Below are 84207 nucleotides of genomic sequence, written 5' to 3'. Positions count from 1 at the left end.
TGCTAGATTTAGAAAAGCCATTAGGACACCAGCTATATATAACCGAGCTAGGTATTTCATTTTGGTTCTAGTATGAGCATACCCCAACCCAACACAAAAAATAAATATTGGAGCCGAAATTCTACCTATCCATCTAAGCAGCTCAGGAGTGTGTGGGATAAATAGTCCTATATGGTCAATGAACATAGTCATTAAACCAATTATTTTTAGTAATGTAGCTGTCATTAATAAAGTCTCCTGAGTTTTTTTGAATGAAACGCTAAAAGCGTCAAATTTGCTGACGCTTTTAGACCTGTATTATTGCTTAGTTTACATATCCCCCAAAACTACTTGGAGCTGAAAACTCTAAGAAGTACTTTCCTTTGGGATCTAAGCCAGTAGGATTAGCATACAATTGATAACCTGGTTGTATTGTATATGTCTTTACTACACCACCAAACCATCCTTCATAATCTCTCAGTTTCACGGTAAGCGTAGCTGAAGAATGCGAGTTCCTAACATAAATGTTAACAGAACTCTTTCCTGTGAATAACTTATTAGTATATAAAGTGGAATCTACAGCCTGGCATAGAGTCGGCTCAAGTGTGTCTTTCATATTCCAGAGGGTTGGATGGAGCCTAGGCATCCTCTTAATAGCCAAATGGGCTGCAAAGATAAGCTTCAGGGAAATTTGTTAAAAATAAAAATCCTTTTTTATGCAAAAGTCAACAATTATAGAGAAGATTTTCTTAATATGAACAATATATACCCCTTATAGAGTTAATTCCAGTTTATTTCAAATTTTGAATCTATATCTTTTAAATCAATAATTTTCAGTAGCTCGTTACCTAAAACTCTAGCACCTATATAAATTACTAGAGCATCTGCAGGACTAAAAAGCCGTTCCCTTTCTTGATACTGATTAACTTCATGTTTTGATTTATTATATAAATTAATAAACTTGTTTAAATAATAAATTGTTTCTTTATCAATTATATTTAATGCATCGATTTTATTTACAGCTTTACCCAATGTTAAATTGTAATTACGTATTTCCCCCAAAAACCTTCTATTTATTAATAAAAATCTCATAATAGCCTCTAGATGCATTCCGAATACATTACTACATATCTTGATGTGTATCGTATATCCCTAATTTCCATTTCGGAACATGCATATTGTAGTCGTCTAAAAATACTTCTTTTTATACCAAAAGGGAAAGGGTTAATGACTGGATTTACTGGGAGATTAAACCCTCCTATCCCACCAATCAACTCATCTATCTTCCAGTATTCTTCCAATGAATAATCACTTTTATTTTCTTGAATATTTTCCAGTGTTTTTAATTGGCTGTTTTCGTAAGGATTGTTGCTATCAGTATAATATTATATAATAGAAAGTAGTACCATTTATTGTTAATCTGGGGGATTGTAAATGAATAAAGTTAAATTATGGTATGTCCTTTTGACTCTATCTTTTTTCTACCAAGTTAGTTTTTTATTCAGTTACTTTACTGAGCATTTAGTAGAATTAAATTTGGTTGTAGCAAGGGCTTATTGGATTACAGCAGGACTCTTCGGAGTCATTATTGGTGCTTACATTATGTTTAAAGGTAATATTGGTTCACTTGCCAAGATATTAGCATTTATAGTTATGGTCATAGGGATTGGACTCATTGGTCTATGGTTATTCGCATTAGCCATTACTTCAATGTGATTGAGTTTAGAAACTACTGAAGATGCATATCCATCAGACAAAACCTCTTAATGACTGTGTTAAGGGGTTTTTACGCACTTCTGAACATTTCCACAGTTGAATAATTCGATTTATGAACAGCATTAAATAAGAGTTGCCTCACTCTTTCTTTTTGAGCAACCTTCTTGCTTTGTTCGAGGTATCTGAACCAATATAAGTAGTTATCCAAATACTTTGTAGCAACACCTTGAAATCGTTCCATAAACTGTTTTAGACGTTTGTGATAAGCATTGACGTGTTGGATATGAAAGATAGATTTTTTGACATATATCCCTTTTCGCATATTGACCATTTCGTGTTGTAATCCCTTGTCTTTTGCGAACTTCTTGTAGTTTGTAGCGGTATCACTGCATAACAAAGCAGAGGTGTCTATAAATGCACCTAACACCTTATCAATATCGGTTGATTTAATTCTTCCTTTTCCCGCCATTTGGGAGATAACTTGTCCGTTTCGGTCTTGTGCGACAAGAACACAAATTTGTTCCTTCGAAATACCTCTTTTTGTAGCGACACCGCCACGCTTACGAGGTTTTCTGTGAGTAATAGACTTTCTGCCTTTATCACTTTCTAAGAAGAAGGTTTCATCGCTTTCAACGATGCCTTTTAAGGTTTGATTGCCCAATGAACGCACAGCGTTTAAGATTTTATGTCGCCAATAAAAAGCCGTAGAAATATGAATTTCTAAGGCTTCTGAAATCTTGGGTAGAGTATAGCCTTCTACCATCATTTCAAAGTATTTGAGCCATTTATGAGGGTAACGAGAACCTGATAATGGTGTGTTGGTCATATCGTTAAACGTCTTTCCGCAATCCTTGCACAAATATCGTTGTCTTGCACGATATTTGCCGTTCTTTTTGACCGATACACTTCCACAGTGAAGACACGCCAAACCGCCAGAAAAACGAGTTTCACGAATGTCTTTAAGCATCTTCGCAATATCTTCTCGTTCTTCTGGAAACAAGTCTTGTTTCATCGCTTCAAATAACGCTAATTGTTCTGATTTTGTTAGGTCGCTAAAATCACGATAAATGTGTCTCCACATATCCGAACACCTCCATAAATGGCATTATATCAGCCTATTTATAGTATGGTCAAATAGCAACAATCTATACGAAAACAGCGTTTTAATATTACTTTTTGTTGATTATCATTCAAAAGTTTGTTAAATATAATTTGTGTTTCAGGTAGTGCCCCTTTCATGAAATCACATCCTATACTTAATTTTTTCTATTACTAGAGTTTCTCAAGAAAAAAACAATAAAATATTTTTAAAGTATGCCTTTTTAAAAGTAGTGAGAATCAAAAGAAACTAACCATCTGAGATCCTGAAATAACGAATGGTCTCCCGGCGATGCCACAATTCATCTGTAACTTTTATAATAATCGGCTTTGTTTCCAAAAATTCGCTATTGAATTCGATTTAAATTATTTTTTAAAAATTCAGTTTATTTTTTACGGAATTATAGTCATAAAGAATTTTATCCTTATCTTTTAACGTCACTCCAAATATAGGAACTAAACCATTTTTATTTAAACACCTCTTCATCTCCCAAACATCCATATTATAGATAGTTGATAAATCCAGCAAATTAATTACTTTATTCTGAAAATCCAGCAATTCGTTAGCGGTAACAAATCTAACCACATGTTTTTTAATAACCTCACCCAGGTATCCTTCATTTATAAGTTGATTTATAGCATATTTACTTAGTTTTAACCTTTGGGCTGTATTTTCTATTGTAATAAGGTTCTCATTTTTTTCAATAAAATCTAATATATCGTCATAGTAAAAGTTATATTTAAAAATTCCATCTTCATTATTTATACTACAGGGAATTATCTCATCAGATAACATTAATTTAATCACTTTTCCTAACCCATTATTTTGATTAGTGCTAAGAAGTGATTGAACAACACTTAACTTTATTAACTTTCCTTCCTTTTTATAGTTAAAATCCACTTTGGAATCTAATCTGCTTTGAAAACTATGTATTTCCTCTTTCTTAAATAAATAAAATCTTGAATCCTTCATATATTCAATAACTTTATATTTACAAAGACTCATTATCCCTTCATTACTAGTACTAAATATATTTTTTAGGTCTTTTTGATTTAAATAAATTTCATTTCTTTGTTTATATCTGATTAGACTTCTCAAATTAACTAGGTATATGTAACTACCTTTTCCTTTTTTATACTTTCCATCAATGACTTTTTTATCTATTAATTCTCTTAATCTTCTAGTTGATAAACCATACCTAGTGGGGATTGTGGAAGCATTAATATATTTATCACCATTTTTTCTAGTTAACAAAGACTTGACTGTTCTTAAACTCGATGCATTTAGGTTTAAAAACTCCCACTTTATAACCATATACTCTTCAATTTCTCTTCTTAAAAATGTAAATTGTTTGTTGTATTTTTGGTCTTTATACAAAAAATGTAGTAAACCACTTAACGCTTGATGGAAAGACTTTTCCGGAGAAACTTTTAAAAGTGAATCTATTAGTTCACTGAAGCTAAGCGGCCAATTTAAAATCAAGTTATTGACTTTAATTATAAATTCATGAATATCATCATTTCTTAATGTACTTGCAACAAGGTACCCCTTGTTGACATATTCATTATTGTATAAGAAAAACAACAAATTCAAGAATTTATTTAATGAAAAGAGATCAAGGGCATCAAACCAAATTTTTTGATTTGTTTTATTACTATATCCACACTTGTAATATAAAAGTTCAGAAATTATTAATTCAGAAGTACTAGCTTCACTTAATTCTTCATTACTATACCCATAACCACATTTACAATTATTTAAGCTAGTTCTATTCCAGCTAATAAACTTACCACAAAGCGCACATTTGTCTACAAGTTTAACCTTATGTTCTATGCATACGGTATAATAAGCTAGTGACCAAATTTTCTTTATGTATCCATATTCTTTTAAACATAGTGCACAAACTTTGCATCTTTTAACAACCATGGCTTCTTTATGTATTTCATTTTGGTTTATACTGCAAAGGTATGGGGCATTTGCATCTATTGAATCATAATTTGAATAGGTAAGGCTCCATAACTCTTCTTCTTTTACGTCCGTTAATATACTCAATTTTTCTAAAGATACCTTATCTCTTGTTACATAATTTAGATTGGATGAATTGTTTTGTAATAAACTAGTTAGGTCTTTAAACCCCGCCACAGAAAATATCCACGCTAATTTATCATAGTCATTTAACTCAGCCATCCTAATAAGAAATCCAGATAAGTTTTCATCCACCTGAGGTTTGTCGACAGTCAACAACCTGTTACCCATAAGTAAATACCCCCAAATGAAAATTGTAAAAATGCCAAAGTTGTTTTAAAAAAAGACCTCACCGCAAAATTGTAAGGTCTTTAATAAAATGCATCCCGTTTAATTATGAAAATTCATTCCGGATAATTATGAACATATTCCGATTATTTATGAAAAATTACACAAACCGCCTTCTCGTCCCACTTCCTATCTTCATGGACGAAAAGGATGCCCAATTCGTGATGGTCGTTTTCATAGAGTGCGCGCTGGACAAAGCGGATTTGTCCGTTTGCGTCAAATACTTCAAGCTTACAATGGGCGCGATTTTGCAGAAGTGCTTCGTATAATTCGTTTTCGTTTCTAACCGGCATGCCATTTGCCTTGCTGATCAGCTCACCGACTTTCAGGTCCATATTATCCGCGGGCGAACCCGGAAGGATTCCAATGATCATGAGACCTTCATTTTTCCGTGAAAAATAAAAGGGGCGGTTTTCCTCTTTTACTTTTTGAATAAAAGCAATTGCTTCGCGGCCAAGAATGGCAAGGGCCGCAGCGCCAATAGCTGCAACCGGGTACCAGTAGCCAGCCGCCGAAACGAGCAGGACTAGCACCCCGAGCGTTGTCACCTTTTTCCCATAACCCCTGACTCCTTCGGCCGGAAGCATGCCCTGGATTTGCTGGTGCATACCTATTGCAAATGGGACGAGAAACAATGAATACGTATTCTCCCCGATACTGAAGACAGGCCACCAATCGAACGGCAATGTGAGGACGCTACCTGGAATGAACAGGAAAACAGGGACGAGCCATAGCCTTCTGGCTTCGTGGACGCCGACCCGTTGGCCGCGTTTGCTGGTGATGAGTTTAGGCGAGGTTCCAATGCTTCCCCTTTTTAAAAGAAGGATTCCTTCAGCGATGAGCAGGAGGGCGATCAGGACTGCGATGGAGGGATAAATCCGGCCTGAAGCGGTTTCGAACGCTTCCCTGACGAATGGGATATTAAAGTTCTTCCCTCCCAGGTAAATGAGCGCGAAAAACGCTGCGCCGACCGTGTAGGCAGGTCCGATGAACCGCATATTTCCGGCCAGGCTGAAAAGGAGTGTAAAGAGAGCCGCTAGCATGATGGCCGCAACCGGCACCACAACGCCGGATACCAGTACGATTAGCGACAGCAGAAGTCCGGCAAAAAGCCCGGCCGGCACAAGTTGCCTAAGCTCGAAATACGCATCTTGCGCCCTGACCGTAAAGTTCTTGCGCTCCCGCTTGACCCGGCTGACCCCCAGCACGGCCGCAAGGAAAAATGCATAATAAAAAACCGGATGAAGCAGCATCCTCCCTATTCCTTTCAGCACTTCAATACCCCATTGCTCAATCAAATCCCGCACCGCCCTATATGTAAAATTAATATTGTTAAATTTTGTACAACTTTCGGTTTGAGCCTGACGCCATTTGTCAGTCAACCGGCTTACTCCTATTCTATCAAAAAAGGCCCGTAAAACATATTGCTAGATTTTCGTTAATGCTAAAATTCAAATATAGGTGTAACAAAAGGGAAATCCATTCGTTGTAAGGGTAGTGGAGGAGGGAAGCCTTGGAAGAGTCGCGGATAGAAAAACTCGATGATTTATACAGAAAATATGCAAAAGGATTGTATGGCTACCTGCTTCGGCTCTCCGGCTCCCCCACAATTGCTGAGGATTTGGTCCAGGAAACCTTCCTGCGGGCAACCATTTCGTTAACCTTTTACAGGTATGAGGATGTCAGACCGTGGTTGTACCGAATTGCCCGGAATATTTATATTGATGAATGGCGGCGGCGGCAACGCTGGAAATGGGTGCCTTTTGTTGGCAAAGAAGAAATGATTAGTCCATATGGCGCGCCGGAGCAGGAGGCAGTAACAAGGGAAACGGCTCGGGAACTGGAGGAGCTGCTCCGATTGCTACCAGAGAACTACCGGACATTGATTTACTTACGAGAAATTGAAGGTTTTTCATATAGTGAGCTTGAAGAAGCGCTTAGTTTAACCGGGAGCCAGGTCAAGGTTCAGTTGTACCGGGCACGGCAAAAACTAAAGCAGTTGGGAGTAAGGGAGGAGTTTTTGCATGGACGAATGGACGAAGAATAAGGAAAAGAAAATACTTTGGAAGTACCGTTTTACTTTGACATGGAGAATAGTTCGTATACTGTTGGCTATCGGGTTTTTATTCGTGACCTATACCACACTCCTTTCGATTGGGTATCAACAGGCGGGAAATGCCGACAAGAATTATTTTTCCCTTACACAGGCAATAAACTGGACGCATCAAGGTTTCATGGCAAAAAGCGAACCTTTTTCACATGCTGAAATCACGCCCTTTTTCAGCCAAAAGCTCTCGCTCCCTCTTGTTCGTACAGTTGGAAAAAAAGAGGTGCAGATAGGTTCGGTAGATGTTACAAAAAGGCTGATCACCCCTTTTTCGTCAAAAACTACAACCTATACTGATCCGGCCGTACAATCAGGTTTCTCATTTTTCCTCCCCGAAGACCCACGGACAGGGAAAAAACTAAATTTAAAGGTAGACCCCACGGTATGGTCCACGCTCGAAAAGGTGCATGAGGGAACGGTCGCAGATTTCGCCTTCTCGACTGACAGTTATTACAAACCCGAGGATTTGTTGAAACTTTTGGCCGATTATAATGTAGATGTACATTGGATGCCTATATACGCGGGGGAGCTTAGGGAAATAAAAGACGTTAGCTATAGCGTAGCAGGCGGTACCTATTTTATGGTTGAAAGCCTGGGAATGAGCCGCGCGCGGGAAACTGATTATGAGGATTACCGTTCCTATAGAGAAATAGGATTGCATCCTGATGGGATAAGAGAAAATGAAAAAATCATGCTGGCTAATATGGAGCACCTACTGAAGTCTGAAAACAAAAGTTATTTGGAAAATGTTCTTGGATTAAGATTCCTTCAGGAAAGACATGATTATTTGAAGAATAATGGCTTCAGAGTATACGGCGCCGTTGTGACCGGGCCTGTTAAGGAGCTTTTGAAACTGCGGGATATGAAGGAGATTCAGTCAGCACAGGTTGGCGAGTTTGCTTATTGGAATTGGACCGAGGACTGATTTTACTGGAATTTCACTTGCAAAAAAATGAAAGGCCGCCAGCTGTCTGTTTGCTGGGCGGCCTTTTTCGTCTTTTATTCATCGCTTAAATCCCAGGCTGCCGTGAGCTGAGGTTGGTGACAGCAAATCGGATTTGGGATTGGTACTGTTATGTAATTTACCTGCTCCTACGCGCAAAATCGACGAACCTGAATTTGTCCAGGCGATGCCTTGATTCCGTGTATTCAATCACGGACGCATTATCAAGGAAAACATTGTTCCGGACGACAACGATATGATTATACCCTTTCAGGTCAAGGTAATCGCGATCTTCGTCTGTACATTCCTCGACGGTTATTTCCTTACGGGCAAAGGAGATGTTCAGCTTCAGCTCACCCTCAAGATATGCGTAAATGCTATCCTCGCAAATTTCCTTTGTCAGCCCGGGAACCAGCTTCTTTACGAAAAAGGATTTATCGAGAATAATGCGCTCGCCTTCTTTTTCGCGGGTTCTCGCAACCTTCCAGACTTCCTCCTTCGCGGGGATTTTCAGCTCATTTTGCAAGTACTCGTCCGGCTTCATGACGTACAGTTCATGGACGGTCGTGTTGAATGTCTGGCCAACTTTTTCGGCGACTTCCTTAAAGCTTGTCAGGCCAGAAACCGGAAAGTCGAAGCGGCCAATGTCGAGTACGACCGACCCTTTTGCCTTTATTTTTTGGATATAGCCATTCTGCGACAGGAGATTCAGCGCTTTCCGAATCGTTTCCCTGCTCGTCCCATATGCTTCGGCGAGCTCGTTTTCCGACGGCAGCTTTGTATGCTTTTTAAGTTTGCCTGATTCAATCTGTTCTGCTATATCCTGATAAATGCTGTCATATTTATTTGTTATCATGGCCTTCACCCGGTTCATGAAATTAGGAGGCAGTGTAGACTGCCTCCCATACATTGTAACATTGGTTAAGCTTGTTATGAAGAAGCAGCCTAATCCGTTTTGCCTGTGAAACAATACCGTGAAACAAGATTTTTCGGGGAGTGACAGGCACTGTTCGCATTTGCTTCACTTTATTACGTGGAACACAACAGACTCATAGGGGCGTAATGTGAAGCGGCGGTAATCTTCCGGGTGGTCTCCGTAGTTGGAGATGAGCACGCTGGTTTCCCCGCCGCCGGTATCAATGCTGACGTCCTTCGGCAGCTCGAACAGTGCGTTTTTCCCGTAAAAATTATTCACAACGAGAAGCGTTTCGTAATTCCAATTGCGAATGTATGCAAAAATATCCGGATCATCGTTCAAAATGAGCTTATAATCGCCATACGTGATGACGTCGTATTCCTTACGAAGCTCAATCAGTTTCTGGTAATGATAGAACACCGATTCTTTGTCGGCAAGGGCCATATCGACATTGATGTCGGGATAGTCGGCGGCGACATTAATCCACGGAGTGCCTGCCGTAAAGCCGGCGTTCGGGGTCGCGTCCCATTGGACCGGGGTCCTCGAGTTGTCACGCGACTTGCTTTTAAGAATCTCGAGTATTTCCTCTTCGTTCATCCCGGCAGCCTTTTTTATCGAAAACATATTTAGTGACTCTACGTCACGGTAGTCGTCAATCGAATCGAATTTCGGGTTTGTCATCCCGATTTCCTCACCCTGGTAAATGTACGGCGTCCCCTGCATCATATGGACGGTGGTCGCAAGCATTTTCGCGGATTCTACCCGATACTCATCGTCATTGCCATAACGGGAGACAATCCGCGGCTGGTCATGGTTGCACCAGAAAAGCGCATTCCAACCGCCGCCTCGGTTCATTTCCTCCTGCCAGGTCGACAGTATCCGTTTCAGGGAAAGGAAGTCAAAGTCGGTAAGCGTCCACTTGTCGCCGCGATCGTAATCGACCTTCAGATGATGGAAATTGAAGGTCATGCTGAGTTCGCGGCTATCCGGGTTGCTGTACTTGATGCAGTGTCCGATTGTCGTTGAAGACATTTCACCGACAGTCATGCTGTCGTACTTTGAAAATGCCTCTCGGTTCATTTCCTTCATGAATTCATGGACGCGAGGCCCATCGGTGTAAAAACGGCGACCATCTCCTTCATGATCGTTAGGGTAGCTTTGGTCTTTTGAAATCAAGTTTATGACATCAAGCCTGAAACCGTCGACGCCTTTTTCAAACCAGAATTTCATCATGTCATAAACATGCTCGCGGACTTTTTCATTTTCCCAGTTCAGGTCGGCCTGGGTAACATCAAACAAGTGCAGGTAGTATTGTCCGGTTTGCTCATCATATTCCCAGGCGTTTCCGCCAAATTTCGATTCCCAATTTGTTGGCGGGCCGCCATCGACGCCGTCCCTCCAAATGTAAAAGTCACGGTACGGATTGTCCTTGGATTTGCGTGATTCCTGAAACCACTGGTGCTCTGTGGACGTGTGGTTGACAACGATATCCATGATTAGCTTGATGCCGCGTTTGTGCGCTTCATCAAGGAGGCGATCGAAATCGGCCATCGTGCCATATTCCTCATGGATTGAAAAATAATCGCTAATATCGTAGCCATTATCCCGCTGTGGAGATTGATAAATCGGCGTCAGCCAAATCACATCCACGCCAAGCGTCTTCAAATAATCAAGCTTGCTGGTAATACCTTTCAGGTCTCCCACGCCATTCCCTGTCGTGTCCTTAAAACTCTTCGGATAAATCTGATACACAACCGATTTCCGCCACCATGGCTCATTCATGCTGATCACCTCTTTTGTAATGGTGCCTGGCTCCGTCGTGAGCCAAAATATGTCCGGAAAAGGTGCCAGGCATCCGATATGGGACAAAAACGTCCAGCAATGGTTCCCGGCACCATCAATTCAATTTTTTAATGCAGAATTAAGCGAGTTCGCCTTTGCGGGCTTTTGTTTTTCCCCATAGGAATGTTAATACGATCGGAACAACGATGGCAATGCCCATTCCGATGAAAAATGGCGCCCATTTTTGCGGAACGATGGAAAGGAAGCCTGGCAGGCCGCCGACACCAATGGATGGTGCAAGGACATGGTTGATCGTAATGAACATTCCGGCAAGCGCCGCGCCAATCATCGCGGAAATGAAGGCAAAGCGGAATCGGAGGTTGACCCCGAACATTGCCGGCTCGGTAATTCCAAGGTAGGCAGAAATAGCGGAAGTGACGGACAACCCTTTCAGCTTTTCGTCCTTCAAAAGGAACATCATCGCAAGGGCTGCGGACCCCTGGGCGATGTTGGACATAACCAAAATTGGCCATAGGAATGTGCCGCCTGTGCTCGAAATCAGCTGCAGGTCAACCGGCAGGAACGTGTGGTGCATACCGGTTACGACGAGCGGCGCGTAAAGAGCACCGTACACAAGGCCGCCAATAGCAGGAACTGTATCGAAAATACCAGTAAATAGATTTGTTATCCATTGGCCGATTGTAAAAGTAATTGGCCCGATAACAATGAATGATAGGAATCCCGTAATTAAAAGTGCGATCGGCGCAACGAGCAGAAGCTGGAAGGCATCGGCAATCTTACTGCGCAGGAACCGTTCTATTCTAGCCAAGACATACGAAGCGACCAGGACTGGCAAAACCTGTCCCTGGTAGCCGACCTTCTGAATTTCAAGGCCAAACAGGTTCCAGGTTGGAATATCCCCTTCAGCCTTTGCGGCACCCCATCCCCAAGCATTCAAAAGATCCGGGTGGACAAGCATCAAGCCGAGTACAATTCCAAGAAGCGGACTACCGCCAAACCGGGTCACTGCAGCCCAGCCGATTAAGCCAGGCAGGAAGACGAACGCCGTATTGGCTATCAGGTTAATGATTGATGCAAAATCCCCGAACTGAGGGTGCATATCAACAATTGATTTACTATCATAAAAAATCCCCGGCCCGGTCAGGACGTTATTAATTCCCATCAATAGACCGGCAGTTACGATTGCAGGGAGAATCGGAATAAAAATATCAGCCAAAGTTTTGATGGCGCGCTGAAACGGATTTAGGTTTTGAGCCGCCGCATCCTTAATTTCCTGTTTGCTGGCATGTGCAATGCCCGCCTGTTCCGCTAGTTCATTGTAGACTTTGTCAACAGTTCCCTGGCCAATAACGACCTGGTATTGGCCATTTGCCGAGAATGAACCCTTCACAAGGTCAATTTTCTCAAGTTCTTCCTTGTTCGCCTTGCCCTCGTCCTTCAGAGCAAAACGCAGTCGTGTTACACAGTGTGTAGCTGCGGCAATATTATCCTTGCCGCCGACCGCATCAATAATTTCGGAAGCCGTTTTTTTAAGATCCATCATTTTCCCTCCTAAAATGTTTTTGATGAGAGCGTTTTCTTTTAATCGGTCACTAATCGTACTGAATGTTTCTTTTTCATTTAACCTTAAAAACTAAACTTGATGGCGTGACCTTTTATAAAGTACAGCAACGGGATTTTCACAATTCATACCCCGAAAAAACAATAACATGTATATACAAGTTCTATAATTGAGTATATCCTGTATATACAGGTTCGTCAATTATTAAATAGAGAAGGAAATTGTTACTTGCTAGTAGTCTTTCAATCAATTTACATTTTTTGGTTGTATCCACTATCAGCATGTTGTAAAATAAATGGGAATATCATATGAGGAGCTGGTAATTTGGCTAAAGGTTTAAAAATTATCCTCTCAGCCGCTTTGTTTTTTGGACTATCCTACGGATCTGCGAGTATTGTAGAAGGCGCGGCAAAAAAATACGGTAACTGCACGGAATTAAACAAGGACTATAAAGGCGGGGTCGCGAAGGACTCCAAGGTGAAAAACAAGGGTGGAAAAACTAAGTACAACCCGTTTGTTTCAAAAGCACTTTATGAAGCAAACGTCTCTAAAGACCGCGATAAAGACGGCATTGCCTGTGAAAGATAAATTCCGAGTCCAGTTGGGCTCTTTTTTATTGTTAAGGATAATTTCAATATCGGTACATAGAATTGTGACTGCTATTCAACCCGCAATAATGCTTTTAGTTTCCGTGAAACACATAGCGTGAAACAAGATTATTCGAGGAGTGGCAGGCACTGTTCGAATTTTCCGCGAAACTGTTCGCATTTCCCCCACAAAAAAAAAGACAGGGATTTCTCCCTGTCCAATTCGGTCTATTCCAAACGCCAAACCATCCGTCAGAATCTATTTCGCCAATAGCCTCAACGCAGTTCTCAGCTGAAGGTCATTCTTGTCTTTCTTCGTTTCCTTCGTACGTGCTTCCTCAAGCGCCAAAGCGGTTCTTCTGTCAATTTTCCCAGTCGGCTGCAAACCGTATAACTGTTGGAAAGCCTTCACCGAACGCACCGTCCCCGTACTGAAATAGCCGTCCGTCCGCCCCGGGCTGTACCCAAGCCCTTCAAGGATTATTTGTGCATTTTTCACTTGCTCATTGTTCATATCCGCTTCAAGCGCGCCGTCCAGCTGAATCGGATGCGTTCCAAAAATCTTCGGCTGATTGACCTCCACATCCGGCTTGATGCCCTTCCGGTGAATCCAGTTCCCATCAGGCGTAAGCCACTTGAATAGAGTCAATTTAATATTGCTGCCATCCCCCATTGGCATCGCCTGCTGCACCGTTCCCTTGCCGAATGTCTTCTCTCCTACCAGCGGGAACCCTTCCGCCTCGGAAAGTGCCCCGGCAAGGATTTCCGATGCAGACGCACTTCCTTTATCAACAAGAACGACAACCGGATAGGACTTCCCCTCTTTTAGCGTCGAAAAATATTTTTCCTTCTTGCCATTTCGCTTCTCAATCTGTACAAACGGCTTATCGCCGCTTATAAACTCCCTCAGGATTTCTTCCACACTTAAAAGAAGGCCACCCGGATTGCCTCGGACATCAATCGCCAGGCCGGTGATACCGTTTTCCTCGAGCACCTTCAGCTGTTTTTTAAAATCAGCGGCCGTTTCCTCGGCAAATGACGTAATCTCAATATACCCAATTCGCTTACCATCCACCTTCTTCACCTTTGAAAACACAGTCTCAATCGGTATCTGGTCACGCTTCACTTCAACGGAAATGGGGTCCTTCACATTTTTCCGCTCAACCTCCAGCCGGACGACCGTCCCTTTTTTGCCGCGGATTTTTACAGTCACCTGAATCAAATCCAACCCCTCAACACTCTTTCCGTCCACCTTCAGAATCCGGTCGTGCGGTTTAAGCCCCGCCTTTTCTGCCGGAGAATTTTTAAACGGTGAAACAATCACAATCCTACCGTCCTCCATTCCAACCTCCGCGCCAATCCCCTCGAACGAAGACTCTAACGATTCGTTGAATTGCCGCGCCGTCTCCCTGTCCATGTAAACCGAATAAGGATCATCAAGGGAAGCCAGCATTCCTTGAATCGCCCCCTCAACAAGCTCCTCTCGCTCAACCTTTTCGACATACTGGCTCACAATTAATTCGTATGCCGTGCTCACTTTATCAAGCAATACTGAATCTGCCGGCCTATCCTTCCCCTTTTTCGGAACTGCTGCCACATCTACCGTAAATCCATCAGCCCGGGACTCGGCCCATTTCATTCCGGCAAATGTTCCACCCGCTCCGGTAACCAGCGACCCAACAACCAACAGCGCCAACCATTTCCGCCTCATGCCCTCCACTCCCAACGTCAGACCCTTTTTGGTAAAAAAGCATCGCCATATTGCAGCGATGCCCGTTACTATACTTATATGCGGTTTGGGACGAGTTATGATTGCGCGTGCTATTGGAAAAATTGGCCCATGCGATTAGGCTTCGGCATTATCCGCTTGTCTGACTTCCATCCATTATCTCTATGGCTTTTGGTGAAATCTGCGGAAAACACGAAAATAGTACCAGTTTCCAAGTCGGATAAATAGGAAATAAGTAGAATGTAGGCTCCGGCTCACGGCACCATGATTTACAAAAAGCCGACAGCAAAAAGAGCGGGGAAGCCAGGCTTCCTCCGCTCTTACTCTTACATATTTATATTGATGCTGTTTCTGTTTAGCGCGGGACACCGTATGCAAACGGGTTGACCGCATTTGACTTGCTGTCATTCCACTGGCCTTTGTGCAGTTCAAAGTGAAGATGCTTTCCAGTCGAATGGCCTGTGTTACCCATATAGCCAAGGAATTGGCCTTTGGAGACGACAGCGCCATCCTCGACACCTCGCATATCCAAATGGGCGTAAACAGTTGTATAGGTTTGTCCGTCAATATAGTGGGCGATGAAAACTACGTTTCCATAGCTGCTGGAATAGTAGGATTTAATGACAACACCGCTTGCCGCGGCAACAACCGGCACATTTGACGACCTGTTTGCCCAGTCAACGCCATAGTGGAACGTTCCCCAGCGAGCGCCAAACCCGGATGTATTGGAACCTGTTGTCGGTTTCATGAAATTGCCGGAAGTAACAGCAGGTGCTTCAACTGGTGCCGATGATTCATGGGAACTGCTTACGCTCTGATTGCTGGCGGCTTTTGCTTTTGCAGCCGCGGCCCGTGCCGCAGCAGCGCGAGCTTCCGCTTCACGGCGTTTACGGTCTTCCGCTTCCTTGGCAATCCGATTCTGCTCAAGCTGAATTGCTTTAGCCATTGCAGCTTCCTGTGCCGCAAGGATTTTGTTCTTTTCCTGCAGCTCCATTTTATGGTCATGCTCTTCCTTTTCCTGTTTCACAAGCTCTTTCATCAGCTTATCCTTTTCGCCACGCTGTGAATTGAGCTGTTTGTTCATTGCTTCAAGCTCTGCCAGCATTTGTTGAAGCTTGGCAAGATCGCTTTCAACCTTTTGCTTCTTCTGTTCAAGCTCCTCCATATCAGCCCTGTGCTGCTCGAGGATATCTTTGTCCGCCTCCATGATTGTCGCAACAGCCGTTGCCCGGTCAACAAAGTCACTAAAGCTAGTCGCGCCCATCAAAACATCGACATAGCTGACCATACCGCCGTTTTCCTGGTAGTTACGGGCGCGGTCCTTAAGGAGCTCGTTTCGCTTGGCGATCCGTTCCTCCAGGACCTTTATTTCTCCCTGCAGCTTTTTGATCTCCAATTGTGTTTCCTGGATATCCTTTGTCTGTTCACGAATCTTTTTGTTTGTTTCACCAATAGCAAGATCAAGCCTCTTAATTTCGGCATTTACCTTTTCTTGCTCTGCCTGAAGCTTCTGGATTTTTTTGTCTGACTCACTAATATTGGCATCCACTTTAGAACGGTTTTGCTGGATTTCTGCTTTTTCACCCTTCAATTCGGATAGCTTCGAAGCCTCTGTATGTATGCTAAAGCCTCCAAATAAACTCCCTATGCCTACCACGATTGACGCGGTAAGCGCCATGACTGATCTTCTCAATTCCCGATTTCTCCTTTCCACTGCAACCCATGTACAGGTAAATCGTATCTATTTTTTCTGGAACCCTCTGTTCTTTTAAATCCGCAGGAACTTCCTGACCGACATCATACTTCCCCAAATCCCAATGAATGCGCCCATCAGGATAAGAAGTCCCGATACCTGGTACATGAACGGATCGTAAGGAAGGATTTGAATAAAATGGCCTTCAAGCAACGGTGCCAGATAGCTATATGCCTGGTAATACGCTATCGAAATCAATACAACCGGCAGGACCGATCCTAGAATCCCCAGCCAGAGTCCTTCAAGGAAGAATGGCCAACGGATGAAGGCATTCGTTGCGCCTACCAATCTCATAATCTGAATTTCTCTTCTTCTCGCAATTATAGTAATTTTGATGGTGTTCGAAATTAGGAATATCGCCGTAAAGAACAACCCGGCAATCAGTGCCAACCCGACATTCCGGCTTGCGGCTATGAATTTGAACAGCTTTTCTACGCTATCCTGCCCATATTGAACCTTGTAGGCAAAATCCATATTTTTAATTTTTCCCGCGGCTTTCATTGTGTCTTCGGGGTTTTTCGATTTTACGATAAATACATCGTTTAAAGGATTGTCCTGTTCAAAAAGCTTGTAGGATTCTCCAAGATTTTTTATCAAAATCTGCAGTTCCTCTTCTTTTGAGGAAAAGCCGATGCTTTTTACCTCCGGCAGGGATTCAATCTTTTGTCTTAACTCCTGCTGCTGTTTCTTGTCAGCAGTGGTATCGATGTGTACGCGGATTTCCACGTCCTCTTCAATGGTCGTTGCCACCTTATTGAGATTCATCATAATAACGAAAAAGACACCGACAAGGATAAGAGTGACCGTAACCGCGCCGACCGACGCGAACGTCATCCACCCGTTCCTTCCTATACTTTTTACACTCTCCCGTGTATGGCGGCCCAGGGTCCTAAGCTTCATAGCCGTAGTCCCCCCTCTGCTCATCACGGACAATTCTGCCTTCTTCTATTGCAATGACACGGTGCTTGATGGTATTAACAATTTCCCTATTATGCGTAGCCATTACAATTGTCGTGCCTCGCGTGTTGATTTCTTCAAAAATTTTCATGATTTCCCAAGAGGTATCAGGATCCAGGTTCCCTGTTGGCTCGTCCGCGATTACCACCTTAGGAGAATTGACTATCGACCGCGCTATAGATACACGCTGCTGTTCGCCACCGGACAGTTCAGTCGGGAGCATTCTAGCCTTGTGCTTAAGGTTAACAAGGTCAAGCACTTCCATGACCCTTTTCTTAATATACTTAGGATGTTCCTCAATAACCTCGAGTGCAAATGCGACATTCTCGTAAACCGTCTTCGTTGTCAGCAGCTTGAAGTCTTGGAAAACCACGCCAAGGTTCCGCCTGAAAATCGGCACCCTCTTTAGTTTCAGCTTAGCTATATTTATACCATTTATTAGGATAGTACCTGATGTTGGCACTTCTTCACGATACATCATTTTAATGAACGTCGATTTGCCGGCCCCACTTGGCCCAACCACATAAACAAACTCCCCCTGGTTGATCCGGACATTGATGCCGCTCACAGCCGTGACGCCATTTGGATATTTCTTATAAACATTTTGCATTTCTATCATGTAAACTATCACCTAATTTGTTTTGTCGACAACATCCTGCTTGATGACTAGTCATGTTGGACACTATTCTCGCATATTTGACAAAAAACCAATGTGTTTTCTAACCCAAACCCATTATAACACTCATAAGACGTAAAAAAAGGGGTTCAAATATTACAGTTTCTTTTCAAACAAGTCGAATTTTGCCAATTATATCCTATATTGGCGAATATATCATGAAATTCCTTCTATGAGAATACAAAAAACACAATTTTTCCAATTTTAGAATTGTTTGTGTGATTTTTTAATTTTTCTTCAATAAAAAACGCCCTGCTTAAAAGCAGGACGTAATCCATTATTTTTTCTCAGCTAACCACTCGGCGACCTTTGAAGCTTCATCGCCCTTATAGAGTCCTGCCGGCATGCCGCCACCTTTTCCCTCAACGATAATCTTTTCAATTTCTTCTTTTGAGTATGCGGCTCCGACCTTTGTCAAGTCAGGGCCAGCACCGCCCTTCAGGTCGCCGCCATGGCACCCCGAACATTTTTGATTATACAGCTTTTCCGGGTCTCCTCCGGAAGCCGAATCCTTACCACCGTCATCGCCGCCGCACGCAGCTAGAACCATTGAAGCTCCCATAAGCAGGGCAAGTAGTTTTTTGTTCATAAGATAACCCCTTTAGTAAAGTTTTTAAACCCTACATAATTATACCAATACTATTCCCTTTTGAAACCCTCCCCAAGAACTTCTGCAGCATCCATCACAATGACAAACGCCGTTGGGTCAATGGTTTTTACTAATTGTTTCAACTTTGTGAACTCTGTTTGGTCAACCACACAAATGAGGACCGGCTTCTCGGAATCGGTAAAACCGCCGTATGCGGATAATCGTGTCACACCACGGTTAATTTTATTTAGGATGCCTTCACGGACTTCATTTTGTTTATTGGTAATAATCATTGCCATTTTTGAACGCCCAAAACCGACCTGAACCAGATCAATCGTCTTGCTTGTAACATACAGTCCAATCAGGGCATATAAGCCCCGCTCAATATCAAAAACAATCGCGGCTGCAAGCACAATCATTCCATCAATCAGTGCGACACAGCGCCCAAGCGTTAGTCCGCTATATTTATTAATGATCTGTGCCGCAAGATCGGTTCCCCCGGTTGAGGCCCTCCCGCGGAACACAATCCCCAGCCCTAAGCCAACTCCAATACCGCCAAAAAGCGCCGCTAAAAGCGGATCCTTCGTCCACGGCTCCAGATGGGCAGATGCAAGGACAACTAAAGGCAGAAAAACTGTCCCAACAAGCGTTTTAATCCCAAATTGCCTGCCGAGGAGTACTACACCCGCAATAAATAATGGAATGTTCAGAGACCACTGCACATACGCCGGCTCCCAACCCATAACAGCATCGAGGATAGTCGATATTCCACTTACCCCACCAGATGCAATTCGGTTCGGAAGCAAAAATAAATTGAAAGACAGCGCAACCAACGCCGAGCCAATTAGAATGTATAAATACTCAAGCACTTTCCCGGCCGGTGTCCCTACCAGCAAAGCCTTCTTCCGTCTCTTCAAGGGTACGCACTCCTTCTGGTCATTCCTATTATTATGCAAATTATACCCATACCAATGCTAGAGTATAGCATTCGCCTAGCTGTTGATGCAAATTTAGGTATAAAAGGAAAATATCCCGGATTGTTCAATATTTCTTTTTAAGAATGTGGATAAAAACGCGCAATCTTTGGTATTTATCTGTTGATAACTTGATTTTTTTTTGCGTCAGGCATCCTTTTGTGAATAACCTTTTGGTAATTTCAAAATCTCCTGTGGATAAGAGGGTTATCCACCATTAATTGTTGATAAGGTATTGGGATTTCCACAATAATCTCCGAGCTTTTACGGTGGAAATTTTGTGGTATACTGGCTGAAAGGAGGTGAGAATATGGAGGAATTATTGAGGGTTTTTATAGGGAAAATGGATAATCAGTTCGAACAAATGGGCAAGCGATTCGACGGGATTGACCAACGACTCGATGGTATGGACAAGCGATTCGATGAAATTGATCAGCGCCTCGACGGGATTGATCAGCGTCTCGATGGAATGGATCAGCGTCTCGATGGAATGGACCAGCGTCTCGATGGAATAGACCAGCGTCTCGATGGAATAGACCAGCGTCTCGATGGAATGGACCAGCGTCTCGATGGAATGGATCAGCGCTTCGATGAAATAGATTCAAGGCTGGACGGAGTCGATGGCCGCCTGGAAACACTCACTGAAACAATCAACAACCACGCTTCCGAGTTTAGAAGCAACTTCAAACAGATTGATTTCAAGCTGGACCAGCACGAAAAAGTATTTACCATCGTTGCTGACGAAATCAAAGGAATGAAGTTTGATATTTCCCATCTCAGCGCCAAATCTGGCATCCACGAAACCGATATCTCCACAATAAAAAAGCGCATGCAGCTTTAGCCCCAGGCTACCACGTCGGTAAATGAAATCCAAAAAATAAAACAAGCCTTTGCCGGCGGCATTTCCGGCAAAGGCTTTAATTTTTTCAGACACGCAAAGCTTATGACAGTTTCGACCTTAAATACGAATCAATGAACGGGTCAAGCTCCCCATCCATCACACCCTGCACATTCCCGGATTCCGTACCCGTCCTATGGTCCTTCACCATCGAATAAGGGTGGAACACGTAGGAACGGATCTGGCTCCCCCAGCCGATCTCCTTCTGCTCGCCGCGGATTTCCGCAAGCTGCTTTTCCTTTTCCTCAATCTGGCGCTGGTATAGCTTCGCTTTCAGCATATTCATCGCCCGATCACGGTTCTTGATCTGCGACCGCTCCGTCTGGCATGTCACAACGACCCCGGTCGGGATATGCGTAATCCGTACAGCTGAATCGGTGGTGTTGATGTGCTGGCCGCCCGCCCCGCTCGACCGGTACGTATCAATTTTCAAATCATCGGTCCTGATGTCGATTTCAATCTCGTCATTGAATTCAGGCATCACTTCGCACGAAACGAACGAAGTATGGCGGCGGCCCGACGAATCGAATGGAGATATCCGCACAAGCCGGTGGACACCCTTCTCAGCCTTCAAATAGCCATATGCATTATGGCCTTTAATGGACAACGTAACACTTTTGATCCCCGCCTCATCGCCCGGCAGGTAATCAAGTGTCTCAACCTTATAGCCACGCTTCTCTGCCCAACGGGTGTACATCCGCAAAAGCATCGATCCCCAGTCCTGGGACTCCGTACCGCCTGCACCGGGATGCAGTTCCAAAAGTGCATTGTTTTTATCATAAGGCTCGCTCAACAGCATCTCAAGCTCATACTCATCAAGACGGGCTGTCAACGCAACAAGCTCCTCTTCAAGTTCCGTCTGCAAATCTTCATCAAGCTCTTCTTTTAAAAGCTCAAAGGTTACTTCCAGATCCTCATATTTCTCATTCATCTCCAGAAACGCATGAACCTGGTCCTTAAGGCCATTTGCCTCATTGATCACGGTCTGAGCGGCATTCTGGTCATTCCAGAAATCCGGATGCAGCATCTCATTATCAAGCTGAGCTATCCGAGCCTCTTTTTCCTCCAGGTCAAAGAGACCCCCTGAAGCCCGCTAATCGCTTAGCTGTTTTCTCCAATTCGTTCCTGATATCTGCAAACTCCATATCAATCACCTCTAAAATCTTTCCATAAGAATAGTCATTATCTAGTATATACCCTCAAGCCCCGAATGCCAAAGCTCCTGGCAAAATTAAAAGCCCCGAAGCCAAGCTAGGCAGAAAAAACAGTGAGAGTTCCCCAAAAAAATTTGCCTTGAAGAGCAGTTCTGTTCTGTGTCCGAACATAGAGAACTTCGGACTCATACTTCCTAAAAATCCAATAATGAGTCCCAACATCGGGCATCTTCGGACTCATACCTCCTAAAAATGCGATGATGAGTCCGAACATCTGGCAACTTCGGACTCATACTTCCTAAAAATCCGTTTATGAGTCCGAACATGGACACGATTTTTTAGTTTCCCTGACCAAAACAAAGGGAGCCGGCAACAGCCGGCTCTCTTCAACACTATTACACCGCACCATGGCAGTTTTTAAACTTTTTGCCGCTGCCGCAGTGGCATGGATCATTGCGGCCAATGTTCGTCTTCTTGATTACAGGTTTTTTCTTAATCTGTTCCCCGTCTTCCTTTGGATTGACAGCATGGCCCTTTGCGACTTCCTGGCGCTCGAGGTTGCTACGGATTTCCGCCTTCATAATATAGCGGGAAACCTCTTCCTCAATCGAGATTACCATGCTTTCAAACATCGCGAAGCCTTCATGCTGGTACTCACGAAGAGGATCCGTTTGGGCATACGCGCGAAGGTGGATACCCTGGCGGAGCTGGTCCATCGCGTCGATGTGGTCGATCCATTTCGAGTCGACGGCACGAAGCACAATAACCTTTTCGAACTCGCGCATCTGCTCCGGCAATAGAATTTCTTCCTTCTCGTTGTAACGTTCCATGACTTTTTCAAAAATCGTTTCAGCCATGTCATCTGGACCCTTATCCTTCAGGTCGGCAACGGTAATGTCGCCTTCATGGAGAAGGTTGCCCGCCGTAAAGTCAACAAGCCCCTGCAGGTTCCATTCATCTTCGTCCCCGCTGCCGGGTGCGTGGGCCTGAATCGCCCTGTCGATGGTTCCTTTAATCATATTTTCAACGATGTCCCGAAGATTTTCGGCATCAAGAACTTCATTCCGCTGACCGTAAATGATTTCACGCTGCTGGCGCAGAACATCGTCGTACTGGAGGAGCTGCTTACGGGCATCGAAGTTATTGCCTTCAACGCGCTTCTGGGCAGACTCGACGGCACGAGACACCATTTTGCTCTGAATTGGCTGAGAATCATCCATTCCAAGGCGGGCCATCATGTTCTTCATGTTATCGGAGCCGAAACGGCGCATCAACTCATCTTCCATAGAGAGATAGAACTGGGTTACCCCCGGATCCCCCTGACGGCCTGAACGCCCACGCAGCTGATTGTCAATCCGGCGTGATTCATGGCGCTCTGTACCGATAACGGCAAGTCCACCTCGATCTATAACGCCTTCACCGAGCTTGATGTCAGTACCGCGGCCCGCCATGTTTGTCGCGATCGTTACAGCCCCTTGTTGGCCGGCTTCAGCGATGATTTCCGCTTCACGGCCGTGGTTTTTCGCATTTAGCACGTTGTGGGGAATGCCTTTTTTCTGAAGGTACTTCGAAATGAGTTCGGAAGTCTCAATTGCGACTGTACCAACAAGAATTGGCTGGCCTTTTTTATGCCGCTCAGCAATGTCCTCGACAACTGCCCGGAATTTTCCGTCCATCGATGCATAGATCAAATCAGCGCGGTCATCACGAATAATCGGACGGTTCGTCGGGATGGCAATTACGTTCATATTATATATGTTGCGGAATTCTTCTTCCTCGGTCTTAGCTGTACCGGTCATACCCGCAAGCTTCTCATACATCCGGAAATAGTTCTGGAAGGTGATTGTCGCAAGAGTCATGCTTTCATTCTGGACTTCAAGGCCTTCCTTCGCCTCAATCGCCTGGTGCAACCCTTCTGAGTAACGGCGCCCTTTCATCAAGCGTCCAGTGAATTGGTCGACAATGACAATTTCGCCTTCCTGGACGACGTAATCAATATCAATGTGCATGGACACATTCGCTTTCAACGCTTGGTTGATATGGTGGTTCAAGGTAACATGGTTGATATCAAAAAGGTTTTCAATACCGAAAGCGCGCTCCGATTTGGAAATCCCCTGCTCAGTCAGCATGACACCCTTCGTTTTTTCATCATAGGTGTAATCCTGGTCCTTTGTCAGCGTACGGACAAACGCATTGGCCTGCATATAAAGCGATGTCGACTTTTGTGCGGTTCCGGAAATAATCAACGGCGTCCTGGCTTCATCGATCAGGATGGAGTCGACCTCGTCAATGACTGCGTAATAAAGCGGTCGCTGAACTTTTTGTTCCTTATATAACACCATGTTGTCACGGAGGTAGTCAAAGCCGAACTCATTGTTCGTCCCGTACGTGATGTCCGCGGAATACGCTTCCTGCTTCTCTTCTTTTGTCATGCTGTTCAGGTTCAGTCCAACAGTGAGGCCAAGGAAATTGTACAGTTGCCCCATTTCAGTCGCATCACGGCTGGCAAGGTATTCGTTGACTGTAACAACGTGGACACCTTTGCCGGACAACGCATTCAGGTATACGGGCATTGTAGCTGTCAGTGTTTTACCTTCCCCTGTTTTCATTTCGGAAATATTTCCTTCATGAAGGGAAATACCGCCCATCAGCTGGACTGGATATGGATACAGCCCCAGGACACGGCGGGATCCTTCGCGGACAACCGCAAACGCTTCAAAAAGCAGGTCGTCAAGTGACTCGCCGTTCTGGTAACGCTGCTTGAATTCTTCTGTTTTTTCGCGAAGCTGGTCGTCCGACAGCTTTTCGGTGTCATCCGCCAGCGCTTCAATCTTGCTCGCCATTCGGGTAAGCTTTTTGATTTCGCGTTTATTCAAATCAAACAATTTATTTAAAATTCCCATTTTGACTCTCCTTCTTCATTCAGCATTCGAATCCCATAAGGAGAAAGGATTCTCTATTTAAAGCAAATTTCCTCTAAAAACAATTCGCCATTTTCTGTTACCATCTTACCACTTCCGCTATGCAGTGACAACAAATGCCCATCTTGGATGAACGCAGGATAATCGGCTCCTAGACTTCATTAAACCTCTTTTTAAAATCTAACCCTTTCAATTCTGTTTAGAGCCTTTTTATAAAATCTTCACAAGTTCTTCACAACTTCCCCATAATAAAAACACAACTCGACTCATTGATAAGTATTGGTCCTTCATTTTCTATTCCTCTTTTCTTTATGCATAAAATCAAGCCGAAATCGCGGGAATCACACAATTTTTATTCATTATTTTGTATAAAAATTAGATATTTTAAAAGTTTTCACTACTCCCGTGTTATTAAACCAATGCTTGGCCCATCAACTTTTCACAAGGAAATCCTATTGTAAAAATACAGTTACACACTTCGCAATTTTATTCACAAATTGTACATTGGAAAATCACTTAGGGGTGTTAGATACTACCTTTAGAGAGGTTAATATGGAAATAAAAGTAGATAGAAAATCAAACAGAAAAACAGAAAGGGTGAAACAGCGTGGCCTTTTGGAGAAAATCCAAACAGACAGAGAATAGCCCTGAGACAGAGACAAGGGAAACGAAAAAGAAAACCGGCCTTATACGCAGATTATGGCGCAAATTCAGAAATATAGATTGGAAGAATCCGGTTAACCGCTGGAAACTAGGCTTTGTCCTCCTCTTCTGTATAATCGCGATGAGCGGAACGGCCTACGGGGCGATCGCCTTCACGTCAAATCCATCATTTTGCAAAAGCTGCCACGAGATGGCGCCGGAATACCAGACATTCAAAGCGAGCGCCCACAGCGAGATCAAATGTACCCAGTGCCATATTGAACCGGGTGCAAAGAATATGGTCCTTCACAAAATCGAATCGATGAAGGAAGTTTACTACCATATTGTCGGTCCGCCAGACCCAATCGTCCAGACCGCACCGGTCATGAAGGTAAACTGCGGACAATGCCACTCGGATAACCGCCTCGTCACCGCAACCGGCGACCTGAAGGTTAACCATAAAAAACACATCAAAGAAGACATTCCTTGTATCACCTGTCATGCGGGTGTTGCGCACGCAAAAGTGGTCGACCGCGGAATCAACGGTTCCGAAACATACGACTACTGGACAGAGAAAAACATTAAAAAACTGATGACAAAGGAATACACAAACCCGAACATGGGAACGTGCATCGATTGCCATGACAAAGTGAACAAAGGTGAAAAGCCTTGGAAAGACATCGCCTACAGCCTGCCGGTCAACACGCACGGCGCTGAGAAAGGCAAAGAGCATGGATCCGAGATTGCTACCGCCGAGCCCCACGAAGCGGATGTAATTGGAGTCCAGGGCAGCCATGAAACAACAAAGAAAACCCAGGATATCATCCTTCAAGCAATCGGAAAACAGAAAAAAGACGTAAAACTATCAATGGAATGCTTCACCTGCCATAAAGAAGTCGCCATTCCGAAGACCCACGAAAAAGTCAAATGGAACCAAAGCCATGGCGGTACGGCCCTTAAAGAATTGAATGAATGTGTCGACTGCCATCAGGATTCAAAATGGATCCGCGACATCCCCAAGCAGGACATCCTGACTTTAATCAAGGATGACGGAGTTAAAGAAAAATACGTGCCGAATATCGCAGTCGTTAAAGACAAATCCCGTGACAGTGCCTTCTGCTCGGCCTGCCACGGAAACCGCCCACCAGGCCACCTAGACAGCGATAAATGGCTGACAGCGCACGCACCGAAAGCAGGAACCGACGAGGCAAAAGCCCGCTGCTATGTATGCCACGACAAGGAAAAACCGGCGGAAGGAACAAAGTCAACCGCGCCAACAGACGTTTACTGCCAATACTGCCACAGAACCGGCTTCAAAGGTGAAAAAGGCGTCTAACCTTTAATTGACAGCGGCCCTGGATCAGAATACAGGGCCGCACAAATAACCGTAATACTGAAACTGGAGGGACAGTCTTATGGAAGAAGAAAAAATCGACCAGGAACTCCCGGCCCCTCCCCGTTTTCGCAATACGTTTTTCAAAATCGCAACATTAACCCTATTGTTTCTAGTCCTCTTCTTCTCTATCGGATTTTCAGGACTGAAAGCGACTTCAAGCTCCGAGTTCTGCTCATCCTGCCATGAGATGAAACCGGAATACTACACCTGGAAGGCATCCTCCCACGGTGAAGTAGATTGCGTAAACTGCCATATCCAACCAGGGGTCGAGAATTTAGCAAAAGCAAAAGGCAACGGACTCGTCGAGCTTTACAAAAAACAGACACAAACCTACACGGCACCGATTCGAATGCCTAAGGACATACCAGACAAATCTTGTGAACGTTGTCACAATGTGTATAAACGTGACGTCACCCCATCGGGGGATCTTATCATTCCGCATGATAAGCATAAAAACAAAGGAATTGAATGTGTGCAATGCCATAGCGGGGTTGCCCATGCCAAGATAGCTGACAGGAAAATGACTTTTCAGGCCGACTACATGAAGTGGGATACTAAAGTCGGCCAGGCAGCAATGTCCGATATCAAATGGACAAAGCCGGATATGGACACGTGCATGTCGTGTCACGAATCAAGGGAAATTACTCTTGAATGTGCAGCTTGTCATACTAGTGGAATGTATCCTGAATCCCATAAAAAAGCTGATTTCAAAACATCCAATCATGGAACCCTTGCTAAGAAAGATTTAAGTACTTGTAATAACTGTCATAAGTATATGTCAAAGGATGAAATAAAAGGGTTTGAAGAAGCGCCAGCGCATACACAGTATTTGAATAAAGGTAGCACCGCAAATTCAAAAATCAAACCACAAGATTATGCGAAAACTAACACTTACTGTCGTGATTGCCACTCAAAAAAACCTCAGAGTCATAAAAGAGGTTTTGTTAGTAAACATGGTGATTATGCAAAAAGCAACGAAACAAGGTGCTTAGCCTGTCATGATTATCAAAAAACAGGGACAAATAAAATTACAAATACTACTTGTAACAGTTGTCATCCTTCCAGCCATGGAAATGACTTTAGATTAACCCATCCTGTTGATGTCCCGGTTGGTCAAAAATTGAACAACACATGTTACCAATGTCATTCTAAAAGAACTTGTACAGCTTGCCATCGAAATTAATAGCAAGTTAAGAAGGAGGGTTCTTATGCAAACAGAAACTGAAAACAATCAAAGCACTACTTCCCAAGAGCCTGTAAAAAAAAATAACGAGAAAATCAAATTATGGAAGGCACTTCTAGCTCTTGTTCTTACCCTTGGGATCAGCCTTGGAGCAGGTTATATCATAAGTGATAAGTACTTATGGAAAGATATTGATACTGAACAGCTTCAAAAGAAACTGGATTACAGTTTACAGGAAGTAGAGGCAAAACCTAATGATCCGGAGAAAAGGGTTCAATTAGGCTTTACTTATTATTTAATGGAAGATTATGACAAGGCTTTAGTAGAATTTAAAACAGCTATAAGCCTTGATAAAAATTATTATCCTAGTTATCTCAATATGGCAATTGTTTATGATAAGCAGGACCAATCACAAAAATCTTTAGAAATGGCCACTAAAGCTGCAAAACTCGCACCTAAAGATTATAAAGGCCATCTCCTAAAAGGAATCAGTTACAGGAAATTAAAAATGTATGATAAATCCACTGCTTCATTAGAAGAAGCGTTGGCAATAATGCCATCCAATGCTGATATTATTTATCAAATTGGCCAAGTAGCTGAGGCGCAAGGGAACAAAAAAGAAGCGGAGCAAATTTATAAAGATGCATTAGCTTATGATCCACTATATAAGCCAGCAATTGAAGCTCTAGAAAGAGTATCTTCAAAAGACAGCAAGGAATAAAACAAGGAGTGAAATGCCTTGAAAAAGAAAACATTATATAAGCTTATGGGAAGTATTGTAATTCTCTCACTAATCCTTTTTGGAGCAATATATTATTTGGGGTTGCAATATAACGTGGAAAAGATGACAAAAGTGGTCGATCAGAATGGGCCGCCAATCTTTACACAACTAATTCATGGAGACTTTAGTAATCCTCTTGACAAACCTATGGATGCAGCAAGAATAGGTGAGTTTTTATACGTAACAGATACCAACCATAAACAAGTTCAAGTTTTTGATTTATCAGGAACATCGGTATTTCGTTTTGGTAAGGAAGGCGAATCAGAAGGTCAATTTATGTTCCCATATGGAATTTCCGGAGATAAAAAAGAAAATGTTTATGTAGCCGATTTATATACAGGTAAGATTTCAATTTTTGACTCGAAAGGAAAGTTCCTTAAATATTTTGAAGAGCAGGGCCAGAAAAATAAGGTAATTGAAGCTCCGGCAGGCTTAAGAATTATTAACGAAAAATTGTATGTCACAGATATTAAAAAAAGCAAATTATTTGTTTTTACACTGGATGGCAAAAAGGAAATGGAAATTGCAACTGGGGCTAATCCGGAAGACAAATTGGCAGCACCGAATGCTGTGGCATTGGACGCTGAGAATATCTATATCTCTGATTCAGGTAATCAGCGTGTAATAAAATATGATTTAAAAGGAAAGTACGTAGCTACTATTAATGGTTCTAAGGATGGAAAAGGAAATTCTACCTTTGTTAATCCAAGAGGGGTAGGAGTGGATGAAAGAGGAATCCTTTATGTTGTAAATAACTTGGCGTCCAGTGTCTCTGGTTTTGATAGTGAAGGTACTCAGATCTTTGAAATCGGAAGTATGGGTGATGGGAATGAACAATTTTATTTACCCAACGGATTGAGTATTGACCAAAACGGGACAATTTTTATTACGGACACAGTCAATCAACGAATAGCTGTATATAATTAAGTAATTTTTTAACATAAAGGTGGTGATGCTGAAGTTAAGAATTTATAAGGTTTAGGGTTTCATAGAAGTAAAAAAACAGAAAAAGAAAAACAGGGAGGTTTTTCAATTGAGTAAGGCAAAATTAAGCTTTTCCTTCTTACTGTCTTTAGTATTGGTAGGAATGCTAAGCATCGTGGCCTTTGCAGCAACTCCAGTTGCTCCAACCGAGCTAAAATTCACATCGCCTACTAAAGATACTGTAACAGTAACTTGGAAAGCAGTAGACGAGGCAACTGGATATAAGATTTACTGGAATGGTTCTACAACTGCTGAAGATTCTGCAACCCCAACTTATACTAAAAGTGGGCTTGAACAAGCAACTACTTACACAGTAGAAGTTGCTGCAGTAAATGCAGATGGCGAATCTGCAAAAACCGCTTTCAAAGTTGTTTTGCATAACGGCACTGTTCCAACAAAAGATTTGACTAAACCTGATAATAACATTTCTAATGCTCATAAAACTGGCGAAGGAAATCTTATTAAAAACCCAGATGGTCAAATGAAAAATGATAAGACAACCAATGGAGCTCATAAACTTCACGGTTCTTATCAGAATAACACTAACTCCTGTGCAAGCTGTCACCAAACGCATACAGCAGCTTCTAAAAGCTTGTTGTTTAAGAATGGGGCTTACAATACTTGTACAGCTTGCCATGACGGTACACTAGGCTTCTATAATGTATTTGGAACTTCCAATGCAGATGATATGGGTGCTGGTACATTTGGTGGTACTCATGATGGCAACATGTCAGTTCATATGTCTACGGGTGCGCTAGAAATCAGTGCAGCGCCTGGCTCAAACTCTAAAGTTACTGGTGCAACCTGGACAGGTGAATTTACTTGTGCAAGCTGCCATGATCCACACGGATCGTTCTCTGACCGTTTACTTGCTGTAAATCCTAACGGTATGGCTACTGTTGAAAGAAAAGTTGCAGTTGATGGAGACGGAAAGCCTAGTACTGTATATGGAAATAAGTTAATGAATGTCCCAGTTCAAAAAACCGCTCCGACTGGCACTATTAATGCCCAAAGCTTAAATGATTATTTCTTTAAGGATTTGACTATCGCAGCCGCTGATATTGCCGCTGGTGGCTACTATGAAATGACAGGTCTGAAAGTTGGCGATCGTGTTCTACAACTTCAAAGATACATCGGTGGATCATGGAAGAATGCACCTGGTGTTTATTTGAGGTATACAGGTACCGCCCGTACCTCTTATTGGCCTAAGATGTACAACGATACTACTCTAATTACTGTAAATGAAGCTCTAGCAACTGCTGGGACCTACTGGTTTAACAATACAAAGGCGTATTTCAAAGTACCAACAGCTGAGATTATTACTAAAATCAGTGAAGTACAGAAAGCATATACTGTTGATCTATTAGAAGTAACGACAGATAAGTTAGGTAATGCTATTCCTTCCAAAGCTGGAGTTCAACCTACTAGGACTTTAAATGGTTACCTGACAACAGCTGGAAAAGGTATGGAATTCAACGAGTGGTGCGGATCTTGCCACGTTGATTACTTCACCCGCACAAAGTATTCTACTGGTGTAGATCAGAATTACACTCACCATAGCATGAGCGATAACTATAACTGTGCGCGCTGTCACTATGCTCACGGAACAGATGCTAAAATCATGTCAGATGCAAACGGCAGAACATACGAAACTTTACAAACCCAAGGAGGATTCACAACTGAACAGGCTAAGGAATATCTGAAGGATGTAAATGCTTCTTCTGCTTTGAAACGCTATACTAACATGGCTGTATGTTACGGATGTCATACTTCTTCTCACTCTGAAGGTTTCATCAATAACAACGATTATAACACAACAGACTCTTTGAATGGTTTTATTACAGATAGTAATGAATTCAAGGGAAAAAAATTAATACCAACACCATAACTAATTCACCAATAGCCCCACTGTTGTTGAATTGGGTGTCAAAAATATCTGTTAAAACAGCTCACGTTTGTGGGCTGTTTTTTACTCCTATCTCTAAATATTTTTAATTGACAGTTCCCCAAGCAAAACAACATGAAATTTTCTTTGCTCTAAAATAGTTTTGTAGGATTTCGGAAAACCAAACTAAAAAACACAAAAAGGATTACAAGGAGAAAGTTTTGAAAATGGAATTTTCTCAAAGTATATATCCTTGCCTTTTTTTGAAGAGGCTCATATATGACTATTTTTTGTAAGACAAAAAGTAATAATGTAAAAGATGAACCTTGATTTATCCCTGCCATTCCGGATTTATTCATATATGAATATTCATTGAATTATTACCATATTCACTAGTGCCATCTCAACAATGGGATTATAATGTAAGTATAGTCAATTCCTAGATTTAGCATCTTTTGAAGAAATGAGGGGGTACTAAATGGATAATAGAGGACTCCTGCATAAAACCAATTTCAATCTAATAACTGTTATCGTTTTATGTATATATTTTCTCCTTCCACCACAATTACCCAAAAATTCAGTTGTCCAGGCTCAAACACCAATAGGAACCGAACCCTTGGTTACTATTTTCGCACCAAAAACGGATACAGTCATTAACACAAAGGAGATAACGGTTTCCGGCACGGTTGAAAATTTTGAATCAGTTACCTCTGTTAGTATTTTTAGCGAAAATGAATCCATTGGTGCAACCAATTCAATAGTAGAAAATACCTGGAACGTTACGGTTCCCTTGAAAACCGGGGAAAATAATCTTTATGCTATAGCATCGGGCACTGATGGAAAGCCTTCCCTCCCTTCTCCAACAATCAAGATTACGGTTGATATAACTGTACCAACGATTGAATTTTCGAATCAAAAAGAAGGCGCTTTTTCAAATTCTAATTCCATTGAAATGATGACCGAACCAGGTTCAAGTGTCCAAATCTGCCTTGATTGTACGGAGAGTACAGGTGGTGAATTAGAAGGCAATTGGATTCCTGTCCTGGAAAATCTGAGGAATTCTGGAAATTTCGTTTATCAGGATGCCCAAATGAAGCAGGGAAAACATACTGTATTCGCCAAGGCAACTGACCGGGCGGGCAATTTAGGGCCTCCTAAAAGCATTAGCTTTATATTAGACACGCTAAGGCCGGTCATTTTACCGAGCAGTCTGGAACCTAAATCGAATATGTCGCAAGTCGCAGTCGATAAAGATAATACAAAATTTAAGTTTAAGATTTTGGATGCCAACGCAATCAACGAACTGGAATTACAGAAAAGCCTAACACTGACAAAAAGCGGATCCTCTACACCGATTCCGGTTATTTTCGTTGGTTACACGGAAGCTACTAAGGAAGTAATATTCGAACTTACTCAGCCTTTAATAAGAAGTACAAAATATCATATATCAATTAATCCATCCGGTGTACTGGATTCTGCTGGGAATCGAGCTTTCCCACGAATATGGTCCTTTACGACGGAAAGTATTTCTTTTGCAGAAACTAATAGAAAAGTTTATGAGGTTGCTTATAATAATAAAACGATTCATCGTGAAAGCCCGCATGGAATCTTTTCAGGCAATTTCAATACATGCGCGAATTGTCATAGCACACATGCTGCCAGTAATCCAAAGCTTTTAGACCAGAAGAAAAACAGCGAAAATGATAATCGAGATTTAACAGTTGACCTATATTGTATGGCATGTCACGACGGAACGGTTGCGCCTTTACCGGAGAATAACCAAAGTACCCATTCGCATAATGCTGGAATTAGTATGGACGGAACATTAACGGGAAGTTCCTGTTCCAGCTGTCATAATCCACATTCCGAGTTGTCGACTGCCAATCCGAATCTAACTCAAGGGCATTTTATTTATAAACATGATGACACGCTGCCCCAGCCAGGAAAGCCATCGGGTGAAATAAGCAGCAAATCCCAGCTTTGTGAAACTTGCCATGATGCCGAGACTGCCGAAAAACTTGGTGACCCAAGGGTAGAATACCAACTATTTGAATATAAAAATGCAAACACGGCAATAGGGGTTTATGAAGATTACGGCCTCTGCCTCCGATGCCATAATCCGGATTATCAAAGCATTAATAATGACACCGCCAAAGCTGCTGACATTGCCCAGTATTATAGCAATTTAACAAAACAAGTACTGGTCGATTATGAAGAAATCAACGGAGAATCCTCATTCACGAACAGGGATATCTCTCCTGCTGAACTGGTTTTTTCCGGTCATACTATTAAGGCACAGGATGGAAGCCCTCTAGCTGGCCACATTCCTTGCGCAGATTGCCATGATACGCATGGTTCATCAAATATAAAGCAGCTAAAAACAGTAATTGGACACGAAAATCAGCAAACCTTTAAAATTGAAAATGGTGATTGGACTCCCGCAGTTGAAAGGAGCTTCTGCCTTAAATGCCACAATGGCACTACAGCCATTTATGGAGTAACCGGTAAAATACCTGATACGGTAAAATCAGACGGCCATTTAGAAACAGAAGCAAACAAAGACATTCCTTGTTCAAATTGTCACGGTATAGGTGCGGATGCTAAAGAAAAAGCCATGAATGCTGCGCACGCACCCAGGAAAGCAATGCCAGCCTTAAGTAAGCTTGAGGTGGGTAACCATACTTTAAGCCCAAAATTTTCCCCTTACAGCCTGAACTATACAGTAAAGGTGGAAAATACAATATCAAGCATAAATATCATTGCTGAATCCAAAGATTCCAATAATGCTGTTAGCGGGACAGGCACAAAGGCCTTGAATGTTGGATTAAATGTTTTTACAGTAACAGTAAAATCACTTGATGGAAAAGAAACCACCTACACAATTACCATTAAACGTACTGCTCCCAAAACATAAGCAAAAGCAACCCGACGAATTTCGGGTTGCTTTTATTCTTTTCCCGGGAAATATTTGTTGAAACTTGCCGCATTCCCTCTCTTTTTCCCGTTTAATGGCGCTCATTGAGAATGGAAATTCCAAGGCAGTTTATTAAACCTTTATTAATAAAGCCTTTTACAAAAAGTATTACATATTTTCCGGAGAACAGTTTCTCCACATCCACGAAAAACCGAAAGTGCACCCCCTTTTAGCTTTCCTATTATCCCAAAAATATCGCCCCATACAAAAGGCTTCCCGCAATAACATAAGCCGGATGTACATTGGCTTTTTCCATCAAGAAGAGGGTTGCAGCGGCAAGGAACAGAGTATGTAAAAGCCCTGGTCCCTGGTACGATTCGCTGAAGAAGTCGTAGGCCATGACCGCAAGCAAGGCGGCGATTACCGGACGGACGATCATGGTCATCCGTTTCACCCTTGGCGATTCCTTGTGTTTCATGAGCAGGCTGAGTAAGCCGATCATTAACACGAGCGATGGTGCGACGCTTGCAAAAACGCCGATAACGGCTCCGAGTGTGCCGCCGATTTCATAGCCGATGTACCCAGCCATTTTTGTCGCAATCGGTCCTGGGAGCGCGTTCCCCATAGCAAGAACTTCGGAAAACTCGCTTGTGGTCATCCATTCATAGCGGTCGACAACTTCTGCCTCAATCAATGGGATCGTGGACGGGCCGCCCCCATAACCAAGAATTCCCGGGAGGAAAAAAGCCCAGAATATTTGAAGGTAAATCATGGCGTACCTTCCTCCTTCTTGTCCTTTTTAAGCAAGGCCCCGAGGAGGAGAGTAAAAATGATGATGGCCGGATGAACATCGAGGGCCTCAAGGAGAACAAAGCTGCCGACCAGAAGAATAATCGTCCATACTGTTCCAAGGCTTGAGCCAAGTGATTTTTTTATAAAATCCCATGTCATGGTCAAGAGCATGACTGCGACGACCGGAACGACCGCGCTTGCCGCTCCCCGAACCCATGGCTGGTCCTTGAAGGCGTTCAGCCCGGCAAGTAGCAAGATCATCAGGATGATGGTCGGAACGATTGTAGCTAAGACGGCAATCAGCATACCGGCATACCCTGCTACACGGTAGCCAATATACCCCGCGAGTTTTGTTGCGATTGGCCCCGGGAGTGCGTTTGCGAGAGCGAGAACATCGCCGAACTCCTCGCTGTCCATCCATTTATAGCGGGCCACGACTTCTTTTTGTACCAGCGGGATGGATGACGGTCCCCCGCCGTATCCGAGCATGCCGACCCGGAAAAAGGCCATGAATAAATCAGCTTGTTTCATTAAAGGTTCATCTCATTTCTGTGTTAGACGGTTCCTGTTTTTTCATATATTCAAGAACATCGAGGTCGATATAGCCTTCCTCCAGTTCGCGCATTTCAAAGTTTTCGGTGTGCAAATAAGCTGTCAGCGCTTTAAATGTTTCCTGTTTGCCGGCAATATTTGTTTTAAAATAACCTAGGCGCCCAAGATGCTGGACGAGCTCGGTTTCTACCTCACCTGTAACCGGGACAATCCGTCCGGGCTTCGACGGTGCGAAATAAAGCTGTTGAAGGCCATAAATACGAATCAGCTCCTTGATTGGCTGCGGGTGGTCATCGACGCGAAGATCGATGTAACGGTCATTGAATGCGCCGTAACCGCCCCGTTCCTTAACGACAAAGAGTGCCGCAGACTGCTGGCCCCTAGAATCTCCTCCGGCCTCCTTGCCCGCGTCAAGCGCCGCCAATAGGCGTTCCGCAAGGGTTCCTTTTGTTTCCATGAATGTGGCAGCCATTTGGGTGACGGTGGTTTCATCGACAAGAATATTCCCCTGGGCTGCAAAATGGGTTCCAGTTACGCCCCCCGCCCACTTGAAGCACTGCGAACCTGTAAAAGTCGCCGCGTTTCCCTCGGCATCAATGAGGCCAACCTGGCGCATTTCCCGCTCCCTGTCTTCCTCGAGAATAATCTGAAGCGCTTCTTCCGCCGTTTTGCCTGCTGCCATAAGTTCAAGAGCTTTCGGACCATACGCCGTGTTGGCGTAGGACTGGGTTGCAACTGCTCCGACTCCAGCTTTTGCCCACGGGACCACTGCGCCTACTCCGAGGAATTTCGATTGGACGGCAATCCCCCATTCTTTTTCAACTGGATCGAATCCGACAATGGAAAAGGTCATGGCCTATTCCCCCTTCGTATGTATTGTACATCTATTACCCTAAATTTCGATACTAAAAATGAAATTCCTTTTCATTTTTAAAAAGAGTTCCCGGATTAGACCGGATGCTGCTTCCACCTAAAAAATCCGGCTCCCAGATTGGGAACCGGATTATCTTCTTATTAATGCGCTTCAATCAAACCGTAGCGGCCGTCGTGGCGTTTATAGACGACGTTTGTCTGGTTTGTCTCGGCATTGGTAAAAACGTAGAAGGTATGGCCGAGCATGTTCATCTGAAGGATGGCCTCTTCGCTATCCATTGGCTTAAGTTCAAATCGCTTTGTACGAACCACCTCTAGTTCGTCATCCTCGAACTCGGAGGCATCGGATCCTTGTACTGTTGCGAACATCGCCGCAAAATCACCTTTTTCGCGGAATTTACGGTTTACTTTTGTTTTATGCTTTCGGATTTGGCGTTCCAATTTATCGGTAATCAAGTCGACCGCGGCATACATGTCTTCATGGCTTTCTTCGGCGCGGAGGACGAGATGCGGCATCGGAATGGTGACTTCCACCTTTGATGTTTTATCCTGGAAAACTTTCAGATTGACGTTGACGTTGGAATCTGGTGTTTCAGTAAAGTACCTTTCGAGTTTGGAAATCTTTTTTTCCACATACTCACGAATTGCTGGAGTTACTTCAATGTTTTCACCACGAATGTTGTAATTCATAATGAAACTCCTCCTTTTGTTATGACTATGTAAATATAATTCTCTCTTACCCTATGAGAATCCTGCTAAAACAGAACAAAAAGTTTGTCGAATATTTGACAATTGCACTAGGCAAATAGTGACAACCTTTTTTTCCAAAAAAGAAGGAGATTTTTCTTCTTCTTTTTCGGCGCGGAAATCAAATTGTGGGGCAGCTTTCAATTTGTCGAATGAATGTCGAATTGTGCCTTTGATGGCATTAAAAGATGAACGCTTGCCTTCAATTAGCCCCTGGCGATTGTAAACGAGGAGATTTCCCCCGCACCTCCTTCCTTCAGGAGTTTGGCCGCGTGCCTGAGTGTCGAGCCGGTTGTGTAAATATCATCAACGAGAAGGATTTTTTTCGCGGCAAAGCCTGAAGATTCTGTTAGCCTGAATACCTGTGGCACATTGATGCGCTCATTGCGGGACTTCTTCGATTGCTTTTCGCCGTGAATCCGGGCAAGCAGCTGCTGATACGGCAAGCCTGCCTCCCTTATTACCGCTTCAGCTTGGTTAAAACCGCGCTCATACTGCCTTTCCGGACTTAGAGGAATAGGGACAACAATATCCGGCTTCATCTTCTGGATTTCCACGGCGGCCAAATTGCTGAACGCCCTGGCCAGAATATAGTCGCCCCTGTATTTATAACGGGCAATGACTTCCTTGAGAAAATCATTGTATACATACAAGGAACGGTTCCTGTCGAGCAGTCCTGCCCACAGGTCATCCTTTTCCCAGCGGCTGCAGTCTCCACACAGTTCCTTTACCCTAAATGTGACATCGTATGCAGAAAACGGCCTCCCGCAAATCTGGCATATATCGCCGCCCACTCGTTCCAGGCTTTTGCTGCAGCTATCACAGATTGGATTTTCCCTTGTCTTGGCAAATAGGCTTGACCAAGATTCCGCATCGGCCGCTTCCCCTCCGCACAGCAAGCATCGTTCAGTCGTAAACAGCAAACTATCCCTCCTATTTTTACTTGACATATCATTTTTACTTTATCCGTGCCTTCCCTTCAAAAAGCTGTCTCATCTTAATCCAGCAGCCCCTTTGCTTTTGCCTCCTGGTTCATTAGCTGGATTTGCTTCCGTGCTTCCACCATCGCATTTGTTTTCCCAAAATGAAAAAATGTCACGATGCCAGTCGGGTACTTGGCACTTCTTCCGGCCCGTCCGGCAATTTGGACAAGCCCTCTTTCGGTAAAGATCCGGTCTTCGGCGCCAATGACGGCGACATCAATGTTCGCGAGTGTGACCCCGCGTTCAAGGATAGTAGTTGTCAGGAGGATAGGCGTCTCACCGTTCCTCATTTTCAATACCTTCTCCTTTCGGCTCGGATCCTCAGCATGGACAGAATCAATCGCTGAATGCAATTTTCGGAAAAGAGGCAGGGCTACCTGCATGGATTCAATATGCGGGAAAAAGATGAGTGCCTGCTTACCTGTCCCAATTCGTTCTCTTACCCACCTCATGAATTCTTTAGGAATCCGGTTCTTTTGAAGATGCTTTCGCCAATTTCCGCACCAGGCAAACTCAGGAACGGGGAGAGGATGGCGGTGGAAACGGGCGGGAATTGTCACATACGCACGTTTCCCTACACGGCATTCTGCTTGCCATTTTTTGCTTGGGGTCGCGGTAAGATAGATAATTGACGAGTTCCCCTTTCTGGCCCTTTCCACGGCATACTGAAGCGATTCATCCATCGTATATGGGAATGCATCCACCTCGTCTAAGATTACGGTATCAAAAGCTCGATTGAATCTTAGCAGCTGGTGGGTCGTCGAAATCGTCAGCTGGGCAAAGGTATGGCGTTCTTCGCTCCCTCCGTAAAGTGATGCGATATTTATAGACGGAAATGCCGCTTTGAGGCGGGGAGCGAGTTCAAGGACAACATCGGTGCGCGGCGTGGCAATACAAATCCGTCTCCCGCTTGCGACGGCTGCTTCGATTGCCGGGAAAAGGACCTCCGTCTTCCCCGCCCCGCATACAGCCCAAATTAAAAGATTCCTACTATGTTGGACAGCTTCTACTGCCCGGTTTGCGGCGGTCTGCTGCCCTTCGGAGAGTATCCCCCTCCACTCCATAATCTTTTCAGGAATGTTAAAAGTGGGTGCTGTGCCGGACCATCCGATAAGCGGTGTACATTCACTAATCCTCCCCATTACGATGCACTTCCGGCAATACATGCACATCTCCCCGCAGCGTGAGCATGGAAATGCCCCGAACAGAAGCGGATCCCCATTTCCACAGCGTGAGCACTGGGGTTTTTTACCGAAGAATTCGATTCCTTTTTTATATGCAACATAACCATTTTTATAATGATTTTGGATTTCTTGTTGTGGTAGGTTGATATCGTCAAGGAGAAGCTGTTTTCCTGCGAGAGCTTCCTGAAGGTTTGAGTTTGGTGTAAATCCGGGGTTTAGCGGCGGATGCGGGATCGTTTGCAGTTGGGAGATGCGGTGAGTGTCTGGCGGGAACTGCGGCTGCCCATCTTTTGTAAAGGTTGGGTGGACCGGGGTTACTATTTCAGTTTGGAGAGTAAACCTCATCTTTGCCTCCATGAGCCGTCTTGAAAAAGAACAGTTGACTTTAATTTTTTATCCATATCCCATTCTTCAATGTTCTCAAAGGGGCCGGGCGGATGATATCTTTTCCTCTTTCCCTTTCCAGTCGAATGCAGATCTAGTCGACTTAGAAGTTTGAAGGACAGATCTTCTGACGGAAGGCCCAAAAACTCTTTGCATTGGGAATTCGATATTTCTGGTCCAAAAATCAGGAAATAATCTATTATTTTCTGAATATACACCTCCTTGCTTTCCGAACTGCACGTGTAGCAATGCCATTTCCCCCAGTTATAGTGCAATTTCCTGTTGCAGATAGGGCAATAGATACCGAGAAGAAAATCATTCAGTGAAAGACCAAATGCGTGGTAATTTTTAAAGGGCGATGGGGTATGGAAACGGAGAAGAATATTTGCAATTTCAAAAATCTGATCCGTTGTCAAAAACTCCTCGTGATATTGAGCATCCAGTTTCATCAATATATGAACGATATTATAGGCGTGGCAGACCCTGTCGATATGTCTTGAGTTTGTTTTAAGTATGGTTTTTGAACTTGCTATTGAAATAAGGTAGTCAACAGGAATATTTAGGGGGAGAATGGCCAAAAGTGATTTTAGTTTCAAGATGCGAGTTTTCACCTGGGCAATGGGGTCTTTAAATGCTTCCTCTTGATCCCCATTCAAACGGAGAAGCTGATTGAATTCTCTATCAAAAAATAAGGTGCCTTTCATGTTTTTTGATTCAATAAGGAGTATGTATCTTGTAGTAATAATGAGGGTGTCAATTTGAAAATAGTTACTTTTGAAGGGAAGCCTGAGGTCATTGAGGATGAAATAGCCTTCGTGAGGGAGCAGTTTAAGGTAGTAATTCAATTCCGTTTCTCCCCAATAACCGGCCTTTCTCCGGGTACAGTCATTTTCCAACTTGGGCCGCTCCGGACAGGTTAAGGAAATATTTCTTAGAAATGCTTCTTCCTGTAGGATTTTAAGGGGTATTTTTCTATCTTTTAAATTCAATAAGGGTCCTCCTTTTTGATGGTACTGAATCTATTGATTTTACAAAATAATACAATTTAATTGTAACAATAGTATGGGAAATTTATTCACTGTTTTATTACAAATATATGAAAACTTTGCAATCTTATATTATGGTTTTAATTTGTATCGTCTGGCTTTGCTAGCACTCTGCTATCGATTCCCACAAATAAACCAAAAAAATAGAGGTTTTCCCCCTATCTTTCCAACTCATATTCTACTGTCTGATTATCTGTGAATGTATCATAGGTATCAGAATTGGAAGAAGCTCCAAATACCAATTTCACTTTATTGATCTGATCATTTTTGACAATAAACGAATCTATAAATTCCTTCTTAACTTTTCCGATAAACATTGAATCACTTTCAGCATCATCAAAATGAAAATCTTCCATTGATACATCAATCTGTTCCCCTGCATCCGTTACCGCCGTTTCTAAATCATTCCAACTCACATTTCCTTCTGATGTATTCTCCGTTTCATACTGGACTTGGATATAACTGAATCCCTTTTGTAAATCTTCATAATCACCGCCAGTATACATCGACAAACTAACAGCCATATCCTCTGATACATCCGACAATTTAATCAGCTTGATATCCTTCACCGTCACCTTCAACGGGGCAATATCAACCACCTGATTCACCTTCGCAATCCCCAAAAGCTCTCCTGTCGCATCTTCATTCGGGGCTATCTGGCCAACTTCCTCTAATATATAATTCCCTTCACTATCTTTCTTCAACGGCTTCTGATCCGCCTTAGTCGCTTCCTTTTTCGGTTCCTCTGATTTACCCCCTGATACTTCACCAGAACTCGCACAACCCGACAACAGGCCCCCGATCAATATCCCCGCAACCATTACTTTCTTGAATTGATTCATCTGAATCCCCACCCCTTTTCCATAATTGATAAATTTTGTTTACTCATTGAACACTTCCACTATATATCAACATAAACATTAATGTATATGTTAGATATTCAAAATGTGAACTAATACCTATCCTTCAGACAATAAAAAACCGGGTGATTTTTACCCGATTAAATGAAATATTCCATAAATTCCCCAATAAGAATTTCTCACTTCGGGACTTTTAGACCATAGAAAAAAGAAGGGCTTTTACCCTTCCTTCCCTTATCGGTCTTTCAATCCCCTGAACGCATCATCATATTCCTTCATTACTTCCTTCAGATGCTTTTCCTCAATTCCCGCTATTTTCACGTAACTCCCCCCTAATCATTTATGATTGAGTATTTTATCACTTTTTCCAATCACTCAATCTCCCCCTATTAATAGGTTAAGTAAAAGTTAACAGGCCATCCCTCTTCGGGACGGCCTGCACATTGAACCAAAACATCTCTATTTCTTATACCATCCCATCCCCATGGCCCCCTCACCTAGATGGGTGCCAATTACGGCGCCAAAGTAACTTATTGTGAATTCGACTTGGGGAAAGGCCAGTTCCAGTTCCTGTTTCCACTCATAGGCCTCCGATTCGCGATTGGCATGGATTATGGATGCGCGGTATTGGCCCCCGCCTGAAGCCGATTCACCGAGAAGTTCAACAATCCGGTTCATTGCGCGCTTGCGGGTACGGATTTTTTCGAAAGGAACGATTTTTTTGTTTTCGAAATGGAGGAGCGGCTTTACCTGCAGCAGGCTTCCAATGAGGGCCTGTGCGCTTGATAGGCGGCCGCCGCGCTGAAGGTGGGAGAGGTCGTCAACCATAAAGTAGGCGCGCATTGATTGTTTCATTTCTTCAAGCCTGGCTATAATGGTTTGCGGTTCCTCCCCCCGCAGGGCCATCTCGGCCGCCTCAATAACATAGAAGCCCTGGACCATGCAGCTGATTTCCGAATCGAACGGGTATAGCTTCAGACCATCGACCATTCCGCCGGCTGCGGCAGCGCCTTGATACGTTCCGCTTATCCCGCTCGACAAATGGATGCTCATGACTGCATCGTATTCCCGGGCAAGCTGTTCATATAGCTCGACAAATTTTCCAATTGGCGGCTGGGAGGTTGTCGGCAGTTCCCTCGTTTTTACCTCTTTGTAAAAATTGGAGGCACCAAGTTCTACTTCTTCCTGATACGCCTCATTAGCAAAAATAACGTTAAGCGGAATCATATGTATATTCAATTTTTCCCGCAGTTCACGGGGTATGTAGGCTGTACTATCGGTTACTACTGCTGTTTTCATCATTAATCATCCCATTCAAACTTTATCCTTCCATTGTATCGAAACCAGGAAGAGGGTGCACCTTTCTATCGGCCTAGTCATGGCAAAAAGGACACGGGATTCCCCTGTGTCCTCTTCGCTTATGTATGTTCCAGACGGTCCGGACTTCCTACCGGGCGCAAGTCTATCCCATGCAGACCTGCAACCGCGCGGACGTCTTCGGCTATTCTTTTACTATTCAACAGCCTGTTTGTTATTTAACCTCGACCCAGCCGTTCTTAATTGCAACAACGACAGCCTGAGTACGATCGTTCACATTCATCTTTTGCAATATATTGCTTACATGGTTTTTAACTGTCTTTTCACTAATATAAAGGGCCTCACCGATACCGCGGTTGCTTTTACCATCCGCCAGCATTTGAAGCACCTCGCACTCCCTTCTCGTCAGAAGATGGAGAGGGCGCCGAATCTCCGGCTGTTGCAGTGCTGCGGCTGCGCTTTCTTCCCCGGAGCCGACAAGGCGGCGATACTCGTTAACCAGGTTATGTGTTACCTTCGGATGCAGGTAGGAACCGCCAGCGGCAACGACCTTGACGGCCTCGATAAGCGCGTCGGCATCCATTTCTTTCAATAGGTAACCGCGAGCGCCTGTCTGGAGCGCATGCATGACATAACTTTCATCGTCATGGATGGACAGAATGATAATCTTTGCATCCGGATAACGCTCCATGACTTGCCCTGTAGCCTCAACTCCATTAAGAGTCGGCATATTGATATCCATGATGGCAACATCGGGGTCATGCTCCCTGATTAAATCAAGCGCCGCCGTACCATCATCGCCTTCCGCCACTACCTGGAAGGATTTTTCAAACTCAAGGATTCTTTTAACGCCTTCGCGAAAAAGCTGATGGTCATCGATGATTACTATTCTCGTTTTCAATCCAATCGCCTCCTTGTTACTACTGCCAACTACTTCCCATCCGGAATCGGAACCTGGATAATCACTGCGGCTCCCTGACCAGGCTTGGAGGAGATGGCAAACTGGCCCCCCAAAAGGTCGACTCTTTCCTTCATTCCCATTATGCCAAACGAATTGTATTTCCGCTTTCTAGGGTCAAAGCCCCTACCGTCATCTTTTATAACGACCGTTACGGAGGTTCCCGAAATTTCCAGCTTCACCTGGATTTCAGCCGCGCCTGCGTGCTTTAGCGCATTTTGGACTGACTCCTGTATCAGCCTAAACAGCGCTACTTCATAATTCGATGGCAGACGGCGGTCATCCTTCAAGTTCATAAATGTAATTTTAACCGTTTTGTAATAATCTTCTATCGTCCGTAGGTACTTTTTGAGGGTCGGTACAAGCCCAAGATCATCGAGTGCCATTGGACGCAAATCGTAAATGATCCGGCGAACCTCATAAAGCGAGGTCCTGACCATCTGTTTAAAACTTTTTATTTCGGCAAAAGCTGCCTCGAGCCCATCTTCGCGATAAACGCGCTCTATTAAATCTGAGCGCATCATTACATTTGCAAGCATCTGCGCTGGCCCGTCATGAATTTCACGCGACAGCCTCTTTCGCTCTTCTTCCTGAGCCTCAATAATCTTTATGCCGAATTCCTGTTTTAGCTTCGCATCCTCAAGGATTTCGCCCATTTCCCTAAGGTCGCTCATCAAGTAGTTCATGACGACGGAAATTTGTGAGACGAGGTGATCGGCCCGTTCAATCGTTTCCCGAATGCCTCGCATCCTTCGGTCCAGATCCTTCTTCCTCTCACAAAGCTGCTTCTCCATCTGCCTGTTCAGAGTCAGTTCCATCTGCAGCTGATGAGCTTTTTCGTAGGCTCCACGCACTTCATCCTCGGTATAATCCTTAAAGTGCATGCTTACCTCCGAAAGGACATCTCGTGCGATGCGGACCTGGCCCTCAAGCCGGTCTCCCTCGAAAATGATCCTGGCTGTCAGCTCCTCCACCTCAGCCAGTTCGGATGTAAGCATCTCATGATCAGTCCTGGATTGCTCGCTGATTCTGAAAATCTCATCCTTGCTTTTTCCAACAGATTCAATCATTCTTTCAAGAATGATGTCGAGTGTTTTTGAATCAAAATCCTTTATACCCATTACATTCTCCGCCCCACCTAAACTCCGTATCGAGCTCGGCGGCCTTCTGGCCATTTCAAGCCCTTTTCCCTAGTTTATCGTGAAAGTTTGAATGAAACTATCTATTATTGGCATAAAAGTAGAATTTCACCAAAAATCGGCAATTTGATTCACGATTGATTTCTCTATCTAAATCATTTAGCCTATAGGGGAAGTGTCTAAACATACTTTCACTAGGATTTTATAACTAATTGAAAAATAATGCACTCTGTAAGCACCAATTCACACTATAGAAACCGTAATAATTATAGCATGAGAAATTTTTTTAATGTTGAATAGTTGAAGTTTTTTGGTTGAAAAGGACTATAATATAGGTTGGGAAATAATAAATTTTGGGTAGTTAAGTAGAAGGATAGAAAGGAGCACTGGAATGCTTGCTGTTTATCGTACAGTGAAACAAACCGGCACCAATGAAATTATCATCGAAAAGTCTCGGTTTATAGCACATTCCGCCCGCGCGCAGTCCGAAGCAGAGGCGCAGGAATTCATTGCGGAAATTAAGCGGATTCATCGGGATGCAACCCATAACTGTTCTGCCTACCTGATTGGTGAAAATGATCAGATCCAAAAAGCAAATGATGACGGCGAACCTAGCGGCACAGCAGGCGTTCCCATTCTGGAAGTATTGAAAAAGAGGAAGTTGAAGGACACTGTCATCGTCGTGACAAGATACTTCGGCGGAATCAAGCTTGGTGCGGGAGGTTTAATCCGCGCCTATGGAAAAGCGGCATCGGAAGGATTGAATGCTGCCGGTATTGTTGAACGGATCCTGACGCAAAGCATGAAGGTTTCGGTCAATTATACATGGATTGGGAAACTTGAGAATGAACTGAGGAATGCTCCATACGTTCTGAATGGTGTGGACTATGCCGAAAAAGCTATTTTCGACGTTTTTGTGAAGGAAAATGAAGCAGACGTGTTTACCGCCTGGGTAACAGAGCTGACAAATGGCCAGGCCTCTATTACAAAGGGTGGAATGACTTATTTGGAAAAAGACTGGATTGAAAAATAATCCTATTTACTCTAGTTGGAAATTACTATAAAATAAAGTATTGCCGCAAGTATTTTAGTTCATTATTTCGACTGAAGTGAGGATTCCCCATGATTGAGAATACAAGGCTAAAAAGGAAGAAAATACGAAAAAAACGGACTTTCCGCATCATCGCATTGCTCATTGCATTTCTTGTAATCGGAACCGTTTCTTTTTTTGCATATGAAATTTTGTATAGTACCCAAAAAGCTTCAAAAAACATCTACCATCAGCTTGAGTCCGATAAGAAAGCCCCTGATGTCGCGGTCACAAAAGATCCATTCACTGTCCTGCTTGTCGGCATTGAAAGCCAGGAGGGCGGGGAACGTTCGGACGTCCTAATGCTCGCGACCGTCAATCCCAAGACCGAGAAAATTTACATGGTTAGCATCCCTCGTGACACAAGGCTCTATATCGATGAAGTAGGGTACAAAACAAAGATTACCCATTCCTATGGAAATGGGGGAATTGAAACGACCATTAAGGCAGTCAAGAGTCTGATAGATGTGCCAATCGATTACTATATTACCACCAATTTCGATGGATTCGAGGATGTTGTCGATACGCTGAGTGGCGTAAAGGTAGATGTTCCATTTACCTTTAAAGCGCAGCTGACCGGTAGCCTGAAGTGGAAAACCTATTATCAAGGCGAAATGGAACTGAACGGGAATGAAGCACTCGCCTATGTTCGGATGAGGAAAACTGACCCTAGAGGCGACCATGGCCGAAATGAGCGCCAGCAGCAGGTAATAAAAGCGATCATTGATAAGGGCACCTCATTCACATCCATCACCAAGATTGATAACTTAATAGATGATATGGGGAAAAACGTAAAGACGAATATCCCTCCATCAAAGTTCGCAAGTTTTGTAAAACTCTATTCAAAGCTTAAAAACACGCCTATCGAGAACCTTAAAATTGAAGGCGAAGACCGGACGATCAACAATGGGGCTTATTTCATCCCAGACGAGGAGTCCCTTGCCCAAATCAACACTCTTCTTACACAGGCACTCGGTGACGGGACTGGAAGTTCTTCTTCATTGGCGGGCTCCAGTTCAGCAAATTCCGCAGCCGCAGCCGGACTTGATGACGGTGAGTATAGCGGGAATGAGTAAACCGGGAACCTTCCCGGATATATTTTCCCCTGCTAGGATAGATTCACGATAGAAAGCTTTCGCCATCTTGGCGGAAGCTTTTTTGTATCGAAACAACCGGTAAATTATTCCTCTAAAGCCAGTTCTTTTTACCACCAAAACCTTTATGTACCGCAATTTTTCATTCAGCATGCACCTTTCCAGATGAACCAGAAAACTCCCATTCTGGCAAAATAGAACTTTATTGGCATTGGAAAGTTTGACAAATTCCGCTAGAATAGTTAATGAATCTGAATGTCGATGGAGGGATAACGATAACGTGAAAAAGTTTTTAGCCTCTTCTGTCCTTGCAACAACGGTTCTGTTTCCTGTCCTCGCTGGAGCAGAAGAGTTACGATTGCCAACCAAGTTAACTACAGCCGAGAGAGTAGAAATACATAAAGGGGCTACCGTGAATTATCCGGTCGTTACTTTTATAACCTCAGGCCAAAAAGTTACAGTCATTGACCAATTTACTAATTCCCTTGGCCAATTATGGTATAGGGTTGACCTTGGATCACTTAAAGGCTGGGCACCTGCCAGCCAATTCAAAAAGCGTACTGAAGAAACGCCATTACCCGTTCCTTCGGCTCCCGAGCCTGGAAACGGAGTACCTGCAATTGGGTCGGATGTTTACACAACGGTAAACAACGCTGAGGTTAGACGGGGAGCAGCACTCTTCTATACGGTAAACGCCTATCTTTCCTTTAATGCGAAAGTACCTGTCCTGGCAACACACACATCTGCAACAGGTGAAGTTTGGCTCCGGGTCCAAGCAACCCCGACAGTTGCCGGCTGGATTCCCGCCACACTGATGAGTACCATTCAGGCTTTGGACATGCCTTTATATGTAAGTGTCGATTCCGCGAATGTACGCAACGGCCCTTCCATGGAACATGAAGTGATGGAAGCTTATCCGAAAGGCACAATGCTTAAGGCACTTGAGCAGCAGGCAGATACCGACGGGGATGTATGGTACAAAGCACTGACTCCATCCAACAAGAACTTCTGGGTGCACGAGTCAGTCGTTTCGCAACAGCCTGTCTACACGTCTCCTACAAGATATGTCGCTACAAGGAATACTTCCTTGTATTCCGGGGCCAGCTATCAATATAAAATAAAGCAAAAGCTCGGTTATTTAAGCACAGTTACTTTTTTACAAGAATTTACGAATTCCCTTGGGCAAACCTGGCTAAATGTTAAGACGTCCACAGGGGTTGCCGGCTGGGTTCCGAAAAATGAACTTGTCACTTCAAAAAGCGAAATTAAATACGTTTACGCAATGAACAAGGCAGTCGTCAGGCGCGGAGCTTCGACAAACTACTCTGCGAATGCGTATCTGAAAGAAAACGAGGTCGTGACGGTCCTGAACGAGCTGAACGGCTGGCTGAATGTCGAAACCTCGACGGGAATTCGCGGTTGGGTAGACAAATCAACGACCTCCCCTACTTCCCTTACGATAAGAAAGCTTTCAACGCCAACCTTTGAAATCAGGAACGGAGACTATTATCTCGTCTGGAAAAAGTCGTCCAACTACAAGTTTAAATATTCAACATCAGGCAACCAGCTGAAACTGTACGGCGGCCTGACAGATGTTGAAACGCCTAAGGAAATCGTGCCCGGAATCGAATCGGTTACCGTACAGAATTCAGGGGCTGCGGAAAAGACGGCAGTTCTGAACTTCCAGCCGGGGTACACATTCACAATCCGGAACAGCAAGACCGAGGTTTCAATTAAAGTCATGCAAACTGGGCTGTACGGCAAAAAAATCCTTCTGGACCCAGGGCATGGCGGCAAGGATCCAGGTGCAATCGGGCCAACCGGATTGCGTGAAAAAGATGTTGTCCTTTCAACTGGCCTCCTCTTAAAAAAGGAATTGGAAAGCCAAGGGGCAATCGTCTTCATGACCCGTATGACTGATGTATTCCTCGAACTTTCACAGAGGACAGCAATCGCAAACGCTTCAGACTATGATGCGTTTATCAGCCTTCATACTAATGCCAACACATCTGCTTCGCCAAGAGGAACGGAAACGTATTACAATAGGACTGTCAACTTCAATGGCGTTAAAAGCGCGGCTATGGCAGATGACATCCAAAAAAATCTTATTTCGTCGATTGGAACACCAAGCAGGGGTGTCAAGGAGCAGGAATTCTATGTCAACAGGATGAACGAGCTGCCAAGCATCCTGATTGAACTCGCCTTCATTTCGAATAGGACCGAAGAATCTCTTTTACGTTCCGACACGTTTAAGAAAAACTCGGCAATTGGAATCCGTAAAGGGCTTGAAGAGTATTTCAGCAATCTGTAGACACCGCAGGCAACTAAATTAGAAGCAATTAACAATCGCCGGTTTACGGCTTTCATACAATGCTAGTCTTCCAGAGAAAATGATAGGGTCTTTTTATTTTTACCCTTATCATTTTCTCTTAAACTTGTATACAGGGGGTTTCAACGAATGAAACGAACGAAAAAACTAATTGCCGCAGGTGCGATCGCACTTGGGATTGGCGCAGGCGCGGTTATCGTTACACCTATGGGCATGAACGCATCCGGGAATGTCGTCCTGGCGAGCGTTGATTGGGTAACATCCCAGCTGAATCCATTAAATACGAAAATAACCGGGCTTCAAACAAAAACAGCAGATCTAGAAGCGAAAATTGCAAAACAGCAGCAGGAAATTGAAAGCCTGAAAACTCAAATCGGCAACCAGACACCTGCGCCGCCACCGCCGCCTGCTGAAGGGCAGCTGCCTTCAACCGTTTATGCGAAGAGTTCTGTCGACATCCGGTCAGGCGCATCCACTAAATATAAAATCCTTGCCTCCAAACCAGCTGGGAGTTCCCTAAAAGTGGTCGGCTCGGTAACAGTAGCTACCGGACTATGGTACAGGATTGAAGTAACACCTAGCATACTAGGATGGGTGTTCTCTGGAGATGTATCGACAACAAAGCCGGCTGTAACCGCTCCAACGACTGTAACAGTTAAATCGGAAGCAAATATCCGCAAAGGTGCCTCGACAGGTTATCCGATCCTGGCAACAATTAAGGCGGGAACAACGCTAAAATACTTGAACACATTCACAAACTCCTTAGGGGAAACTTGGTACAACGTAGAAACCTCCGCCGGAGTCCGGGGCTGGATGAGCAGCACCCTTGGCGAGGTGAAGTAAGTTGAAAAAACTTTATCCGTTCCTTTGCCTCCTGCTTTTAGTAACCGCCTTTCCGCAGACAGGAGAAGCTGCCGAGCCTGTTCAGTACCAAAATAAAGTCGATGTCTCGATTTTCCTTGCGTCGAGCTTTCCTATGGCTCTGAATGGTACGTACCAGGTTGTTAACAAAGATACTGGAAAAGCCCAGGTTATCCCCCCGGGAACGACCATTTCGGTAAAAAAGGATACGGCGGGCGTAACCGTTGCGTACACCGGATTCAGCGGGACTTCCGCCAAGGGATTCGATCTCCAGGAGGTTTCTTCAACCAAAAAAATTGCTTTTTTCACCTATGAAACCGACATGAGGCGCGGTGCTTCGACCAGCTATGATGTCATCCATACCTTCCAGGCAAACGACACGGCCGATTTCCTTGAGGAGATTACAAACTCCCAGGGACAGGTATGGTACAGGGTATCCGCGGCCGGAAAGACAGGCTGGGTGCCGTTTACGTATATAAATCTCATTGACGCTCCCTCCGAGTCGCTTACAAGAATCAATAACACAACGACGTACCGAGGCAGCTTTTTCCTTAAGCCAAACGGCTCAAAGGTTGAAGTTTTGAACACACTCGGGATGGAGGATTATCTTAAAGGCGTTGTCCCGAGCGAAATGCCCGCTTCCTGGCACAAGGAAGCCCTAAAGGCGCAGGCAATCGTCGCGCGGACGTATGCAACAAGGATAAGGGCTTTGACCAATACTGCTGCTAGCCAGGTATACCGCGGCTATACAGCTGAGGATCCAAGGTCGAACGCGGCCATCAAGGAAACCGAAGGCCTTTTAGTAAAATACGATGGAAAAGTGGCCGAAACGTACTTCTTTTCCACAAGTGGCGGGAAAACAGCAAACGTAGGCGATGTCTGGAGATCAAACCAATCCTATTATCCGTATCTTGTTTCCGTTGATGACCCATATGAAACATCAAAGTATAATTCGTGGACGGAAACCTTTCCCGCTTCCACGATCTTAAAATCGTTCGGCTATCCGATAACAGCCACTCTATACGATATTAGCCTTTCCAAAACCGGGGCTAATGGGGAAGTCAAGGCAGTTACAATTGAAACATCCGCTGGAACAATGACCAAAACCGGTAATGAGCAGCAAATCAGGCAGCTATTCCCGCTTAACAACCCGGGTGCCTATAATATTCTGTACTCAAACTGGTTTGACATTACTGTAAAGAGGGAAACCGCGGCTATGTCCGTCCAAACATCAACCGGGACGACAGCTATCGAGACCTTGAAAGGCTACACTGTACAGACTCCACAAGGAACCGTAACACTTGATGGGTCAGGGGTCACAATCCAAACCTCCGGAGGCGTCGTTTCCAGCGAAGGATCCGGCATTTCCGAAATCACCGTGACCGGAAAAGGCTGGGGCCACCGTATCGGCATGAGCCAATACGGAGCCAAGGGATTTGCTGAAAGAGGCTACACCGCAGAGCAAATCGTTACTCACTACTTCAAAGGAACGACTGTTTCGAAATAATCCCTTAAGCTTATAAAAATCCGCACCAGTTTAATTGGTGCGGATTTTCTTTTTGTGAGTAGTTTTTTTGTAAAAGAGTTGGGATTTTAGCGGTTAGTTGCATTGAGTTCTATATATTTTTTTTGAAATAATCCCGTTACCTTGTTGGGTCCAGGTCATAAAGCTGGTCCGCGTTCATAAATTTGGATTGGTTCGAAAAATCAGGAGTCCGGGGTTCTTCACCATAAAAAGTGGTTTTAACTAATATTGTTGATTTGCGCTACAGGCACACGCTTTCCGCGGGACGTCAAAGCAACTTCCTGGAATTCACTCCATGAATAAGCTTCTCGAAAAATATCAAGGGCTTTGCGACGAGCTGAAGATTGCTTCTTCGAATAATCTTTGGCGCAGGAGCAGTTAAGAGCCTCCTCGGCGCTAGCGCCTGTTTGTCCAGCTACAGCGCCTAGCCCCTCGAGGTCGCTTCGATCCTTCAGGTAAAGTCAAAGAGCGACTTTTCCTTCAGGCCCTCCAGCGCTTGTCGGGGCTGACCAAGGCACTTTCGCTTTTCGTGGGTCTCCACCTTGCCGCTGCATCCCGCCGGAGTCGGTGCCCTCCGCTCCAATCAACATATAAGTTAGGCATTTTAATCAAAAACCAGCACCACTTATGGTGAAGAACCGAGCCCGGTACATAATTCGCGTATTTGATTCATAAAATTGTAATTCCTGTTCGTAAAATTACCATTCCGGTTCATAAAAGCTAGGAACCGATAGCAAGTTGCTAGGATAAAATTTAGACAATGCATCGGGAATCTTGCAGACAAATCTCGTTACTCTCAAAGCTGCTACCCGCGAAACAAAAAAAGTGCGAGGCACCCAGCCCCGCACTCCGACGATTTATTTCTTCACCGCACCTTCAATATTATCCAGAAGGTCTCCGACGATACTACTCCACGAATATTGTTCAACAGCTAGCTTCCTGCCGTTTTCACTCATCACCGCATAATCGTCTTCGCTGAGCTTCATCAGTTCGCTTACCGCAGCAGCAATCCCCTCCGGGTTTTCCGGCGGAGCAATTTTCCCGCAATTGTATTCTTCAAGGATGGCGGCACTTTCGCCGTCACCACAATACAGAACAGGAACCCCGGATGAAATCGCCGGGAATATTTTCGATGGGCGCGCACCCTTGAACAATTCGATATTGCGAAGGGAAACGATGCTGTAATCCGCAGCGGAAAACAAACGCGGCATTTCCGAGACCGGTACGGACCCATAGAAGGTTACGTTATGAAGGCCAAGGTCATCCTTCATTTTATGAAGCTTCTCACGTTCCTGGCCGTCCCCGACAAACAGGAAATGCGCATCTGGCTCGGCGTCCTTAAGCAGGGCGGCCGCCTCAAGAACTGAGTCGAGTCCTTGGGCATATCCGAACGTTCCCGCGTACATGAACACCTTTTTTCCTTCAGCGCCGATTTCCTCAAGCAGGTCCGTGTCTTTAGGCATCGGCTTGAATGTTTCGGTATTCACGCCGTTCGGAAGCAGGAAAACGTCTTCCGGCTTCTTCCCTTTATCAATAATATACTGGCGGATACCTTCCGTCGCGGTTGCGATTTTCCATGACTTCCGGTAAAGGAACATTTCTAGCCACTCCGCCATCCGGATGAAGTTCTTATTTTTCAAAATACCCAGCTCGACAGCCGATTCTGGCCATATATCGGCCACATTGAAAACAAACTTCGCCCCCTTGATTTTCGCGCCAAGATACCCGGTTATTCCAAGGAATAATGGCGGGGAGTTACAGATTATGACATCCGTCGGCTTCGCTTTAAAAATCGAATAAAACGCGCTGAACGTAAATGAAAAATACGATGCAAGCCGTTTCCAAAAGCTGCCCTTTGGCGATGGATAAATCCATGAACGATGGACCGGAATACCATCCCAATATTCAAATTTATAAAACATTCCCTTGTACTCATCCGGGATGACTCCCTTTGGATGGTGCGGGAACGCGGTCAGGACTTCCGCCTGGTGGCCGCGCCGGATCAATTCCCTGCTCACTTCATAAACACGGATTTGCGGAGCGCCTGTTTCTGGTGGAAAGTGCTGGCATAGATAAATTACTTTCATTTTAAAAACTCCATTACGTTGGGATAAAACAGCTGCCCTTTTAAAGGGCGGTAGTAATGATATTCAAACAAGCCTGTCCGCTTAGTCCATTTTCAATGTCTTTCTGTATAGCTTAACCATATCTGCCGCATTTTGCGCCCAATCATAGTTTTCACTTACATGCTTGATACCATTAACGGACATTTCCTGCCTAACCTCCGGCTCATTAATTAGCTTCAGGAAGGCTTCGGACAGCTCTTGCGGATTTTCTTTTGGCACGACATAACCTGTTTTGCCCTCGAGGACAACTTCCGGCAGGCCGCCCACGTTCGAGACAACTGGCGGAACGCCGCATGCCATTGCCTCAACAGCGGCAACTCCGAAGCTTTCGCTGTCCTCGGTCGATGGAACCGCGAAAATATCCATCCGGTTGATGTAGGCGGGTACTTCGGTATTCGGAACGCGTCCTGTGAATTCGGTAGCATCACCAATCCCAAGGTCGTTGGCAAGCTGTTCATATTCAGCCCGCTGAGGCCCGTCACCGACGATTAGCAGCCTTGCCGAAGGGTATGTGGCATGGACAAAGGCAAACGCCCTGATCAGGTCAGCAATGCCATATTTATCCGACAGTGCCTTGACGGTTCCAATCGTAATCCCCTCTTCGCCTAGCCCACCAGCCGAACGCCCCAAAGGCTTGAATTTTGTCAAATCAACACCAAAAGGCGTTACGTAAACATGCTTATTTGTATATTTATTGGTCTCCACTGCCATCACATGGCTTGTTGAGCAGATTGTATCCGCCTTCCCAAGCGTGTATTCAACGATTTTCCTGTTGACCGAACCCTGCTGCGGGAATTGAAAAATATCACGGCCCCAGACAGAAACATAGTAAGGGCTATAGCCCGCTAGCGCGCCAATGAAGCCGTAGCTCGACACATAATGGGCGTGCAGGATGTCAGGCTTGAATTCCTTTAAAATCTTCCTAAGGCTAAAAACGCCCGAAAAGTAGGAAAGCTTTCCCGGAAGCAGCTTTGGAAGCTGGATGGTATCCACTTCCTTTGCATTTTCCTCGGAATAATGGTCGGCAAACGTTACAACCTTTACATCTATACCATTATTTTTGTAAAAAAGCGCCCATTTATGGGTATGGATCGATCTTCCCGGTGCGAGGAGAAGAATTTTCACAGGACAGCACCTCCAGTCAGGCTTTCATGCACCTTCTCAACCCTGGCCTTCCAGGAGTGGTTCCGGATAAATGTATCCTTAATATTTTCCCGGTAAATTCCGGTTTCATTACTCATCTTCCTTATTTCCTTAGCCATCGAAGCTGGATTGTCTTCACAAATGAGCCCGTAACCGCCGCCTTCGATAATTTCCTTTTGGGCGCTGCAGTTCGTCGCCAGCACTGGCAGGCCGTTGGACAGGTACTCTACAAGCTTAACAGGCACGGAAAAGTCATTATAGGTGCTTTTGTAGCGCGGAATGAACGCGAAGTCCATATCAAGATACAATTCGTTCAGGTCTTCTCCGCTCACATGGCGGACAGCCACACTCTGGCTTGCAAGACGTTCCTTTTTGTCCGCTGTCAGCTTTTCAAACTCGTCCTCCCTGCACACTACGGTCAAATCACAGACCCGTTTATCACTGTTTACGATTTCGAGCGCATCAAGCAACAAAAAGAGCCCGTAGTCCTCGTTGTTAATGCCGCCTACATAAATCGCTTTGGACGCGGCCTCCGGAACGTTGCTCCTCTCCGTTGTTGGTATACGGTCCGTACCGCCGGGCGGCAAGGAAATTTTCGGAAGGTTAATGCCGACAAAATTGCCCATTGCATCACTTGGCAGGAAAACAGCCTTGCAATACTTTTCGTAAAAACGCTCCTCCATCCGGTACACAAACTGCATGAGTGCCTTTTTGGCCCCCTTCAATGGATAGAGCTCATCAAACTTCCAGTAAACATCACGGTAAAAGACCCCGACCGGAACATTTTTATTCCGCAAAAAAGACATTACAGCCGAGTCAACAAATGGCTTCTTCGGAATATGGCCAGGATCGGTCAGCCAGAATGGAATCGTCTGGTTTTCCATATAGCAAAACAGAAGTTTGTCCAGCCGCCCTTCCGATTTCCATTTTTCAAACAGAGAGGCCCGTTCCTTCGACTGGCCGGATAACAGCAGGATTTCCACACCATGCTCCTGCCCCCATTCAAGAAAGGCTTCGTGCATTTTCCTTGGGCGGAGCTTTGAGCCGCTGTTTGCATTTTTGGCGAGCTGGAAGGGATAGTACAGTAATACAGTTTTCATTTTGTCCTCCTATCGCCCTACTCTCGATTTCCTATGCTGGAGGAAGGCAAAGAAATCGATTCGCAAGCGAATAAATAACATGATTCCGACAAATACGGACGTAACCATGACCCAGATTGGGTTAAAAAGAAAATCGGCAAACCCGCCTACGAGTGTCCGCGGAATGTTGACAGTAAAGTAAATAAACAAGCTAAGGAATACTGGGTTTTTTGGGAGCCTTAAAAATGAAATATAGAGCGCCTGAACAAGCGCGGCAATATAAATAGTTCCCCCTACAACCCCGAGCATGCCAAAATTGGCATATGCTTCGGCTATGAAGAGCGTATTCAGTACGCCAGCGGTCCCCTGTGCAACTTTTTCCGGGAAGACCCTTTCCATAACCAGCCGTGCCGACCGCACCTGTTCAATATCGAACAGCCCGATAAGCGATGAAGGAAGGCTTCTTCCCTCCAAAAAAGGCAGCGCTTCATTGAACGTATCCAGGTGCAGGAAGGTCGGCGCAATCTGCGCGAATATCATCCTCCCTATCGGACCGGAATTATAGGACAAATACGCATCAATATTCGTTACGCCCTGAATTAGGATATACATGGCGATCAGAAGCATCGCGCCAAGAGATCCCCACGCGGCAAGCCTGCCCCACGTAAATCGGAGCTTCCCCATGTAAAGCCGCAGGAGCATGAACATAATGATATAAAAGAAAATTGGTGATTTCGCTAGGTCATAGACGCTAATCAGGATGGCTCCGCAAAATAATACAGCGAAAAGCACCTGCCATTTCGGGTCCTTTGTCCTCGCGGCATATACATAGGCCACCAGGGACAGCATTGGAGTAAGCGCTATGGCAAAAATATTCCTGATTAGGACGATGCCTCCAAAATTCCGCTGCGCATTGATTCGCAGTTCACCTGGTGACATCCCCGACCGGTTTAGGACAAGGTCGAGAATCGGGATATGCGTTGTTTTCAGCATCGTGTAGGCTACAGCCGCAAGCGAAATGAACGAAAGCCCGAGGAATATCAGAAAAAAATCTTTTCTGCCGGAAAAAGGAAGTTCAACTTCCTTTTCCAGATAGGCGTTGTATTCCTTTTGTGCATTGAACCCAACTATCCTCGCCATTACAAACATAACTAGCGGAAAAACGAGCATCACGAATGATATGGCAAAAAAGCCGACATAACGGTTGTAGTCAAATACCATCCTGTTGATCATATAGTAATCGTCAACACCCATAGCAATTAATAGAGCGCCGATATAACTTGATATGAAAAAGGAATAGTAAAAAATGATTGAATTCATATTAGGCTTTAAAAGACTCAGGCTCCCGCTTGCCCTCTTAAAGAAATAGATGGAGCCCGAAAGAACAACAAGCCAAATTAGGAGAAAGAGCATAGCCTGTCCACCTTACGATTGGGTTTCAATGATTTCAACAATTTTCTCGGAAGCCATCCCATCGCCGAACACGTCCTTATAGGATGGAGTGACATTCTTTTGAACAGCTTCAAGGATTCTAGCAACCGAGGTGCCCACAATAATATTTGCATCTTCCTCAAGCGTTTCAACCCACTCCGTCTGTTCGCGCACTGTGACGCAAGGAACCTTCATAAAATAAGCTTCCTTTTGGACACCGCCTGAATCGGTGATGATTTTATTTGCATTTGATACCAATGTCAGCATGTCAAGGTAGCCAACCGGCTCAATCAGTTTTAGGTTCGGAATGGAGTTGATATCGATTCCGTAGGAGGCCAGTTTGTTTTTCGTCCTTGGGTGGAGCGGCCAAACCTTGACAGTATCAATATTCGAAAAAGCCTCAAGGATGTTTTGCATATTTTGTACATCGTCCGTATTTTCGGCACGATGGATCGTAATTAAATGGTATCCCTTTTTCTCAAGGCCATTTTCCTCAAGGATGCGGGACTTTTCTTCGGCAATCGCCCGGTTATATAAAACCGCATCGTACATGACATCGCCAATATTAAAGACGTTGCGAGTGATATTTTCACTTTTCAGGTTTTCAACAGCTGTATCCGTCGGGCAGAATAGGAACTCCGACACATGGTCTGTCATAATCCGGTTGATTTCTTCCGGCATTTTCTTATTGAAGCTGCGGAGGCCTGCTTCAATGTGGATGACAGGTATATGCAACTTTGCGGCAACGAGCGCGCCTGCAAGCGTCGAGTTGGTGTCACCGTAGACGAGCAGATAGTCCGGCTTTTCATCCAGGACAATCTCTTCAAGCTTCTGGAGCATTTCACCTGTCTGCTTCCCATGATTGCCGGAGCCGACTGCCAGATGATAGTCAGGCTTCGGAATATTCAATTCTTCAAAAAAGATATCAGACATATTCGGGTCATAATGCTGCCCGGTATGGACGATGATTTCGGTATGGTTTTCACGCAGGACGCGTGATACAGGCGCCGCTTTTATGAATTGCGGGCGAGCGCCGAGTACGGTAATAATTTTCACGGATATGCCTCCTTTTGCTAAATGAGATATAAAATCATCTATTGGCCCATCATTGGGCTGCTTCCTGAGTTGCTTTTCTCCTCAAATCCTTGTCGACGCGACTAATGGCTATAGCCACCGCGACTCCCAGCCATGCCAGCGCCTGGTAGGCCCAGCCGAGACCGTTTTCCTGTACATAGACAATCCCAACGACGGCTGCAAGCATGACGGTGAACAGGAAGGCCATTTTGCCAAATGACACCGGCACGTAATACTCCTTTTGGCTTTTCCGGAAAATAAAGATGACCGCAAGCATATAGGAGATAACGTAGGATGCCACAGCTCCCCAAATCGAAAATGTTGGGATCAAGGCAATGTTAAGCACAGTGTTCACCACTGCTACGATGCCGAATGCGAGGGAAATAAAGGATGTTTTTTTAGTAAAAAACAGCCCTGATGAGATAATCAGATAATAAAAATTCAAGAATACGGCAGCCGAAACGAGGGCGACATATTTATACGCCTCATAATACTCCTCACCAAGAATACGGATAACCCATGGCATCGTAGTTGCAATCGCCATAATGCCAAAGATGCCAAGTAGCAAGAGGGCCATATAGATTTTCGAGAACAGGAGCGGGCTGGCGGGTTTGTCCTTTATATTCATGGAATAAGGGCGCCATGCCATTTGGACTCCGCTTGTGAGCAGGGTAATTATCATGGCTAGCCTTGTCGCCGCGCCATAAATCCCGACCTCCGCCATTGACTGGAATGCCTGGAGGACAAAAACACTCAGGTTGGCAATCACCCAGAACGCCAGGGATGCAGGTACAAGCGGAGCTGCATATTTGAGCATTTCCTTCATCATATACATGTCGATTTTCGGCTTTAAGTATTTCCAGCTAGTAGATAGCATAACCAGGAAGATAAGCCCGAATCCTGCAAAACGGCCCCAGAGGATACCTTCTGCCGACTGCATGAGATATTTTAGAAAAATGTAGGAAAAAACCGCCATCAACAGCATCTTCGCGACCGTATAAATTACAACCTTCTTTGTTTTAAAATCAAAGCGCATAACCATCAGGACCACAATTGTGACGGTATCAACGAGCAATGTCGCAATTGAAATATACAGCAGGTCGACATGCGCTGGATCCCCTTTAAACAGCATTGCGGAAATCTGCGGGCCGGCCGTCATGACGGCGAGGGCCAGAAGACCAACAATCGCAAGACGGAAATACATAACATTCCTTACGTGCTGGAGCCTTTTCTCTTTGTCTTTCGTCTCGAAGTAATAATACGACAACGCCGAGTCGGTTCCGAAAATGATCAGGAATGTCAGCATCGCGGTCCATTTATCGACAATTTCCAGGTATCCATATTTCGTTGTGGACAGGAAATTCGTGTAAATTGGGAGCATAATAAATGCAATTAGCTTTGTTCCTACATTCATAAATGCGTAAAGGAGCGAATCCGCTCCTAAACGCTTAAATTGGGCCAGCACCCTATAATAGCTCCCGTTCGTCCACGGAGCGGACAAACTTGGCCGGTACGCCCTTAATAAGGGCTTTAGGCTCGGTGTCCTTCGTTACAAGGGCTCCAGCAGCCACAAATGTTTCCTCTTCGATTGTAATGCCAGGCAGAATGATCGAAGCACCTCCGACCCTTGCGCCTTTTTTAATATGGGCACCTTTGATTTTATCGAAACGCTCTTCGGTTCTTCCCATGAAATTATCATTGGTCGTTGTAACGCATGGAGCAATGAAGACATGCTCTTCAAGGGTTGTATAGGCAGTAATATACGAGTTTGACTGAATCTTTGTCCGGGTGCCGATTTTGACATAGTTTTCAACGGTAACCCCGCGCCCAACAATGACAGCTTCGCCAATTTCGACATTCTCCCTTACACTTGCAAGGTCTGCAATCAGCGTCCCTGAGCCAATTTTCGCTCCCCTGTACACAACGCAATTGGCACCAATCGTGACATCATCCGCCAGTTCAAGGGGCGGCAACGTGCCGGTAAGCTTGACTGTGCTCGTTTTTCCAGGCTTCGGCGCCTTCCCCAATACTGCGCCATCGGCAACGGTTGTATTTTCCCCGATAATGGTTCCTTCGTGGATTGTCACGCGGTTCCCAATGACAGCCCCGGATCCAATTTTGACATCTTTTTCAATAACAGTGAAATAGCCGACTGAAACATCAGTGCCTAATACGGCAGAAGGATCGATATGATTCATGAACGAATTCTCCCTTGTAATTGTTATGTAGCCAGGGGCCAGCGGTTTTTCCGGCCCCCTGCGGCATTTTCTATTAAAGCTTAACGTACCTGTTCGGCTTTTCTATATCCTTTAACGCATTGCGTGTGTCAAAGATGACTTTGCTTTCTTTAGCAATCATTTCGTAATCGAAGTCGGAGTGATCAGTGGCGATTAGGACCAAATCGGATTCCTGAAGCATTTCCTTCGTAAGCTCGACAGTCTCCATCTTCATATTGCAGGAACGGAAGCTGGCTACATATGGATCGACAACCTTGAAGTCCGCACCATGATGATCTAAAAGCTCAATAATCTTCAATACAGGTGATTCGCGGACATCGTCAATATCCTTTTTGTATGCCACGCCAAGGATGGTGACTTTGGCGTTGCGGAGAGCCTTGCCTTCATCATTCAGAATTTGCATCGCGCGATTAATGACATACTCTGGCATGGCGTTATTAATTTCCCCTGCAAGCTCGATTAAACGTGTATGGTAGTTGTACTCACGGGCCTTCCAAGTCAGGTAAAACGGGTCGATTGGAATACAGTGGCCGCCAAGCCCTGGACCTGGATAGAATGCCATGAAGCCATATGGTTTTGTTTTCGCGGCATCAATTACTTCCCAGACATCGATGCCCATTTTTTCGCAAAGAATTGCCATTTCATTGGCCAGCGCAATATTGATATGGCGGAATGTGTTTTCAAAAATTTTCTCCATTTCGGCGATTGCAGGTGATGAAACCTCGTGGACATCGCCTTCAAGGACGTTACGGTAAAGGGCCGCGGCTACTTTTGTACAGTTAGGTGTAATCCCGCCGACAACCTTTGGTGTATTTTTTGTTTTGAATTGCTTGTTGCCTGGGTCAACACGTTCAGGAGAATAAGCAATAAAGACAGTTTCTCCTGTAACAAGGCCTTTTGCTTCAAGCGCAGGCTTTACAATTTCCTCTGTTGTGCCAGGATAGGTTGTTGATTCAAGTACGACGAGCATGCCTTCGTGGGCATACCTGGCGATCTCATTGGAAGAGCTCTTAACATAGGAAGTGTCCGGCTGCTGGTAAATGTCAAGCGGGGTAGGGACGCAGATAGCCACGGCATCGACTTCCTGAATGCGGGCGTAATCTGTTGTTGCTTGCAACTGGCCGCTGTCGATCATTTCTTTTAACTCTGCGTCAACAACGTCCCCAATATAGTTGATTCCCATATTAACTTGTTCGACGCGCCCAGCCTGGACATCGAATCCAATTACCTTATAGCCTGCTTTCGCCTTTTCAACGGCTAGCGGAAGACCTACATAACCAAGCCCTACAACGCCAATGACCGCTTCTTTATTATCAATCTTTTTGATTAGTGTTTCGTAAGAACCCATAGTTTCTTCTCCTTTACTTTTCGATTGCCGGCTGGCTCTTTTCATTTGAAAATAAACCATGCTTTGATTGGAATACCCGCAATCGCCTTATTCATGCCTAGGCACAATTTTTGTTAGTTTATCATTTAATCATCGCAAAATTCAAACCATCACTATTTTGTTTCCACATATTACATATATGGCATCCTTCAACCACTTACTTAATCCAGGAAAGAGCCTCTTTCCTTATAATACCTTCTGGCATCCGAGAGGTACTTCATGAGGATTAACAGCGCGGCTGTCAAGATTAAGCCAAGGATAATCCCAATTGCCAGACTTTCCGGTATATAGGATTTTGCCTGGTGGACCTCAGAAGGCAAAATTTGCGGATAGGAGAAGAGTTTGATATCGCCTCTCATCTTTTTGGTGCGTTCAGCCGCCCTTGTCAGTTCTTCTTCGGATTTCCCGATCAACTCCAGGTAATCTTCCTCCCGAGTTAGATCCATTTTAGGATCATTCGCGAGTCTTTTTTTATAGAAGGCTAAATTAGAAGTTAGGACATCCACCCTCTTTTCAAGGGGAATAAGTTCCTCGGTTGTGAGATCAATCCGAAGTTGGGCATTTTTCTCAAGATCACCCAAATACTGCTTCGTCACCTGGTCGAGTACTTGCTCCGTCTCGCTTTTTGACTTTGCTTTGACCGTAAATTTCACCTTGCTCTTTTCAGATACAAAAATATCAAGGCCCTTTACATCCTGATAGTTGGCCTTAATGACATCAGGGTCGGTAAGTTCCCTTTCATTAACAGAGCCTGTAAAAACCTTCGCTTCCCCTATATATCCGCGATTATCCGCTTTTACTACATAAACCGCAGCCGCCAGTAGAACTGCTAAAGCTAGCGGGATAATGACAAAAAGCCATTTCCTTTTCCAAAAATACGATAAATACTCATATAAAATATATCTTTTTTCTTCCGCCAATTCGGCACCATCCTTTACAACGTTCTTGGAATGCTGCCACTGCGGTTTGGCGCAAAGGCAAGCAAAGAAAACGCCCCCGTTTTTGGCGACGTTTTCCAGTCATTATTTATTGTAAAATTCCGCAATTTTCGAGACGACATACTCCTGCTGTTCCTGTTTTAATTCAGGGAACATTGGAAGCGACAACGCTTCGTTTGCAGCCTTTTCAGAGAGCGGTAAATCCCCTTCCTTATAGCCCAGGTTTTTAAAGACAGGCTGTACATGAAGCGGAAGCGGATAGTAAATCATAGTTGCCACACCTTGATCTTTCAAGTATGCCTGAAGCTCATCGCGTCTTTCGGCACGGATGGTGTACTGATGGAAAACATGGTAGTTTCCTTCCACTTCAACCGGAACCTGTACGTGGTTGCCTACCTTCTCTTGCAAAAGCCTTGTATACTCTGCGGCTTTTTCACGGCGCAATTCGCCCCATTTAGGAAGGTGGGGGAATTTAACGTTCAGGACTGCGGCCTGCATTTCATCAAGCCGGCTGTTATAGCCCAGGACATGATGATAATATTTCGGCTTGCTTCCATGGACGCGGATGACACGCATTTTTTCTGCAGTATCATCATTGTTGGTCACAATCATGCCGGCATCCCCATAGGCACCGAGGTTTTTGGTAGGGAAAAAGCTGTAGGTAGCAGCGTCTCCTAGTTCACCGACGGACTGGCCGTTTTGTTTTGCCCCAATTGCCTGAGCCGCATCTTCCACAATAAAAAGATTGTGTTTCTTTGCGATTTCCGCCAATCTTTCCATATCGGCCATTTGACCGTATAAATGGACAGGGAGGATGGCTTTCGTTTTATCAGTAATGGCTTCCTCGACCTTAGCCGGGTCGATATTGAAGGTTACCGGGTCAATGTCCACATAAACCGGAGTCGCTCCGGCGCGGACAATGGCTCCTCCCGTAGCAAAGAAGGTAAACGGGGTTGTAATGACTTCATCCCCCGGACCCACTCCCAATGCCTGGAGAGCTATATGTATGGCATCGCTGCCGTTTGCGCATCCGACTGCATGGGCTACATTGCTGAATTCGGCAACATCCTGTTCAAGCTTCTTTACTTGGCTGCCCAGAATGAACTGTGATGAACTCATCACTTGATCCAGCACATCTAGAATTTCAGAGCGAAGCCCCTGATATTGTTCACTAAGATCGAGCATAGGCACTTTCATAGGTAAACCTCCAATAGTGTAAAGTCGGCATGTTTTTTAATAAAAACATGTCTTAGTTTAACATATTTTCCTCATTAAAAACCGCCATACTATGACAAAAAAAGCATAACTTTTCAAGCGGGGCCAATAACTTGGAAAAAACAATCCGAAACACACTTATTTTTGCATAAAACAAGACAAAAGGGAAATAATTTCTTACTAGAAGTAGGCAGCAATGGATGTTTGGCGAAAATTGCCGCAATGGGTACGCACTGCCATCCTCAAAAAGAGAGAGGCGTCCCTGTTCCCAATAAAAAAGGCCCGGCTGCTGCCGGGCCCGGACAGGCTTGCAAGTTGCTGTAAGCCTTTATAATTATTTTAAATCGTCTAAATTCGGATAAGGCAAGAGACCCAATCCCTGCTTCACTTCTTTATGAGCATAAAAATTGGAAGCAAAGGCAATCATATGAAAAGGCGCTAGTATCGCCTTCCACCAACCGGCCTTTTTTGGGTCAGCTTTTTAAAGAGGCCTAGAATGGGCTTGTACTTAACGTGGACAATCCCGATTACTTCGGCAAACACTTCCGTAATCACAAGAAGGCCGAAAATGATGAAGATTGAGCCCCAGAGCGTTGATTCGGACAGCAGAACCGCGGCCGCGCTGAACAAAATGCCAAACGCATAAATGGCAAGGACCGTATTGCGATGCGACAGTCCCAATTCGAGCAGCCGATGGTGCAAATGTGACTTATCCGGTGCGGAAATCGGCTTTTTATTGACGATTCGGCGGATAATCGCAAACGTGGTATCAAAAACCGGAACCCCTAGTATAATGATCGGGACAAGGAAGCTGAACAACGTCACGCTTTTGTATAGGCCAAGCAGCGACAATATCGATATTGAATATCCGAGGAATAGTGCACCTGTATCCCCCATGAATATTTTTGCCGGATGAAAATTATAAAACAGGAATCCGATAATACTTCCCAGCAGGATGAGCGAAAGGGTGAAAATTAGCACCTTGCCAGCCAAAGCGGCCATTATTGCAATTGTGGCAATCCCGATTGCAGATACACCTGCCGACAGGCCGTCAAGCCCATCGATAAGGTTGATGGCATTCGTAATCGCGACAATCCAGAATATGGTCAGTGGATAACTCCACAGCCCCAATTCAAAGCTGCCAACGTACGGAATGGTTACAAAGTCGATTTTTAGTCCGCTCGCAAGGATTAGCGAAGCGACGATCAGCTGGCCCGCCAATTTTGTTTTTGCTGATAGCTCGAATTTATCATCGAGGATTCCGATTAAGATAATCAGAATCGCACCGACACTGATTGTATTTACTTTTTGCTCATAAAGTCCGCCCGCGATATAGCCGGCGATTACTCCAAGGAATATAGCAAGCCCGCCAAGGCGGGGCATGATTTTTTGATGGACTTTTCTTTCATTTGGCTTGTCAATTGCACCAAACCAAACGGCGAATTTAATGACAAGCGGCGTTAGTACCAGGACAGTTATTAATGCAGCAAAAAAAGCCAGGATTGCTTGTGTATACATTCATCATCACCTTTTGAGAGGGTTTGTTTTAGTTTCCCCAATCATACCTATCGTAACATATCTAAGTGGTTAAGCAATGTTTTTTTAATTGGGATGTATCATGAGGGTCCCTTCCGAACAAACTAGTTAGGAAAATAGTCAGCCCGCTCCCCTATTCAATACCCGACCTCCCCGTTCCAAAACTGTGCCTTTCTCCTTAATAGGACGATTGCTTATGGCAGGAAGTTTCAACCTGCCTATGGAAGATTATCCCTTCAGCCGTTTTCGACCATTTCCTTCCTATGTATGGTATAATTCGTCTAGACCATTCTATACCTACACAGGAGAGAAAATTATGCTAGCGAAGGTGAAAATGCTGTTCAGTGACAGCACCCGAGAAATTAAGCGTTTATCGAAAATAGTTGACCAAATCAATTCACTCGAAAAACGCTTCGAAAGCCTCAGTGATGAGGAATTAAAAAACAAAACTAATTTTTTTATGGAAGAATTGGAAAAAGGCAAAACCCTTGATGATATAAAGGTAGAAGCTTTTGCCGTAGTCCGGGAAGCAGCAAAGCGCGTCCTTGAGCTCCGGCATTTTGACGTTCAGCTTATCGGCGGGCTCGTCCTTCTCGACGGCAGCATTGCCGAAATGCAGACTGGAGAAGGAAAAACCCTGGTGGCAACGCTGCCAAGCTATCTCCACGCCCTTGAGAACAAAGGTGTCCATATCATTACAGCTAATGAATATTTGGCAAGGCGCGATTTTGACCAAATGGGCCATGTTCATGAATTCTTAGGATTGAAGGTTGGCTTAAATATTTCCGAGTTGTCACCCCTTGCCAAACGAGATGCCTATGCCTCCCATATTACATATGGAACAGGTACCGAGTTTGGGTTTGATTATCTTCGCGACAATATGGTGTTCAATATAAACGACAAGGTTCAAAGGCCGCACCATTATGCGATTGTTGACGAAATTGACAGCATATTAATTGATGAGGCGCGGACTCCGCTTATCATTGCCAACAAATCCAGCCATGGGGCTGATTTGTTTTACATCTCGGCAGAATTGATGAATAGTTTTGAATCGGATAAGGATTACGAGCTTTTTTCGGAAACAAAGCAGATTTATTTAAAGGATAGCGGAGCGGATAAGGTCGAGAAAGCATTTGGCATCGCAAACCTTTATGATGCCGAGCACCAGGACCTTCTCCACAATGTCGTCCAGTCGTTAAAGGCGGCATTCATCATGAAAAGGGACGTCGATTATATTGTTAAAGATGGGAAAATCGCCCTGATTGACAAATTTACCGGCAGAATTATGGAAGGCAGGACCTTCAGTGAAGGTCTGCATCAGGCACTAGAGGCAAAAGAAGGCCTGGAAATAACCGAAGAAAATGAATCCCAAGCAACTATCACCATCCAGAATTACTTCAGGATGTACGACAAGCTTTGTGGAATGACGGGAAGCGCCACTCCTTCAAAGGAGGAGTTTCTGGAAACGTATGACCTCAATGTCGTATCCGTTCCGCCAAACCGGCCGGTCCAAAGAATCGACATGGACGACCTTATATATAGGGATAAAAAGGCGAAAATCGGCCGGATTATTGAAGAGGTCCAAACAATCCATGCAACTGGAAGGCCGATCCTAATCGGGACAACCTCGATTGAACAATCAGAGACCCTTTCAAAGCATCTAAAAGAAAAACGGATTAAACATCGGATCCTAAATGCGAAAACAGAGGAAGACGAAGCGGAAATTATCAAGTCTGCGGGCCAAAAGGGCCAGATCATGATTGCGACCAATATGGCTGGCCGCGGAACGGATATTGCTCTTGGCCCTGGGGTAAAAGAGCTTGGGGGACTTCATATCATTGGGACGGAACGACATGAAAGCTTCCGGATTGATATGCAGCTGAGAGGACGTTCGGGACGCCAGGGAGATCCAGGGTCCACTATTTTCATTATTTCCCTGGAAGATGATCTTTTCATCTATTATGACGAAGAACAGATGGAACGATACCTGAAGAAGGTAAAGACAAATGAATCCGGCCTTGTTCTGTCCCCGGACCCGCATAAATTCGTGCACAAGGTCCAGCAGACAGTGGAATACACCCACCACTCTTCAAGGAAACATATCCTAAAGCTGGATAATGTCCTTGATAGCCAGAGTAAAGTCATCTACTCCATGCGTGACCGTGTCCTAAATGCGGAGCCTCGGGAAATCTTCCCAGAGGTCGCCGGATACATCAAAAACTACATTTCAGCCATCGTGGATAAATACTGTGTAGTTAATGAAGAGATATCGTCTGAATGGAATTTGAAAAGACTAATTGTAGAGCTTGGGTTTGTATTCATTCATTTCGATGTTAAGGCGGAAGACATCGAAGATTACTCCCGAGAGCAAATCTTAGCTAAGATGATGGAAGAGTATACAATCCTTGAGGAACAAATCCTTTCATTGCAGGAAGATGAGGAGCTTGGCAGGCAACTGAAACTATTCCTATTGCAAATGATCGATACAAATTGGATTCAGCATCTAGTTTTGATGACCCAATACAAGGATGGAGTCGGCCTAAGAGGATACAGCCAGGAAGACCCTTATCGCCTCTTTGAATTTGACGCTCTGCAGGAATTCAACCAACTGAAATTTGAGATAGAGTCCGGCGTCACCATCCGATTTGTGGAATATGTCAAAAGTCTAAATAAATTCCAGTAGGAAATGTAGGGGGAGAATCCGATGAAATCAAATGAAAAAAAAGAATTTGAAGAGGAACTGAACGAGGTCGCACCGCCAGGAGAATCACAAACGGAAGAAGGACTTGTCAAGACATCCCTCGTATTCCATCCAGACTGGGAACTAACAAATCCAGAACGGTATGTATATATGTATAAACATGAGCAGCTGCCGCTGCTTGAACCGAATCAGGTTTCGATTGATGGAATTAAACTTTTGCATTACAATGATGGCTTTGTCATTGTTGCTTTCCTACGAAATACTTTAGACAAACCAATCAGTTTTGAAGCTATTGACCTAATTCTTCTCGATGGAGATGGTAGAGCCGTAGCAAAACGAAAATTTGAACTCGACACTCTTGGCGAGCTTCCTGCCCGCTCATGCATGCCATGGAGATTCCTCTATGAGGAAGGAGACAAGCTAGGAGAGAAATTGCCCGAAAAGGGTTGGAGCATCGCTTTTGAGATTAAGGAATCTCCATTGGAGGAACCGCATAGACTGGATCTCCATCCAAACTGGGAAAAGCAGCTTCCGCAAGCCCATAAGGATCAGCTTTGGAAAATTGTTTCTGAGTTGCCGAAGCTTGGGCCAAATGATATCAATATTATGGGATTCAAAGCGGAAATGTCCGATAAAGGCCAATTGGGGATTACCGTTTTCATTCGGAATGGAAGCAGCAAAGAATTTCAATTTGAGCAAATTCCACTTGTTGTCGAAGATGCTGCAGGCGAGGTAATTGCTAGAGGCGGCTTCAAGCTGGAAAACTTCAAGGTCCGCCCAAATACAACACGCCCATGGACATTTATCTTTCCAAAAGAGCTCATAAAAAAGGATAATCCCGACCTCTCCAGTTGGAAAGTCTATATGCCAACCAAGAAATAAAGTAGTAAAGCTCCCTTCGCAAAGGGAGCTTTTTTATACTCAAAATAGAACCGCAAAAAAACCTCCTATTTTAACAGGAGGTTTAAATCTTGCATTATTTTATTGAAGCTGGCTTAAATTCAATATGTGTTTCGATATTTGTTATGTACATCTGTGATCCGAGATTGAATTGGCCCCCGTAAAGGTTGTCACTTCCATATACCCGGTAAGATTCCCCAGGGTTCAGTACCCTCACTTCTTTAAGCTTGCCGTTTTCATCCCGTTGCCACAAATTCACTTTTTTCTTTATGTATACCGTCCCAATCTGGCCTTCCTTTATTAAAACTGTTTGTATGTATCTTCTCGCCCCGAGGTATCTTTTCTTATAATAGCTGTCATTCAGGCTGGCAATTTCAATCCCCTTTGGTGAGGCGTGGATGAATTTATTTTCACCGAGATAAATTCCGGAATGCGATGGCCCTGGCTTATACGTCGTAAAAAATAACAAATCACCCGGAACCCTGTCATCCGGCTCTATTTTATCTCCCTGCCCAAATTGGTCCGCGCTAGTTCTAGGCAGTTCGACACCGAATTCACTATAAACATAAGAAACATATCCGGAACAATCAAAACCGGAAGGAGTTGTGCCGCCCCATTTATACGGTACGCCCACGAATTTTTTTGCATACTCAGTCAAATCCACAATTTCTGCAGCTTCGGCCTTTCCTTGGCCTGCAATCAATAACGCTATAATCAGCAAAAATACCCCTGGCAGATTTCTAAACTTCTTCATCAGCAACCCCCGTAAAGTCTCTCTCTGTCGATTTTGCAAAAATTTTGGAAAAACTTACAACATATGTACATTCTAGTACATAAGATTGAGAGAGTCTATTTCACCCATTTTACAAATAACGATATTATATTACATTTTGGTTACAAAGGTTTAGATTATGGCTAAATCGGGAACAACGAGAAAGATAGATTATGCTGAGAAAAGTTATAACTAAAAGAGAATAATAGAGGTTGCTCTTATTGAAGACCTTATAAAAAACAAAAAGCAGGACCAACTATTGGGCCCTGCCGTTCTGGTTAGCTGAATTCCGGCCAATATTTCTGGAATTCATCGCCTTCAATTTTTTCAATGGTCCGGTATTTGAATGGGAGCAAATCCCCTTCAGTTTTATCAATAAATTCCTTTGCCAGTTCAAAAGGAATTAAGTCATACTGGTCTTTATTTTCAGCAATCAAATAAACACCAAGAATTTGGCCTTTTGACTTGGGGTCCAAATGTAAAAATGCCGGATAGTAGGATAAATCGGTAGATTCCAGCACCGCTTTGGCGGAAATGGTCCCATCCTCTTCTTTTTCGACCGCATCATTGATAATCTTGTCCAGTACTTTGACTGCCCATCCCTGTTTTTTATATCCTCCAATAATTTTCGGAGGGTTTGCCTTCAATTGTTCCAAAAGCTCATTTTGACCATTTAAATGTCCCATTGCTAAAAATAATCCCTCCAACTCCCAAAGATAGTGGATACAATATTAGAGATTTATAGTATCAAATATGCTTTTTTAGCATAATCAATATTAGCAAAATTGTAAAACATATCATCTTATTATTATCATAAGAGCTTATAAACTGCAAACATCCGTTTGTTTTTTTCCATAACTTCAGCATAGTGGTTTGGACATTTGTCCGCAAGATTAAATTATTGGTAAATAGTATGGACTACATAAAGCCAAAGGCCTCTGCGAATCTTGCAGGGGCCTTTAACTGTTTAATAAAACGTTTTTATTAGCTTCTAATTAATATCCCGCTGTTATGTCATCCACAAAGATTTGGCCTTTGTTTTTGTTCATGTCGTTTGTTTCCATATAACGGACAGGCATTTCAAGTCGGTATGGAGCATTCAGGCCCGCCGGAATTTCAGCTTCAACATACTTCCAGCCAATCCAGTCCAAGTTTTTCGTAAAATCAAGCTGGACTTCCATACCGCTGGAATCCCTTAGCTGGGAACGCAGCCAGTGGCCTTTTGCATCACCGTAAACCCACATCCCAATTTTAACAGGAGCTCCTGGTATCTCAATCGAGGCAGGTGGCGTTGCGTATACGCCTGAAGTTCCCGTCATCCCAATGAAGTCATAGGCTACCTTAAGCGACTGGGTACCGTTTTTAATATAGTTCTTTTCTGGTGCAACTGCAATTGAATTAAAGCGGGCACCGCTTGCCTTCCACCCAGATAGATTGCCTTCGAAGTTTTCGATGACTATGGAGCCAGGGTTTCCTACGATTACATTGAACTGGGCTGATACGGACCCGTATGAAACAGTGACCGTTGCCGAGCCATCTGCATTCCCCGCCTTAAAGACTCCTTTTTCCACTGTTCCAATTGGTGCAGAAAGTTTATATTGGAATACAGCCGGATCATCAACGATTTTTTTACCGGCAAGATAACCAGATGCAGGAATGGAGAAGGATCCATTCTTATCAACAATGACTGTTGGGTTTGCAAGCTGGATGCTGTCAAGCGTGCTTACAATTTCCGCTGCCACATTCGCTTTGATCGTACCTGTCGAAGCCGTAATCGTGCCTTTTCCAGCCGTTTTCCCGGCTGTAAACGACCCATCACTGTTGAAGGTTCCAACTGTTGACGTCCAAGCCAATGGGTCCGTCACCGTAATCGGGTTATTGTTTTTATCCAGGCCGCGAACGTTAATGTTAAGATTTTTATATGTTGCCCCCGCAAAAAGCTTTAGGTCGTTTGTTGAAAGAAGCAGTGTATGAAGCGGTCCTGCTTTCCACAAGCCGACAATTAGAAGGGAATTGGCTACATAGCGCTCTTTTCCGTCAGAAGGAGAGTTGATGACTGTCGCATCCGCATTGCCAGGCTCCCTCGTAACCATTGTCGATGAACCGCCGCCATCAAATGTCATCGCTTCTACAGCCCCGAGATCCTTCATGACTTTAGCTGTTTCTGTCAAGGTGATACCCGCGCTAACCGTCTGCCTTCCGTCAATGACGATGACGAATACGGACCCGTCTTTCTTGATGCCGATAGCTGTCCTTGGTGCCGCACCCGCTACATTAAGAGTTTGGGCAACACCATTTTTCACAAGGTAATACCTTCCGCCGATGGCCTGGTCAACCTGATCCCAGGACGGATTGTTATAGGCGAGATTAATTTCAACAACATCTCCTGCAACAAGGCTTTTCAAATATTCGCTGCCTTTGGCGTGTCCAGATAAGACGAACTCACCTGGCAGAAGCGGAGCGCTGCCCTTGCCAATAATGACTTCTTTGACTACGGCTTTGACCGAACCATTTCCGTTCAGCTTGCCTTCAATATTGGTTAAAACGACTTCCGTCCCAAGCTCGTTTGTCATCGTTGTTGAGGCGAAGTATGGTGTATAAAGGACGAGATGGTCAGCAAACCTGCGCTTGTTTACTGAATCAATGGTATAAGGATTCTGCCCATTCACTGTCAGCCCTAGCGCAATGTCGGGATTGCCAATCATCGCCTTCCCCTCAGGGGAAACCCCAAAGATTGTCCGCTCATTTTCAGGGGTTTTGTTTGTCGTTACTAGCTCCCCGTTATGGACAGTAAGGTCTGTAGGTGCCCCATTCGATTCGAAGTAGTCACCGTTCACGCCGCCGATGATGAAGTGCTCGTCGGCCTGATTGCGGGCCGCCATGGAGCTTACAGTTTCAAAGCCAATCATCTGGTCCTTTGCAAGCGTTGTTTCGAATTTAATTTGTGATGCCTGCTGATCGACTCCAAGGACATAAATTTGCTGTTTGCCGCGGGAGCTATCTACAGAAATCTTTGACTGTGTCACCCCTGGCGCAAGTACATTCGATTGCTCAGAGGTAACCGTACCAATCGAAAGCTTTGTTCCATAAAGTTCAGGGTTCACCTGCTTCAGCTTCAAGAGTGAAGGAGTCTTGTACTCTATGTACCCCGGCATTTTAGTCACAAAATACGGACCGCCAACCCCGTACTGGCCGCCAAACTGCGAGCTGTATTGATACACACGATATCTTTCACCCGGATTAAGGATGCGGACGAATGTCAGTTTATTGTTTTCCTTTTTCCATAAATTGATTGGTTTCAGAATATCTACCCTTCCAATCTGGCCCTTCACGAGCTGCGCCCCATCCCAGCTCACATATGGAGTGGTTGTGGCTGCATTCGCTACGCTATTTGAAAATGGGGCTGGAATAATAGACAGCAGTAATACAAGGCATATAAGAACTTTATTTTTCATCTTGCTCTCCCTTCTTCTCTCAAACATTACTTTTCTAGTATACGACAAATTCTGCCACAGGTGCCTTCATTTCTACAAAATTGGAAAGATAGTACCAGTTAAAAATGTTGGACACTGTTACTTTAGGTAATATGGATTAGAAATATAGCGAAATATTCCTAAAAATATTAGTATCCCTCTGCCAAAAAAGCGCCCGGAAAGAAAGCCTGTCCGGGCATGGCGTCATTTACTGTTTACAGCGAATTAAATTTAAAAAGGTTTAAAAAAGTTTTGGGTGAAATAAGGACGCATCGTTCCCGCCTGGAGTTGCACCCCGGTCCCCAGATAGGTATAGTTTCCACTTAGGATATTCTTCCGGTGGCCTAGTGAATTCATTAGCGCCTCGTGTGCAAAAATACTGCTCGTATAGCTCATCGCGATGTTTTCCCCGGCAGCCTGGTACACAATTCCGGCGGCCTTCATCCGGTCAAATGGACTTTGTCCGCGCAGGTTCGTGTGGCTGAAGAAATTATTAGCCGCCATATCGAGCGAGTGGCTCCTTGAGGATATCCTGGCTTTCTCACTCCAAGCGAGAGCCGGAACGCCATGCCTAACACGGTCCGCATTGACAAGGTCAAATAGCTGAAGCTCGAATGCCTGCTGCAATGATGTGGAAGATAACGCATAGAAACCGGCCTTCCTGTTCTCCACATCGATTGAAACAGCCTGTAAGGCAGTTACTTTACCGTAGTTATGAATATCATAAAATACGGTTATATAAAAACCATTCCTATAGAAGGTTTCCTGTTCACTATCATTTCGGGTGGAATAGTTGATACTCCCCTTCAAAATTCCTTCCACGGGGTTTCCTAGCACGGATTTGACGGCATCCCGGGCCATTCCCACTTTTACGTTCCCAATTTGAAATGCGCTGTCCATTGTGTAAAGCGCGCCAATTTTACCATTTAAATAGCTGACCATATAATAATTCCTGTACCCTTTATGATAGGTGTACCAGGTAGTTCCATATTCATTTGAGCTAATGCGTTTTTCCGATCCAAGTTTATCAACAATGGTGGTCCTTGTATCGGTTAATTCGACAGGTGTCTTGCTTTCGGCAATTGCCGTCTTTTTGCATTCCAACTGGCCAAGCTTAACTTTCGATGGTGTTTCGTATTTAACCCTGGCATCACGGTCAACATAGTACCCTCCACCGACACTCAGCATACCAGGCTTAAAGGCATAAATCCTATAGGTCTCGCCTGCTTTCAGCATTCTAGCAAACTGCCTGCTCTCACCATTCAAATTAAAAAGCGGTGTGTCGCTTAGAACTGTCAGCCTTCCAATCTGGCCAAGCTTCAGCTCATCTCCATCCCATTTAACGACAGTGCTTGCTGAAATTCCACTGCACAATTCGGCGGCCTTCCCCTTTTCGGCCAGAGTAAAATAAAAGGCGGTGCTGAGCATGAATGTCAATGCAGCCACCTTAAGTAACTTTCTATATACGGTCATTCCCATTCCCCTTTTTCTTTTTTGTACCACCTCATTTTAGTAGTTTGGCTCTTTTCCGTATAGAGGGACTTTAGTCATTTTTTAGGTAAATGGGCCCGCTGTTTTTGAACGTTTGGTGAAACCAGCAGAAAAAAACTATGGTAATCCAACCTTATTTTTCCACAAATTCCGATTTTCAGCAAAGAAAACGCCAGAGCACCATTGGGGAGCCCTGGCATTAGTATTATTGGAATTTAACATTCAAGGTATAAGGGTTGACTGTCGAATTTCCAAATACGTCACGAACCTTAATATGATACGTTCCTTTTTTCAAGGAGAAATTCAGGACTTCGGGGTCGCCTTCGGGATAATAATCCGCCTGTGTGACTAGCTTTCCATCCTTATAAAGGGAAATGATACTGTCAACTTCAATTCCTGCAGCGAATTCAATTTTGCCTTTCGAATCTTTGGCCAGCTTCAGTTCATACCAATCTTCATCTCCATATGGAACCCCAGCATTGAGGTAACCAGTCGCCTTAAGCGCATTCTTTCCATTTGTGCCAAGCTTGAGCGGTTTTGAAGGGATGTTGTTCTTCACCACGGACCCCTTGTCTTCATCCGCTGTGTTAGCAGGGACAACCTTCAATTGATATGGCAGGAGGGATAGCGGAACCGGACCGTCTACATAACCATTTACAAGCAGGATATAATTCTTGTTCTTATTTGCTTTAAATGAGCCATAGGTATTTCCGGAAGACGCGCCGCGGTCAATGTACTGGACCTTCCTGTATTCCTCTTCATCAAGCTTCCGGTTTTTGTTGGTGTCCTCCACAACAACTACCATCCCAAAAATCGGGTTGAGCAGCTCTTTTGGATACTTGCTGTAAGCTGCAGGATCAACCGCTTTCGTCCCGAAGGTAACGCCGTATATTGCATCTGCTTTCGATTCGAAATAGAAATAATCTTGATCGAACGGCATCGCAAAGTTTCCTTCCACTGTCCCGGCCGGCAGGTTCCGTACATTTTCCGGCTTGTCATTATCTTCATATTGATCCTGCGGGTCCGCATACAATAGCTTTGATGTAAATTGATATGAATCAAAGGACATTTCACCAGTATAATAATTTGAGTTTACTTTAATGTAGTACGTCTCTCCCTTTCTCAAGCCGGTATAAAGGGAAGAGTCCATCCTTATCCCGGCCCAGTCCCATATCATATTGGAACCGATTTGGGCCAGATATTTCACTGGTTTACCGTTGTAATCTTTATCCTCGATGATTTTATAAATACTAATTATCGGCACTGTAAAACCTTTTTCTGAAAATGCAAACTGAAAAATTCCTGTTTCGGAAGGTGTTGTTTGGAACCAGTCCTCATCTTCCATCATTTGCAGATAGCCGCCGGCTTGTTCGCCAACTTCATAAGGCTGGGAGCCTTCCTTTACCATTCTAAGGAATTCATCTTCCCCGTCTTCCGATGTACCAGGCTCCATTTCCTTCTTTTGGCCTTCAAGGCTTCCGCCTGTTCCCTCTTTACCTTCGCCCATGAATGGGAACATGTCTTCATCTTCTGGGAAGACTTTCCCAACCACTTTCAGCTTATAAGGAACGAGAGACGGCTCGGCAACCTGTTCATTGGCCATCAGCCCCGGATTAAAAAAGAAATCGTACATCATAAAATAGTTAGGATCAATTTTATTAGAGATTTTGATGATATACGCCATTTCCGGACCAGCGGTAAAGTTCAGGCTTTCCGCCGCGCCATGGCCGCCCCTGTTGCTGTAAAGCATTGGGTCAGCCTTCATTTCTCCAGATGCCAGCGCTTCAAGGATCATTTTCTGCTCATCTGCCGGCAGCTTTTCAAAATCCGGCGGGAAGAACATATCAGCGGTATAGAGGCTTATGCTCGTATCTGTGCCAGGCACTCCCGAAAGTTCAATTCTTACAGCCTGAGGCTCCTTGACAGAAAACTTGTAATAGTCATCATCACCGTCTTTGCCAATCAGGTGCAATGGTGTGCTTCCGCTATCATATGGGAGCTCGATAGCAATCGGTTTATCGAGTGAAGATTCATCCTCCGGCAAATCAACGGACTTTTGTACGGTAAGATTGAATTTCGAACCTCCTATTGCGGAATCATCATAGCTTCCATTCACTTCCTTTACCCCGAAAAGGACGGTGCCGCTGAACGGCGCTTCGAAGAATTTCCCTTCTTTTACTCCTTCACGAACCTTATTGACATCGATGATCACTTTTTCCGAAGCGGAATACATGTGAACCATCAATTTATAGTCAAACTGGGACCCCCCGTCAAGAATGAATTGAAGATTATCGCCTTTTTCAACCTCTGCCTTATACCATTTTTCCTCAAAGGCGGCGGTGATGTTCCCTGAAAGTTTCCCCTCCTTGCCGAGTGAAACAGACTGCGCCTTCTCCATCAATTCCTTTTCGGTATAGGCTTTCTTTACGATATCAGGGAGTTTCTTCATATCAAATTGCAAGGCTGCAACCGGGTTGATGAGCCCGTTTCCATATTTTACGTCAAACCCCTTTTCGCCAAGGTCATCAGCAGTATGCTCAAGAATATACTCGACCTGATAAGGGGTCAACAGCGGGTACTTTGATAGCAGAAGCGAAGCAGCCCCTGCGACCATTGGTGCAGCCATCGAGGTGCCCGTCAGTTTCCGGAAGCTTGATTTCCGTTCGTATTCATAGATCGTACTGTAAATTTCCTCTCCTGGAGCGACAACATCAACGGTTGTGCCGAAGGACGATGATGTCGAAAGCTTTTTCTGGCTGTTGATATTCCCGACTGATATAACACCTTCAAATGCCGCGGGGTAGCTCAGCATATCATTTCCTGTGTTTCCTGCCGCAGCTACAACAACAATATTTTTCTCAAGCGCTTTTTTGATGGCATCCTCGATCAATGGGGAAGGCATGGATCCGCCAAGGCTCATATTAATGACTTTCGCGCCTTTGTTTATCGCATAAAGAATGCCCTCGGCAATCGCAAAATCGGATGCCCCCCAAGCCCGGTCAAAAACATCAATTGGCAGAATTTTGGCATTCGGATTCACGCCGTATCCGCCTATCCCGTTATCCTTTGCCGCCGCGATAATTCCCGCTACATGCGTGCCATGGAAATCCGGCGAGCCCTGGTTCATAGGAGTAACAGTGTTATAGCTTGGCAGCAGCTTCCCTTTCAAATCCGGATGATTTGTGTCAATCCCCTGGTCGATGACAGCAACCGTAACCTGGTATTTCCCGGCAAGTGACTGTGCCTTTGCCAAATTAAGCATGTTCACATGATACTGGCTTGCCGCCTTTGGATCCTCAACCCCAAGCGGCCTGTACAAAGCGCTCGGCATAACAGCTGCCACTTTCGTATTTTCCCTGTACTTGGTGATTGCCTTGTCTAAATCTTTTTTATTCTTTACCTTAACAACCATATAATCCAAGCCTTGGATTTGTTTCACCGGCGTTCCGCCAGCATAACGGTGTTCCGTCAGAGTCAATGGTTTTTTGAATTTGATAATCAGCGTATCGTCACTTAGTGCCTTCTCTCCATCTTTTTGCGCCTTCATCTGCGACTGGCTGACATAGCCGGTTGGGCTGGACGCAAAATCATTGTACTTAACAGTTGTCGCATGGACCGGGCCTGTTAGCAGGCTTGCCGCAACCAGGGTCGTACCCACTGCCACAAGGCCGGTTTTCCTTAACCACTTTTTCATAGGACCCCCCACTTTCTGATCTTTTTTCACTTTTAAATAAAAAGGAATTGGAGACCGGGCATCCCACTCAAGAATCCCACCAATAAAAATTCTCTCCATTTCCATAGTTTACTATTTATTTAGACTCCCCGATACGGAGAAAGTTTCATATTTATCCTGATTTAAAAAATTATTATTTTTACAGGACCTAACTTTATTAGAAATAGTATTAAAATGATTTGCCAGCTTAAAATTCCAGTAAATTTACAATAAATATCTGTTATAATAACTTATAAGTTAGGCTTTAGGAACTGTTTCAGAAGGAGTGTACCATTTGTCCATCAACTTAAAGAAGTTTTCTTCTTCTATTATTCTGTGTTTCCTGCTGGCCTTGCCCTGGACCTTGAAGACCCTTCTGTTTGTACGGGAAACAGGCCTTGAGCCCAGTTATATACTTATTTACATTTCATCGCTTGGCTTTGCTGCCATTGTTGCGAGCCTTCTATTTTTGAATCGCCGATTTGCAGCAGTTGCTTCCGCATTTACAGTTTACGCAGCGGCCAGCCTACTGCTCTACGCGGATGTAATGTACCAGCGGTATTATAACGCAATCCTCCGAATTGAGCTTTTAGCCCAGGCCAGCCAGCTTAAAGATATCAAGTCCTCAATTATTTCGTTAATCAATTGGTGGGATTTCCTTTACTGGGTTGATCTTCCTGTTGCTGCGGTTGTTTTTTTCTTTTTTGCAAAAAAAATATCTCCTGGTCAATGGAAAAAAACCGGGCTTTCCTTCCTGTCCGCCGGGATGGCTCTTATTCTGGCAATCTCTTTGCTTGCCTTTAAATTTACGTATTCTGACCAATATAAAATATCATTAGCCGGTATCATTCCAGCCCATGTGTATGATCTTGGGTGGAATGTGTATAAAAAAGCCTATTTTAAACAGGCGCTCCTGCAAAAAAAGAGTATTGAAGAAATTCGCTATACGTTCAAAAACAGGCAGGAAATCCAAAAAACCTCCCCTTATTTCGGAAAGTTCAAAGGGAAAAACATCATCATGATACAGGCTGAATCACTGAACACTTTCCCAATTGGCCTGCGGGTTGGAGGGGAAGAGGTAACTCCCAATCTGAATAACCTAATCAAGGAAAGCCACTATTACCCGAATACGTACCTCCAGATTGGCAGGGGGAACACCTCCGATGCGGAGTTCGTCGCCAACAACTCCCTTTATCCGATGGGATATATAGGAGCATATAAAGGGTATCCGAATAACCAGTATTTGTCCCTGCCTGATGTCCTGAACCATAATGGCTATTCAACAAGTGTTACGCACGGCAATACTCCCGAATTCTGGAACAGGCAAACAGCCTATAAAAGCCAAGGCTACGGTGAGTTTTACTATCGCGGCCACCCCGCCATCCAGGAGGATGAAATTATCGGGCTTGGCATTTCAGATAAAAGCATTTTCCATCAAATGGCCAGGATGTATAAAAAAGAAAATAAGCCGTTCTTTAATTTCATCGTTTCGCTGACAAGCCATCGGCCGTTCATCCTTGATGAGAAATACCACTATCTTGACCTGCCCTCCAGGCTAGATGGAAAGGCGACAGGAAATTACCTGCAAAGCATCCGCTATTTTGATGAAGCGCTTGGTGAATTTATCGCCGAGTTAAAAGCGGAAAACATTTGGGAGGATTCAATATTTGTAGTATACGGGGACCATTATGGGCCGCTTCCTGCCGATGAAGAAGAAATCCGTAACTTGCTGGGCGTTAATTTCGATTTAAAAACAATGTTCAACATCCCTTTGATCATCCATCATCCAGGACAGACAGAATCAGTGGTGAATGAAGGGACCGGCAGCCAGATGGATATATACCCGACTCTTACCGCCCTTCTTGGGATTGATGACCAGCTTGTCCAGCTCGGCACGACGCTTGATGCGAATCATAAAAGAATTACCGGTTTTGCGTTTGAAACAACTCGCTATTCCTTCTTCTCAGATGACTATGATTACCTCGCATCCCATGAAGGCGTATTTGAAAAAGGAATCTGCATCGACAATCGGACCCGCAAAAAAACCGATGTCCAGCTTTGCCGGGAAGGCTATGATTCTATTTACAAGGATATCCGGATTTCTACACTCCTTCTTGAAAATGACTATATCGGAAGAATATTCAATTCAGGCACCGTGCGGGCAGCAGGGAAAAGCAAATAGTAAAGGAAAAAGTTTTCTCTTAAATAAAAACTCCCTACCAGGCCAACCTGATAGGGAGTTTCTACTTTAAATTATTCTTCCCCTCTAAGCTCCTTCAGCTTCGCTTTTGACGGGGTTTCATATTTAACATAGCCTTTCATGTTGGTTACATAGTAACCTCCGCCAACTCCATACTGTCCGCCATGGGCACTATGGTAGCTGTAAACGCGGTAGGCTTCACCTGGTTTAAGAACACGGACGAACACTAGCTTATTGCCTTCTAGCTTCCAGAGATTGATTGGCTTTTCAATTGAAACCCGGCCAATTTGGTTCTGCTTCAGAAGGGATCCCTTCCAATATACCTTTGGTGCTGGTTTGTTACCAGGATTATCTCCAGGCTTGGTATCCTTAAGTGCCGGCAGATTCAGCTCATATTTCGCAAAACCAGTTTCAAGTGTTGTCAGGTATTTTACATCCCCACCTTCAGCAAGGTATTTCTGTGCTTTTGGGGAAGACTCAAACGAAACCTTCAATCCATCCTGATTTTTAATCGGTGCAAAGCTCCAGTTGTTATCTGCGCTTGGGTTAATTACCTTTGTTCCTTTAATGTAATCGATGATAACTTGGCGGTTTTCATCCGGTGAAGCAAGGGCGATTTCTTTATTGACAGCCACTTTGATTCCATTTGCGCGGTAGTTGTTTGTTGCAACAATAAATTCTGCATTTGGATTGATCGGTTTTCCATCAAAAAGAAGGTTTTTAATACGGTTTGCATTCTGATTAACAACGTTTTGATCCCTGTCATATTTGGCAGGCTCAGTAACGTCAATTTCATACGTTACGCCGTCAATGATATCGAAATTGTACGTTGGGAATGCGTTGTTAACCAATTCCTGAACGTCAGCCGATTTAGGGTCTAACTGATTAAATTGGCCAGCAGACCATTCAAGCCATTCCTTGATATCGGAACCTGTTATTTTAACGGCAAATACAGTATTCGGATACAGGTATAGGTCCGCAACGTTTTTGATTGCGATTGTTCCCTTGTCCATATCTGTATAATAATCTGCTCCTCCGCGGCCGCCAGCCTTGAACGGTGCGCCAGCTGAAAGTACTGGAAGGTTTTCATACTTAGACCCCTTGAGTGCCTTCTCCACATACCACTTTTGGGCGTTTGTCACAATCTGGACAGATGGATCATCTTTCACCAAAGCAAAGTAGCTGTTGATTGGTGCTGTTGTTTCACCAACTGGCATCCTCACATATCCAACAGTTCCTTCATGCTCGGCTTTAATAGCTGCTTCAACTTCTTTATCGCTATCAGCGTTTGCAATTGAACGCAATTCCGCTTTAGAATTAGTTAACTTCCACTTGCCATCGTTTTTGGAAATTTCCAAGTCGATTACGCCGAGATTATCTCCCCATGAGCCGGGCATTGTAACTGGAATGCCGTTGATTGTGCCCTTTGCATTATCGATTCCTTCACCGGAATAGTTAGGGTTATTGCCAGCCATCGGGAATTTATTGTGGGAATGCCCTGTCAAAACAGCATCAATTCCAGGAATTTTTGTCAGGTTAATCGATGCATTCTCTGAACTTTTACCTATTCCGGAGTGAGATAGAACGACAATGACATCCGCTCCGTCAGCCTTCATTTTTGGAATGAATTCTTCTGCTGATTTGACGATTTCTTTTGCAATTACTTTTCCTTCAAGATTTGCTTTATCCCAAGTCATGATTTGCGGCGGAACAAAACCAATCACGCCCACTTTAATTATGTGCTTTTCACCGTCATTATCAACGACTTCCCTGTCCATAATTTTATATGGGTTAAAGTAGTTTTTATCATTCGTAGGATCATTGTCTTTATCATCATGGTAAACGTTTGCATTTACGACCGGGAATTTCGCGTCATCAAGGACTTCATTGAGGAAATCCAAGCCATAGTTGAATTCATGGTTTCCAACTGTTGCTCCATCATATTTTAGCAGGTTGAGAAGCTTCACAGCCGGGTGCTCAACACCATCGGCAAGCTTTTGTACGCCCTGTACATAATCACCAAGCGGGCTTCCCTGAATAAGATCACCATTATCAAATAAAAGGGTATTCGGCTGTTCGGCACGGGCAGCCTTAATAAGTGTCGCTGTTTTTGAAAGGCCAAATGCTTCCGTTGGTGCATCTTTAAAGTAATCGTAGTTCAAAAGGTTTGTGTGAAGATCTGTCGTTTCCAAGATGCGCAGTTTTACGACATCATTGTTGGCAGCCTCTGCGTATGTAACCGGCGGTGCAACCTGCGGCAAAATGAGCCCTAGTGCAAGTGCGGCCCCTGCGAGCGCTTTCATAGTTGGCTTTTTCATACTTTCATTCTCCCTTTCTTGCTATCAAATTTATACCCCTCTTTTGAAGCATCATAATAGTATCACAGATTAGTAAATAAGTGCACGTTTTACCTAGTGATATGTAGCTATTTCACCATACTTATTATCCTGAAATAACAAAAGAAGCACCAGTATAAACTGATGCTTCTAAAGTAGGTTATACCTAAACCTATTATGGTAGTAGTTTTTCAACTGGGATCATGTAAAGGTTGGCTAGATTGCGATAATAAATGTTCCCTTGTCCATCTTGGGCAATCTC

64 protein-coding genes (1 of these 64 running past the window's edge) are annotated in these 84207 nt (G+C 44.3%); 19 read left to right on the top strand and 45 right to left on the bottom strand.

The genetic code is table 11. The features are described from left to right. A partial coding sequence (locus tag AR337_RS10480) for a TraX family protein (RefSeq protein WP_216637372.1) occupies nucleotides 1-225 on the bottom strand: 225 nt, incomplete at its 3' end. 534 nt (nucleotides 226-759) lie between these two features. Continuing rightward, entirely contained in the window at nucleotides 760-1071 is a 312-nt protein-coding gene (locus AR337_RS10470) for a hypothetical protein (protein ID WP_059171953.1), read from the bottom strand. Nucleotides 1072-1413: 342 nt separating this feature from the next. Between AR337_RS10470 and AR337_RS10465 the strand changes: the two genes are divergently transcribed. Beyond that, nucleotides 1414-1695 (top strand): hypothetical protein, encoded by a 282-nt coding sequence (locus AR337_RS10465; RefSeq protein WP_059171952.1) that lies wholly within the window; start codon nucleotides 1414-1416, stop codon nucleotides 1693-1695. A gap of 70 nt (nucleotides 1696-1765) precedes the next feature. Here the strand turns inward: AR337_RS10465 and AR337_RS10460 are convergent, their stop codons facing one another. From AR337_RS10460 to AR337_RS10450, 3 genes are all read right to left on the bottom strand, one after another. Continuing rightward, nucleotides 1766-2776 carry an IS1595 family transposase gene (locus tag AR337_RS10460; RefSeq protein ID WP_059171951.1) on the bottom strand — a complete coding sequence of 337 codons (1011 nt, stop codon included), beginning with the start codon at nucleotides 2774-2776 and terminating at the stop codon, nucleotides 1766-1768. Between the two features lie 390 nt (nucleotides 2777-3166). After that, nucleotides 3167-5050, bottom strand: a complete 1884-nt coding sequence (locus tag AR337_RS10455) for a TniQ family protein (RefSeq protein ID WP_059171950.1) — start codon at nucleotides 5048-5050, stop codon at nucleotides 3167-3169. A gap of 143 nt (nucleotides 5051-5193) precedes the next feature. After that, nucleotides 5194-6489 carry a PDZ domain-containing protein gene (locus AR337_RS10450; RefSeq protein ID WP_367576253.1) on the bottom strand — a complete coding sequence of 432 codons (1296 nt, stop codon included), beginning with the start codon at nucleotides 6487-6489 and terminating at the stop codon, nucleotides 5194-5196. Between the two features lie 131 nt (nucleotides 6490-6620). Between AR337_RS10450 and AR337_RS10445 the strand changes: the two genes are divergently transcribed. Together AR337_RS10445 and AR337_RS10440 are read left to right on the top strand one after the other, a co-directional pair. After that, nucleotides 6621-7154, top strand: coding sequence for a sigma-70 family RNA polymerase sigma factor (locus AR337_RS10445; RefSeq protein WP_059171949.1), 534 nt, complete (start codon nucleotides 6621-6623; stop codon nucleotides 7152-7154). Continuing rightward, complete coding sequence (locus AR337_RS10440) at nucleotides 7132-8139, top strand: anti-sigma factor (RefSeq protein WP_059171948.1); 1008 nt, start codon at nucleotides 7132-7134, stop codon at nucleotides 8137-8139. The genes AR337_RS10445 and AR337_RS10440 overlap by 23 nt, the downstream gene beginning before the upstream one ends. Nucleotides 8140-8296: 157 nt before the next feature. Here the strand turns inward: AR337_RS10440 and treR are convergent, their stop codons facing one another. The 3 genes from treR to treP all read right to left on the bottom strand — a co-directional run bounded on the left by treR (nucleotide 8297) and on the right by treP (nucleotide 12419). After that, nucleotides 8297-9013, bottom strand: coding sequence for a trehalose operon repressor (gene treR / locus AR337_RS10435; protein ID WP_059172235.1), 717 nt, complete (start codon nucleotides 9011-9013; stop codon nucleotides 8297-8299). Between the two features lie 165 nt (nucleotides 9014-9178). Continuing rightward, entirely contained in the window at nucleotides 9179-10855 is a 1677-nt protein-coding gene (treC, locus tag AR337_RS10430) for an alpha,alpha-phosphotrehalase (RefSeq protein WP_059171947.1), read from the bottom strand. Between the two features lie 139 nt (nucleotides 10856-10994). Beyond that, entirely contained in the window at nucleotides 10995-12419 is a 1425-nt protein-coding gene (treP, locus tag AR337_RS10425; protein WP_059171946.1) for a PTS system trehalose-specific EIIBC component, read from the bottom strand. A gap of 342 nt (nucleotides 12420-12761) precedes the next feature. On the opposite strand from treP, the gene AR337_RS10420 reads away from it, so the two are divergent. After that, on the top strand, nucleotides 12762-13025 hold the full coding sequence (locus AR337_RS10420; RefSeq protein ID WP_059171945.1) for an excalibur calcium-binding domain-containing protein: 264 nt from the start codon (nucleotides 12762-12764) through the stop codon (nucleotides 13023-13025). A gap of 258 nt (nucleotides 13026-13283) precedes the next feature. Here the strand turns inward: AR337_RS10420 and AR337_RS10415 are convergent, their stop codons facing one another. The 6 genes from AR337_RS10415 to AR337_RS10390 form a co-directional block, all read right to left on the bottom strand. Further along, on the bottom strand, nucleotides 13284-14735 hold the full coding sequence (locus tag AR337_RS10415) for a S41 family peptidase (RefSeq protein WP_059171944.1): 1452 nt from the start codon (nucleotides 14733-14735) through the stop codon (nucleotides 13284-13286). 373 nt (nucleotides 14736-15108) lie between these two features. After that, entirely contained in the window at nucleotides 15109-16446 is a 1338-nt protein-coding gene (locus tag AR337_RS10410; protein ID WP_059171943.1) for a murein hydrolase activator EnvC, read from the bottom strand. A 75-nt stretch (nucleotides 16447-16521) separates the two neighbouring features. Next, nucleotides 16522-17406 (bottom strand): permease-like cell division protein FtsX, encoded by an 885-nt coding sequence (gene ftsX / locus AR337_RS10405; protein ID WP_059171942.1) that lies wholly within the window; start codon nucleotides 17404-17406, stop codon nucleotides 16522-16524. Then, the gene (gene ftsE, locus AR337_RS10400) at nucleotides 17396-18082 is read right to left on the bottom strand and encodes a cell division ATP-binding protein FtsE (RefSeq protein WP_059171941.1); all 687 of its coding nucleotides are present in this window, start codon (nucleotides 18080-18082) and stop codon (nucleotides 17396-17398) included. The genes ftsX and ftsE overlap by 11 nt, the downstream gene beginning before the upstream one ends. A 334-nt stretch (nucleotides 18083-18416) precedes the next feature. Continuing rightward, a complete protein-coding gene (gene cccB, locus AR337_RS10395) occupies nucleotides 18417-18728 on the bottom strand; it encodes a cytochrome c551 (protein ID WP_059171940.1) in 312 nt (103 codons plus the stop codon). Nucleotides 18729-18778: 50 nt separating this feature from the next. Next, nucleotides 18779-19645 carry a YitT family protein gene (locus AR337_RS10390; RefSeq protein ID WP_253701612.1) on the bottom strand — a complete coding sequence of 289 codons (867 nt, stop codon included), beginning with the start codon at nucleotides 19643-19645 and terminating at the stop codon, nucleotides 18779-18781. Between the two features lie 367 nt (nucleotides 19646-20012). Between AR337_RS10390 and AR337_RS23610 the strand changes: the two genes are divergently transcribed. Beyond that, nucleotides 20013-20543, top strand: a complete 531-nt coding sequence (locus AR337_RS23610; RefSeq protein ID WP_059171939.1) for a hypothetical protein — start codon at nucleotides 20013-20015, stop codon at nucleotides 20541-20543. Between the two features lie 100 nt (nucleotides 20544-20643). Here AR337_RS23610 and prfB read toward each other — a convergent pair. Together prfB and secA are read right to left on the bottom strand one after the other, a co-directional pair. After that, nucleotides 20644-21745 (bottom strand): peptide chain release factor 2 gene (prfB, locus tag AR337_RS10380; protein ID WP_156424361.1). Its coding sequence is split into 2 segments (ribosomal slippage): nucleotides 20644-21672 and nucleotides 21674-21745, totalling 1101 coding nucleotides; the frame shifts between segments, so codons are not numbered across the junction. A 404-nt stretch (nucleotides 21746-22149) separates the two neighbouring features. Further along, nucleotides 22150-24657 carry a preprotein translocase subunit SecA gene (gene secA, locus AR337_RS10375; RefSeq protein WP_059171937.1) on the bottom strand — a complete coding sequence of 836 codons (2508 nt, stop codon included), beginning with the start codon at nucleotides 24655-24657 and terminating at the stop codon, nucleotides 22150-22152. A 625-nt stretch (nucleotides 24658-25282) separates the two neighbouring features. Between secA and AR337_RS10370 the strand changes: the two genes are divergently transcribed. From AR337_RS10370 to AR337_RS10345, 6 genes are all read left to right on the top strand, one after another. After that, nucleotides 25283-26653: a NapC/NirT family cytochrome c gene (locus AR337_RS10370; RefSeq protein ID WP_059171936.1), complete on the top strand. Its 1371-nt coding sequence runs from the start codon at nucleotides 25283-25285 to the stop codon at nucleotides 26651-26653. 79 nt (nucleotides 26654-26732) lie between these two features. Further along, entirely contained in the window at nucleotides 26733-27896 is a 1164-nt protein-coding gene (locus AR337_RS10365) for a NapC/NirT family cytochrome c (protein WP_059171935.1), read from the top strand. Between the two features lie 25 nt (nucleotides 27897-27921). Further along, on the top strand, nucleotides 27922-28617 hold the full coding sequence (locus AR337_RS10360) for a tetratricopeptide repeat protein (RefSeq protein ID WP_059171934.1): 696 nt from the start codon (nucleotides 27922-27924) through the stop codon (nucleotides 28615-28617). 18 nt (nucleotides 28618-28635) lie between these two features. Further along, nucleotides 28636-29604: a 6-bladed beta-propeller gene (locus AR337_RS10355; RefSeq protein ID WP_059171933.1), complete on the top strand. Its 969-nt coding sequence runs from the start codon at nucleotides 28636-28638 to the stop codon at nucleotides 29602-29604. 106 nt (nucleotides 29605-29710) lie between these two features. Then, complete coding sequence (locus tag AR337_RS10350) at nucleotides 29711-31549, top strand: cytochrome c3 family protein (protein ID WP_059171932.1); 1839 nt, start codon at nucleotides 29711-29713, stop codon at nucleotides 31547-31549. A 475-nt stretch (nucleotides 31550-32024) separates the two neighbouring features. Further along, nucleotides 32025-34460, top strand: a complete 2436-nt coding sequence (locus AR337_RS10345) for an Ig-like domain-containing protein (protein ID WP_059171931.1) — start codon at nucleotides 32025-32027, stop codon at nucleotides 34458-34460. Nucleotides 34461-34701: 241 nt separating this feature from the next. Here the strand turns inward: AR337_RS10345 and AR337_RS10340 are convergent, their stop codons facing one another. The 11 genes from AR337_RS10340 to AR337_RS10290 all read right to left on the bottom strand — a co-directional run bounded on the left by AR337_RS10340 (nucleotide 34702) and on the right by AR337_RS10290 (nucleotide 45277). Next, nucleotides 34702-35232, bottom strand: a complete 531-nt coding sequence (locus AR337_RS10340) for a chromate transporter (RefSeq protein ID WP_059171930.1) — start codon at nucleotides 35230-35232, stop codon at nucleotides 34702-34704. Continuing rightward, complete coding sequence (locus AR337_RS10335) at nucleotides 35229-35783, bottom strand: chromate transporter (protein ID WP_059171929.1); 555 nt, start codon at nucleotides 35781-35783, stop codon at nucleotides 35229-35231. Before AR337_RS10335 ends, AR337_RS10340 begins: the two co-directional genes overlap by 4 nt. Nucleotides 35784-35790: 7 nt before the next feature. Further along, complete coding sequence (locus AR337_RS10330) at nucleotides 35791-36657, bottom strand: DUF1028 domain-containing protein (protein WP_059171928.1); 867 nt, start codon at nucleotides 36655-36657, stop codon at nucleotides 35791-35793. Nucleotides 36658-36818: 161 nt separating this feature from the next. Then, complete coding sequence (gene raiA, locus AR337_RS10325; protein WP_059171927.1) at nucleotides 36819-37367, bottom strand: ribosome-associated translation inhibitor RaiA; 549 nt, start codon at nucleotides 37365-37367, stop codon at nucleotides 36819-36821. A 263-nt stretch (nucleotides 37368-37630) separates the two neighbouring features. Continuing rightward, a complete protein-coding gene (locus AR337_RS10320; RefSeq protein WP_253701610.1) occupies nucleotides 37631-38347 on the bottom strand; it encodes a ComF family protein in 717 nt (238 codons plus the stop codon). A gap of 74 nt (nucleotides 38348-38421) precedes the next feature. After that, a complete protein-coding gene (locus tag AR337_RS10315; RefSeq protein WP_082686923.1) occupies nucleotides 38422-39936 on the bottom strand; it encodes a DEAD/DEAH box helicase in 1515 nt (504 codons plus the stop codon). After that, nucleotides 39933-40964, bottom strand: a complete 1032-nt coding sequence (locus AR337_RS10310; RefSeq protein WP_059171925.1) for an NERD domain-containing protein — start codon at nucleotides 40962-40964, stop codon at nucleotides 39933-39935. The genes AR337_RS10315 and AR337_RS10310 overlap by 4 nt, the downstream gene beginning before the upstream one ends. A 215-nt stretch (nucleotides 40965-41179) precedes the next feature. Then, nucleotides 41180-41863 carry a hypothetical protein gene (locus AR337_RS10305; RefSeq protein ID WP_059171924.1) on the bottom strand — a complete coding sequence of 228 codons (684 nt, stop codon included), beginning with the start codon at nucleotides 41861-41863 and terminating at the stop codon, nucleotides 41180-41182. A 477-nt stretch (nucleotides 41864-42340) separates the two neighbouring features. Then, on the bottom strand, nucleotides 42341-43180 hold the full coding sequence (locus AR337_RS10300; RefSeq protein WP_059171923.1) for a DegV family protein: 840 nt from the start codon (nucleotides 43178-43180) through the stop codon (nucleotides 42341-42343). 232 nt (nucleotides 43181-43412) lie between these two features. Next, complete coding sequence (locus tag AR337_RS10295) at nucleotides 43413-44099, bottom strand: response regulator transcription factor (RefSeq protein WP_059171922.1); 687 nt, start codon at nucleotides 44097-44099, stop codon at nucleotides 43413-43415. 29 nt (nucleotides 44100-44128) lie between these two features. Beyond that, on the bottom strand, nucleotides 44129-45277 hold the full coding sequence (locus AR337_RS10290; protein WP_059171921.1) for a sensor histidine kinase: 1149 nt from the start codon (nucleotides 45275-45277) through the stop codon (nucleotides 44129-44131). Between the two features lie 409 nt (nucleotides 45278-45686). Here AR337_RS10290 and AR337_RS10285 point away from each other — a divergent pair, with 409 nt between their 5' ends. From AR337_RS10285 to AR337_RS10265, 5 genes are all read left to right on the top strand, one after another. Further along, nucleotides 45687-46328, top strand: a complete 642-nt coding sequence (locus AR337_RS10285; RefSeq protein ID WP_059171920.1) for a YigZ family protein — start codon at nucleotides 45687-45689, stop codon at nucleotides 46326-46328. Nucleotides 46329-46420: 92 nt separating this feature from the next. Next, entirely contained in the window at nucleotides 46421-47461 is a 1041-nt protein-coding gene (locus AR337_RS10280; RefSeq protein ID WP_059172232.1) for an LCP family protein, read from the top strand. Between the two features lie 298 nt (nucleotides 47462-47759). Next, nucleotides 47760-49790, top strand: a complete 2031-nt coding sequence (locus tag AR337_RS10275; protein WP_082686921.1) for an N-acetylmuramoyl-L-alanine amidase — start codon at nucleotides 47760-47762, stop codon at nucleotides 49788-49790. 147 nt (nucleotides 49791-49937) lie between these two features. Further along, the gene (locus tag AR337_RS10270) at nucleotides 49938-50651 is read left to right on the top strand and encodes an SH3 domain-containing protein (protein WP_059171919.1); all 714 of its coding nucleotides are present in this window, start codon (nucleotides 49938-49940) and stop codon (nucleotides 50649-50651) included. A gap of 1 nt (nucleotide 50652) precedes the next feature. Beyond that, entirely contained in the window at nucleotides 50653-52176 is a 1524-nt protein-coding gene (locus AR337_RS10265) for a SpoIID/LytB domain-containing protein (protein WP_059171918.1), read from the top strand. A gap of 875 nt (nucleotides 52177-53051) precedes the next feature. Here AR337_RS10265 and AR337_RS10260 read toward each other — a convergent pair. The 11 genes from AR337_RS10260 to AR337_RS10210 form a co-directional block, all read right to left on the bottom strand. Further along, nucleotides 53052-54281 (bottom strand): glycosyltransferase family 4 protein, encoded by a 1230-nt coding sequence (locus tag AR337_RS10260; protein ID WP_059171917.1) that lies wholly within the window; start codon nucleotides 54279-54281, stop codon nucleotides 53052-53054. Between the two features lie 81 nt (nucleotides 54282-54362). Continuing rightward, nucleotides 54363-55445, bottom strand: coding sequence for a glycosyltransferase (locus AR337_RS10255; RefSeq protein ID WP_059171916.1), 1083 nt, complete (start codon nucleotides 55443-55445; stop codon nucleotides 54363-54365). Beyond that, on the bottom strand, nucleotides 55442-56563 hold the full coding sequence (locus tag AR337_RS10250) for a glycosyltransferase (RefSeq protein ID WP_059171915.1): 1122 nt from the start codon (nucleotides 56561-56563) through the stop codon (nucleotides 55442-55444). The genes AR337_RS10255 and AR337_RS10250 overlap by 4 nt, the downstream gene beginning before the upstream one ends. Nucleotides 56564-56572: 9 nt before the next feature. Continuing rightward, nucleotides 56573-57955, bottom strand: a complete 1383-nt coding sequence (locus tag AR337_RS10245) for an O-antigen polymerase (RefSeq protein WP_059171914.1) — start codon at nucleotides 57953-57955, stop codon at nucleotides 56573-56575. 12 nt (nucleotides 57956-57967) lie between these two features. After that, complete coding sequence (wecB, locus tag AR337_RS10240; protein WP_059171913.1) at nucleotides 57968-59029, bottom strand: non-hydrolyzing UDP-N-acetylglucosamine 2-epimerase; 1062 nt, start codon at nucleotides 59027-59029, stop codon at nucleotides 57968-57970. A 49-nt stretch (nucleotides 59030-59078) separates the two neighbouring features. Next, the gene (locus AR337_RS10235; RefSeq protein WP_059171912.1) at nucleotides 59079-60512 is read right to left on the bottom strand and encodes a lipopolysaccharide biosynthesis protein; all 1434 of its coding nucleotides are present in this window, start codon (nucleotides 60510-60512) and stop codon (nucleotides 59079-59081) included. Nucleotide 60513: 1 nt separating this feature from the next. Next, nucleotides 60514-61245, bottom strand: a complete 732-nt coding sequence (locus AR337_RS10230; protein ID WP_059171911.1) for an acyltransferase — start codon at nucleotides 61243-61245, stop codon at nucleotides 60514-60516. A gap of 73 nt (nucleotides 61246-61318) precedes the next feature. Beyond that, on the bottom strand, nucleotides 61319-62632 hold the full coding sequence (locus AR337_RS10225; RefSeq protein ID WP_059171910.1) for a nucleotide sugar dehydrogenase: 1314 nt from the start codon (nucleotides 62630-62632) through the stop codon (nucleotides 61319-61321). A gap of 200 nt (nucleotides 62633-62832) precedes the next feature. After that, nucleotides 62833-63591: a hypothetical protein gene (locus tag AR337_RS10220; RefSeq protein ID WP_059171909.1), complete on the bottom strand. Its 759-nt coding sequence runs from the start codon at nucleotides 63589-63591 to the stop codon at nucleotides 62833-62835. 102 nt (nucleotides 63592-63693) lie between these two features. Next, nucleotides 63694-64806 (bottom strand): DegT/DnrJ/EryC1/StrS aminotransferase family protein, encoded by a 1113-nt coding sequence (locus AR337_RS10215; protein ID WP_059171908.1) that lies wholly within the window; start codon nucleotides 64804-64806, stop codon nucleotides 63694-63696. Between the two features lie 456 nt (nucleotides 64807-65262). Further along, nucleotides 65263-66342: a glycosyltransferase family 4 protein gene (locus AR337_RS10210; protein WP_059171907.1), complete on the bottom strand. Its 1080-nt coding sequence runs from the start codon at nucleotides 66340-66342 to the stop codon at nucleotides 65263-65265. Between the two features lie 334 nt (nucleotides 66343-66676). Between AR337_RS10210 and secA2 the strand changes: the two genes are divergently transcribed. Continuing rightward, the gene (gene secA2 / locus AR337_RS10205; protein ID WP_059171906.1) at nucleotides 66677-69043 is read left to right on the top strand and encodes an accessory Sec system translocase SecA2; all 2367 of its coding nucleotides are present in this window, start codon (nucleotides 66677-66679) and stop codon (nucleotides 69041-69043) included. A 21-nt stretch (nucleotides 69044-69064) separates the two neighbouring features. Continuing rightward, a complete protein-coding gene (locus tag AR337_RS10200; protein ID WP_059171905.1) occupies nucleotides 69065-69943 on the top strand; it encodes an accessory Sec system S-layer assembly protein in 879 nt (292 codons plus the stop codon). 94 nt (nucleotides 69944-70037) lie between these two features. Here AR337_RS10200 and AR337_RS10195 read toward each other — a convergent pair whose 3' ends face one another. The 5 genes from AR337_RS10195 to AR337_RS10175 all read right to left on the bottom strand — a co-directional run bounded on the left by AR337_RS10195 (nucleotide 70038) and on the right by AR337_RS10175 (nucleotide 79391). Next, entirely contained in the window at nucleotides 70038-70715 is a 678-nt protein-coding gene (locus AR337_RS10195; RefSeq protein WP_059171904.1) for a C40 family peptidase, read from the bottom strand. Between the two features lie 296 nt (nucleotides 70716-71011). Continuing rightward, the gene (locus AR337_RS10190; protein WP_059171903.1) at nucleotides 71012-71419 is read right to left on the bottom strand and encodes a hypothetical protein; all 408 of its coding nucleotides are present in this window, start codon (nucleotides 71417-71419) and stop codon (nucleotides 71012-71014) included. Nucleotides 71420-71728: 309 nt separating this feature from the next. Then, on the bottom strand, nucleotides 71729-74188 hold the full coding sequence (locus AR337_RS10185) for a phosphodiester glycosidase family protein (RefSeq protein WP_059171902.1): 2460 nt from the start codon (nucleotides 74186-74188) through the stop codon (nucleotides 71729-71731). 249 nt (nucleotides 74189-74437) lie between these two features. Then, nucleotides 74438-75679, bottom strand: a complete 1242-nt coding sequence (locus tag AR337_RS10180; protein ID WP_253701607.1) for a CAP-associated domain-containing protein — start codon at nucleotides 75677-75679, stop codon at nucleotides 74438-74440. Nucleotides 75680-75902: 223 nt separating this feature from the next. After that, nucleotides 75903-79391 (bottom strand): S8 family serine peptidase, encoded by a 3489-nt coding sequence (locus AR337_RS10175; protein WP_059172229.1) that lies wholly within the window; start codon nucleotides 79389-79391, stop codon nucleotides 75903-75905. 313 nt (nucleotides 79392-79704) lie between these two features. On the opposite strand from AR337_RS10175, the gene AR337_RS10170 reads away from it, so the two are divergent. Next, a complete protein-coding gene (locus AR337_RS10170) occupies nucleotides 79705-81591 on the top strand; it encodes an LTA synthase family protein (protein WP_059171901.1) in 1887 nt (628 codons plus the stop codon). Between the two features lie 71 nt (nucleotides 81592-81662). Here the strand turns inward: AR337_RS10170 and AR337_RS10165 are convergent, their stop codons facing one another. Beyond that, nucleotides 81663-83927, bottom strand: coding sequence for a bifunctional 2',3'-cyclic-nucleotide 2'-phosphodiesterase/3'-nucleotidase (locus AR337_RS10165; protein ID WP_059171900.1), 2265 nt, complete (start codon nucleotides 83925-83927; stop codon nucleotides 81663-81665). Nucleotides 83928-84120: 193 nt separating this feature from the next. Continuing rightward, nucleotides 84121-84207, bottom strand: partial view of a WD40 repeat domain-containing protein gene (locus AR337_RS10160; protein WP_156424360.1) — the 3' end only. It continues 2256 nt past the right edge of the window; the window shows 87 of its 2343 coding nt (coding positions 2257-2343); the start codon falls outside the window, past its right edge; its stop codon occupies nucleotides 84121-84123.

The organism is Bacillus sp. FJAT-27445, from assembly GCF_001510665.1.
Lineage (GTDB): Bacteria > Bacillota > Bacilli > Bacillales > Cytobacillaceae > Bacillus_D.
The sequence above is the reverse complement of the archived record's forward strand: the minus strand, read 5'-3'. Positions and strand labels throughout refer to the sequence as shown.

What these genes read in the sequence shown, in the direction of transcription:
- AR337_RS10470 (WP_059171953.1), bottom strand. Translation starts at nt 1,071, where the DNA reads ATGAGATTTTTATTAATAAATAGAAGGTTTTTGGGGGAAATACGTAAT.
- AR337_RS10465 (WP_059171952.1), top strand. Translation starts at nt 1,414, where the DNA reads ATGAATAAAGTTAAATTATGGTATGTCCTTTTGACTCTATCTTTTTTC.
- AR337_RS10460 (WP_059171951.1), bottom strand. Translation starts at nt 2,776, where the DNA reads ATGTGGAGACACATTTATCGTGATTTTAGCGACCTAACAAAATCAGAA.
- AR337_RS10455 (WP_059171950.1), bottom strand. Translation starts at nt 5,050, where the DNA reads ATGGGTAACAGGTTGTTGACTGTCGACAAACCTCAGGTGGATGAAAAC.
- AR337_RS10440 (WP_059171948.1), top strand. Translation starts at nt 7,132, where the DNA reads ATGGACGAATGGACGAAGAATAAGGAAAAGAAAATACTTTGGAAGTAC.
- treR (WP_059172235.1), bottom strand. Translation starts at nt 9,013, where the DNA reads ATGATAACAAATAAATATGACAGCATTTATCAGGATATAGCAGAACAG.
- treC (WP_059171947.1), bottom strand. Translation starts at nt 10,855, where the DNA reads ATGAATGAGCCATGGTGGCGGAAATCGGTTGTGTATCAGATTTATCCG.
- treP (WP_059171946.1), bottom strand. Translation starts at nt 12,419, where the DNA reads ATGATGGATCTTAAAAAAACGGCTTCCGAAATTATTGATGCGGTCGGC.
- AR337_RS10415 (WP_059171944.1), bottom strand. Translation starts at nt 14,735, where the DNA reads ATGAGGCGGAAATGGTTGGCGCTGTTGGTTGTTGGGTCGCTGGTTACC.
- ftsX (WP_059171942.1), bottom strand. Translation starts at nt 17,406, where the DNA reads ATGAAGCTTAGGACCCTGGGCCGCCATACACGGGAGAGTGTAAAAAGT.
- ftsE (WP_059171941.1), bottom strand. Translation starts at nt 18,082, where the DNA reads ATGATAGAAATGCAAAATGTTTATAAGAAATATCCAAATGGCGTCACG.
- cccB (WP_059171940.1), bottom strand. Translation starts at nt 18,728, where the DNA reads ATGAACAAAAAACTACTTGCCCTGCTTATGGGAGCTTCAATGGTTCTA.
- AR337_RS23610 (WP_059171939.1), top strand. Translation starts at nt 20,013, where the DNA reads ATGGAGGAATTATTGAGGGTTTTTATAGGGAAAATGGATAATCAGTTC.
- secA (WP_059171937.1), bottom strand. Translation starts at nt 24,657, where the DNA reads ATGGGAATTTTAAATAAATTGTTTGATTTGAATAAACGCGAAATCAAA.
- AR337_RS10365 (WP_059171935.1), top strand. Translation starts at nt 26,733, where the DNA reads ATGGAAGAAGAAAAAATCGACCAGGAACTCCCGGCCCCTCCCCGTTTT.
- AR337_RS10360 (WP_059171934.1), top strand. Translation starts at nt 27,922, where the DNA reads ATGCAAACAGAAACTGAAAACAATCAAAGCACTACTTCCCAAGAGCCT.
- AR337_RS10345 (WP_059171931.1), top strand. Translation starts at nt 32,025, where the DNA reads ATGGATAATAGAGGACTCCTGCATAAAACCAATTTCAATCTAATAACT.
- AR337_RS10340 (WP_059171930.1), bottom strand. Translation starts at nt 35,232, where the DNA reads ATGATTTACCTTCAAATATTCTGGGCTTTTTTCCTCCCGGGAATTCTT.
- AR337_RS10335 (WP_059171929.1), bottom strand. Translation starts at nt 35,783, where the DNA reads ATGAAACAAGCTGATTTATTCATGGCCTTTTTCCGGGTCGGCATGCTC.
- AR337_RS10330 (WP_059171928.1), bottom strand. Translation starts at nt 36,657, where the DNA reads ATGACCTTTTCCATTGTCGGATTCGATCCAGTTGAAAAAGAATGGGGG.
- raiA (WP_059171927.1), bottom strand. Translation starts at nt 37,367, where the DNA reads ATGAATTACAACATTCGTGGTGAAAACATTGAAGTAACTCCAGCAATT.
- AR337_RS10315 (WP_082686923.1), bottom strand. Translation starts at nt 39,936, where the DNA reads ATGAGGTTTACTCTCCAAACTGAAATAGTAACCCCGGTCCACCCAACC.
- AR337_RS10305 (WP_059171924.1), bottom strand. Translation starts at nt 41,863, where the DNA reads ATGAATCAATTCAAGAAAGTAATGGTTGCGGGGATATTGATCGGGGGC.
- AR337_RS10300 (WP_059171923.1), bottom strand. Translation starts at nt 43,180, where the DNA reads ATGAAAACAGCAGTAGTAACCGATAGTACAGCCTACATACCCCGTGAA.
- AR337_RS10290 (WP_059171921.1), bottom strand. Translation starts at nt 45,277, where the DNA reads ATGGGTATAAAGGATTTTGATTCAAAAACACTCGACATCATTCTTGAA.
- AR337_RS10285 (WP_059171920.1), top strand. Translation starts at nt 45,687, where the DNA reads ATGCTTGCTGTTTATCGTACAGTGAAACAAACCGGCACCAATGAAATT.
- AR337_RS10270 (WP_059171919.1), top strand. Translation starts at nt 49,938, where the DNA reads ATGAAACGAACGAAAAAACTAATTGCCGCAGGTGCGATCGCACTTGGG.
- AR337_RS10260 (WP_059171917.1), bottom strand. Translation starts at nt 54,281, where the DNA reads ATGAAAGTAATTTATCTATGCCAGCACTTTCCACCAGAAACAGGCGCT.
- AR337_RS10250 (WP_059171915.1), bottom strand. Translation starts at nt 56,563, where the DNA reads ATGAAAACTGTATTACTGTACTATCCCTTCCAGCTCGCCAAAAATGCA.
- AR337_RS10245 (WP_059171914.1), bottom strand. Translation starts at nt 57,955, where the DNA reads ATGCTCTTTCTCCTAATTTGGCTTGTTGTTCTTTCGGGCTCCATCTAT.
- AR337_RS10230 (WP_059171911.1), bottom strand. Translation starts at nt 61,245, where the DNA reads ATGAATCATATCGATCCTTCTGCCGTATTAGGCACTGATGTTTCAGTC.
- AR337_RS10225 (WP_059171910.1), bottom strand. Translation starts at nt 62,632, where the DNA reads ATGGGTTCTTACGAAACACTAATCAAAAAGATTGATAATAAAGAAGCG.
- AR337_RS10215 (WP_059171908.1), bottom strand. Translation starts at nt 64,806, where the DNA reads ATGAAAGTGCCTATGCTCGATCTTAGTGAACAATATCAGGGGCTTCGC.
- AR337_RS10210 (WP_059171907.1), bottom strand. Translation starts at nt 66,342, where the DNA reads ATGTATACACAAGCAATCCTGGCTTTTTTTGCTGCATTAATAACTGTC.
- secA2 (WP_059171906.1), top strand. Translation starts at nt 66,677, where the DNA reads ATGCTAGCGAAGGTGAAAATGCTGTTCAGTGACAGCACCCGAGAAATT.
- AR337_RS10200 (WP_059171905.1), top strand. Translation starts at nt 69,065, where the DNA reads ATGAAATCAAATGAAAAAAAAGAATTTGAAGAGGAACTGAACGAGGTC.
- AR337_RS10195 (WP_059171904.1), bottom strand. Translation starts at nt 70,715, where the DNA reads ATGAAGAAGTTTAGAAATCTGCCAGGGGTATTTTTGCTGATTATAGCG.
- AR337_RS10190 (WP_059171903.1), bottom strand. Translation starts at nt 71,419, where the DNA reads ATGGGACATTTAAATGGTCAAAATGAGCTTTTGGAACAATTGAAGGCA.
- AR337_RS10185 (WP_059171902.1), bottom strand. Translation starts at nt 74,188, where the DNA reads ATGAAAAATAAAGTTCTTATATGCCTTGTATTACTGCTGTCTATTATT.
- AR337_RS10180 (WP_253701607.1), bottom strand. Translation starts at nt 75,679, where the DNA reads ATGACCGTATATAGAAAGTTACTTAAGGTGGCTGCATTGACATTCATG.
- AR337_RS10175 (WP_059172229.1), bottom strand. Translation starts at nt 79,391, where the DNA reads ATGAAAAAGTGGTTAAGGAAAACCGGCCTTGTGGCAGTGGGTACGACC.
- AR337_RS10165 (WP_059171900.1), bottom strand. Translation starts at nt 83,927, where the DNA reads ATGAAAAAGCCAACTATGAAAGCGCTCGCAGGGGCCGCACTTGCACTA.